Origin of the sequence: Colwellia sp. Bg11-12, from assembly GCF_014076955.1 — a bacterium.
Taxonomy (GTDB): domain Bacteria; phylum Pseudomonadota; class Gammaproteobacteria; order Enterobacterales; family Alteromonadaceae; genus Colwellia_A.
In genome coordinates, this window is sequence record NZ_JACGUZ010000056.1 from 115343 (window position 1) to 230685 (window position 115343).

The following is a 115343-nucleotide window of genomic DNA, read 5'->3' on the forward strand; positions in this document are numbered from 1 at the left end:
AATCGTCTTTAATAAGTTTGATATAAAAAACCCGTGGCTAGCACGGGGTTCTATGGTACTCATAAAATATCACGGCTTTGAGTATTGAGCTTATTCTACCGTTACGATTTCAATTTGAGTGCCTAATGACGCATCTATTAATAAACGTTTACTGTCCGCTGAAATATTGATGCTAGTGGGCTGCTGGCCCTGGGTATTAATGGTTGAAGTCAATACTGATTGTTGATTGTAAACATTAACAATAAATCCGCTTGCGGGGTCAAAGCGCACATAATAAGTAAGGTGATTGCTACCTTTTTCAACGAATAGTGTCGTTGCACCTTCTGCTTGGGTCAGCAAGCCATTATCGGTAAACGTTGTTCCGTCAAAGCTGATATGTTCACTGGTTGGGCTGTTAATATAAAGCGCTGTTTCGTTATTATTGACGACAAGGCCTGAAACTCTGTCGTTCTCAGCGAGTAACTCTGGTTTATATTCATGTGTTAATAGGGTGATTATTTTATCTTGGGTGAAATCGTTAACCTGCGCGGTATAACGTTTAATTGGCAGTACTGAAGCATCTAAGGTATAAAGTGCTTCTGTTTCATTCGCTTGATCTACGCTTGCCGCTAAAGTGCTCAGGTTAGGATCTCGAAATAAACGCTGCAGGCTATCATCAGCAAACTCTAATGCTTGTGTAACAATAAAGTAACGACCTGCAAATTGAACATAACGACTTGGTTCAAACTCAATGGTAGGTGTTTCAATTTCACTAAAACTATAATCACTTAAATTAACATTATAACGATGAACAACGTCTGTAGTGGTGCCGTCGTCATTCGTTATCGTTTCAATGGCTTTTGCGAGTAATTTCCTGCCGTTAGGGTGAACAATAAATTGCTCAAGTAAGGTGTTTTCAGGTGCAATAACGATAGCGTGTAACAATTCACCACTATATTGCTGGTAAACGTGTAACTTATTTGTTGAACCTACATAAAAATAGGGCATATTGGGGGCCGAGATCATTGTGTCGTTATTTACGGTGATATCTGTGATGATCTTAGTTTCTGTCTGTTCGGTATTTTGAAATAATGAGACCGGTACTGTGCTGCTAATAACCGCATCATTTTCAATAGCACTGACACTTATGCTACTTTCACTCATCGCTTCTACAGGCATAACACTCACATCAACGGTCACCTTAAGAAAATCATTTTCAAGTTTTGTTAAGGTTAGCCAAGTTGCTGTTGAACTGGCTTGCCAATTCACGGTAGCGCTGCTGTTGGTATTTACTTTTAGGGTTTGTTCAAGCGCAGAGATATTTGCCGTTGAAGTAAAAGCTAAACTCGCTTGGCTGGTATATAAATACTGATTGTCTAAACCTATTTCAATAGGAATACGTTTTTTGTCACCGGTTGTTACTTCGGTGAGAATGATATTTCCACTTGATAATTGTGCAGAGGTAAAGCTACTAATATTTGGAGTGATTTTTACGGTGGCATCGCCAGTACCTGACGTTACGTCAAACGTTATCCAGTCAACATCGCTTGTTAACTGCCAATCATTACTTTCGCTGGTAATCGCTATAGTTTGACTTGGAATTTCGGTATCCCCAAAAGTACCTCGAAAACTTAACAAATCAGTGTTGATATTGGCTTGCCAAATCAGCAATGAAACATCAATATCATGATGAACTAAGGTTGTACTATTATCTGTTAATTCACCTGTAGAAAAACGGAGTTTTGTGACGTATTTACCGATATTAATTTGGTCAGCTTGCGCTAAGTCGATATGAACAGTGGCAGAATTTGAGGTTATATTTTCAGTTCTAAATGCTAGCCAGCCAACAGGTTGAGTGTCTGGTGCATAACCGACTAATAAGCCATCACCTTCAAAGGTAACATTAACCGATATTGAATCTTGAAATTCAGTCAATATTTCATTGCTGAAGCTAATCGTTGATACATCAGTACTAATTATATAATTTTTTGATTTGTCGCTAGACCCACCGCAGGCAGAAAGTAAAAATGTAATACAAAAAATGGTAAAAATTTGACTAAGGTTCTTAAAATATACCTTCATACAGATCCCTGTTTATTTGCTGATTATCTATAAACGTAACGCTTACTTTATAACAACTTATTCTGCGTGATTATTCACTCAAAGTAAAAACTTAATTATTTATGCGAAAAGCAAATAAGTGAACACTATGATTATGCGTTAATTTAGCGGTAAAATAAGTGAAAAATGTCTTTAAAGGTAATTATTCATTGAATAAAGCAATTTTACATTGTTCGGTAGATATACTCTCCCGTCGCGAGCATTCTTATCAAGAGTTAATGGAAAAACTCAAATTACGTGAATACAGCGAAGATGAAATTACGCCAGTTCTTGAATACTTAATCGAAAAAAACTATTTAAGTGAGCAACGTTTTGCCGAATGCTTGTTTTGTAGTCGTCTCAATAAAGGTTATGGTTGGCTTTATATCAGTAATGAATTGGCACAAAAAGGTGTTTGTGACAGTATTATAGTTGAACTGAACAAAAATCAACAAATTGATTGGTATCTTCAAGCCGAGCTTGCGTATAATAAACGTTTTGGCGCAAGTACGATTAAAGACCAAAAAGACAAAATAAAACGCATTCGATTTATGCAGTATCGAGGTTTCTCTCCTGATGAAATCATGCCGCTGATTAAAGATACTCGTAACGATTAAACGAATAAAATTCAAGAATTAACTTTTCAGAGAGTGAACGTTCCCATGATTAAAACTAGTGCCCAATTACGTCAAACATTTTTAGACTTTTATGCGTCGAAGCAACATCAAATTGTTCCAAGTAGTTCATTAGTTCCAGGTAATGACGCGACGTTATTATTTACTAATGCGGGCATGGTTCCTTTTAAGGATGTTTTTCTGGGGGCCGAGAGCCGCAGTTATACCCGTGCGACTTCTTCACAACGTTGTGTTCGTGCCGGTGGTAAACATAATGACCTAGAGAATGTTGGCTATACGGCCCGTCACCACACTTTCTTTGAAATGTTAGGAAACTTTAGTTTTGGTGACTACTTTAAAGAAGATGCTATGCGTTTTGCATGGGAATTTTTGACGACTAAATTAGCGTTACCTAAAGAAAAACTATTAGTAACTGTTTATGACAGCGATGAAGAAGCTTTTGCTTTTTGGCGTGACGAAATTGGTATTCCGGTAGAAAAAATTATTCGTATTGGCGATAAGTCGCCAGATAAAAAATACGAGTCTGATAACTTTTGGTCAATGGGTGATACTGGGCCATGTGGCCCTTGCTCTGAAATATTTTATGATCACGGTGAAAATATTTTTGGTGGACCTCCTGGCTCACCCGATGAAGATGGCGACCGCTTCATTGAAATATGGAACTTAGTTTTTATGCAATACAACCGCCATGCTGACGGTACAATGGAAAACTTACCTAAACCTTCTGTTGATACAGGCATGGGCTTAGAGCGCATTTCAGCGATAATGCAAGGCGTGCATAGCAATTATGAAATTGATATTTTTCAAGGATTAATTAAAGATACGGCTGAGTTACTGCAATGTAATGATTTAGAACATAAATCTTTGCGTGTTATTGCGGACCATATTCGTTCATGTAGCTTTTTAATCGCCGATGGTGTTATGCCTTCAAACGAAGGTCGCGGGTATGTATTACGTCGCATTATTCGTCGTGCCGTACGCCATGGCCATAAATTAGAAGCCAAATCACACTTTTTTCATAAATTAGTAGTCTCATTAGGCAAACAAATGGGTGAAGCTTACCCTGAGCTGATTAGTCAACAAGCGGTTATTGAAAAAATACTACGTATTGAAGAAGAGCAATTCGGTCGTACCCTTGATCGCGGCATGCTCTTACTTGAAGATATTTTGGCTGGTCTTAAAGGCGATACTATTTCAGGCGAGGATACCTTTAAACTTTATGACACCTATGGTTTTCCTGCTGATTTAACTGCAGATATTGCCCGCGAACGTCAATTGAAAGTTGATCATAATGGCTTTGATATAGCCATGGGCTTGCAGCGTGAACGTGCTCAGCAAGCGAGTCAGTTCGGCTCTAACTATAACGACCAGCTTAAATCTGATCACAATACCGAGTTTAAAGGTTATACCCGTAATGAATTCTCTTCAACAATTGTCGAGCTATTCAACAGTGAAGCGTCGGTTGTTGAATTAAAAGCAGGCGAGCAGGGCATTGTAATTCTAGACAAAACGCCTTTTTATGCTGAATCGGGCGGTCAGGCAGGCGACCAAGGTATTCTTCATATTGATGACGGTATTTTTGAAGTACATGATACGACTAAAATGGGTAATGCTTTTGCCCATAAAGGTATTGCACGTGTTGATTTAGGCGTAAATCGTCGTGTAAAAGCTGAAATAAATATTGAACGACGTGCCGCTATTGTTAAAAATCATACCGCTACCCATATTCTTCATGCGGCATTACGTCGTGTATTGGGTGAGCATGTTACGCAGAAAGGTTCGTTATGTGATGCTGAAAAGTTACGTTTTGATTTTTCTCATTTTGAAGGGGTAACGCCAACAGAGCTACAAACTGTTGAACGTTTAGTAAACGAACAAATACGTAATAATTTAGCGCGTGAAACTGAATTAATGCAGATAGATGACGCTAAAGAAAAAGGTGCGATGGCATTGTTTGGTGAAAAATATGATGATGAAGTACGTGTTGTTACTTTAGGCGGCTTCTCTACAGAACTTTGTGGCGGTGTTCATGTTGAGCGCACTGGTGATATCGGGTTTGTTAAAATAGTTTCTGAGTCAGGAATAGCTGCTGGCGTACGCCGAATAGAAGCGGTTTCTGGTGAATGTGCACTTGCGTTCACTGAGCAGCAAGGATCAAATCTATCTTTAGTTGCTGCAATGGTTAAATCTGATATTGCTAATATGCCTGGAAAAGTTGAACAATTAATAAGTCGCAGTAAGCAACTCGAAAAAGAAATTCAAATACTGAAACAACAAGTTGCCGCTCAGGCTGGTTCAGACTTAATCAGCGAAGCCATTGATGTTAATGGCGTAAAAGTACTTGTGGCAGATTTGGCGGGTGTAGAGTCTAAAGCGTTGCGCGGTATGATGGATGAACTCAAAAATAAAATTGGCTCAGGTATCATTCTCTTAGGAACCGCTTCAGAAGGAAAAGTGGGTTTAATCGCTGGTGTTACCAAAGATCTAACCGGACAAGTAAAAGCAGGTGACTTAGTTAATACAGCAGCACAACACGTTGGTGGTAAAGGTGGCGGCCGTCCCGATATGGCCCAAGCAGGGGGAACTCAGCCTGAGCATCTAACCTTAGCGCTAGATGCTGCGAAAGCATGGTTAACTGACAAACTATCGTAATATTATACCCAGCTAATATATTTCATTAAGGAGCGCTTTAGCTCCTTTTTTGATGGAAAATCTTTTAAATAGCGAAGTAGGTTATTCAACTGTTAATTTAACGTTAGCCTACGTTACCTACAATATTAATAATAACAAATAGTTATAAAAATTTTATAAAAATCTATTTATTGCTTGAATAAGCTTGCTAGAATGCCAATATTGGTTATAAGTACAAAGTTAATAACTCGTTATCACTTGTGGTAATAAAATCTTTGTAAATAGCAGTAAAACTGAGTATTAGTGAACTTAAGTAACTATTTTCTACAAAGTTTTTAATTTTTATTATGTACTTTTACCAAAATTAAACTAAATTTATTACTAGCTTATAATTTTTTAGTGGACTGGCTTTTAAACATAAAGGATATTTAGGATGTTAATTTTAACTCGTAGGGTTGGTGAAACGTTAATGATCGGTGATGAAGTTACCGTTACTGTTTTAGGCGTAAAAGGTAATCAGGTTCGCATTGGTGTAAATGCACCAAAAGAAATATCTGTTCACCGTGAAGAAATTTACATGCGCATACAAGCAGAGAAAACAGGAAGTGATAATAGCGAAGGGGAAACAGAAGCAGAAGCAGGTAACAAATTTTAGCTTTGTTAATTACTGTCGTTAAAAAAAGTCGGCAAAAGCCGACTTTTTTAATGGCTAAAAATTAATTTATTTTTACTTAATTTATTGAACAATACCATTTTAAGCATGAATAATAGCCTTGTTGGTTGAATTCCCAGCAAACAGTTCTAAAACTATAGAAAAATTGAAAAAAATGTTTGACTTATTTTCTCGATCCATTAGTATTCGCACCCACTGGAGATGTGACCGAGAGGTTGAAGACACTCACCCGTTAAGGGAGTATCTGGTTAATAGCCTGATAGAGCGTTTTATATAGTATGCATGTTAAATACATACCGTAACTCTACAGTAAAGAAGTAAAAATGGAGAGCTGTCCGAGTGGCCGAAGGAGCTCCCCTGCTAAGGGAGTAACGGCTTTAAATCCGTTCGAGAGTTCGAATCTCTCGCTCTCCGCCATTACTTTTATCATGGGTAACTTTGATAAGAATAGTAAACGCAAAGAAATTTGCTATCTTTAGACTAAGATATAAAAAATAGTTCATGTGAGGGCGCGTAGCTCAGCTGGATAGAGTACCTGGCTACGAACCAGGCGGTCGCAGGTTCGACTCCTGCCGCGCCCACCACTTTTCTTAATTGAATTGTGGAATAAGCAAATATCAACGCTTATAAAATTAATGGATATTATCTTTGAACAAGATATTAAAAAAGGTTTAATGTGGGCGCGTAGCTCAGCTGGATAGAGTACCTGGCTACGAACCAGGCGGTCGCAGGTTCGACTCCTGCCGCGCCCACCACATTTGCTGTAAAGCTGAAAAAAACCAATCTTCGGATTGGTTTTTTTTCTCCTGTAAAATAGCACCATCAATAATTAAAATATAATCCTTTGTGATAGTGTTTGAATTGTTAAGCATATACCAAGCTTATAAAAATAATGGGTATTATCTTTTAACCAGATATTAAATAACGTTTACTGTGGGCGCGTAGCTCAGCTGGATAGAGTACCTGGCTACGAACCAGGCGGTCGCAGGTTCGACTCCTGCCGCGCCCACCACATTTGCTGTAAAGCAGGAATAAACCAATCTTCGGATTGGTTTTTTTTCGGCTAAAATAAAGTGAAAACTTTATAGGATTAAAGTGATGTTGGATAGATCGAGCAGAAAGTAGGTGCTACGAAGCGAACCTCTCCCGATCGCAGGTTCGACTCCTGCCGCGCCCACCACATTTGCTGTAAAGCAGGAATAAACCAATCTTCGGATTGGTTTTTTTTCGGCTAAAATAAAGTAAAAACTTTATAGGATTAAAATGATGTTGGATAGATCGAGCAGAAAGTAGGAGCTACGAAGCGAACCTCTGCCGGTCACAGGTTCGACTCCTGCCGCGCCCACCACATTTGCTGAAAAGCATTTTCGAGTATTTCAGCTTACCTAAACCACAACTAATAATATGTTGAGGATTAATCAATACGTAAATGGTTACGCAATAACATGTGGGTAAAAGAAGTTTTTAAATAGAAACCTCGAGGAAGTGTTTGAAACGGTTGACCGTGTTTATTAAAGGCTTGTGTTTTAGCTTGGCTATTTGCCGCTTTAGGGCGAAGTTGTAGCACTTGACCATGTTTTCCTGAAATATTTTCAACTTCCCCTAAAACAATCATATCAGTAAGTTCTTGCCAGTCTAATGCAAGTAATTGTTCTTCTTCAGGAGACGGAGACCAAATAAAGGGAGTGCCAACTATGCGTTCGCCTATCGGAATATGTCGCTCAGAAATAACTGGCACCCATAGCACCCGCGCCATTTTGTTACGAATATGACTGGTTTGCCAACTCGCTCCTACTAAGCCTGTTAATGGTGCAACGCAAACAAAGGTGGTCTCTAATGGTTTGCCTTGTGTATTAATGGGCAATGACTTTAACTCAATACCTAAATGTGGAAAATCTGGTTCGGGCTTTGACCCCGCGCTAGCGCCAAGAACTTGCTCAAGTAAAAGGCCTATCCAACCTTTTTCGCGTGTTAAATCCTTAGGGACTATTACACCTGCCTGCTCAGCTATTTCGGCTAAATTAAGCCCCGCTAGTGCCTGTGCTCTTTTGAGTAATTCATTTTCATTAGTGGGAATATTAATTTTAATAACTAAGGCTCTTTAGTAGTGATCTTTCTTTGGTCAGTATAAAGATTCGAAACTTTTCGCGCTATGGTTAGATAAAATAAAAAATTAATTAATTGCCCGCAAGCCCATATTATGGAAGAATCAAACTATATTTTATGAAGTTATTGGGAATTCCTTTGATAGATGCCGAAGGCTATCGAGCTAATGTCGGCATAGTCATAATCAATGATAGAGGACAAGTATTTTGGGCTAGACGTTATGGTCAACACTCTTGGCAATATCCACAGGGTGGAGTTGATGAGGGAGAAACAGCAGAAGAAACCATGTACCGAGAATTGCACGAAGAAGTGGGATTGAAACCGGAACATGTCAGCATTGTTGCTTCGACTAAACACTGGTTAAGATATAAATTACCAAAGCGTTTAATAAGGCATGAAAGTAAACCTGTTTGTATTGGGCAAAAACAGAAATGGTTTTTACTTAAGTTAACGTCAGAAGAGTCTGCTGTTGACTTACTTCACTCTGATCATCCAGAGTTCGATGATTGGCGTTGGGTGAGTTATTGGTATCCAGTGCGTCAGGTGGTGTCTTTTAAACGTGAAGTTTACCGTAAAGTGATGAAGGAATTTGCACAGGCGTCTATGCCTTCTTATCGTCATCATAACCGTAAACGTCGTAGTTGATTATTATTATGTAGCAGTTTTTACGATTAAAACACAGATGTATAATATACCTATTTCGCTTTAAGATATAAGCTGTATCTTAAAGCGAAACGGTTATAAATAGCTTGCTTGCAAGCTATTTTTATTTAAGGAATAGTATGTTAACGACCCTACGTAGAATCGTTCTTGAATTTAGCCAAAATGCTGAACTCGACAGTGCTTTGCATCGTATGGTTGTACAAATAAAAGAAACGATGAATACTGATTGTTGCTCCATTTATCTTGCGGATCACCATAAACAACATTTTTTACTAGTGGCTTCTGACGGATTAGCAGAACGTTCATTAGGTCAAACAACGATTGGCTTTACCGAAGGGTTAGTTGGCTTAGTTGGTCAACGAGAAGAACCCCTCAATATTGCGAACGCGCAACATCATCCACAATTTGTTCATGCCCCAGAAGTTGAAGAAGATGAACTCAATGCCTTTTTAGGTACCCCCATCATTCATCGCCGTAAAGTATTAGGCATACTCTCTATTCAACAAAAAGAGGCTAGGCATTTTACCGAAAATGAAGAAGCCTTTTTAGTGACGTTATCAGCCCAATTAGCAACGTCATTAGCCAATGCCGAAGCTAATTTTTTAATCACCGAGCAAGATACCAACAGTCATTGGACTAAAGCATTGCAAGGTGTTGCTGGATCTTCAGGAGTCATGATAGGCGAAATGTTTGTTGTTTATCCTGTGGTAAGTTTAGCCACCGTATATTTGCAGCGAACTAAAACCCCTGATCTAGAATTACAATTCTTTGAAGAAGCGGTTACAAAAACGCGCATAGACTTCGATTTCATGACAAGTAAACTGCAAGGCATTATTGCTGACAGCTCTCTTGATATTTTCGATATGTACAAGCAGCTATTAGACAATGCCAATATCGGGAAAGAGGTGTCTGATAAAATAAAACTTGGCTGGACTGCTGAAAGTGCTTTAAAGCAGATAATTGATGGTTATGTAATTCAATTTGAAGCATTAGATGATAGTTACTTTCGCGAAAGAGCCAGTGATATCCGTGATTTAGGTAATCGTTTACTACTAAATTTAAAAAATTTAAATATCAATGAAAAAGCGCCTCCTAAGGAGTTTATACTCGTTGCTGAAGAAGTTACTGCTGCTATGCTCGCGCAGTACCAGCACCAAGGTTTGAAAGGTGTCGTTTCGCTTTTAGGCTCTAATAATTCTCATGCGGCTATTTTAGCAAGGGCATTAGGTGTGCCAGCTATTATGGGGATCGATAAAATTTCGTTGAGCCGTTTACATCAAAAAAACTGCATTGTTGATGGCTATAGTGGCGAGCTTTTTGTTCAGCCTAATGAAGCTTTACAACGGGAATATCAACACTTAATCAAACAAGAAACACGACTTGCCGACAAAGTTAAAAAAGTAGAGGAATTACCTGCCATTACAAAAGATGGTCATGCTATTGAACTGCAATTAAATGCAGGGCTTTCTTCTGGGTTTGAACATTCAAAAAACTCAGGGGCAGTGGGGATCGGTTTATATCGTACTGAAATTCCCTTTATGAATCGTAGTTGTTTTCCCTCAGAGAGTGAGCAAACTGAACTTTATCGTCAAGTATTAAGCGCCTTTCCCAATCAATCGGTTACCATGCGTACACTTGATGTGGGTGGCGACAAGTCTTTGCCATACTTTCCTATAAATGAAGACAATCCATTTCTAGGTTGGCGTGGCATACGTATTACACTCGACCACCCTGAGATTTTCCTGTTACAAGTGCGCGCGATGCTACGCGCTAATGTTGGGCAGGAAAACTTAGAAATAATGTTACCGATGATTTCCAGTATTTTAGAGGTAGATGAAGCCACTCGCCTAATCAATCAAGCTTACTATGAACTGTCTGCTGAGCTTAACTTTGCCGGTGAAAAAAAGCTTACTCGTCCTAAAATTGGTATAATGATTGAAGTGCCAGGTATTATTTATCAACTTCCTGAATTAGCGGACAAGGTTGATTTTTTTTCGGTAGGTAGTAATGATTTAACCCAGTATTTATTAGCGGTTGATCGCAACAATGCACGTGTTTCAGGTTTATATAATTCATATCATCCTGCGGTTTTAAGAGCACTTAACCATATAGCTGAGCAATCAACCCGTTCATTAGTGCCATTGAGCTTATGTGGTGAGTTAGCGAGTGAGCCAGCAGGTGCTTTATTATTATTAGCAATGGGGTATGACAAACTCAGTATGAACGCGCATAATATTGCAAAAATAAAATGGGTGATCCGCCATGTTGAGTTTCATCAAGTTAAATTGATGTTGGCACATGTACTTACCCTCTCAACGTCTAAACAAGTACACAGCTATCTAAATGAACAACTTGAGCAATTTGGTTTAGGCGGTTTTGTACGTGCAGGCAGGTAGTTTTCTTCGTTACTTTAATTTAAGAAGCAGTTAATAATGTTATTGAGTATTTTTCTAACTTGCGTATTACTCGGCTCGGTTGTCGGCTTTTGTGCTGGCCTTTTAGGTATTGGTGGTGGGCTAATTATTGTACCTGCTTTGGTTTATTTATTACCACAGTTAGGGATTGAGCCAAATTTAGTGATGCCGATGGCACTTGCCACCTCGTTAGCCACTATTGTGATCACTTCACTCTCTGCTGCTTTAGCACATCATCGTAATAGTAATATCCCTTGGCCTTTGGCAAAACTATTAATGCTATCGATTGCATTAGGCTCATTGTTGGGCGCTTTTATTGCAGATATGCTTTCAGTTGAAGCTTTAAAAAACACGTTTGCTATTGCCGTTTTTCTTCTATCGTCATATATGTTTATTGCGATTAGTCGGGCCAAGAAAAATAAATTGATTAATAATAGTGATGATGAAAAACTACCCAACAACATTATTATTAAACTTATTGGCTTTTTTACTGGTATTTTAGCAAGCCTTATGGGTATTGCGGGTGGTGCTATTTTGGTGCCCGTACTAAGTTACTTTAAAGTGCCTTTACGTCAATCTATTGGGGTCGCAACAGTCAGTGGTATGGTTGTCGCTATATTTGGCGTTAGTGGTTATGTTATTGCGGGTTTTGGTGAAGAGCATCTACCCCAATACAGCTTAGGCTATGTATATCTGCCAGCTTTGCTTGGTATTATCATAACGTCTTCTTTTTTTGCTCCTATAGGGGTTAAAGCGGCAAGCAAGTTACCTGTGAGTACTATCAAAAAAGCATTTGCGATATTTTTAATGTTAGTTGCGTTAAAAATGATACTAAGCTAATAACATTTTGTATAAAATATCGTTTGTTTAAGACTACGCATTTTTAGAGAAGGAAATAGAGTGAAAGCATATTTAGATTTAATGCGACATGTTCGTGATAACGGTGTTGAAAAATCAGACCGCACAGGTACGGGCACCAAAAGTATTTTTGGTTATCAAATGCGTTTTGATTTAGCTAAAGGTTTTCCGCTGGTTACCACTAAAAAATGCCACTTAAAATCGATTATTCATGAGTTATTATGGTTCATCAAGGGTGAATCTAATATTGCGTATTTGAGTGAAAACGGCGTAAAAATTTGGGATGCCTGGGCTACAGAAGAAGGTGAACTGGGTCCAGTGTACGGGGTGCAATGGCGCAATTGGCCATCAGCAACCGGTGAAACGATTGACCAGCTTGCACAACTTATACACGACTTAAAAACTAACCCTGATTCTAGACGTCATATTATAACGGCTTGGAATCCGGCATTGTTACCTGATACATCTATTAGTCCATCAGAAAATGCAGCACAGGGCAAACAAGCCTTACCACCGTGTCATACACTTTTTCAATTTTATGTTTTAAATGGAAAACTTTCGTGTCAGCTTTACCAACGTAGTGCTGATATCTTTTTAGGGGTGCCATTTAATATTGCCAGCTATGCTTTATTTACTATGATGATCGCACAAGTTTGTGATCTAGAATTAGGTGATTTTGTACATACTTTTGGCGATGCACACTTATACTCAAATCATATGGAACAAGTTGACGAACAACTTTCGCGCACACCTTTAGCGCTGCCTACAATGAAGATAAACGCTGAAATAGACAGTATTTTTGATTTTACTTTTGAAGACTTTGAATTAGTTGATTATAAATCTCACGCTCATATAAAAGCGCCTATTTCTGTTTAGCACCCTCTATCTTAAATAAAAAAGGAGCTGGTTAGCTCCTTTTTTTAGCTGAAAATACAGTTAACCATGCATACGCATAAATTTAGCGAAGAGCGTCGCTTCATTTTCAATATGTATTAGATCTTTTTTGATACAATCAATAGGGCAAACGCTAATACAAGTAGGCTTGTCATAATGCCCGATGCATTCTGTACATTTACTGGTATCAATTTCGTAAATATCTTCACCTAATGCTATCGCCTCGTTAGGGCATTCTGGATCACACATATCACAGTTGATACATGTGCTTTGGATAATAAGTGCCATAAAGTGTCACTACGTTAGTTGATTTTTTGCAAAGGGATGGCGTGTTGTACTTCCTTGGTCAAGGTAGCGCATAATAATTCCAAAGGTTAGATCATGCTCTGTTTCTAAAAGGATTGATACTTTATGGCCAGATCCTTTCGCGTCATGAATGGCTTCTCCTTTAACATTCTCCATATGAGATAAAATAAAAGATTTATTACCTGTAGGTGTCATTAGTTCTAAGCGGTCACCGACTAAAAACTTATTCTTTACGTCAATTTCAACTAAACCTGTTTTTTCGTTGTGAGCGAGTACTTCGCCAACAAATTGTTGGGTGTCACTCTTTGAGTAGCCTTGGTCATAATTTTGTGTGTCGCCGTGGCGATGACGCTTTAAAAAACCTTCGGTATAACCACGATGAGCAAGGTGCTCTAAATCAGTATTCAAATTTTTATTAAAAGGTTTATTGTTTAAAGTGTCGTTAATGGCTTGGCGATAAATTTGTGCTGTTCGAGCACAGTAATAAAATGACTTTGTTCTGCCTTCTATTTTTAATGAATGCACCCCTATTTTAACTAAACGCTCAACATGTTCAACAGCGCGTAAATCTTTTGAATTCATGATGTAAGTGCCGTGTTCATCTTCAAACGCAGGCATATATTCACCGGGTCGGCCTTGTTCTTGAAGTAAAACAAGTTCATCGACTGGTTTTTGCCCTGGAATGATGATGTCTTTTGGCTCAGGTGTAAATATTTTTGGTTTTACTAAGACCTCTGGATTAATTGCAATTATATCGCCTGTTTCGTTTTCTTTTGCTTGATGGCTATCGTACTTCCATCGACATGAATTCGTGCATGTTCCTTGGTTTGGGTCGCGCTTATTGATATAGCCAGATAATAAGCAACGGCCAGAATATGCCATGCATAATGCACCATGAACAAAAACTTCTAATTCCATTTCAGGGCATTGAAAGCGGATCTCTTCAATTTCATCAAGTGATAATTCACGTGACAAAATAACGCGTTCAACGCCTTGTTGGTGCCAAAATTTTACTGTTGCCCAATTTACTGCATTTGCTTGAACAGAGAGATGAATTGCCATATCGGGAAATCTTTCTCGCACCATCATGATGAGTCCGGGATCAGACATGATCAACGCATCAGGTTTCATTGCTATAACGGGGGCAATATCTTTAATAAAGGTTTTCAATTTACTGTTGTGCGGAGCAATATTATTGACTAAATAAAATTTCTTACCTAAGGCATGAGCTTCATTGATGCCAATGTTCAAATTTTCTAGATTGAATTCATTATTACGTACCCTTAAAGAATAACGAGGTTGGCCTGCATAGACTGCATCAGCCCCGTAAGCAAAGGCATAACGCATGTTTTTTAAGCTTCCAGCAGGAGAGAGTAGTTCAGGTGTTAACATAATTTATGAGGTAGGTTATTTTACATTCTGCAAATTATAAGAATTTCGTTTACCTTAGGCAATCAGCTTATGAGGCGGTTCTTTGATGAAAATCATAATAAGTCATTAAAAACATAAATTACAAATAAAGGGGGGGGGAAGCTGTAAAAGTAGCATATTAAAAAATTTACTAATATTTGACCTAAAATAATAATATAAGCAAAAAAGTGTGCTATTTTTTATTTAATAGAAGTTATAAAACATAATAATAATTAAGGCGAAACTATGGGAACTGAAAATGCCCTTTATACGATTTTAGTAGAAAAAATTAAACAAGACGCACTTATACTTCCAACCTTACCAGAAATAGCACTCAAGGTACGTGAGGCTGCAGATAATCCAGACATTAATTTAAACCAAATGAGTGACATTATCGGTCATGACCCAGCATTATCTATGGGGATGTTGAAAGTCGCTAATAGCGCTATTTTAGGTCGTTCTGTAAAAGTAGAAACAGTTAATCAAGCAGTTACTCGTATTGGGCTACGCCAAATAAAAAGTATTGCTACAGCTATGGCATTAGAACAAGTATTTGTTTCTAAAAATGAAATTGTTTCAATGTATTTGAAAAAGTCATGGAAAAAAACGATTGATGTTGCCTCTGTCGCAATTAGCTTGATGACTTTTTATGTACAAGGTCATAAACATACGTCATTAACATTAGATACATTAACCCTCGCCGCGCTCGTACATAATATTGGTGTTTTACCTATTTTAACTGAAGCTGAAAATCACCCAGATGTTTTCGCTAACCCTACATTCTTACAGCAAGCTATCGCCAAGCTATCTGGAGATATAGGTGGGGAAGTGACTAAAGCTTGGGGATTTTCAGATGACTTTATCACCTTAGTGAATAGTTGGAGTGATTTAACTGTATTGCCAGCGGAAACTCATTACTTAGATTTCATTCGTGCCGGCGCTATTTATCACGGTATTTTCAAAAATGAATCTACCTGTGAAGTGCTTTTAAAGAGTTATGTGAATAAAGGCATTTTATCTGACGTGAACTTTATGGAGAGCGAAGAATTTCAAAAAATGGTGACTGATGTAAAAGCTATGTTTAGTTAATAACAACAAGCAGTCGTTAACAAAAAGCCCTGAATTTCAGGGCTTTTTATGTTCAGGATGAACGGTATAACGTGGTGCCATGGATGGCAATGAACGTATATGTTCAGGGTGCCCTTTCTTTCTATATCTAATCTAGTGCGTCCATGCACATCGATGAACGATTCGTTTACTTAGCTTCTATTAACCCTTGGTTAATATTAATTAAGTCTTGCTCGCTAATGGTTCCAGCTGCACGTTTTAACGATAAAATTGATTTTACATAGTTATAACGCGTTGAAGACAAATTACGTTTCGCGTTGTATAAATTACGCGTGCTATCTAATACATCAACAATAGTACGAGTACCCACTTCAAAGCCAGCATCTGTCGCTTTTAATGCACTTTCAGAACTAACAAGCGCTTGCTCTAGCGCTTTAATTGCCGAAACAGCAGCAATAACTGTGTTATAAGCATTTCGTGTATTACGAACAACATTGCGATGCGTTTGTTCTAAATCTTGGCTTGCGGCTACATAGTTACTTTGCGCCTGACGAACAGCACTTGTGATTGCACCACCTGAATAAATAGGCACGTTTAAAGTTATACCGATAGACTGACTATCTAGTGCTGGATTGTTAAAGGTAATATTGTTTACTTCGTTGTCTTGATCCGAGGTTGTATAGCTACCGGTTAGGCTTAACGTTGGATAATGACCTGCTCTTGCAATATTGATATTTTCTTTTGCTACGTCAACTGCTATTTTTTGACTAATAAGATCTAAGTTCTTAGCTTCAGCTGTTTGTTGCCATTCGTTAGCGCTATCAGGTATAGGACGAGAAGTGCTAAAGCGTTCAGTATTTAAGATATTTAAATCACGGGGGTAAACATTAGTAATAACACGTAATGCTTCTTCAGCAGTAAATACGCTATTTTCAGCACGAATTTCAGAAGTAACTGCATTATCGTACTGTGATTGTGCCTCATGTACATCAGTCACAGCTTTTAGGCCAACAGAATAACGTTGTTTTGTTTGCTCTAACTGACGCTCGATTGCGGCTTTTTCAGCTTTTGCAAAATCTAAATCATCTTTTGCACTAAGCACATCAAAGTAAGCTGTTGTTACCCGAACAATTAATTCTTGTTTTGCCGATTGGTAAGTTACATCACTACGATGGGCTGCTTTTTTCGCATTATCTAATCTTAACCAAGTGGTATGATTATATAATTGCATGTTTAAGTTAAGGCCATAGCGTAGGCTATCGCTTTTATTAGTCAGTGTTCGATCAGACGATTTTCCATCATCTGATGTAGGTATAAACTCACCCTCACTTTCTGTGTAGCTAGCAGCAGCACTAAGTTGTGGTAATAAAACAGATCTCGCTTGATCAATATCTTCTTTTGATGCATTAAATAAAGCTTGAAGTTTTAATACTGTAGGATCACTGGCTTGCGCTTGTTTGTATACGCTCAATAAATCTTCAGCGTTAACTAACGTAGAGTTAGTTGCACAAACCAAACCGATGATAAGTGCCGAAATTGTTTTTTTCATGAGTGAGCTATTCCTTTGAGTGTGCCATGTACGCTATATTATTATGTTACTATCGTATCTTTATTTTCTATTTAGCTAAATATAATAAGTGTTTAGGAAGGCATTCTAGTGTAACAAAATGTTTTATGCTAGTGCTGCTTCAACTGTAATATTTTCTCTTTTTAAAAATCTTTATTATGGATACAAAAAATAAGTTTATGTATAAAAAAAACACTCAACTTTTACGGTTTTTACCTGAAGATGTCACCATTTATCAACAAAAAACCTGTTATAAAGGTTTTTTTAAAATAGATGAATATCAACTTAGTCATCGCTTATTTGATGGTGGGGAAAGTAAAGTACTCACGAGAGAAGTCTTTGAACGTGGTAATGCGGTGGTTGTTATACCTTATGATGCCGCCAATGACCGCATTGTCTTAATTGAACAATTTCGTGTTGGCGCTATTGATCAGGGGGAAACACCCTGGTTATTAGAATTTGTTGCGGGTATGTTTGGCCAAGATGAATCTCCTATTGACGTTGCTATTCGCGAAGCAAAAGAAGAAGCTGACTTAACGTTGAATAAAAATCAACTAGATAAAGTACTGGAGTATTTTTCAAGCCCTGGTGGTATGAGTGAAGTCATTCATCTCTATGTCGCCAATGTTGATAGTGAAAATGTTTATGGTGTGCATGGTTTAGAAACTGAGAATGAAGATATTTTGTTACATGTTATGCCAAGAGGGCAGGCAATGTCGCTTTTAGAAAACGGGAAAATCACCAATGCAGCAACAATAATTGGGTTACAATGGCTACAGAATAACTTTCATCACCTGCAGCAAAAATGGTCTTCGTAAATGATAAAACAAAGTAAGAAATATCAACCTAGATTATCAACCTTGATGAATCTTTGTGAAATAAACTATATGTTCTTAGTGCGTTTATTGGCAAGTAATAACGATGGAGAGGTTGTTGGTGATAAACGGGACTTTTTTATTTCTGATTTTTTATCTTACAACATAACGATACTTGAAATTACGCGTTACACCAGTCTTATTAGTATCTGTCAAGAACTGCCTCATGCAAAGCAAGATAAAAAGGTGAATGGTAACGATAATCAAACAATATTTGATCGTATCTTACGCCCTAAAATGACAATTCGCTTATATCATGATGCCAGAATGGCAGAAGTGATTAGCAATCAAGATATTAAGCAAGTTAAACCTCGATACGATTATCCAAATAGTAAAATGCATTTACCCGATGAAAAAGAGCAGATTAACCAATTTCTAAAAGAATGGCTGCAACTTTGTTTAAAGTTAGGTCAAGTTAACTTATCACTTTTTGAGTAATACCTTTGTCACCTTTTTATAAAATAGCCCAAATAAGTGATTGTCATCTTTTTTCCCAAACTGATGGCCTGCATTATGGTGCAAATGTTTATCAAAACTTAGTCTGTGTTTTACACGAGATTAAAAATCAGCATGCAGTAAAAGCGATCGTATTCACTGGCGATATTACGCAAGACCACAGTGAGAAATCTTACCAACGTTTTGTGCAAGCGGTACTTGAAAGTGGCATAACGGTGCCCTTTTACTACCTAGCGGGTAACCATGATGAGCATGAATTACTTGATAAGTATTTATCAGTCCCGCCATTTATCAATGAAAAAGTTATCAATGAACAATACTGGCAAATTGTTTTACTGAATAGTAAAAGTGATACGCCAAAAGGGTTAGTGACTACCCGTGATTTGTTCGCACTAGAATCAACTGTCGATGTACAAAAACATCAATTACTGATGATGCACCACCATCCTATTGATGTGGGGTATTTTATTGACCAACATGGTTTAGAAAACCAAGAGCAGTTTTGGCAAACGATTAATAAATTTTCGAGCATAAAAGCTATTGCTTGTGGTCATGTTCACCAAGCATTAACGTTACATTCAGAGCCGTTATCTTCCCTTTCGTTATTTACGTGTCCTGCAACATCTATTCAATTTGACACAAGTAAGAGTAGTGGTACTTCTAATGGTCAAGGGGCTGGGTACCGTGTTTTTTCTTTATTTTTTGACGGAAGAATAAAGTCCGATCACTATTTTTTATCAAAGGAATAAAATGTCTAAGCACATTAATATTTTATATTTACATGGTTTTAATTCATCGCCACAGTCGATGAAAGCACAATTAACGAAAAATTACTTTGGTGAACATTTCCCTAATATCTCCTTTTTTAGCCCTCAACTCGCGTCGTCACCAGCTGCAGTTATTGAACAATTAACGACATTAATTGATTCAAAAAGTAATAAAGAAAACATTTGGTATTTTATTGGTTCATCACTAGGAGGGTACTTTGCCACGTATCTCTCTGAAAAATATCAAAGTAAAGCCGCATTAATTAACCCTGCTGTTAAGCCTTTTGAGTTGTTAGCTGATTATTTAGGCGAGCAGACTAATCCTTATACTAATGAGGTGTTTTTAATCGAAAAACACTTTATAAAGTCACTAAAAAATATTGACCAAGTAATTATTTCTAAAAATAATTACTTGGTCATGGTACAAACAGGCGATGAAGTGTTAGATTATCAAGAAGCTGTAGATAAATATTGTGACTGCCAAATAATTGTTCAACAAGGTGGTGATCACAGCTTTATTCATTACTCAAAAGTATTACCCCAAATTGCGATGTTTTTTAATTTATACCAGACGGATTGATAAAGTAGACCGATAGGTATTAAAACATTTTTTCATCATAAAAATTATTAGAATAGTTAAATGAGCGAACAATATAATTCAGACTCCATTGAAGTTCTCAGTGGTTTAGACCCAGTAAGACACCGTCCGGGCATGTACACAGATACAGCCCGTCCAAATCATTTAGGCCAAGAAGTTATTGATAACTCGGTCGATGAGGCATTAGCTGGGCATGCACAAAATATCACGGTAGTCCTCGATAAAGATCAATCGCTAGAGATTATTGATGATGGTCGAGGCATGCCAACAGATATTCATCCTGAAGAAGGGGTTTCAGGTGTCGAACTTATTTTCTGTAAACTTCATGCAGGTGGTAAATTTTCCAATAAAAACTATCAATTTTCTGGTGGTTTACATGGTGTTGGCATCTCTGTCGTGAATGCTCTTTCGACTCGGGTTGACGTTTCAGTTCGCCGTGATGCTAAAGTCTATGAAATGGCTTTTGAGCACGGAGAAAAAGTTGAAGAACTGCGTGAAACAGGTACAGTAGGTCGAAGAAATACTGGCTCAAGAGTTAAGTTTTGGCCTGATCCTAAGTATTTTGACTCACCCAATTTCTCTGCTCGTCGTTTAATTCATTTATTAAAAGCTAAAGCTGTTTTATGCCCAGGCTTAACGATTAAGTTCCATGATAAAAATGAAGACAAAAAATATCAATGGTATTACGAAGACGGTCTAGTCGACTATCTTAAAGACTCTCTTAAAACCTGTATTTGTTTACCTGAAGAACCTTTTGTTGGCACTTTTACTTCTTCACATGAGGCCGCTGATTGGGCGGTAACGTGGCTATCTGAAGGTGGGGAAGGGGTTGGTGAAAGTTATGTTAATTTAATTCCAACGATTCAAGGGGGTACGCACGTTAATGGCTTGCGCCAAGGTTTATTAGAATCAATGCGAGAGTTTTGCGAATTTAGAAATCTGATCCCTCGTGGCGTTAAATTAACCCCGGACGATATATGGGATAAATGTTCGTATATATTGTCGGTAAAAATGCAAGAACCTCAATTTGCGGGTCAAACTAAAGAGCGTTTATCTTCTCGACAATGCGCCGCTTTTGTTACAGGGGTAGTCAAAGACTCTTTTAGTTTATGGTTAAATGAACACACTGAAATAGCAGAAAATCTTGCTGAATTCTGTATTTCAAATGCTCAGCGTCGCTTACGAGCGAGTAAAAAAATAATTCGTAAAAAAATTACTCAAGGGCCTGCTCTACCTGGAAAATTAACGGATTGTGGTAGTCAAGATATTACCCGAACTGAATTGTTTTTAGTGGAAGGGGACTCTGCCGGTGGTAGTGCTAAACAAGCGAGAGATCGTGAGTTTCAGGCGATCATGCCGCTTAGAGGTAAAATTTTAAACACGTGGGAAGTCGACTCGGGACAAATACTAGCCTCGCAAGAGGTACATGATATTTCTGTGGCATTAGGCATTGACCCTGACAGTGACGATTTGTCAGAATTACGCTACGGAAAAATTTGTATCCTTGCCGATGCCGACTCTGATGGATTACACATTGCTACCTTATTGTGTGCCCTGTTTATGCAGCATTTTTTGCCGTTGGTACAAAAAGGACATGTTTATGTGGCGATGCCACCACTTTATCGTATCGATGTAGGTAAAGAAGTTTTTTATGCGTTAGATGAAGCTGAAAAAGACGGTGTTTTAGACCGAATAGAAGCTGAGAAAAAACGGGGTAAAGTGAATGTACAACGCTTTAAAGGATTGGGTGAGATGAACCCTTTGCAACTTCGTGAAACGACCATGGACCCTAATACCAGACGGTTAGTACAATTAACCGTTGATGAGCATTCTGAAACCATGGAGCTTATGGATATGTTACTTTCAAAAAAACGTAGCCCAGATAGAAAAACATGGTTACAAAGTAAAGGCGATATGATTGAAATTTAACTGTTCGTTTTGAAAAAAAAAGCATGAGTTAACTCATGTTTTTTTTTGCCTCACTTTTCCTCCCTCGATATTTATTTTCATTGTGTATTTGCAAATATTCTTTATATAAAATAACATATGTTTTTTCGTATGTGTTTTTTTGAACATATATAATGCCTTTTAATTTATATTTTATAGACGTTTCTAAATAAACGTTCTGATAAATACTTTGCCAATTTATGAATAATTCTACAGCTGTTCAATTCTTTAAAAACTTAGCAGACGATACTCGGCTAAAAATAATTTTACTTATACAGATGGAAAGAGAGCTGTGTGTCTGTGAACTAACGGTAGCTTTGGGTCTCTCTCAACCCAAAATATCCCGTCATATTGCTCAACTTAAATTACATAAACTGCTGTCTGAACGAAAAGTCGGGCGCTGGGTTTTTTATCGTCTCGTTGATGTTATTCCACAATGGCAAAAAGAAGTGATCGAATTATCAAGTGTTAATAATCAAAAATATATAGCGCAATGTGTCGATAACCTTATGGGTATGGGCAATCGGCCTACCAGGCAGGAAAAATGTTGCGAATAATATTAATAAATAGGAATAAGTCATGACAATCAAAGTAGGTATTAATGGTTTTGGTCGAATAGGGCGTTTAGTTTTACGTGCAGCATGGCAGTGGCCTGAAGTAGAGTTTATTCAGATTAATGATCCCGCTGGCGATGCTAAAACATTAGCGCATTTACTCAATTTTGATTCGATTCATGGTCGCTGGACGCTTGATGCACAGGCCAAAGATAATCAAATAATTGTTTGTGATGATGTTGGCGAGCATAAAATCAATATGAGCCAAAATTCGACCATTGGTGAAACTGACTGGTCGCAGTGTGACGTTGTTGTTGAAGCTTCAGGGGCAATTAAAACCACTAAACTATTAACCGCTTATTTAGAACAAGGCGTTAAGCGTGTCATGGTAACAGCGCCGGTAAAAGAAACGGGTATTTTAAATATTGTTATGGGTGTTAACCATCACCTTTATGATAAAGAACTGCATAAAATAGTTACCGCAGCTTCTTGTACAACTAATTGCTTAGCGCCCGTGGTTAAAGTGTTGCAAGACAGTGTCGGTATAAAACACGGCAGTATGACAACGATTCATGATATTACAAATACGCAAACTATCCTTGATGCGCCTCATAAAGATTTACGCAGAGCGAGAGCTTGTGGGCAAAGTTTAATCCCAACAACTACTGGGTCAGCAACAGCAATTACGCATATTTTTCCTGAGCTTAAAGGGAAGTTAAATGGCCATGCGGTGCGAGTTCCATTAGCTAATGCTTCGATTACTGATTGTGTCTTTGAGCTCAGCCGTGCTGTAACGGTTGATGAAATTAATAAATTAATGGCCACTGCCGCGCATGGCGAATTAAAAGGTATTCTCGGCTATGAAGAGCGCCCACTGGTATCTGTTGATTACAAAACTGATCCACGTTCATGTATTGTTGACGCGCTATCAACTATGGTCGTTAACGACACACAACTTAAAATGTATTTATGGTACGACAATGAATGGGGCTATGCGAATCGAGCTGCAGAGCTAATGCTTCTCGTTGGGCTTTCTGATATTAATTAGTCGCTCTATAGAGATTATTGGCTTTTTTAGTTGGCTAAAAATTATAATAGCTTGCTGCTATTTTTGAACGATTTGTATGATGAATAATACAAAAAGCAGGAATGCTGGTTGCAGAGCACAATACTGATACTTTTATGCTAAAAAAATTAACCGCACTGCCAAGTGCGGTAAAACAATATTTATTGATTACCGCTAACTATTGGTTTTTCACCTTAACTGATGGCGCTTTACGCATGCTGGTGTTATTGCATTTTCACCATTTAGGTTATGCCCCGCTTGCCATCGCGATGTTATTTTTATTCTATGAAATCTTTGGTGTGGTAACTAACCTCGTCGGAGGATGGCTAGGCGCACGTATTGGCTTAAATAAAACCATGAATATTGGATTGTTTAACCAAGTAATTGCCTTGTTAATGCTTACGGTGCCTGAACAATATTTAACCGTGGTTTGGGTGATGCTGGCGCAGGCATTGTCAGGTATTGCTAAAGATCTTAATAAAATGAGTGCTAAAAGCAGTATTAAAACGCTGGTTTCTTCAAGTAATGAGAATGAATATCAAACTGGACTCTTCCGCTGGGTTGCCTATCTTACCGGTTCAAAAAATGCCTTGAAGGGCATTGGTTTTTTTCTTGGGGCATTGTTGTTAAGCATGGTAGGTTTCTCTGGAGCGATGTTGATTATGGCAAGCGTTTTAGCGATAGTTTTTGTCTTAAGTCTTATCGTGTTGCAAGGTAATTTAGGCAAAGCCAAAGACAAAGTTAAATTTAAGCAGATATTTTCGAATCATGCTTCGCTGAACTATTTAGCCGGTGCGCGCTTATTTTTATTTGCTGCCCGAGATGTTTGGTTTGTTGTCGCACTGCCAATATATTTGGTAAGCCATTTAGGTTGGCAACACACCGATGTGGGTATGTTTATGGCGCTATGGGTTATTGCTTACGGTATTGTTCAAGGGTTAACACCTAAGGTCTTTATTAAAAATAACCAACATCATGTTAATGGCCATTTACTCTACTGCTGGGGAGGAATTTTATCAGGTGTTACTTTATTATTAGCACTGTTGATGTTCTATGCTCCAACGCTCAATATTAATGCTGAAATTATTATCATCGTTGGCTTATTTGTTTTTGGTGTGGTCTTTGCCGTGAATTCAGCGCTACATAGTTATGTAATAGTTGCTATGGCAAAAGAAGACGGTGTTTCAATGGATGTTGGGTTTTATTATATGGCTAATGCGCTTGGCCGGTTATTAGGTACCGTAATGTCAGGTGTTATCTACCAATTTACAGACCTAATAACGTGTTTAATTATTTCTGCATTATTTGCAGTACTTTCAGCGCTACTTATTAAAAGAATTTCTCTTACACATTCATAGCGCTAATAACATTAGTAACGCACCGCTAAATCATTTAACTGTATATTACCCAGTAATTGCTCATCAGTGGTCACAGCTTGCGCGCTTTGCTGAGATACTTGCGTTACTTTTACATTGTAAGGGCTAACATTAAAGCCAGCATAGGTTTTCCCTGCGTCGGTAATAATATTATTTAGGTGTAATAAAGAAAACTCATCACCCACTTTTACGCCATGTCGTTTACCTAAATTAATCGTTATTGAATTACCGGAAACTTGTACTATCTTGCCACGAGTAGGTTGGCACATCATATTCTCGTCTATGTCGACGATCATATCTGATAATACTTTTTCGATAGTCATACCATATTGGCTTTGCCAAAAAACTTCACTGTGAACATCAACTTGTTGACGTTTTCCGAATTCCCATGGGGCAGAGCTGCGGTATTTTTTACTGAACACAGATTCGCCATTACTACCGTTGTAAATATATAGACTGACACTAAACTGTCGGTTAAAAAAATCTTCTTGCCAAAATTGCCAGCCGTTAGTGGTTGCTTGTTCAAAGCTAATATCATTAATTTCTGAATACATCACATATTGAGTATCACTAATATTTGCTAACGACATGGTTAAGTTTTTTATGGCTTCAATTTGCAAGCTATTGTTTAAGCGTGAAAATTGCGCTTTTTCTTTTAACAATAATTTTGTATCTAGGTAAATGCCTTGATTATTAATTTTATACGCAAGTTTTTCCATTAACTTACTATCAATAGGATAAATTTTGCCAATGCTTGCCTGTTCTCTATGCATTAAGTTACTGCGCGTGATTAATAATGATTTACGGTAATCTGAAGAAAAACACTGCTTGCTCTGTGGAAATATATCAGCGCGAATGGTCACAGTGACTAAATTTCCTTCATAGGTTTCATCGACAAGTTCAAAGGAGTTAACCGTCCCACTTGCGCGAATATTAATTTCATTTTGTGTCAATAATCCGTTAACCGTTTTTTGAACACTTGAAACAGAAGCACCAGCAACCAACAGCGCTTTTTTTAACGCATTTTCCATGGCTAATGTTTTTGCTCGTTCACTGTTTCCTTGCATTATTACTGACTTGCCTTGTGCTTCATACCATTGAGCAATAGCTGAATTAGTCATGAAAAATAAAAGTAGAGCTGATATAAATAAGCGCATAAGATGTCCGTCAGTAAAAATGGGTTTATTATTGATAGATGAATATGCAGTTTCTATGCCCACTTATTTTTATACAGTAATAGTTACATACATTGGCGCGATTTGTGCTTTATATTTGCCATATACTCTTTAATGTCGATTATCGATATTACTATTAGACTTATTATTCGCTTAATGGCGATTAAGGGGAGCTCAATGAAAAAGTGGCTTATTCCATTATTTATTCCAACATTGATGTCATGTTCATCAATGAATATGATGAATGCAGAGGATGACTTTTATAAATCAAAGCAAGAAGTACGAGGTGAAATTGACAGCTTTAATTTACCTCGACATGCGATAGCTGATGTTGTTAAAGGCCTTACTTATCAGATGCTTGAAAGTAGCTCTTTTGTTAATCCTAAAACACCAATTGCGGTTGCTTCTTTTGTTGAGTTAGCAGATCTTGAGTCAACCAATTGGCTTGGTAACCAAATATCAGAAAACTTTGTTCATGAATTACAACGTCATGGTTTAGTGGTTATTGATTTTAAAACCACAGGACATATTCGTGTAACTCCACAGGGTGATTATGTATTTAGTCGTGACTGGAAAGAATTACCCGAACGCCAGATAATTGACTACGTAGTGACGGGTACCATGATGGAACAAGAAAATGGTGTAATGATTAACGCCCGTATGATTGGTATGCAATCACGTGTCGTTGTTGCAACAGCGCAATCATTTATTCCAAGTTGGGTCATCGGCGAACAAATTAATCAAGATGAAAGTGTGCGTATAAAAGACGGATTAATCATTCGAAACAGCGTTATGTTGGCTGAAGATGAACGTTCAATTGAAATCGTTAACTAGTTTGTTTAAATAAATTTAGGGCTAACGTTTGGTATTTATGATGAAAAAAATAATTCTTAATTTATTGTTTGTTGTGGGGATCGGTTTTTTACTCGCGAGCTGTTCTAGTATGTATGATAAACACGTACAGTGGCAAAGTGTGAAGCCCGAAACCTTCCCTCTTTTACGCGCTATTGGACAAGCACCGATTAGTTTGCAAAATTCAGAACATGAGACACAGCGGATGCTGATGGCTATTAATGCGTCAAAACTTGCCGCTTATGCGGAACTTGCTGAGCAAGTCTACGGACAAAAAATAAATGGTGAAATGACCATGTCACAATTATTACTAGGAAAGCACGAGGTGTCGGCGTCAGTTTATGGCATTATTCGTGCGGCTAAAGTAATAAAAAGCTACCCGGTAGGCGACAGTTACACCACAGAGCTAAGTTTAGATTTTGAAGATGTTTACAATATTTATGTCGCCTCTGCACCCAAGCGTGAAATTAAAAACGTGACTTATTATTAATAGGCAAAGCACAGTCTAAAAAGAATAGTGTAAATTCATATAATAATAAGCGCCGTTGAAACCGAAAGGGGCAGAGCGGCGCGAATATTTAAAAACCCCCGTACTTTCAACAATTATATCGCCCTGTTCATTTTCAATTGTGCCACCTCGAGAGTTTCCTATGCTATTTACATCAGGCGTGACATTGAATAAATTATGACTGCCTAAAGTAACAGAAAGCTTTTTTGACACTTGATAATTAATAGAAACGTCAGTCAACAATTCTTCACTATACGTTTGTTTTCCTCCATCTGTTATCGTGTACTTACCATAATGGTTGAGTAATAAGTTTACTGTCCAGTATGGGTTTTTATAACGGGTGTTTAAGCTTACTTTGCTGCGTGGTTGCCATTCTTCAATAATAGAAATATCTTGCTCTGAAAAAATCTTTTCAACCGCAATTGTGTGTAACGTACTGTGTTTAGGCGTAAACAATTTTGTTACCTGTGTATTTGTGAAGTTTGCAGCGAGGGTGAAATTAATATTCCCTGCTAAAGCTTGAGTCTGCCAAGTGGCGACAATATCAGTACCTTGAGTTTTTGTATCCGCCCCATTCAAGAAGAATTGCCCTTTGGTGACACCTTCTTCGATAAAAGCTTGATCGAGTAAAGGAGATATTCCCATGCCTAATTTGCTGCTAATAACGATACGGTCGTCAATATTTATCTGATAAAAATCAACACTTAAATCAATATTATCCGTAGGGTTGTAGATCAAACCTATACTGAGGTTGTCAGACTCTTCATCTTTAAGTGTAGGAACACCAAGGCGAGTTGTTAAGGTACTATCATTTCTAAATGTTTCAACTTCTTCACTTAACAGTGAGCCACTTTCGTCAACAATAAACTGTGTGCTAATGTTATTGAAGTACATTTGTTGCATCGAAGGTGCACGAAAGCCGGTGCTATAAGCGCCACGTAAAATAACGTTGTCGTTTACTTGCCAATGAGCCGCAATTTTAGTGTTACTACTGTTACCAAATACATCATAATCATCATAGCGAATAGCCGCGCTAAGTTGTAAAAAGTCATTGATTTGCGTAACAGACTCAGCAAAAAGTGAAACAACATTACGGCTTTCATTAACGCCAAGTTCAGGTGAAACACCGGGAAAGCCTTGAATTCCCCCCGCGGCATCCTGCTCAAATAATTGCTGATGGTTTTTTGTATCATAATCCTCAAAACTGTATGTTTCTCCGGGTATTATTGCGTATTTGTCTTGGCGAAATTCAGCGCCTAATACCAGAGAATAATTTTCATAATCTTTGCTAAATAATAAATTAACGGTCTCTAGTGATAACGACAAACCGTAGGCAAAAGCTGAACGAGGTAGTTGTGTACGAAGTTCATCTGTTGTTAAATCACTGGTATGTAATAAGTAGTTAGCATAAGACGCATTAAGTGAATCGCTCGTAGTGTAGTTTATTTGATTTTTTCCATAGGTATATGAAATATCGATAGCAGCGTCATTATCAAAAGAAACTTTATAACCAAGGCTATATGAAATATCTTCTATATCGGAATTTATTTTAGGTAAATAACCTTGTTGGATCGTGGCATTGCTATCGCCTAAGATTGGGTTTTCGTGAGTATTTGCATTGTGACGAAAAAAAGCAGCTGATTGATTTTCTCTGTGTGAATAGGTTAGGAAACCATAAAGTTCTCCTTGATTAAGCGCTAATTCACTATTGGCGGCAAAAGAAAGTTGCTGGTAAGAGGGATCACCAATTCGAAATGTTTCCCTGCTAACGGATAATTCACGTGGATCACTGGTTTGCCAATGGCCATTTTCTACTTGAATACATTGGTCAAACTGGCAGGCACCATGTAACCCTGACCGATTAGTACTTTGGTGGTCAACTAAACTTAAGGTAGCATTGATAAAACCATCATGACTCAACGCTAATCCCTGCGTATAAGATAATGTAAAGTCTTCCCCATCGCCTTGCTTGTATGCGCCAAAAGATGTTTCTAAGGTTGATTGGTCGCTACGATCATTGAGTACAATGTTAATCACTCCCGCTATTGCATCAGAGCCATATTGAGCGGCGGCACCGTCTCGTAAAATTTCAATTCTTTTAATCGCTCTTACTGGAATAGCATTCATATCTGTTCCAGCGGTGCCTCGCCCAACAGAGCTATTGATATGAATTAAGCTCGCTTGATGACGACGTTTACCATTTAATAAAATAAGTGTTTGGTCCGGTCCTAATCCCCGTAAGGTTGCCGGCTGTAATACATCACTACCGTCGCTTATTGCTGAACGAGAAAAGTTGAAAGAAGGCACGAGCGCCTGCAACATTTGGCCAAGGTTTGTGTGGCCACTATTGCGTAAAATATCACCAGAAATAATATCAACAGGAACAGGCAACTCTTTTACTGTTCTACCATTGATGTGGCTGCCCACAATCGCTATTTTTTCAATAGATATTATCTTCTTTTTAGCTTTTATTCTTGGTTTAATGTCTTTATAAACCTGAAGTTTTTGCTTAATAGACCATTGGCCTTTAGCGTTTATTTGAGCGACAAGTTGAGTGTTTTTTAGCAGTTTTCTTAAAGCTAAAGAAACTGTGTAATACCCATCTATCGCTTTACTGTTTAAAGTTTTAGTTAAATCATACGAAAATAAAATGGTCTGATCAGCTTGCTGAGCAAGTTTAATTAATGCTTGGTCAACAGGTTGCGCGGCAACACTAAAGTAAATGATTTTTGACGTAATTTTTGGTGTGTCAGCTTGACTCATTAAGCTAAAAGTCAATGAGTAAGTAATGAAGATTAATAAAGAGAAAGTGTTGAATCTTTTTGCTAAAGGATAGCTCAATCGCTTGTTTTTTCTTTCTTTAAATAAAGAGGGCAGTAATATCTGAACAAGTGCTCTGATTGTTATCATGGAATACAAAAAGATCACCTGTTAGTTATAATGTTTGTTCATCGCACTAATCTATAGCGTACTTGAGGTTGTTGGCCCTAAGGTTGCTGAATGAATCGCTTTAGTGATCAATACGTTGTTATTATTGGTCTGTGTATATGTTAAATCAAAGTTATTGCTAATTGAATCTAACAAGGTTTCAACATCACCAGCCTTAAAGTAACCCGCGACTTTTATTTTGGCAAGCGCTTGATCTTGAATCGTAAATCTTATATCTGTGTAGCGGCTAATTTCATCAAGGGCGGTTGCGAGTGATTCACCATCAAAAATAAGCATTCCTTTTTGCCAAGCAAGCTCTTGGGAGAGTGCTAATGGCGAAATTTTATTTTTCGGTAATTGAATTTTGTTGACTATAACTGTTTTTTCACCCGCAGTGACAATATTGTTTCTCTCAGGGAATTGAACCGTGTTTGCTATTTGTTGCGTTAATTCAATCAGTGGCTCATTAGAATCAGCGATTAATACTCGCCCTTCAGTAACAATTAATTCTAGATGATTATTATCATTTTTCTGCACGTTAAAAATGGTGCCTAAAGCGGTAAATGATTGCTGACCAGAAGTGACACTAAATGGACGTGATTTATCTTTTGCTACGTCAAATAAAGCCTCACCTTTTACCAAGTTTAATTGGCGATGATTATCACTGAAACTTAGGGTGAGTAAACTGTTGGTGTTGAGGTGAACAAGTGAACCATCGGGTAAGCTAAAACTGGCTTGCTCGCCTGTTTTAGTAGAAAACTGTTGGTAAACAATTGCGGATGAGGTTTGTTGAAAAAATGAGAATAAACTTTTATTTAAAAAGATTTCACTGGTCAGCATACTAAAAAAAATAACACTGGCAGCTAATGATAAGTGTTTAAATAGTTTTTGAGTGTTGTTTGAGTGTTTTTTTTCTAACGGGAATAAGCCATTGAACTCAGCAAGGAATTTAGACATCTTTATTGAAGGAGAATATTTGTGTAGTGCTAAATGATGCTTGTTATCTTGGTTCACCCAAGCAACAAAGGCTTGTCGCTCTTGCTGTGACAAACCTTGTTCAATGCGCCATAGCCAATATTTGGCTTGCACTTCTATTTCACTATTATATTGTGTTTTAGTCATAAAAAAATATCTTATGTTAATTCAATTTACGCAAACATCGATATATTTATTCGACCATGCCAGGCATCCTTGCTTAATAGCAAACGACTATTTTTATATCATTGAGGTCTTTCTGCAGATATTTTAATAAGTCGACATGATAAATAGGGCGTTTCATACTCAACACCCCATCTACCTATTTTTATACTTTACCTTTATTTCTTTTTATTTGCACGTTTCGCTTGTTTTTTCGCTTTAGCTTTTTTCTGTGACTTACTTATTTTTATTTTAGGCTTTTTCAATGCGAGCTTAGACTCTTTATATTGTGGCTTTAAACCTTCAATATTTCTGCGTGGTAAGCGCTCATCCATGTAACGTTCAATTTTAGCAATAACGGGCATATCGTGCGCTTCTACTAAAGATATCGCGGTGCCTTTATTACCTGCTCTGCCAGTTCTGCCAATACGATGTAAATAAATATCAGCTTTACGGGGCATATCAAAATTAATAACATGGGTAATGTCGTCAATATCTAAACCACGCGCAGCAACATCGGTAGCAACGAGTACTTTCACCATACCAGAACGCAAGCGATTAATGGCATGATTACGCTTGTCTTGTGGCATTTTACCTTCAAGCCATGCACAAGGAATCTCTTCTGCGTATAGCTTCCCTGATAAATGCTGAACAGTTTCACGCTTATTGGCGAAAACAACCGTCCGTTCAAAGCCTTCTTGCTTTAACAAGTTAATTAACAATTTAAATTTATGTTCTTTGTCATCAGCTAAGTGAAGCCATTGATGAATCTTAGCTTTTTCTTTACGTGAAGGGTGAGACTCTAAGAATACTGGCTCGTTAAGTACTTCCTTCGAAAAACGTAAAACACCAGCACCTTCGAGTGTTGCTGAAAAAAGCATCGTTTGTTTACGCCAGCGAGCTTCGCCCACAATACGGTTAATTGCATCAGAGAATCCCATATCAAGCATACGGTCTGCTTCATCAAGCACAAGAATTTCAATATCACGTGCTTCAAACTGTTCTGATTCAAGGTATTCGAGTAAACGACCGGGTGTTGCGACTAAAATATCAGTATTTTTTGTTAGAACGTCTTTGTGGCTATCGTAACTAACACCACCGGTAATTAATCCTGTTTTAATGTCTGTCAATTCAGTTAATTGCGTACATTGTTCGCTGGTTTGAATAGCAAGCTCGCGCGTAGGAGATAAAATAAGTACACGAGGAAAACCAGGGCTTTTACGCGGGTAATCTAATAAATGTTGAGCGATAGGTAATATAAAAGCAGCTGTTTTACCTGTGCCCGTTGGCGCTGAAGCTAAAACATCTTTACCGGTCATAGCGACAGGTAAGACCAACTCTTGAATAGAAGTTGGTTTTTTATAACCGGCATTTTGAATGCCGCCTAGTAGTGCTGAATCTAGGTCAAATTGCTCAAACATAAAGTATAATTTCGGTCAGGGTAATATAGCAGTGAATTATAAAGTGAAAAAGGGTATTTAGCTAAAGCTATTTGAGATAGTCACCTTTTATTTTGATTTTTTATTCACTTTCAATAATTTCAGCAATTTCACCTTGAATTTGCTGACACCATTGCGATATGCGCTCATCACTTTGATCGTATTGATTATCTTCGTCTAATGATAAACCAACAAATTGGCTGTTATCTTCGGTGAGCGCTTTTGATGCTTCAAATTCATAGCCTTGGTTTGGCCAATAACCTATCACAAAGCCGTCTTGGGCGATTACTTGCTCATGTAACATTCCCAATGCGTCTTGAAACCATTCGGTATAGCCTATTTGATCACCCATACCGTAGAGCGCGATAATTTTTCCTGATAAATCTAATGTTGCAATATCGTCCCAGTGGCCTTCCCAGTCTTCTTGAATTTGACCGTAATCCCAAGTCGAAATCCCCATAATGACGATGTCAAAATCAGTGATTTTCTCTAGGGGAGTTTCTTTAATATTAAACAATTCGACTTGAATTTCTGGCTGAATGGTCGTGTGTTCAACAAAATATTGTTGAATTTTTTCCGCTGCCATTTCGGTATAACAAGTGGTAGAACCGTAAAATAAACCAACTTTCATGAGGGGGAACCTTAAGAATATATTTGAGCTTAAAAATAAAATGTGAACGGGCTGATTTTAAAGCCGCTATTTTCTGAGAGTTTAACAGATAGATCATATCAAACTAGTAAAAAAAATATACCCATAACAATCAATGGACAAATTTTTAACACGTCAATGGTAACGGATAAAAGCATCTATTTACATTTATTAATACAGGGATATGGTCAGATTCATTGCATTTATAGGCAATTCACTGTAATTTTACCGCTAATAAAACGGTCATGTTATATAGCTGAATCGATCTGGTGTAATCTATTAGGTTGATTATTATTCTTTGGTTATAAGTTCTACTTTTAGGAAGTCATTAATGTTTAAGAAAATTTCCCTTGCCCTTACGGCAGTTTGTGTTGCTGGTTTAGTCTTTGCTGGAGAACAGCCAACAGTTGCTGCAAATAATACATCAACTAATACCGCTACCGTCAATAATACCACTTTTGATGCGGCTAAATTAAAAGCAAAGCTCACGTTAATGTTAGGTTTAGAAATTGATGTAGTTAAACCTTCAGCTATGCCAGGCTTAGTTGAACTCGTTACTAACCAAGGTTTGTTCTACGCAAGTGCTGACGGTAAATTTTTTATTCAAGGTAAACTTTATGGTTTAGGCGGTAAAGTTGTCAATTATTCAGAAGAAAGTTTAGCGCAAGTTAGACTCGACGGTATGGATAAATTTGCTGATTCAATGATCGTTTATCCTGCAAAAAATGAAAAGCATGTTGTTACTGTATTTACTGACATTACTTGCGGTTACTGTCGTAAAATGCACGAACAGATGGATGAATATAATGAAAAAGGAATTACTGTACGCTATTTAGCTTATCCGCGTTCAGGCGTAAAAGACCGTTCAGGCCAATACTCACAAGGGTTTAAAGATCTCCGCTCTATTTGGTGTCATGAAGATCCAGCCGACGCATTAACGAAAGCTAAAATGGGATCGAATGTTGCCCAGCGTATATGTGACAAGCCTATAGAAGATGAGTTTAACTTTGGCCGCCAAGTGGGGGTTAGTGGCACACCCGCTGTTATTTTAGAAAATGGGATGATGTTACCGGGCTATCAAGAGCCTGATGCACTTATTGGCATACTTGAACAGATGAAAGCCGCAGGATAACTTACCTAGTATCATTAATTATTTTCGCTTAAATGGCAGGCCTTGGCCTGCCATTTTCTCTTACTTTCATTGAAATTAATCATTAGACCCTCTTCTTATGCAAAAGCAAATTGTTCGTCGCCTTCATGTTAATGATAATCACCTACCAGATCATCTTCACCCACTAATAAAGCAAATATATGCGAGTCGTGGTATCGAAAATGAGCGTGAACTTGAACTGAAGGTTAGCCAGCTCTGTGCTATTGAAAGTTTAAAAGGAATAAACCAAGGTTGTAAGGTTTTATATCAAGCACTAATCGAAAATAAAAATATTGCTATTATCGGCGATTTTGATGCTGATGGAGCCACAAGTACGGCGTTAATGATGGAAGCATTACGTTTGTTTGGTAGCGATAATTATCAGTTTTTAGTGCCAAATCGATTTTTATATGGCTATGGATTGACCCCTGAAATCGTTGAAATTGCCGCTAAGCAGGGCGCTGAGTTATTAATTACGGTTGATAATGGCATTAGTTGTGTTGCGGGTGTTGCCAAAGCAAAGTCATTAGGTTTAGGTGTTATTGTTACCGATCATCACCTGCCAGGTACGACGCTACCAGATGCCGATGCTATTATTAATCCCAATCAGGTGGGTTGTAATTTCCCCAGTAAAGCGCTGGCGGGCGTGGGTGTCGCTTTTTATTTTATGATGGCAATGCGAAAATATTTACGAGAGAAAAATTGGTTTGTCGAGAAAAACATACCTGAGCCTAATATTGCCCAATTACTCGACTTAGTGGCTCTGGGGACCGTGGCTGATGTTGTTTCCCTTGATAATAATAATCGTATTCTTGTTGAGCAAGGTTTAAAAAGAATACGTGCAGGTGTTACGCGACCAGGCATTCAAGCATTATTAGAAATAGCAGGTAAAGATCAGAAAAAAATAGTGGCTAGTGATTTTGGTTTTGCTTTGGGCCCTAGAATAAATGCGGCGGGCCGTTTAGACGATATGTCTTACGGAATTAATTGCTTGCTCGCAAAAGATCTCGCTTCGGCGAGAGTGATGGCGGCAGATCTTGACGACTTAAATAAGTCGCGTAGAGAAATAGAGCAGGGCATGCAGCAAGAAGCAGAACAAGTATTAAAAAGCTTAAACTTTTCGGACCACAACTTACCGCATGCTATTTCATTGTTTCAAAAGGATTGGCATCAAGGAGTTATTGGTATCGTTGCGGGGCGTTTAAAAGAAAAATTTCATCGCCCAAGTATTGTATTTGCTGGAACAAGTGACGACCTATCTCTAGATAAACCAGAAAAAATCAGTGAGATTAAAGGCTCAGCACGCTCTATACCGGGATTGCATATTCGCGATTTACTCGAACATATTGATACGCAACATCCTAATATCATTATAAAGTTTGGTGGCCATGCGATGGCGGCTGGTTTATCAATAGCCGAAGATAACTTTGAAAAATTTCAGCAGTTGTTTAATCAATATGCAGAACTCTGGTTAAGCAGTGATGACCTCAAGGGTACACTATCTTCTGATGGTGAATTACCCGCGAATCAAATGACGTTATCTTTTGCCCAATTACTACGTGACTCAGGTCCTTGGGGACAAAATTTTATCGAACCGTTATTTGACGATAAATTTACCCTCGTACAGCAACGTATTGTTGGTCAAAAACACTTAAAGCTAGTTGTTGAAAAAGAGGGGCAAGTTTTTGATGCGATTGCTTTTAATGTCGATTTAACCCGCTGGCCTGATCACAAAACTCAACAAGTACACCTTGCTTATCGTCTCGATATTAATGAATTTCGCGGTAAACAAAGTGTGCAATTTATAGTTGAGTACCTTGCATAAAAAGTGGGCTATTCGTCACTTGTTTTCGCCCAGTTTAGTCAGTTAAATCGTTTATTTAGCAATTAAATTACGCTACAATGCGCCACTATTTTATTTTATTCTTTAGGGCGTTCATTTTAGCGCCAAATTTGCGACGTAAAATTATAAACTATGATTGAAGCTAACCCGGTAATAAACAAAATTAAAGATATCCGCGAGCGTACAGATATGCTTCGGGGGTACCTTTGACTATGACCAAAGATCCGAACGTTTAGTTGAAGTTGTTCGAGAACTCGAATCGCCCGAAGTTTGGAATGAACCCGAACGTGCACAAGCGCTCGGTAAAGAACGATCTTCACTTGAAGCTATTGTTGAAACCATTGACGAAATGGACAGAGGCTGTGAAGATATTGAAGGCTTAGTTGAACTTGCTGTTGAAGAAGAAGATGAAGAAACCTTTAATGACGCAGAAGACGAAATAAAGGCGTTAGAGAAAAGCCTAGAAAAACTAGAATTTCGCCGCATGTTCTCTGGTGAACACGACGAAAACAGTTGTTATCTAGATATTCAATCAGGCTCAGGTGGCACCGAAGCACAAGACTGGGCTGAAATGCTGATGCGTATGTATCTACGTTGGGGTGAAGCGCACGGTTATAAAACTGAAGCGATTGAAGTTACTGATGGTGATGTGGCTGGTATTAAAGGCTGTACGATTAAATATACCGGTGAATATGCTTATGGTTGGCTACGCACGGAAACAGGTGTTCATCGTCTCGTGAGAAAGTCACCATTTGACTCAAGCGGACGTCGTCACACCTCATTTGCTTCTGCCTTTATTTACCCTGAAATAGACGACAATATTGAAATAGATATTAATCCTGCTGATTTACGCATTGATACCTTTCGCGCTTCGGGTGCTGGTGGTCAGCATGTAAACAAAACAGATTCAGCTATCCGTATCACGCATGTTCCTACCGGGGCTGTTGTCGCTTGTCAGGCTGACCGTTCTCAGCATAAGAACAGAGCTACGGCAATGAAATTGCTAAAAGCCAAGCTTTTTGAAATGGAAATGCAAAAGAAAAATGAAGGTAAGCAAGAATTAGAAGACGGAAAATCAGACATCGGTTGGGGCAGTCAGATACGCTCATACGTTTTAGACGACAGCCGAATTAAAGATTTACGCACCGGCGTTGAAAACCGTAATACACAAGCGGTTTTAGATGGCGATTTAGACAAATTTTTAGAAGCTAGCCTTAAATCTGGTTTATAAAATAATATGTAGGTTGAACCTCGTGAAACGTGGTTCGATAATCAAAACTTAAAAAGTTAACGAGAAACAACATGACCGACCAAGCACAAGTAAATCAGCAAGAAGAGAATAAATTAATCGCCGAACGTCGCGGTAAATTAGCGAAGATTCGTGAAAACTGTCCGGCTAATGGCCACCCAAACAAGTTTGACCGAAAACACTACGCTGCTGATTTACAAGCTGAGCATGGCGAAAAAGATAAAGAAACACTTGAAGCTGAAACAGCAACTTACAGTATTGCTGGTCGTGTTATGGCTAAACGTGGTCCATTTCTTGTTCTTCAAGATATGTCTGGTCGCATTCAAGCTTATGCACATAAAACTGTGCAGAAAGACATAAAAGAACGCTGGGGCACTTTAGATATAGGCGATATTATCGGTGTTACCGGTACTATGCATATGTCAGGTAAAGGCGACTTATATGTCAATATGGATGAGTATCATTTATTGACTAAATCTTTACGTCCATTACCAGAAAAATTCCACGGTTTATCTGATGTTGAAACAAAATATCGTCAACGTTATGTTGACTTGATCATCAATGAAGAAACACGTAATACTTTCAAAATACGTTCTAAAATCGTTGAAGGCATTCGTCAGTTTTTAACTGTGCGTGGCTTTATGGAAGTTGAAACTCCTATGTTGCAAACCATTCCTGGTGGCGCAACGGCTAAGCCATTTGAAACTTTTCATAATGCTTTAGATATAGACATGTATATGCGTATTGCACCTGAGCTTTACTTGAAGCGTTTAGTGGTTGGCGGTTTTGAAAAAGTATTCGAAATTAACCGTAACTTCCGTAATGAAGGTTTATCTTCACGTCATAATCCAGAATTCACCATGATTGAATTCTACCAAGCTTATGCTGACTATAAAGACTTAATGAACATTACCGAAGACATGTTACGTACGCTTGCTGAAGATGTAATGGGTAGCTCGGTTATTCGCAATACCGTTAAAAATAGCGATGGTGAAGTAACAGAAGAGAAATTTTATGACTTTGGCAAGTCGTTCACACGTTTATCTATGGTTGATGCCATTTTATTATACGGTAACGATTTAGACGAAAATGTTTTACGTAACCCAGAAGAAAACTTTGACGCGCTTAAAGCAATGGCTAAACAAGTGGGCGTTAAAGAAACTGAAGCGTCTAAAGTTTGGGGTGCTGGTAAATATGTTTGTGAAATATTTGAAGAAGTTGCCGAGCATATGCTTGACCAACCTACTTTCATTACTGAATATCCATGGGAAGTTTCACCATTAGCACGTCGTAATGATGACAACCCATTTATTACTGATCGTTTTGAATTTTTTGTTGGTGGCCGTGAATTAGCCAATGGTTTTTCTGAGCTTAACGATGCAGAAGACCAAGCAGCACGTTTCAAAAACCAAGTGGCAGGTAAAGACGCTGGTGATGATGAAGCGATGCATTATGATGAAGACTATATACAAGCACTTGAGTATGGTTTGCCGCCAACAGCGGGTGAAGGTATTGGTATTGACCGTTTGGTGATGTTGTTTACGGACTCACCAACAATTAAAGACGTTATATTGTTCCCTCATATGCGTCCTTTAGCTGAGTAGGGTTGATATATAGCGCTTTATAAGTCACTAATAAAACATTAAAAAAAGCCGGATAAGTTAATTACTTATCCGGCTTTTATGTTCATGGTGGCCTCTCCCAGACATCCTGTCTTTCTAGGCATTAGTGCATCCATGCACGTCAACGGTCATGATTTTTGTTCCCGACAAATCATAAGTACCTCCATCCATGGATGCAATAACGTGGTGGCATGGATGCCAATGAACGTATATGTTCGGAGTTAGTATTAGTTCAGGGTAAGTGGAACTGTTATTTAAATATCAGTTAAGCCCCAGATAAAAGCAATAACACCAGTTAAAGTAATTAATACCATATAAGCACTACCGATAACCGTATATTTTATAAAGGTGAATAAATAGCCTTGTTTATAGACTCGCCTTTGCATGATGAATAAATAAATAGGGATCCAAAGCAATAACGCTTTACTGGCAAACTCAATGCTACCCGTAAGTCCTGGTATGGCTGTTTCACTATAGTCAGAAAAGACATCGAGTAATTCTACTAATAATATAGTAAAGAAAATAAAGCTGTGGCTATGTAAAGCAACAGTTAAATGCTCCATATAAAGACGCTTTGAAAAGATAAACATTATCTTTAACAATATGGCAAAAAGAGGCAGTAAAATAAACATTAGCTGTGGTAACTTTCCAATAATCTCTTGTACTAATGGCGTGGTGTCAGAGTGGAAGGCTTTCTCTGCTTTCTTGGTGAGAGACTCGGTAAAAGTATTAAGTTTTTTATTACTATCTTCACTCAAAAAATCAAAAGTTAGCGTTCCATCAGCATTGTTACTGATTACCACAGGGCTAACTGTTTTATCGAGTTTTTCCCCATTTTTAATTTTAATAATGTTTGACGTTAATAACTCATACCGTTCTTTTTTCTTACCTTCTAGGGGGTGACCATCATTAAATTGTCTTAACTCTAAATCGACTAGTTTTTTGGTCATATCAATTAGCAGTTTATTTTTATTCAAGCTTTCGTCCTTATTGATATCAGACAAAAATGTTGAAAATTTTGCTATGTCATTTGTTATTACTATTAGTTTATCGCTGTTAATAGGTATTGCTTCTATTGCTTTACGTTTATTTTCTTCTAATAGAGCGAGGTGATCTTTTGCCATCGTTATTGATGTTTGATTGTCGTTAACATTCAAAATATTATTATTATCGTTAAGAACAAAAAACTTTAAGGTAATAAAAAAGACAATACTCACAAATAGATACAAACGTAGAGGAGGAACATAGTGTACACGCTTTCCGGCGATATATTCGTTGGTTAAAAAACCAGGACGAGCAAGTAATGGCAGTATAGTGCGAGCAGCTCGTGAATCGAAACTAAAAATATCATCAAGTAAATGTAATATAACCACCCAAAAATACTTTAATGTTGACTCGGCTTGTTGACCACACTGAGCACAGAAAGGACCACTGAGTGGTTGATGGCAATTTTCACATTGATGATCATCTGAGACTTTAAAGTGTTCAGGCTTGTCAGGTAAGGATGCATTGAGGGCAACATCACTATTTTTTTCAACTAACTCGTTATTTTGCATAAAAGTATTTGCAGGTTGCTAGAAACAATATAATAAAATCATAGCATTATGTTTATAAAAAGTGTAAACGAAAAGTTATAATTTTTTACAAAAAATTTAAGTTAACTTAGTGCTGTCTGTGTAACTATCTGTTAAGTTTACTCTCAGAATAAAAAAGTGTATTAAATGTACTACTTTTATTAAACTAAAGAAGCAATACAAATAAAGTACAGTAAATAGAAAAGCCAAATACAGGAGAATTATAATGGCGTTTGAAGTTAAATTTGAATTAACAGAATCAGACTTAGACCACTTCCGTGATGTAATGCGTAAAGCACAATCAGGAGCTGCAAAACTTAGTGAAGCACTTATTTTAAGTAACGCTAAGAAAATTAGCCAAGATATAAAAGGAAGTGTTCCTGAATTTGTAAGCGAACGCATTCAAAAGCTTGAAACTTTAGTGGCGATGATAGAAGACTCTGAATGGAAAATTCCAGCTGAAGAGCGCGCTGATGTGCTAAGTGCTTTGGCTTATTTTAGTGATCCAGAAGATTTAGTTCCAGATCATATTCCTGTATTAGGCTTTTTAGACGATGCAATTATGATTGAATTAGTTGCTGAAGAACTAAAAGATGATATCGAAGCATTTGAAGAATTTTGCGCTTATCGCAGCCGTGAAGAAGGTCGTAGTGGCGATGCAAAAGTTACGCGTGAAGAGTGGTTAGATTCAAAGCGTCGTGAACTTCACAGTCGTATGAGAAACCGTCGTTCTACACGTCGAAGCGGGCGCTCATCATTTAGATCTATTTTTTAATTTAAAAGTCAGAAAATATTGAATGTAAAAAGCTTACTCATTTTTTGAGTAAGCTTTTTTTTGTGTTATTAACGACGAGATCCTGAAACAAGTTCAGGATGACGGGGGCGTTATTAGAATGACGGAGTCAGTATCAGGTTAGCGGAGGCGGTATCTGGATGACGAAGTTAATATCAAAAAACTAGGTTGGGTTCAGTTGAGCAGTGTCTAGTTATCCCTTTTCCGTCATGTTGAATTTATTTCAGTATTTATTTTTATGGTGTTAACGGCGAGATCCTGAAATAAGTTCAGGATGACGGAGGTGTTATCACGATGACGGATTTGGTATCAGGGTAACTGGCCCCGTCATCCGTGAGTTACATATATCATCATCACAAGGAATCCGATTAGCACCGTATTTAAAGCAATGATATACGCAAAGCCTTTCACACCTTCTTTTACGCTAAAGCCTTTAGCATCTAAATATCTCCACCAAAAAAGACACATAATAATGGGAAGGAGAAAGAACAACTTGATCATATTAATTCCTCTGTTTTATTTTTTATATTTAAGGGGACTTGTTCGCTCCAGGGAGCAACCTTGAATAACATCAGCATTCCAGGTATCGCGAGGAAAGTACATAAAAAGTAGAATGATGTCCACCCTATTTGTTCAACAATAAGACCTGTTGTCGCGTTGGCAAAAGTTCGAGGTAAAGCAGTCAACGCCGTAAATAGTGCAAATTGTGTTGCAGCGAAAGCTGGGTTGGTCGTTCTGGCTATAAATGCTGTAAATGCTGCTGTACCTAGGCCAACACCTAAGTATTCGAAACCCATAGCAAAGGCTAAAGCATAGGTGTTGTGACCTATTTCTGCTAGAGCAGCAAAACCTAAAATACTGATAATTTGTACAAAACCAAATAACCATAATGCTTTATTAATACTAAGTTTGATCATGACTATCCCGCCAATGGCAAGCCCAATTGTCATCGCAATAAGTGAGGCGGTTTTAGCAACAACACCAATTTCTGTTTTAGTAAAGCCTAAGTCTATAAAAAATGGCGTTTGGAGGGCTGTAGCCATACTGTCACCTAATTTATATAAAAATAGAAAAGTCAGGATCTGCAAAGCACTTTTCACGCCTTTTCGTGTAATAAAATCTCGAAAGGGCAAGACAACAGCATCATGTAACGTTTTAGGAGCCAAGTGTTCGCTTTTGGTTTCTTTAATAAAGAGTGTCAATAAAATACCTATTAGCATAAAAGCAGCAACTATCAGGAAGACGGATTGCCAACTGATATGGTCTGCTAATATGAAAGCTAATGAGCCAGGAACTAAGCCTGATAATCTGTAAGCTTGAACATGTATAGAATTTCCTAAACCTAGCTCATGTTCAAGTAATAGTTCTCTACGATACGCATCGAGGACAATATCTTGACTAGCACTAAAAAAAGCAACCGCTGCAGCTAGGTAAGCTACTGACCAAATATTAATATTAGGGTCTATAAAACCAAAACCAGCAATAGTAAACAGTAATAAAATCTGGGTAGCAAGCATCCAGCTACGTCGTCGACCGAGCATTGGAAAAGAGTATCTATCCATTAAAGGGGACCAAATAAACTTCCAAACATAGGGAATACCAATTAAGGAGAATAAACCTATTTCAACAAGACTGACGCCTTCTGATCTTAACCAACCAGGTACCAGCTGGTATAAAATAAATAAGGGCAAGCCCGAGGTGAATCCGGTAAAAATACAGATCAACATTCTTTTATTAAAAATAGCTTCTTTGAATGTTTGTGGAGTTGTCATGCATATGCCTAGAAAAAAATTCGTACCGATAGGCTATCAAAATGTCATTGAAAACAGAAGTTTATTCTTAAGTTCTATGAAGATTGAGTGAATAGAATCAAGATGGTTAAGGTAAAGGACGCCAGCCAATACAGTCGATTGGATAACTACCCGTACCGCTGAAGAAATCTAAACAGGTGGTTATCTCACTTTTGAAATATAAGTCGTGATTAAGCGACTGAGCACCGTGTAAACTCATTTCATGAACTAAGTGCCAAAAAACGCGTTCTTTAGCACTTCCCGGTGTTTCATCATTTACTTTGAGTAATGTCCACTCTTCCATGGTATCAATAATAAATGTGTCTAGTTCAGTGTAATGTAATGATTGATTAATCACTGCGTTAATATAATAAGCAATTTGCAGTGTTTTTTCGTTGATAAACGGCTCTATTATCATGACACCCTCAGTTTGCTCTTCTGTTTAAATAATCGGAAATAGGAAAGTAGCTAGCGCTTTATTGAAACTTTATGAGTCGTTGAATGGCTAATTTACTACCTTATATATCGTAGATTAAAAAGAATTTGTCAAAGGTGTAGACAAATTAATTCTATTTAAAGGCAATAATAATCAAAAAAAAACCTTTATTATTGCCATTTCATAAAGAAATATATTGTCTGTTAAACTCTTTTTAAATTGAACTGTTAAACCTATTCCGCGGGCAGCAAAGTTGCTTTGATCAATGTTATTGGCTCTATTGGAACATCATCCCAGCCCATAGCATCGCTGTACTCTGTTTTGGCTAAGTTCATAGCATTTACAACTTCTTGTCCCTCGACAATGGTGCCAAATACCGCATATCCCCAACGACGGCCAGGATCTAGGCTTTTATTGTCTGCCACATTAAAGAAGAACTGACGATTAGCCGTGTGTGGGCGATTTTCTTTTGCCATGGCAATAGTGCCTATTTCATTTTTTAAACCGTTGCCTGATTCATTAGCAATATCGCCATCAACTTTTTTTAAATTGAAGTTCTCATCGTAACCTCCGCCTTGGACGATAAAGTTGGTGACAATACGATGAAATATCGTGTTGTTATACTCACCTTTAACGACATACGTTAAAAAATTATCAACGGTTAACGGAGCGCGAATACGATCGAGTTCAACAATAATTATTCCTTTTGACGTTTCTAATTTTACTTTTGGAAATAAGTTGTTGGGATCAATAGCAATATTCGTTGCTGATATAGTCGTCGATAAAAATATAAATAAGAAAAGTAAATGTTTCATCATTATTGCTTCTTTAAGAGTAGTTAATCGTTATTTTATAAAGCGTTGAATTTCACTGTTAGTAATAACTTGTGATAAAAGTTGAGTAAGTTGCTGGCTAAAGTCTCGCTCTAATACCGCAATGTCAGCTTTTAATGGGCCTTCGCTTGTACCACGTACTTTAAAAGTGTTACTCAAGGTTTGTGCGCCATTATTTACGGTTACGCGGATCACTAATTCATTATTCACTTTATATTTTATCATTTCTTGTTGCACGCTTATTAAGCCATTATCAATAATGATTTCAATAATATTTCCCGCTTGGGCATTAATTTCTAGGCCTTGCTTTTTAAATTCGGCGGTTAATGTTTGCTCAATAATTTGGTTTAACGGTTGTTGGCTTGAATAAACTTCGGCAGCTTCATCTTTTCTTAAAATTTGTACAACGTGTTGAGCTGTGCGCATATCAGTAACCGTTAAACTTGCCTGCTTATTTTGATAATTACTTTGGTTTGATGCGGTATTAGTAATGCTTAAATCAGGTGCAATAACCACGTGAGTAGGTTTGTTGGCACAAGCGGTGAGTAAAACTAATAATGTGCTTACTGCTAGCGTTTTTACGTTATTATTAACAAATATATTTTTCATGATTTGTTTAATCCTATTATTTTATGGCTGAAAGAGTAACAAACTTATCGTTGCTGGCAATAAGTTTTTCATTACCAAAAAGTCGTTTTAGCTTAATATGGTAACCTAATTGTCGGTTACCTATAATACGTAATTCACCACCATTCTTTAATGCTCTATGACTATCACGGAACATCTGCCAGGCAATATGATCCGTTGTCGCGTTTTGCTGATGAAAAGGCGGGTTACACAAAATTAAGTCAACACTATTAGGTTCTACGTCAGCTAAGCAGTCATTAATGACGAACTGACATTGCGCTAACTGCTCAGGTAAATTTTGACTGATATTAGTCTTGGCAGAAGCGACAGCCATATAGGATTCATCAACAAAAGTGATGAAAGCTTCAGGTTGTTGTGCTAATACAGTTAAGCCTATAACGCCATTGCCGCAGCCTAAATCAATAACCTTTGTACCCGCATTTACTTCAGGAAGATTTTTCATAAAGTGACGAGCACCAATATCAAGCTTTTCACGGGCATACACGCCAGAGTGATTACTGATAGAAAACGGTGTGTTTTCTAAGGGCCAAAGAGTAGGAAAAGGTGAAGCAAATATTTGTGTATTATCAAGCTGAGAAAAGACTAAACGTGCCTTTTTTACCGCTAAAGATGTTTTTGTTGTGCCTAAATACTTTTCAAATAATTTTAATGTTGAGCTGTGAATATCTTTAGCTTTATCCGCAGCAACAAAAATAAGTTTCTGATTATATTTAGCCTTAATAGCTAAAAGTTGATCAATCATTAGCGATTTACTTTTAGGTATTTTGTATAACACAACCGTTATATTCTCTGGCAGGTTATCTAAGCTACTTAATTGGCTAATATTTTCAAGCGATAAACCATTTTGTTCAATATTATATTGTAAGCCTTGATTACTGATCCAAGAGTCGGAAACGGTTGTCACGTTTGCCTGAGTAAAATTAGCGGTAATCGCACCAAAACTATCATTGAAAATTAATAAGTTGTGATGACTATCAGCTAAATTTTGTTCATTAACATAATTGATCAAATATTCGTCGGCTGCATCCCAAGCAACCAATGCTCGGTTAACTTGGCCAACAGGGAATCGGTCTAAAAAAAGGTTCTTGTCGTAAACGCCATCCGCGTTGACAATAAAAGGGCTGATCATAATGAAGAGGTTCGATTTTCACCTAGAAGAATGTCAGCTATTGTGACAAAATATAGGTAATTGAGCCAGTGATAGTTGTGATGAGTTGTTAAAAATTATTTTATAAATAAGATGAAAAATCTTTTATCAACAAAGCCAACTGTTTACTCGCTATTTAGGCAAGTTAAATTTATATAGCCATCCAGACTGATGGTATATTCACGGTAATAAACTAAAATCATTCTACCTCTAGAAAAAAATGTCAGGGATATAATAATGACCATTGAAGCTGTAATTGAACAAAAACTTCTGTCCGCATTTTCTCCAATACATCTCGATGTTATTAACGAAAGCCATCAACATAATGTTGCGCCAGGCAGTGAGTCTCATTTTAAGGTGATCATTGTTACGGATGACTTTATTGGCGAGCGTTTAATAAAACGCCACCGTGCTATTAATTCACTACTTTCAATAGAGCTCGCTGAAAAAATACATGCTTTAGCACTTCATACTTATACTAAAGATGAGTGGGATAAGTATTATGCAGAGAATACTCCGCTCTCACCTAAATGTTTAGGAGGCGGGAAAAAGTCGGCATAATTTATTGAATTAACCCACTGTAAAACACTAATTAGCATTGTTAGTGTTTTTACATGTAATCTTCCTCTGCGTCATCATTGTATTCACTTCTCGTTAATTACCAATATTTATTCTTCTTTACTCAAAAGGTAAATAACAATTAATATGGTTTGAAAACTTTAGTTAAATCATCATGTGAAATTACTTAAACTTCCACTCGAAGTGATGAAAACGTTAAACGTTAAACGTTAAATTCTTGGCGTATTAGCTGAGCAAGCAAGAAATAACAGTGTCTATGTTAAAATAGGGGGTTGGGTTAGCGCGTTTTTAGAGAACAACGCAGTATAATCGCTAATATTAAAAACATAATATCAAAATGAGAGATGCTTTTCTTATTGATTTAGAGTTCAAAGAACTACTGGTCATACCTCATTTTTCTTTCAGCAGCGTAAACTATGCGGCAATTTTTGAATTTATGTCGTAATAAATATTGAATAATGGCTAAATCGCCAAGTCGTTTGGTGATAAAAATAGTATTAATTAAAAGGTCTTCTTATGGTTATCAAACCTAAAATTCGTGGTTTTATATGTACAAATGCACATCCAGCCGGTTGTGAAGCTCATGTTCACGAGCAAATATCTTATGTGAAATCTCATCAACAAGCAGATGCTAAACCGAAAAATGTTTTAGTTATCGGTGCTTCTACGGGTTATGGTTTAGCTTCTCGTATTACCGCTGCATTTGGTAATAATGCTAAAACATTAGGTGTTTTCTTCGAGAAACCACCTACTGAAAAGAAAACAGCTAGTGCCGGTTGGTATAATACGTCAGCCTTTCAAAATTCAGCAGAGGCCGCTGGCCTTTGGTCAAAAAATATTAATGGCGATGCGTTTTCACATGAAATAAAAGCTAAAGCGATTGAAACCATCAAAGCTGAATTAGGTGAAATTGATTTGATTGTCTACTCGCTTGCTTCACCTCGTCGTACTGATCCCGATACCGGTGAAGTTTATTCTTCAACGCTTAAACCTATCGGGCAAAGTGTAACCACTAAAAATTTAAATACCTCAAAGCGTGTTATTGATGAAATCTCGGTGGAAGCGGCAAACGAAGCTGAAATACAAGGCACCATCGATGTAATGGGTGGCGCTGACTGGGAATTATGGATTAAGGCATTGCATGAAGCGGGTGTTCTTTCTAAAGGTTTTAAATCAGTAGCTTATACATATATTGGTAAAGAGTTAACGTGGCCAATATACGGCAAAGCAACCATTGGTAAAGCGAAAGAAGATTTAGACCGTGCAGCAGCAGCCATTAATAATGCAACGGCTGAGCTCAAGGGGGAAGCGCATGTGACTTCATTAAATGCAGTGGTTACACAGGCAAGTTCAGCGATACCTATTATGCCACTTTATATTTCAGCAATGTTTAAAGTGATGAAAGCTGATGGCACCTATGAAGGTTGTATTGAGCAAATTCAGAACCTATTTGTTGATAATATATATAGCAAAACTCCACGTTTAGATGATCAAAATCGTTACCGTCAAAATCATAAAGAGCTAGAAGAGAGTGTTCAGCAACGAGTAACTAATATTTGGAATACCGTAGATTCCGATACAATTGACGAATTAACTGATTATGTTGGTTATCATCAAGAGTTTTTGAAGTTATTTGGCTTTAGCATTGAAGGTGTCGATTACGAAGCGGATGTAAATACAATGACAGAAATTAAGCATCTTTTATAACGGTTAAGTTGCATTATTAGATATTAGTGCTAACTAAAAAAGCCGACATAAAATGTCGGCTTTTTTCGCCATTATAAATTATTTGCTTGATAAATGAGCGAAATATAAAATATTCAGCTAAATTGTAATTTAAAGTAACAGAGATCGTAGATAGCCTTAGAGTTTTTGTGTTAAAATCGCGCCAGAAATTTTAACTTAGAGCCAGTGGGTCTTTTTATTTTCAAGCAATTATTGTTGTTGCTAAAAAAGAAGTACTTACTGAAATACACTAAAATCAATAATTTCCTTACCTATCAGACTTCAGTCACGAGTGATCGTAAAAGAGTTTAATTACGTAAGTAACTTTATGGTTTTGATACTCCCATCAAAAGTAGTGCATGTGTTTATGATTACAATAAAAAAAGGTCTGGATGTTCCTGTCGTTGGTTCTCCCCAGCAGGTAATCCATGATGGCAACGCCATCAAAACCGTTGCAACATTAGGTGAAGAGTTTGTGGGTATGCGACCAACCATGTTTGTTAAAGTGGATGATCGTGTCAAAAAAGGTCAGGTTCTTTTTGAAGATAAAAAGAACCCTGGCGTTAAATTCACAGCTCATGTTGCCGGTGTTGTTAAAGAAATCAATCGTGGTGAAAAACGTGTTTTGCAATCAGTCGTTATTGAAATTGACGGCGATGAGCAAGAAACTTTTACTTCATACGCGGCTAATGAACTTAGCTCAATAAAACGTGAAGACGTTGTTGCTAACCTTGTTAATTCAGGTTTGTGGACAGCATTACGAACACGTCCTTTTAGTAAAGTTCCCGCTATTGATTCAACGCCCACCGCCATTTTTGTTAGTGCTATGGATACTAATCCACTAGCCGCTAACCCTGAAATGATTATTAATGAACAAAGTGAAGCCTTTAAGAATGGTTTAACTGTACTTTCTCGTTTAACGACTGGTGAAGTGTTTGTTAGTAAAGCCCCTGGTGCAAATATTCCTGTAGAAGCTAATGTACAAGTTAATGAATTTGCAGGGAAACATCCTGCGGGTTTAGTGGGTACACACATGCATTTCTTAAAGCCAGTAAGTGCTGATAAGTCTGCATGGAGCTTAGGATATCAAGATGTTATCGCCTTTGGTCAACTGTTTCTCTCTGGAGAGTTAAATAATACGCGTATTATTTCACTTGCTGGTCCTGCCGCTAAGAACCCTCGTTTAGTGCGTACTATTTTAGGTGCTAACACCGACGATTTAATTGCTGGTGAATTTACTGACGGTGAATTACGTGTTGTTTCTGGTTCTTTACTTTCAGGAGCAAGAGCAAAAGGTGTTCACGCTTATTTAGGTCGCTACCATGTGCAAATTTCGTTGATTTTAGAAGGTCGCGAAAAAGAGTTTATTGGTTACATGTACCCAGGCCCTAATAAGTTCTCGGTAACACGTGCATATATGTCTCATTTCTTCCCGAAGAAATTATTCAATATGACCACAACAACTAACGGTAGTCCTCGTGCCATGGTGCCAATTGGTAACTTTGAACGTGTGATGCCATTAGATATTCTCCCAACAATGTTATTGCGTGATTTATGTGCCGGCGATACAGACAGCGCGCAGCAACTTGGTGCTTTAGAGCTTGATGAAGAAGATTTAGCCTTATGTACATTTGTTTGCCCAGGCAAAACAGATTATGGCGTTATTCTTCGTGAATGCCTAACCACAATAGAGAAGGAAGGTTAGACATGGGCTTGAAAAAGTATATTGAAGATATTGAACCGCAATTTGAAAAAGGCGGTAAGCTAGAAACGTGGTACGCTTTATACGAAGCGGTAGCCACTGGTTTATTTACTCCAGGTCAAGTGAACAAAGGTGCTACCCACGTTCGTGATAGTATTGACTTAAAACGTATCATGATCACGGTATGGTTAGCTGTTTTCCCTGCTATGTTTTTTGGTATGTACAACATTGGTTTTCAAGCAGCTGACGCTTTAGCTGCTGGTTATGCTTTACCAGATACTTGGCAAGTAGGCTTGTTCGAATTCCTAGGAGGTAGCTTATCGGCTGACTCTGGTGTCTTCGGCATGATGCTTTATGGAGCAATGTTCTTCTTACCTATTTATGCGACTACCTTTATCGTTGGTGGCTTCTGGGAAGTTTTATTTGCTTCAGTGCGCAAGCATGAAGTTAACGAAGGTTTCTTTGTTAGCTCAATTTTGTTTGCCTTGATATTGCCTGCAACAATCCCATTATGGCAAGTTGCTATCGGTATTACTTTCGGTATTGTTATCGCTAAAGAAATATTTGGTGGTACAGGTAAAAATTTCTTGAACCCTGCGCTAGCGGGTCGTGCATTCCTATTTTTTGCTTATCCAGGCGAACTATCAGGCGATGCTGTTTGGGTTGCTATTGATGGTTACTCAGGTGCGACACCATTAAGTGCAGCAGCAGCAGCCATTCCAGGATCGGTTGATTTTGCAATCAATACTAACTGGTGGAATGCCTTCTTGGGCTTTATCCCAGGTTCTATGGGTGAAGTATCAACAGCTGCTATTTTCCTAGGTGGTGCATACATTCTGTATAAAGGTATTGCTTCGTGGCGTATTGTTTTAAGTGTTTTCGCCGGTATGGTGTTCACTTCATTACTGTTTAACAGTATTGGTAGCGATACTAACGCAATGTTTGCTATGCCATGGTACTGGCATTTAGTCACAGGTGGTTTTGCTTTTGGTATGATGTTTATGGCTACTGACCCTGTCACTATGTCTTTTACTAATACTGGTAAATACTGGTTTGGTGCATTAGTTGGTGTAATGGTTGTACTCATACGTGTAGTTAACCCGGCATACCCTGAAGGAATTATGTTAGCTATTTTATTCGCTAATTTATTCGCCCCTCTTTTCGACTATTTTGTTGTTCAAGGGAATATCAAACGGAGGCTCGCTCGTAATGTCTAGTAATAAAGAAACTCCAATTAAAACAATCGGCTTTGTGTTTTTAGTTTGTCTGGTTTGTGCTGCGTTAGTCTCTGTTGCTGCGATTAGCTTAAAACCATTACAACAAGCTAATAAACTACTTGATAAGCAAACTAAAATTCTTGAAGCTTCCGGCTTATTAGAAAAAGCAGGTACTGATATTGTTGGTACTTACAACAAGTATGTTGTTGCTAAAATGATTGACCTAGATTCAGGGAAAATTATTGAAGGTAACACCGATATATTTGACGAACGTGCAGACGCTCGTGATACCGCTAAAAGCTCAAAGCTTACTAACGATACCGCGGGTATTAATCGCCGTGCTAACCGCGCTGTTGTTTACTTAGTTAATAATGAGCAAGGTCAGCTAAATACTTTGGTTTTACCTATTGTTGGTTCAGGGCTGTGGGACTTAATGTACGGTTATATTGGTTTAGCGCCAGATTTAAATACCGTTCGTAGTCTTATTTATTCTGACTTAAAGGAAACTCCTGGTTTAGGCGCTGAAGTACTTAACCCTAAGTGGAAAGCTTTATGGCCAGGTAAGCAAATTTACAATGATAGCGGTGAAGTGGCTATTAAAGTGATTAAAGGTGGTGCTAAAGCCGGTGATGTTCACGGTGTTGACGCATTGTCAGGTGCTACCTTAACCAGTAATGGCGTGCAAAATACTTTACATTTTTGGTTAGGTGAGCAAGGTTATGGACCTTTTATTACTAAATTCCGCAGTGTTGCTAGCGAAGGAGAGATGAACTAATGTCTTCAGATACTAAAAAAGTACTATTTGGACCTATTGTAGATAACAACCCTATCGCTTTACAGGTACTAGGTGTTTGTTCTGCTCTAGCGGTAACCAGTTCAATGGCAAACGCTTTGGTTATGACCATAGCGGTAATGCTAGTTACTGGCTTTTCTAACTTTTTTATCTCACTTGTTCGTAATCATATTCCATCAAGTGTGCGTATTATTGTGCAAATGGCGATTATAGCGTCATTAGTCATTGTGGTTGACCAAGTGTTAAAAGCCTTCTCTTATCAGTTGTCGAAAGAGTTGTCAGTTTTCATTGGTTTGATCATTACTAACTGTATTGTAATGGGCCGTGCAGAAGCCTTTGCTATGAAAGAAAAGCCGGGTGTTAGCTTTTTAGATGGTATTGGTAACGGTTTAGGTTACGGCGCAGTTTTGATGGTTGTTGCTTTTTTCCGTGAATTATTTGGTTTTGGTGAGATCTTTGGTATTGAAGTATTTAAATTAGTTCAAAACGATGGTTGGTACCAAGGTAATGGCTTATTAGTCTTACCATTTAGTTCATTCTTCATTATTGGTTTAATCATCTGGGCTGTACGCCAGTGGAAACCAGAACAAGTAGAGAAGGATTAGCCCCATGGAACATTATTTAAGTATTTTTATTAAAACCATATTTATTGAGAATATGGCGTTAAGCTTCTTCTTGGGTATGTGTACTTTCTTAGCGGTGTCTAAGAAGGTAAGTACAGCCATTGGTCTGGGTGTTGCGGTGGTCGTGGTATTAGGTTTAGCTGTTCCAGCTAACCAAATTATCTATCAAGCTATTTTAGCTCCAGGTGCTTTAGACAGCATGATGGGTATTACTGAGCAGAAAGATTCAATTGATTTAAGCTTTTTATCATTTATTACCTTTATCGGTGTTATTGCCGCTTTGGTACAAATTTTGGAAATGATTTTAGATAAATATTTTCCTGCTTTGTATCAAGCGTTAGGTATATTTTTACCTTTAATCACTGTTAACTGTGCAATTTTTGGTGCGGTATCTTTCATGGTAGCGAAAAACTTAACTTTGGGTGAAAGTGTTGTTTACGGCATTGGCTCTGGTGTTGGTTGGATGTTAGCTATTGTGTTATTGGCCGCCATACGCGAAAAGATGAAATATTCTGACGTGCCAGACGGTTTGAAAGGTTTAGGTATCACGTTTATCTCCGCAGGATTGATGGCTTTTGGCTTTCTTTCTTTCGGTGGTATTTCACTTTAGGCAAATATCGGTCTAAGTGACTTATTACCAAAAGTAATTTGAGCTTAGGCCCTAGATAATTTAAGGAAAAGTCGATGGAAATCATTCTCGGCATATCGATGTTTACCGCGATAGTGTTAGCATTAGTTTTAGTGATTTTATTTGCTAAATCTAAGTTAGTCTCTTCAGGTGACGTAACAATTAGTATAAATGGCGACCCAAATAAATCAGTAGTAACAGCTGCTGGTGGCAAGCTTCTTGGCGCTTTAGCAGACCAAGGGATTTTTATTCCTTCTGCATGTGGTGGTGGTGGTACTTGTGGTCAATGTCGTGTTGACGTGCATTCAGGTGGTGGTGATATTCTGCCAACTGAAACTGGTCATATCACTAAGCGTGAAGCTAAAACAGGTTGTCGCTTAGCCTGTCAAGTTGCTGTTAAACAAGACATGGTCATTGAAGTAGAAGATGAGATCTTTGGTGTTCAACAATGGGAATGTGAAGTTATCTCTAATGATAACCAAGCCACTTTCATTAAAGAACTTAAGCTTCAAATACCTAATGGTGAATCTGTTCCGTTTAAAGCCGGTGGTTATATTCAGATAGAAGCACCAGCTCATCACGTTAAATATAGTGATTTTGATATTGATGAACAGTACAAAGGCGATTGGAATCATTTTGGCTTTTTTGATGTTGAATCAAAAGTTGATGAACCAACGTTACGTGCATACTCAATGGCTAACTACCCTGAAGAAGAAGGCATTATTATGCTTAACGTGCGTATTGCTACGCCGCCTCCAGGACGTTTACATTTACCAGCAGGTAAAATGTCATCATATATTTTTAGTCTTAAGCCTGGCGATAAAGTCACGATTTCTGGTCCATTTGGCGAGTTTTTCGCTAAAGAAACAGATAATGAAATGGTCTTTATTGGTGGTGGTGCCGGTATGGCGCCAATGCGTTCACACATTTTTGATCAACTTAAACGTTTACAATCTAAGCGTAAAATGTCGTTCTGGTATGGTGCTCGCTCTAAGCGTGAAATGTTCTATGAAGATGATTACAACGGTTTAGCCGCTGATAATGACAACTTCAAATGGCATGTTGCGTTATCAGACCCACAAGCTGAAGATAACTGGGAAGGCATGACAGGTTTTATTCATAATGTACTTTATGAAAACTATTTAAAAGATCATGAAGCACCAGAAGATTGTGAGTACTACATGTGTGGTCCTCCAATGATGAATGCTGCCGTTATTCATATGCTTAAAGACTTAGGCGTAGAAGACGAAAACATCATGCTAGATGACTTCGGCGGCTAATCGTTTACTTTAACTTGCCTACTGGCTTTATTTCGTCGTCGGCTGTGCTCATTGACTAACGTCAACTCCGCGCAGCCTTCTCGAACTAAAGGCAATATACAGCGTTTAAATTAAACAATGATTCAATGAATGAAAGCTTCAAATAAAAGACGACTCTTGTCGTCTTTTATTATTTATATAAGACGTTTTCGGTAAACGATTTACATAAATAATAAATTTATGGGTATTGAAATGATTAAATCAAAAGTAATAATTCTCGTGTTTACGCTGATTTTTTTAGCGGGATGTTTTCCAAGCAGTGACTTGAGTAAGCAAGAAGTTCTGCTGCAAGGTCGTACTATGGGCACCACTTATAATATTAAAGTCGTGATTAAAAATAATGCGGTTGATACTCAACAATTACATACTGGCATTGATGCTTTATTGGTGCAATTAAACCAAGAAATGTCTACTTATATAGACGACTCTGAATTATCACGGTTTAATAAATCGACATCACTGGCGTCGGTTGAAATATCTGTAGGTTTAACGCGTGTTATTAAAGAGGCAATTCGTTTAGGCCAATTAAGTGAAGGCAAGTTAGATGTTACAGTAGGCCCATTAGTTAATTTATGGGGTTTTGGCCCAGAATATCGTCCCGATACTATTCCAAGTGATGAAGCTTTGCTTGCAGCACGTCAAAGAATAGGACTGGCAGAGTTGACCTTAACAGGCAATAAACTCTCTAAAAAAATACCGAACCTATATGTTGATTTATCAACCATAGCTAAAGGTTATGGTGTTGATTTAGTCGCTGAATATTTAGAAGAAAAGGGCGTAGTTAATTATCTTATTGAAATTGGCGGAGAAATGCGAATTAAAGGCTTTAAGCATACTGGCGAGCTTTGGCATGTCGCTATTGAAAAACCTATTCAAGACCCGACGGGAGAACACCGCTCTATTCATCAAGTCATCATACCAAAAAATAATGCTGTAGCTACCTCTGGTGATTATCGTAATTATTATGAAGCTGATGGGCAACGTTTTTCACATATTATTGACCCCAGTACAGGTAAACCTATCAATCATAAGTTAGTTTCAGTAACGGTTATTCATCCGTCTTCGATGACGGCTGACGGTTTGTCAACAGCCATGATGGTTATGGGTGAGGAAAAGGCGATAGCTTTTGCTGAGGAAAATGATATTGCCGCTTACATTATTGCCAAAACCGATCATGGCTTTGTTGAGCAAAGCACGGTAAAATTCATGCAATATTTGAAGTAATGAGTAATCACGAATTACTGTTTATATATTTTACATTTTCAAGAAAGTAGTAGGTTAATTTTATGATGATTTTTATGATCACTTTAGGTTTTTTTCTTGTCGTTGTTGTTGCAATGTCAGTGGGTTATATATTTCAGCAGAAGTCTTTAGCGGGCAGTTGTGGTGGTTTATCGTCGGTGGGAATTGACAAGTCGTGTAATTGTGACAACCCTTGTGATAAACGCAAAGAACGAGAGCGTATTGCTGCAACTAAAGATAATATGATTGATATAAAAAATATATAATGTATCAATATCCTAATTTTACTTTCAGTAAAACAATAAGTATCTGCTCCCATGCAGATACTTTCTACAATATTTTAAATAATCCTCAGCGAGTATCGTTTAAATAACGTCCTTGTGCACTACACTAGCCGACTTGAACCTAATAAACTAACGACACAAAATATTACTAAATCTTATAGCTGGTTCGGTCTCTAAAATTTGAGATAAGGGGCAAAACGGCTTTATAACCATTTAAGGTTCTATAGCGACAGTCAGTTTTACCTTAAATCTTATTCAAGTAAGCCAAAATAATCATGTCAATAGTTTGAACTTTCAGTTCGTTAGGGCCTAATACCCATGTAAATCATGTTAATTTAATCTTGTGGACTACTTTAGCCTTTAATGCTCGAAATACTATTGTATGCCTTATAGTAAGTACATTGTGCTAACTAAGCCGCACAATCAGTTTGATCGTTATGATAAACATCGTATGATTTATTTTGTCATATTTTTTATTACTGGGCATAATTATTGCTTTAATTACTATTGGTATATGTTGTTAAGATGACGAGTGCCCAGATAACATATTATTTTCAATGATATTTATGATTGTCATTGTTGATGTATTCTATCGTGAATTAATTTATAGTAAATTCATTCTACGAAAATGAAAGTTTATTGCTTTCATTTTACTGCTTATAATAAGTGTTACAACAAAGAACTCAAAGTGTAAATGACTACAGATTTTTCGAAGTACCAAAAAATAGTTGAACAGTTTCGCGGTAATGTTTTAAAAAGTGATTTTGAAACAAATTTTTCCGCGATGACTCAGCATATTCCTAAAACGGAGCGCTTCTTGTTAAAAATGGAGCTTAAGCGTTTAGCTGCGCCATGTACGCGCCTCATTGACTTACGCGGGCATGTTGATGGCGAATGTCGCTCATTTGAACATGACGACAGGCTTCACTTCCTCGATGATATTGCAATTAAAGTTTATCAAGAAAATATCACTTTTTATAAAGGGTATACTTTTGGTGTTTATGAAGCGGTAATGAATACCGAAAATAACTTTCGTGTTATCTATCAAAAAGAAAAAAGTAATACCAGCAAACCTTTAAAAACTGAAGCAGCTAAGGTGTTCGATAAAGCTCAGTACCCTGCGAATTTGTTTACTTTTGGCCCTTATTATAATCGCAGTGAAGAGCGGATGAACTTCGCTATTACTCTAGATATACTGCTAGAAAATGATAAAAAAGAATATGAATGTACAAGTTCCGATATTAGTGTAGAAGGGATTAAATTCCGCTTTAACTTTCCAAATAATATCACGGTGGGGCAGCCTATAAAAATTCGCTTTAGAGGTCTGGAAGATGAGTTTCAATTTGGCCACGAAAATAATTTTCACTTTGAAGTAAAGAACATTCAACAACTTGATAAAACCCAATTAATAGGTTGTACGAGAGTTTATTCAAAAGATAAAGCATTGGATGGTTTTCAAAAGTTTTTACAGGGGTTTATTCAGGGGAATAAACGCCGTTATAAAATTAATTTAGATAACACGATAAATGCGATCCAATCGCGTAGTTTTGAGCAGTTTTCTTTACCTAAATTGAATGAATTACCTCTATTTATAGAAGATAAAAACGGTGAGTTTTTACCGCGTTATGCACTCACTTGTCATAATAATCAATCAACTTTTCAATATTGGCAAGACGAAAATCGCCACTCTACGTTGTACTGTTTAATTAGCCCAGAACGTATATTAAGGATGAAGAATACCCATGCACTAGGTAAATCGTTACTGGTCTATAGCTTTATTCACAAAAGCCAAGGCAAATATTTCTTTTATACTGCTGACACACAGCAATTAAATGACGACAGTGACTTTAAAAAACAGTTTTTGGGTTTTGCTGCGTCAAAAACAAGCTTTGCAATTACACAGTTAACGATTATAGATGTTGATATAGATAAAGCTCATTCACCTCTCACGTTATCAAATACGTTATCTAAAAATAATGAATACCTAAACCTACCTATTCCAAACGATGCAATAGAAACGCTTAATAACTTGCCATACATCGTTGTAGCCGTTGATGTGACCAATAAAGTTGCCACTAATCAGTATCAGCAACTTTCATTTGAAAACATTGATACAAGTCGTTTAAAGAACTTTGGTCATAAACGTCTAACATTGCCGTTGTTGATGGACGAAGTTGGAATTAACTATAAAAATCAGCGACAAGAACCAAGATTTAAATATTCGACACCGGTTGAACTTGATATAGAAGGCGTTCGCCGTGGCGGTAAATCTCATGATTTCTCTATTTTAGGTCTGAAACTTGAGCTTGATAAACCTTCTCTGTTAACTAAAGGAGACGTAGTCTACTTAACTTTCCCAGGACTACAAAAAATCACCTCGGCTTTTGACTTAAAAGTACTTCCTTATGAAGTTATGCGTATCAATAAAAATAAAAACATTCTTAATCTACGCGTTTATGTTCAAAAGCATCAACATATGGGGCGAGCGTTTTTTAAAGCATTAATCTCCAAAAATCGTGATAAATTAACCCCCGATGAGTACGCATTGATGATACCGGGCCTTGCTAAAGCATTGCGCAACGTCTATAGCGGGAGTTTAACTATTCCTTCCTTAATGGTACAAACCAGTGGGAGTCGATATAAATTCGAAGCTATTGTTTGTGGCACGATAAAAGATAAATTACTCCCTGTGATGCAGCAGTTAAGCGACAGAAGGTCAATCTACAATCTATACCCAATATTGAATAATTTAAAAGCTACCACGGCTATGACGTCATCATTGAAAAAAATGCAAGCTGATGATCAACCCGTATCAGAGATTTTATATATTGCGATTAATCTTGATAATGAAATCATTGATCAAGCAGTCACCACTAAAACATCCAGCGAGTTAGAATCGCCGATGTTGCAGCGGATGTTTATTTCTAGAGCGCTCAATCGTGGTTTATTCTTTTGTGTCCAGATGAAGCTTTCAAGAACTGATGAGCCTGATATGGATCATTTAAACCCAGAATTAAGCTATATCAGCTCTTATGCTATACACCGTGGCAAACAGATTGAGCAAGATATTTGGAGTGTAGCAGGCATAATCCAATTACACGATATTACCCAAGAAACTTTAGTGAGGCATGAGCTGTTATCTTAATTGTTAAAATCGCTTTATGCTAACCAATGCAAAAGGCAGTCAAGACCATCAGTATTAATGGCACTGTCTGCTTTTGCTAATACCAGCGGTTTAGCATGAAATGCAACACCCAAATGCGCAGCAGCCATCATTACTAAATCGTTTGCTCCATCACCCATGGCGACAGTTTGCTCTTTGGGTAAGTGATATTGCTTTTGCAAAGCCACTAAGCAGTCAGCCTTGGCTTGTGCATCAACAACATCACCTAAAACTTTACCAGTCAACTTACCATCAATGATTTCTAAGGTATTCGCGTGGGCAGCATCAAGCGCTAGCAAGTCTTTTATATGGTTCGAAAAATAAGTAAAGCCTCCTGAGGCAATGGCAATTTTCCAATCATGACTTTTTAATACCGTTACAAGCGTTTCCAGTCCATTCATCAGCGGGATGTGCTTTGCTACTTCAGCTAAAATACTTTCTGGGGAGTCTTTTAATGTTGCCACTCGTTGATGCAAACTTTGCGCAAAATCAAGCTCGCCTAACATGGCAAGTTCAGTGACTGCTGCAACTTGCTCACCTACACCAGCGAGAATTGCGATTTCATCAATACATTCAATTTCTATGGTAGTTGAGTCCATATCCATAACCAAAATACCTGGCTGTGATAATTTTGGCGCATTTTCAATCAGTGCCGCTTCTATTTTATGCTCTAGTATAAAGTCGACTAAACTCTCACGTGCAGTCGTTAAGTGTTGGCACGTAACTATAAAGCGATAACTCGTCAGATTATTTCGTATATTAATCGCATTTAGCGCCGAAACGGATAGTTGGCATTTCATGAGTAATTGGCTAAGCAGGCCAAGACGAATATTACTAAAAACGATAAGTTCAAGCTTTTGTAGCGTTTGGTTACTTTGCTCACGACTTTCTTTACTGCCTGCTATTGCTGCATAACGTTCGTCAATTCGCCAACAATTATCTTCAAAAGAGGCAAAGCAAGGCAAGTACTTATCTGATCCACCATAAGGAATGAACTCAGCTAAGCTAAGTTGTTGAATATGCTCAAGAGGAAAATGTTGGATAGCAATCGACACAGTATAACCTTTTTAGGTGAATTATAGTTTTAGCGATTATTTTCAATGAATAATGCTATAGTATAAAAATGAACGTAAAGATAAAATCAATATATTTGCAGTGCTTATGACACATACACAACAGCCTTTATACCCTAAATTATCATCTATTTATAATAAAATAATGCAATTAGCTATAGCGATTGTGTTTATTGTTGTGCTGATGAATTTATGGATTTATAGCCAAGCCAAGAATAAGCAAAGTATTGATCAACATTTTTACGATGTAGGTCAGCAGTATTTACAACAAGCTTCAGCTGGCTTATCGGTATTAACTTCAGAAGTTAAAACGAAAGAAAGTCGGCAATTATTACAAAATTATGTAGATGAACTTCAAAAAGCTGAGGCTGTAAATGAAATTCATCTTTATGACTTATCGGGACAATTAATTATTAGTAGCCAAAATGCTAAAAGTATCAGAGCACTTTTTGGCTTATCTGAAAATAAATTAAATAAGAGTAAAATTTCCGTGCCTTTCGTGAGCGAAATCCGTAAAGACGCATTAGTTGGTTATGTACGCTTAACCTTAGACAAAACCTATTTAACGACTAAATTATTAAAAAATAATGATCAACAGTTTACTTTATTACGGTTAATGATGATTATTGCTGGCGTGGTGGGATTTTTACTTACTCGCGGACTCAACCGCTTTAGTCGTCAGGGTTTTAGGCTAGATGATATGGATAAAAGACTTAATTAATACGGTTTTTATCGTTAAGCTGAAACAGTGTTGAAATGTTTCCCTCAATTTTATCGGCTATCACCTCTGAGCTTTCTTGTCGTAATTCGACCAATTTATTGAAAACGTTAACAACACGCAACGGCGAATTATTTTCCCCTTGGAAACCATTGAGTGGCATTGAGGGGGCATCTGTTTCTAGTACTAAACTACTCAAGGGTAAGCGCTTAATGGCCTTAATCGTTTTCTCTGCTCTGGGGTAGGTGATTGTACCACCGATACCTAATTTAAATCCTAAATCTATATATTGGCAAGCTTGTTGGTAACTCCCCGAAAACGCATGAATAATACCGCCACGTGCAATTTTTATCTGCTTTAACAGCGTTATTGTTTCGTTATGTGTTCTTCGGTGGTGAACAATAATTGGCAGTTGATGCTGTTGTGCAAGATAAAGCTGAAATTCGAAAAATAGATTTTGCTGGTTAAAGTTATCTTGTTGCTTTGCTATTACACTATCTAGGCCAGCCTCGCCAATTGCAATAATACGTGTTTTATTTTCCAAAACTTTTTGCGCTAATTTATCAAGATGCTGTTGTTGTAAGCCAGCTAAAAACCAGGGGTGAATACCTAAACAAGAAAAAACTTTACAGCCACTAAGTGGTTGTTCTTGGATATTATTGGCTAAAGCTAAAACGCTTTCCCAGTTGTCGGGCGCTATAGCAGGAACGATAATTTGATGGATGTTTTTTTTAGCACATAGCGCCAGTAATGAAACCGTTGAGGAAATACCTTTTGCGTTAAAGGCTTCAAAATCTAAGTGGCAGTGGCTATCTGTAAATTTCATAAGATAAAGCGACCTATTATCTTAGCTTTGCAGCTCTTTTTTCTAACGCTTCAAGTACGTTTTCTAATTTGAAGTGTTCAATAAATTTTGGCTCTGGTTGCTGTTCTCTGAGTAACATATCAGCTAAATAAACAGCCTGTGCGATACCAAATGATTTCTTTAATAACTTTTCTGGGCAGTGATGCATAACCACAGCTTCAATTAAATGATAAGAAAAGCTCCACATATGCAGCAGGTATCCGCCAACATGATTATGATCAGTACCAAATACCTTTTGTTCTAAGGCATTGTTATTTGCACTTTGAACACGGTACTGAAAATATTTTTTTGTTAACTTTGGATCCATTTCAAATAATACAATTTTACCAATGTCATGTAATAACCCAGCAAGCAATGCGTCTCGTTTAAGTTCAACTTTTACCATCGAAGCGGCTAAACGTGCAGTCGATAAGCAGTGTAATTGTTCTTTAATTAATGAAAAGTCAGGAATGTTAGGTTCATAAGAAAAAAGTTCAGCGGTCATAACAATACAGCACAGTGTTTCAAGCCCCATGCGGGTGATGGCTTCAGTGATATCGTTAATTGGTTTACCTTGGTTCATAAATGAACTGTTGGAAAACTGTAACACTTTAGCGGCTAATGCAGGGTCTTGAGAAATTATCTCAGATACTTTTTCTGAGTCAGTATTGCTCTCTTCTAAAATGGCATTGAGCTGTAAATATACTTTCGGTGGACTTGGCAATGTTTTAACTTTAGCTACAGCTTTAATAATGTGATCTTTAGTGATCGCTTTATTTTCGTCGCCAACCGCCGTAATGGTTTGATGAATACTCACGATATTAAGTGGCAGAGCAAAAGTGTAATGGCAATAATTTCCCGCTTGAGCGCTAAGATGAGCCTCTGCTTCTTTGTCATTAGTAATAGCTACTCGGATCATCGTTGGGTATTTTAGAGATATTGCTTTAAGTAGTTCTAAGCCACTTATTTTTCCTAGATTTAAGACACTGATAATAGCGTCAAATTTATGCTGTTTTAATGCTTTTAAGGCATGTTTAGCATTATCTACATAAGCTGTTTGGCAAGGGCCGTCATAAAATGCTTGTTTTAGTGCCAAGAGTGTTTGGTCTGTATTATCAACGATCAGCACTTTCATTTATTCACACTTCCTATTCTAATATTTACTCTGTACTCAACGTATTACTGCTATTTTGCAGAACCCCTGAATATTCAAGGGGAACTGTCTTCTTCAGTTTTAGCTAAAGTTACATGCGTTCCATGACTTCAATGCCAAGAATATCTAAACCTTGTTTTAACGTTTTCGAAATATTTAAACAAAGTGCTAATCTAGATTTTTTCACTGCTTCGTCAATACCTTCTTTAAGGATGGGGCATGCTTCGTAAAAGCTCATGTATAAACTCGCTAACTCATATAAATAATTACACAATAAGTTAGGGGTAGATTCGCTGATAACCGAGTCTACTACTTCTTCGAGTTGGAGTAATTTTAAAGCTAACGCTTTTTCTTGTGGTTCGATAATAGTGATATCAGCGTTGAAGTTTTTTTGTTCAATTTGTGCTTTATTAAAGATACTTTGAATACGCGAGTAAGCATATTGTAAATAAGGTGCGGTAGAGCCTTCAAAACTTAGCATCGTTTTCCAGTTAAATATATAGTCGCTGGTTCTATTTTTAGATAAATCAGCAAACTTGACTGCTCCAATACCTACTTTTGTTGCAATTTCATTGAGTTGTTTATCAGAGTAATCAGGATTTTTTTCTTTGATGACTTCTTTTGCCCGAATAACGGCTTCGTCAAGTAATTCTGCTAATTTGATCGTACCACCGGTACGGGTTTTAAATGGCTTACCATCGTCACCCATCATCATGCCAAATGGGCAATGATCATAGCCGACATGTGCCGGTAATAGTCCTGATTTTCGCGCAACAATTTCAACTTGTTTAAAGTGTAAACTTTGACGAGCATCAGTAAAAATAATAATACGGTCAGCTTTTAGTTCATTGGTACGGTAGCGACAAGCAGATAAATCGGTTGTCGCATATAAATAACCACCACCCGTTTTTTGAATAATAAATACCGGTGCATCACCGTCTTTATTTGCCATTTCATTAATAAAAACAACTTTGGCACCTTCACTAACTTCAGCAATACCTTTGGTCATTAGCTCTTCAACAACCGTGGGTAAATCATTGTTATAAGCACTTTCACCCATTATATCGTCACGGGTTAATGTTACGTTAAGTTTCTGATAAATATCTTCACTGTGGGCAATAGAAATATCAATGAATAACTTCCACAATACTAAACAATCTTTGTCGCCGCCTTGAAGCTTTACAACATAGTCACGCGCACGGTCAGCAAAGCCTTCTTCGTTATCAAAACGAATTTTTGCTTCACGGTAAAAGTTTTCTAAATCAGAAAGGGCAGTTTCAGCAACTTCGTTGGCATTAAGTTTGTCGCTTAAATGCGCTAATAACATACCAAATTGTGTGCCCCAATCGCCCATATGGTTTTGACGAATGACTTTGTCACCACGAAACTCTAAAGCGCGCACAACTGCATCACCAATAATGGTTGAGCGTAAGTGACCGACATGCATTTCTTTGGCGAGGTTGGGTGCTGAATAGTCAACAACAACGGTTTTTGCTTGATCTTCAGCAGTCGTTCCCCGTTGCGTTACGCCCAATTTTTCATCATTTGCCATTTTAGCAAGTTGAGCGGCTAGCCAATGTTTGTCTAAATGAATATTAATAAAACCAGGACCAGCTAATTCAATATTGTCAGCAATGCCTTCAAGATCTAGGTGTTCAACAACTTTAGTCGCTAACTCACGAGGGTTTGTTTTTAGCTTTTTCGCTGCACCCATAACACCATTGGCTTGATAGTCACCAAAGTTAGGGCGACTTGAGAGGCTAACCGCTGGGTTAGTGCCTTCAGGCAAACCAGCAAGCACCATAGCCGCTGATACTTTTTCACTTAATAGTTGTTTAATATTCATAAAATAAACTCTTTCTCATGGTTATTTGACTCAATATTGGCATCAATGATACTCACATGCGGTGCATGCTCCGTGTCATTTCTTTAATCTTGAGCCAACTAACTGCGAGAAAGGCGTTATTTCGCAGTTAGTCATATTATTTATAATTAATCTCATTTGATTAAGTAGAATGCTTTTTAACAAGGCGTTTATTCTTTTTTAATTGGGAGTTTAGTTTACTAAATGACCGAAAAAAAGAATAAATAACGCAGTTAAAATGACATTTACGACATCAAATTTAGTGTTCTCGGGTTTGGTGGAACTGGATGTCTGGATGACGCTCTTGCGCCAAATTCAAATTCACCATAGTCGGGGCAATATATGTTAAGTTGTTACCACCATCTAGCGCTAAATTGTCATAGGCTTTTTTACTGAATTGTTCTAAGGTTCGTTCATTATCACACGTACACCAGCGGGCCGTTGCCACACTTATGGGTTCGTAGATAGCGTCAACTTTATATTCAGTTTTTAAACGCTGTACCACCACTTCAAATTGCAATACACCTACCGCGCCAACAATCATCTCGTTTGAGTTAAATGGTCTAAAGACTTGCACTGCACCTTCTTCTGAAAGTTGGATCAAGCCCTTTTGTAATTGCTTCGCTTTTAACGGATCGCGTAAACGAATACGGCGGAACATTTCAGGGGCAAAGTTTGGAATACCACTAAACTTCATCATTTCGCCTGAAGTAAAGGTGTCGCCAATTTGAATACTACCGTGATTATGTAAACCAATAATATCACCCGCGTAGGCTTCTTCTACATTTGAACGGTCACCCGCCATAAAGGTTACAGCATCAGCAATTTTTACATCTTTGTTAATGCGTACTTGGCGCATTCTCATGCCTTTTTCATATTTACCTGAGCAAATACGCATAAAGGCAATACGGTCACGATGTTTTGGATCCATATTCGCTTGAATTTTAAAAACAAAGCCAGTGAACTTTTCTTCTTGGGCGGTAACTTCTCTAACGTCTGTTAAACGTGGTAAGGGTTTTGGCGCCCATTTAGTTAAACCGTTAAGCATATGGTCAACACCAAAGTTACCCAAGGCAGTTCCAAAAAATACTGGTGTGAGTTCACCCTTTAAAAATTCTTCTAAGTTAAACTCATGTGAGGCGCCAGAAACGAGCTCTAACTCTTCGCGTAAATCATCAGCATAGGTACCAATGACTTTGTCTAATTCCGGGTTATCAAGCCCTTTGATAATTCTCTCTTCTTGGATCATATGACCAAGGCCTGACTGATATAAAAATATCTCGTCAGTTAAAATGTTATAAACACCTTTAAATTCTTTACCCATGCCAATTGGCCAAGTAATAGGCGCACATTTTATTTTAAGAATCTCTTCTACTTCATCCATTACTTCCATTGGATCTCGTACATCGCGATCCATTTTATTCATAAAAGTAATAATGGGTGTATCACGTAAGCGAGTAACTTCCATTAATTTAACCGTACGTGCTTCAACACCTTTAGCAACATCGATAACCATTAAACACGAATCGACCGCGGTGAGAGTTCGGTAGGTATCTTCGGAAAAGTCTTCATGGCCTGGTGTGTCGAGTAAGTTGACCAAGCAGCCGTTATAAGGAAATTGCATGACAGAGGTTGTAATAGATATACCACGCTCTTTCTCCATTTCCATCCAATCAGATTTTGCATGCTGACCTGATTTCTTACCTTTAACAGTCCCGGCTCTTTGCAAAGCTTGACCAAAAAGTAATACTTTTTCAGTGATGGTGGTTTTACCCGCATCAGGATGGGAGATGATTGCGAAAGTACGTCTTAGATTAACTTCATTAGCCTGTAGCGTTGTCATGTTTTAAAAGTTCTCTTTGGTGTACATGCTAATGCACATAAACAATTTTCTTAAAGTCCTTGGGATCTTCTAATAATCCCATAATTGGCGCGCATTGTACCATAAATATGAAAAGCCGCATCAGGGGACTGTCTTTAAATAATGATTTTTATTAATAATATTTATACTAATTTTAACTTTTAAATTTTTTTTATCAGCCATAAACCATTTTTCCGTAAATAAAGGAGATTTGCGTATGCAGAAGGTTAAGTCGTTAGGTAAATAGACGTGTTATTTAAATACTTGATCAAAATCAATATCCAATATGAGCAATGCTGTAAATTGAGTTTGTTCGCTGCTTTAACAAAGCGACTATATAAAATTTCAAGGTGATACCGTGGACTTAGCAAGAAGAAATTTTTTTAAAGCAAAAAAACTAACCACAACACCAGCAGTTCGGTTGCCATGGGTGATTAACGAAGTCACTTTTATTGATGGTTGCACACAATGTGGTGACTGCATAACATCTTGCCCTGAAAACATTATTAATAAAGGTGATGGCGGTTTCCCTGAAGTTAATTTTCTATTGGGTGAATGTACCTTTTGTCAGCAGTGTGTCGAGAGTTGTCAGCAAAATATTTTTATTGAATCTGGTCTTATTGCTTCAAGTAATGCTTGGGATTTAGATATATCAATTAAGAGTGATTGTTTGGCGGCTAATGGAGTCTTTTGTCAAAGCTGCCAAGATAGCTGTGAAACTGAAGCTATCTCTTTTAAGTATATCAATTCATCCGTACCACAACCCCATATTACGCTGAACGATTGCACAAGTTGTGGCGCCTGTGTGGCTATTTGCCCGCAATCATCCATTCAATTAAAACCCAAAAATTCAGCAGAAGAACAATCTGCAAATACCAATAGGAGAGTTATATGAGTGCTCTTGAACAAATGATTTGGAATATTCTAGGTTATTCATCGATGCCCGTTATTTTTTTAGCCGGCTTTGCCGGTACCGCACTAGTTGCTATCGCACTTTTAAAAATGTTAGGTGTTAAATCTGTAGGGGAAGAGTAGTGATAAATCTATTAGAAGAATCCATTAATATTGCGGGTGTACTTTTTGTTGCTCAGTCAAGTAACACTGAGGAAGTGGCTAAAGAATTAGGAAAGTTCCCTGGGGCTGAAGTGCATGAAATTGCCGATAATGGCTCTATGGTAGTAACCATAGAAGAGAACGATTTAAACAGAGGTGAAAAAGGCAAAGGCCTTATTAACACCATAACAGATATGAGTAATTTACCGGGCGTGGTCTCATCATCATTGATTTTTCATCATAATGATTATGGATTACCACAACATCAGGGGATAAAGGTATGACATTAACAAGACGCGATTTTATAAAAGCAAATGCAATTGCAGCAACGGCTGTAGCGGCTGGAATTGCTGTACCTACTTCAGCTTCAAACCTGATCACTAAATCGTCAGATACAACCATAAAATGGGATAAAGCCCCTTGTCGTTTTTGTGGCACAGGTTGTAGTGTGCTTGTCGGTACACAAGAAGGAAAAGTCGTTGCTACTCAAGGCGACCCTCAGGCAGAAGTGAACAAAGGCTTGAATTGTATCAAAGGCTACTTTTTATCTAAAATTATGTACGGTAAAGACAGATTAACTCAGCCTTTACTGCGGATGAAAGACGGTGTTTATGCTAAAGAAGGTGAGTTCACGCCGGTAAGTTGGGATACTGCCTTTGATGTCATGGCTGAAAAGTTTAAAGCGGCTTTAAAGAAAAAAGGACCAACTTCTGTCGGTATGTTTGGCTCGGGTCAATGGACCGTTTGGGAAGGTTATGCCGCTTCAAAATTAATGAAAGCAGGCTTTCTAACCAACAATCTTGATCCTAATGCGCGTCATTGTATGGCATCTGCTGTTGGTGGTTTTATGCGTACCTTTGGTATCGACGAACCTATGGGCTGTTACGATGATTTAGAAGCTGCGGATGCGTTTGTACTTTGGGGCTCTAACATGGCAGAAATGCACCCCATTCTATGGTCGCGTTTAGCTGATCGCCGTTTAAGTCACCCTCATGTAAAAGTTAACGTATTATCAACCTATAAGCATCGCAGTTTTGAACTTGCTGATAACGGTATGATTTTCACACCGCAAACAGATTTAGCGATATTAAATTTTATTGCAAATTACATTATTCAAAATAATGCCGTGAATGAAGACTTCATGAAGAAGCATGTGAATATTCGTGAAGGCGTTACGGATATTGGTTATGGTTTACGTCCTTCTCATCCATTACAAAAAGCGGCTAAAAATCCTGATAGTGGTGCCTCAACACCGATGAGTTTTGAGGACTTTGCTAAGTTTGTAAGCACTTATACGATTGAGTACACCTCTAAGCTTTCGGGCGTATCAGAAGCTAAGTTATTAACGCTAGCCAAGCTTTATGCTGATCCTAAAGTGAAAGTGACTTCATTCTGGACCATGGGCTTTAACCAACATACGCGTGGTGTTTGGGCAAATAATTTAATGTACAACGTACATTTGTTAACTGGCAAGATATCAGAGCCGGGTAATAGCCCGTTCTCATTAACGGGTCAACCGTCAGCGTGTGGTACAGCACGCGAAGTAGGTACTTTTTCACATAGATTACCCGCTGATTTAGTGGTGAAAAATCCTAAACATAGAGCAATAGCTGAAAAAATTTGGAAATTACCCGAAGGTACCATTCCACCTAAACCAGGCTTTCATGCGGTTTTGCAAAATCGTAAGCTTAAAGACGGCGAATTAAATGCTTATTGGGTGATGTGTAATAACAATATGCAAGCAGGGCCCAACATTAATGAAGAAGGGATCCCAGGTTACCGTAACCCTGAAAACTTCATCGTTGTTTCAGACCCATATCCAACGGTAACAGCCCAAGCTGCTGATTTAATTTTACCCACGGCTATGTGGGTAGAAAAAGAAGGCGCTTATGGTAATGCAGAGCGTCGTACGCAATTTTGGCATCAACAGGTGAATGCGCCAGGTGAAGCACGTTCAGATTTATGGCAAATCGTTGAATTTTCCAAACGCTTTAATATTGAAGAAGTATGGCCTGAAGAACTACTTGCTAAGAACCCAGAATACCGTGGTAAAACAATGTACGACGTGCTTTACGCTAACGGTAACGTAGACAAGTTCCCGATGAGTGAATCTAAAGGGGATACTAACTTTGAAGGGGATTACTTTGGTTTTTATATTCAAAAAGGTTTGTTTGAAGAATATGCGACCTTTGGCCGAGGACATGGTCATGATTTAGCCCCCTTTGATCGTTATCACGAAGAGCGTGGTCTTCGCTGGCCAGTCGTTGATGGTAAAGAAACCAAGTGGCGTTTTCGTGAAGGACATGACCCTTATGTTGAAAAAGGCAGTGAAGTTCAGTTTTATGGTCACAAAGACAAGAAAGCGATTATCTTTGCTTTACCCTATGAGCCTGCCGCAGAATCACCCGATGAAGATTACGACTTATGGTTAAGTACTGGTCGTGTACTTGAGCATTGGCATTCTGGCTCTATGACCGCGCGAGTTCCTGAACTTCATAAGGCCTTCCCTGATGCAGTGTTATTTATTCACCCTGATGACGCTAAATCACGAGGCTTACGCCGTGGTGATGAAGTTCTCATTGAGTCTCGCCGTGGTGAAGTAAAATCAAGGGTTGAAACCAGAGGGCGTAATAGACCACCCAAAGGTTTGGTGTTTATGCCTTGGTTTGATGCAAAACAATTGGTTAATAAGTTAACCCTAGATGCTACCGATCCTTTGTCTAAACAAACTGACTTCAAAAAATGTGCGGTAAAAGTGAAAAAAGTCACTGTTTAGAACTGATTAAATTTATGTAACCTATTGGGTCGAGGTAAAAAATGAAAATATTACCATTAATAATGATAACTGCTAGTTTAGCTATGTCGATGAATGTACAAGCTTATCAAGAAGTAACATCGGGTGGCTTAGAAACTATCCGCGGTATGGCTAAAGTGAATGAAACAAAAAGTGCTGAATCGCTTAAGCGGGTAATTAAAGATAAAAATCCGATTAAGCGTAATTATGTTCACCAGCCACCTGTTGTACCACATCAAATTCGAGGGTATCGGGTCAATAAAGACAGCAATAAATGTTTAACTTGTCATAGCTGGAAATATGCCAGAGAAACAGGGGCAACCAAAATTAGCTTAACGCATTATGAAACCCGTGACGGTAAAACATTGTCAGATGTTTCACCGCGCCGCTATTTTTGTTCTCAATGTCATGTCACTCAGGCTGATGCACCTGAGTTGATTGACAATACGTTTAAACCCGTTGAATTGTTAGGTAGTAACTAATGACTTTTCTTTGGGTAGCTAAAGGGGATTAAGATGACAAAAGAATCAAAAATTAAAAGCTTACTCAGGTATTTAAAATCACCCAGTAGTGCAGCTCTATGGTTTATTTTAGCGATTGGTTTTGCGGGGGGAGTTATTTTCTGGGGGGGCTTTAACACCGCCCTAGAAGTTACCAACACTGAGGAGTTTTGTATTAGCTGTCATGAAATGGAAGATAATGTCTATGAAGAGTACAAAGAAACCATTCATTATGCTAATCGTTCCGGCGTTCGAGCCACCTGTCCTGATTGTCATGTGCCAAAAAAATGGACACATAAGATCGTTCGAAAAATAGCGGCAAGTAAAGAAGTTTGGGGCATGCTGACCGGTTTAATTGATACCAGAGAGAAGTTTCAGGATCACCGCCGTGAATTGGCTGAACGTGAATGGAAACGTATGAAAGAGAATGATTCACTGGAATGTCGTAACTGCCACAACTTTGAGTACATGGATTTTTCAGAGCAAGGCAATCGCAGTGTTAAAATGCATTCAAGTGCCTTAGCCTCAGGTGAAAAAACCTGTATAGACTGTCATAAGGGTATTGCCCATGAATTACCAGACATGAAAGGTGTAGCTAACTGGTAATTAAATGTCAGCAGGTATTTGTAAAGCTTAATATAGAAAAACTAAAGCCTCTTTAATTTTATGATTAAAGAGGCTTTATCTTGTTGATGCTATTATTATTTTTTTGGATTACACATGATGCTTGATGCGAAATTACTATATTCATGTGTAACTTAAGCAAGGTTAGAAAACTTTTTTCATTACAATGGCATCTTCATAGCCAAAGCCTGATGCACTTGGGTAATACCCTGTTCTTCGACCTGTTTCGGTAAAACCACTATTGATATACATCATTTGTGCGCTGATATTTTTTGCACGAACTTCTAACCAAATAAGCGTGTTGTTGAGTCGTTTTGACTGGTCAAAGAAGTGTTCAAGTAATACTTTGCCATAACCCTTGCCTTGCAGTGTTGGTGATACACATATATCCATTAAGGTAGCTTCACCCGCAACATGTTCACCAATGTAAAACCCCACTAACTCATTATTTACCTTTAAATAATAACCAAAATAACGTGCGCCAATACAGCTATTAAAGGTTTTTTCACTCCATGGGTGAGAATGACACGCGTTTTCTATAGGCATTAATGAATCTACATCGTTGGGAGAAATTTTATGGTAGCTAAAAGTCATATTATTGAGTTTTCTTGTAGTTTTTGCCAAAGTGCTTTTTTTAATAGCGGAGAATTTTTTAAAATGTTAATAGAGGGGGTGACCAAGTGATACTTTGTAAGAGAAATATTAGTTTGCTCGCTGAATTGCCACGTTAATAAACCCATCGATAAAGTGTTGTTATCGCAGCTTACTTCGCCCAAAGACAAGCCTAAACAGTTTAGGATATCAGTAAATATTGTAGTATCAACTAGTGCAGAAAGTTCGATGCTTATATAAGCAAAAGTGTCAGTACTGTTCTTTTTTTTACTGTTTTTTAACTGCCAAAGTTCGATGCCCATAGCCTGTAAATGCGAAAACTGTCTTTTAGTCATGGTCATAAATAGGGCGATAAAACCTAGTGTAAGTAAGGTCGACATAATGACAGAATTTTTAGTTAATACCAAATAAATAGCAATAGATTATGTTTTTACTTATCTTGTTTTTGCGCCATGACTAGCTGTTCTATTTCTATTAAAGAGATGGCTTTACTGAAATAGTAGCCTTGATATTCCTGACAATTTAGTTGTTGAAGAAACTCTAAATGTTCGGTTAACTCTACGCCTTCAGCGACAACACTTAAATTTAGATTATCAGCTAAGTTGATAATAGATCGTACAATACTTTGATCGACAGTAGATTCATGCATCCCCATGATAAATGATCTATCTATTTTCAGAATATCGATAGGAAATTGTTTTAAATAATTTAAAGAGGAAAAACCTGTACCAAAATCATCTAAAGAAAGTTTGAAGCCAAGTATTTTAAGCTGCTTCATTGTGGAAATGGCTAAGTCTATTTTTTCAAGCAACATGCCTTCAGTAATTTCAATTTTTATTCGCGACGGTATTACATTATATTGCTTTAACTTACCTGTTAAGAGAGAGATAAGGCTCTGTGGGTCAGAAAACATTTTGGCAGAAACATTGATTGAGATAGGTCCAAAATTTATTGATTTTTCTTGCCATAAGGCGACTTGCATAAAAACTTTATCAATCGCAATTTTATCTATTTGGTCTATCAAGCCGAGCTTTTCAGAAAATGGAATGAAGCTGTCGGGGTAAATAATATTCCCATCAGGTTCAACCCATCTTATCAAGGCTTCGGCACCTGAAATTATGCCCGTCTTAGTATCGACAAAAGGTTGATAATAAAATTCAAACACCTTATTTTTTATAGCGTTTACCAGCCTTTGTTCTTGGGCTAACTGCTCTGCGACTTCACTATTCATACGTTGTTCGAAAAACTGATATTCATTCTTTTTTCGCGCTTTAATATCAAAAATTGCTAGCGCGGCTTTTCGTAATAGCTCTTGAGGGGTAACTGCATCTTCAGGGTATCGTGTTATACCAATACTTGCCGTAACTATGAGTTGTTGTTTATCAAAGGTGTATGCAGCTTCAAAACAAGAGAGTATTTTACGTGCTACCGCTGTTGCTCCATATTTAGGATCTGAAAGCTCTACTAAAATACAAAATTCAGCACCATTAATACGCGCAATTACATCTTTTGGATATAATGTCTTGCTTAAGCGTTTAGCTATTTCACAAATGACTTCATCTCCGGCATTATGACCATAAGTGTCGTTAATTTTTTTAAAGCTATTTACATCAAGTAGTAAGATGGTTGGTGATCTTTGAGAACGTTGTGAATTCAATGATGATTGAATAATTAATTCATGGAGTAGGGTTCTGTTTGGTAGTTCAGTTAGATCATCGTGTGTAGCAAGTTTACTTAATTGTTGTTGAATTTTAACTTTTTCAGTAATGTCTCTAAAAACGCCTAGGTAATGAATAATTTCATTATTATCATTTTTTATGGCCTCAATCTCTAATTCTATACAATATACTTCACCGGTAGATTTTTGATCATAAAGCTCTCCTAACCAACTACCGTTTATCATCGCTAGAGTACGTAATTTTTCAGATAAGTTAGCTGGTTGATCATGTGTTTCTGCAAAAACAACTTTTTGGCCGATTACTTCAGACTTGTGTTTGTGGGTATGAGTGACGTAAGCATTATTGACCACTTCAATTTCAAAGTCTTTATTGGTTATCCATACCGCATCAGCGGTATTCTTAAACGCAATAGATAACAACATTAGCTGCTTTTCATTGGCTCTAATTGCTTTGTTATGGCGTGTTAAGCGCACTTTTTCCTTACGAATGTGGTAGTGGTTTACGGTCAGTAGTAAAATCACTAAAGCGAATATACTAATCACAATAGTCACCAAACCTTGATTTTTAACGGCCATAAGTTCTACTGTTTTTAACTGATTTTCCGCTTGTAATAAGTTTATTTTTCTTTGTCTTACTTCTGCTTTATATTGATTTTGGAGCACATCAACAGACTTTTGCCGTGCATCATCATTAAGTTTATTTATTAATAAGGTATGTTTCTCGTAGAAGTCGAAGGCTTGCTGCCACTTTTGCTGCGCTTGATAGGCTTTGCTGATACGTTTGTAGGTTTCTGCTTCAAGTTGTTGAAGCCTTGTCTCTTGATAATAAAATAATGCGCGATTAAAAATAGTTAACGCTTGTGGGATTTTTCCTTGCAGTAAATAAATATCACCCATAAGACCTTCAGCGCTTATCTGTGACTTTTTATTTTTAGTCGCGGTGCTTAATTGTAAAGCTTCTTTTAATTGTTGTTCTGCCATAGTGAGTTCATTAACCATAATATAGGTCTCAGCCAAACCAATAATGGCGCCTAAAGTCTCTTTTGGAAATTGTTTACTATCAGGGTGATTAATCGCTTTTTTATAAGACGCGATCGCATTATCAAATTGTTTTAATTCGGTATAATAAATACCCTGGTTTGAAATATTTATAATGTAATGGGCACTGTCGCCAAATTGTTGCGATATCTTTATAGGTCTTTCTAAATATTTTAGCGCGGCATGAAAATCCCTTTGTGCCCAACTAATTAATGATAAATTATTGAGCGTAGCCGCTACTCCTTTTAAAAACCCTAACTTTTCAAATAAACGCACACTCGTTATAAAATATTGTTGGGCTTTATCATAATCACCAATCGAAAAGTAAGAAATACCCGTTAAATTATTAATATCAGCGAGATCTAAATCGGTTAGGTAGGCATTTCCATTGATAAGGCTTTTTTTTCTTTGGATCGTCATACCGTCAAATTGGTTAAATAGAGTTAAAGATATTTTTAAGGCGGATAAGTGCTGTTGGTCATTTTGAAATTCAACTAACTGATTTTTTTTAAGTAAGATATTGAGTGCGAGTAAAGATTGTTTTGAATTGATGCTATTTAGGGTTACTTTATATCGCTCTAACCATTGTTGAGCTTTTATTTTATCTGCTTTTAATATTGAACTGTAATGTAATTGGTTAATGATCAATGCTTGAAATATATTGTTATCAAGTATTACTGCTTTTTTGAGTAATTGAGCATAAAGCGGGGCTTTTTCTTGAGGTGATATCGAACTATTATTGCGGATTGATTGATAATGCTGGTATAGAACTTCTTCGTTATTAACTTCTGATGCTATAGAGGCAAATATTATAAAATATAAAGTGAAAAATAATAGCAAAGACCATTTTATTTGAGGAACAGCATTAAAAATTGTCAAATTTATCCAGTCAGATAATATGAGAAGTAATAAATATATTATAGTTTATATTTTCATTACTTCACTCAAAGATAAAAATATTATGAACATATGTACAAAATAATTTTTAATTACTCTGTCATAAAATATATTTATTTTGGTATTTATCTGAAATAGCTAGGAAAAGCTATAAGAAGAATTGGCAGGGGTGGAGAGATTCGAACTCCCAACCGTCGGTTTTGGAGACCGCTGTTCTACCAATTGGAACTACACCCCTGCAACGGATTCGAATTATACCCAAGCAATTGCAAAGGTAAAGCGCTAACGTAAAAATAAATGAAATAAATGCTCGTTTGCTTAAAATATCAACATTGCGTTGGTTTTAAGGGCAGTTTATTCACTTTATGTGTTAACTCCCCCTTATTGATAAATTTATATTTAATTAGTTATTACAAAATCGAAGCGCTTCTGGGTAAGGGAATACATCCTCAAATTTCCCTGCCGCCACATTTTTTTGGCACTGTTGCCAAAAGCTAGCTTCTAATAAATCAGCATGATGAAGTAAAAATGCATTTCGATACTTAGTGTTTGCTAATGCGAAAGTCGCAATTTCTTCAGGAAACATATCGCCAGGGGCCACAGAATACCAAGGTTCTGCTGCATAAATTTGTTCCTCAGTGATTGCTTCTGGCTTGACTCGAAAATTGACTTCATCCATATAGGTAATTTCATCATAATCATAGAATATGACTCGTCCGTGGCGTGTTACACCGAAGTTTTTTAATAACATGTCTCCAGGGAAAATATCAGCGGCAATTAACTGTTTTATGGCACTACCGTAACCGTACATCGCCTCTTCAATTTCACTATCGCTCGCTTTCGCTAAATATAAATTAAGTGGGGTCATGCGGCGTTCAATATATAAATGTTTGATGATCACTAATTCGTCTTCAAAACGAATTATAGATTGAGCAACACTGAGCAGTTCATTTAACAGTGCTTCACTGAAGCGGTCTTTTGGAAAAGCAACTTCAGAATACTCCATGGTATCGGCCATTCGTCCGACTCTGTCATGTAATTTTACTAACCTATACTTTCCCTTTACATCTTGTTTTGTCATGTTCTTGCTGGGAGCAAATTTATCTTTTATGATTTTGAAAACATATGGATAAGAAGGGAGGGTAAATACTGACATCACCATTCCTTTAATGCCTGCAGCTAATTCAAACTTATCGTCACTGGCCTCAAGGTGATTGAGAAAATCACGATAAAATTGGGTTTTACCTTGTTTATGAAAGCCAATGGCTGAATACAAGTCAGCTAAGGTTTTATGAGGAATTAATCGTTTGAGAAACTGTACTAATGCAAAAGGGTGCTGACAGTCGACAAAAAAGTAAGCGCGTGCAAAACCAAATACCACCGCCATTTTGGCACCTTCAGTTAATAATGCGTCAATATATAGGCCAGCTTGGTCGCCAGTTTTTTCATTATTAATAATAGGGACAATAAAAGGTGTTTCCCCAGCAGGAGATATAACTCGCCCAATAATATAAGCGCCTTTATTTCGATAGAATATAAAGTCGAGAATATCGAATTTTAATTCGCTGAGTTTATATCGTGTTTTGTGCGCGTGTTTACGAAAAGATTTTATCAGACTCTTGATATCTCTATCTAAATCAACAAACGGCACATTGAAGTTTGTGTTAGTCATAATGGTGACAATGGTTTGCTCAAGGCCTAACTCACTGGGAGAGTAGCGGGTGTAAATCACCGGGCTAGAAATGTTTTCCATTTGCTCAACCGTACTTTTGACAAAAATAAAAGCATTATGGTAATACTTACGCTCGAACAAATGACAAAAAATGGAATTATAAAAACTTTCCGCAAGCTCTGGCTGATGGTGTTCTTTTAATAACGTCATGTAGCTTTGCTTTACGTTTTGCCATAAAAGCTCATCGAGCTCTGAGATAAAAAAGTCTTTTTTTATCGTCTCTAACGTTTCTTCAACACGTTTATCATAAAAGTCGGTTCGACTCCTTGCCGCGTCTTGCACTGCTTGCCACTGGCAGAGTTCAAAGCGTTTTTTTGCTGATTGGGTAATTTCACTAAAAAGATAAATATGACGTTCAAAACCATTAAGAATAGTTTTGGCGATAGCAAAAGCAATGTTTTTCATGATGATTATTCAACTTAAAATATTCTGATAATTTCAGCATACGATAAATTGCTAAAAAGGGGAGATAAAGTTTCCAATATGATGATTATAAACAAGGTAAATATAGAGCTATTTTATATTTAACATCTATTCATCCTTTATTCCCACCGTATCAGCGTTATTACTTGCTATTGTTGGCGCTGAGCACTAAAATTACGCGTTTTTTATTCTCTTAAAATAGTAGTTTGAATTGGTATTAACATGCGCGTAGCTGACTTTTCTTTTGATTTACCCGAAGAACTTATTGCCCGATATCCGAAAGCGGATCGTACTTCAAGTCGTTTAATGTCTGTTAATGGCAATAATGGCGATATTATTGATCTCGGATTTACCGATATTATTGAACAACTTAATGCTGGCGATTTACTTATTTTTAATAACACCCGCGTTATACCCGCGCGTATGTTTGGACAAAAAGAAAGTGGTGGGAAACTTGAGGTCTTGGTTGAAAGGATCCTCGATGACAAACGTTTTCTTGCACATGTTCGCGCGAGTAAACCACTTAAAGTGGGTAATAAATTAAGGTTAGAAGATAAAGTTTCGGCGACGATGTTGGGTCGACAAGGTGCTTTATTTGAGCTTGAAATACACGGTGAACAATCTGTTTTATCTGTACTTGAAGCAATAGGGCATATGCCTTTACCTCCTTACATTGATCGCCCTGATGAAGACAGCGACCGCGAAAGATATCAAACTGTTTATAATGAAAAACCAGGAGCAGTTGCTGCCCCTACCGCAGGTTTGCACTTCGACGAAAACTTATTAGAAAAAATAAAAGCGAAGGGTGTTGATCTCGCTTTTATCACTTTACATGTCGGTGCGGGTACTTTTCAGCCAGTAAAAGTTGATGAAATAGCCGACCACATTATGCATGCTGAATATGTTGAGGTTTCTGATGAAGTGGTTCAACAAATAGCGAAAACCAAAGCGAAAGGCGGGCGAGTTATTGCTGTGGGTACTACCTCGGTTCGTTCAATAGAAAGCGCTGCCAAAGCGGCCAAAGAAAACGGTTCAGCCCTTGCTGCTTTTTATGGTGATACTGATATTTTTATTACCCCAGGTTATGAATTTCAAATTATTGATGCATTAATCACTAATTTTCACTTATCGGAGTCAACATTGTTGATGCTAGTGAGTGCTTTCTCTGGTTATGAACATATGATGGCCGCGTATCAGCATGCTGTTACAGAAAAGTATCGATTTTTCAGTTATGGCGATGCGATGTTCTTAACAAAGAAAACTGAAAAGTAAAAATAGAAATATAAAAATATAAAGCGTTAAGGCGCTTTAATAAGATAAACGTTTAATTATTTACCATAAATAACCGCTAGCCTGTTTCGCTAGAAGGTTTGGAGACAGTCTTAAATGACCGATAAAATAGTAGAAGAAGTGAATAAACCAGTAAAAAGCAAAATGAAATATGAGCTAATCAATACTGACGGTAAAGCGCGCCGTGGGCGTTTAACGTTTGACCGTGGTACGGTTGAAACCCCCGCTTTTATGCCTGTTGGAACATACGGTACGGTTAAAGGTATGAAAATGGAAGATGTTGAAGCAACGGGTGCTGAAATTATTCTAGGTAATACTTTTCACCTAATGCTTCGTCCAGGTACTGAAATTGTTGAACAGTTTGGTGGCTTGCATAATTTCATTAATTGGCAAAAACCTATTCTTACAGACTCTGGTGGTTTTCAGGTGTTCAGTTTAGGTAAAATGCGTAAAATCACCGAAGAAGGGGTAAAGTTTAGCTCGCCCATTAACGGTGACAAAATTATGCTTACGCCTGAACGTTCAATGGAGGTACAGCGCAGTTTAGATGCTGATGTTGTTATGATTTTTGATGAATGTACGCCATATCCTGCATCACATGAAGAATCACAAAGCTCAATGGAATTATCATTACGGTGGGCACAGCGCTCTAAAGATGCTCATGGTGATAATCAATCAGCTTTGTTTGGTATTGTTCAAGGCGGCATGTATGAAGACTTACGAGAAGTTTCAGTTAAAGGCTTAAAAGCGATTGAGTTTGATGGTTATGCGATTGGCGGTTTGTCAGTTGGTGAACCTAAAGAAGATATGATCCGCATTCTTGATCACACTACGCCCTTGATCCCTGAAAATAAACCCCGATATCTTATGGGGGTTGGAAAACCAGAAGACTTGGTTGAAGGTGTTCGTCGCGGCATTGATATGTTTGATTGTGTTATGCCAACACGTAATGCTCGAAATGGTCACCTATTCGTGACTAACGGCGTTATTAAAATTCGTAATGCCAGCCATAAAACAGATACTGGGCCACTAGACAGTGAATGTGACTGTTATACCTGTAAAAACTATTCACGTGCTTATTTACATCATTTAGATAAGTGTAATGAAATTCTAGGCTCACAATTAAATACTTTACATAACTTGCATTTTTATCAGCGTGTTATGAAAGGATTGCGTGCAGCTATAGAGCAAGGTAAGTTAGATGCCTTCGTGAGCGAGTTTTATGCGCTACGCGGGTTACCCGTTCCAGAACTAAAATAGCTATTTATAGAATTAAAAGAATCATCCATTTATTAACAATAAAAATCAGAGGAAATTATGAGTTTATTTATCAGTGAAGCACACGCAGCATCAGGTTCAGTAGCAGGTGCTGATGGCACATCAATGTTGATCATGTTAGCCGTTTTTGGCTTGGTTTTTTACTTTATGATCTATCGCCCACAAGCTAAACGTGTAAAAGAGCATAAAGGCTTAATGTCAGCATTATCAAAAGGCGATGAAGTCTTAACGCAAGGCGGCATTGTTGGGAAAATCGTTAAAGTTTCAGACGAAAAAGATTTTATCGTAGTAAGTGTTGCAGAAGGAACTGAAGTTGTTCTACAAAAAGCAGCAATAAACGCGGTATTACCAAAAGGCACAATGAAGTCATTGTAATTGTAAGTTGTCGTAGGTTAGTTATTTGCTTGACGCATAACTAAGCAAGTTTGGCATGATGGTTGACCTACAACGACTTAAAAGAACGTTAATAAAAAGGATGAACTTGTGTTAAACAAATACCCCTTATGGAAAACACTGATGGTGCTATTTATAGTGGCCTTTGGTGCTTTATATGCTTTACCTAATTTATACCCTGAAGACCCTGCCGTGCAGGTTTCAGGTTTACGTGGTGTTGAAGCCAATGCTGCAACGCTTGAGAGCGTAAAGAGTGGATTGACTGCAAATAACATTTCATTCTCAAGTATTGTGCTTGAAAGTGGTCAATTACTTGTCCGTTTTAGTGATACAGAGCAACAACTTCGTGCCCGTGACTTACTTGAAGAAAGTCTAGGTGATAAGTTTTCGGTGGCGTTAAATCTTACACCGGCAACCCCTGCATGGTTAGCAAGTGTTGGCGGTACACCGATGAAGTTAGGTTTAGATTTAAGTGGTGGTGTTAGTTTCCTAATGGAAGTAAACATGAGCGAAGCCATAGTTAAAGCGCAAGAAGCCTTAGTTGACGACTTTCGTACCGATTTGCGTGGTGAAAAAATTCGCTACCGTAGTGTCAAAAAAGCGAATGATTCAATTAATGTTCAGTTTCGTAATGTTGAAGATTTAACCGCCGCTCATGACTTCTTGAAAAAACGCTACCGTGATTTTTTAATGACAGAAAATACTGATAATTTAACGTTATCAGCAAAAATGACGGATCAAAAGCTTAAAGAAGTTCGCGAATATGCCCTGCAACAAAACATTACTATTATTCGTAATCGTGTTAATGAATTGGGTGTCTCTGAACCGCTTGTGCAACGCCAAGGTCAAAAACACATCATCATTGAATTACCAGGTGTTCAAGATACAGCTAAAGCAAAAGAAATTTTAAACGCGACTGCTACTATTGAATTTAGATTGGTTGATACTGATGGCGATTTAAGTGCTGCACTAAACGGAAGAATACCAGCGAGTTCAAAGTTATTGTATGAACGTGACGGCACCCCTGTTTTATTGAAAAAACGCGTGATGCTAACCGGTGACCATATTGTTGATGCAGGTTCGAGTTTTGACGAATACAGTCGTCCACAAGTTAATATTTCACTTGATTCTGCCGGTGGCGGAAAAATGTCAAACGGTACTAAAAGTAACATTGGCAAACCAATGGCGACCGTATTTATTGAATATAAGCCGACTGACCGTAATGATGCTGAAGGTAATACTATTTTTGAAAAAATAGAAGAAGTTATCTCTGTAGCAACCATTCAAGCGCGTTTAGGTAAAACCTTCCGTATTACTGGGGCAGGTAGTCAAAGCGAAGCACATAATTTAGCGTTATTATTACGTGCTGGAGCATTAGTTGCGCCTATTCAAATTGTAGAAGAGCGAACTGTTGGTCCAACATTAGGTGCTGAAAACGTTCAACTCGGCTTTCAAGCTATTTTAATGGGTTTTGGCTTAGTCTTTATTTTTATGATTATTTATTACCGTGCTTTTGGTGTGGTTGCAAATTTAGCGTTGGGCGCTAACTTAGTCTTAATTATTGGTGTGATGTCTTTAATTCCAGGAGCAACGTTAACGTTACCGGGTATGGCAGGTATTGTATTAACGGTTGGTATGGCCGTTGATGCTAACGTGCTTATCTTTGAGCGTATCCGAGAAGAAATGCGTGATGGTAAATCGGTTCAACAATCTATTCATCAAGGGTATGATGCGGCATTTTCAACCATTATTGATGCCAATATCACTACACTGATTGCGGCGCTTATTTTGTATGCTATTGGTACAGGTCCGATTAAAGGCTTCGCGATAACCTTATCTATCGGTATTCTTACCTCAATGTTTACTGCGGTTGTTGGTACACGAACCATAGTTAATATTGTTTGGGGCGGAAAACGTCTCGACAAACTTTCAATATAGGGCGCAGATATTTATGCAAATTTTACAAGTAAAAGAAACTATCGCCTTTATGAGCTACCGCAAGGGAGCATTGATATTTAGTATTTTATTGATGCTTGCTTCAGTATTTTCATTAGCGACCAATAAATTAAACTTCGGCCTAGATTTTACGGGTGGTACGTTAATTGAGGTGGGGTTTGAGAAAGCCGCTGATTTAAATAAAATTCGTGAAGTCATGGACAATAGTGGCTATCCCGATGCTGTTGTGCAGTTATATGGCAGTAGTCGTGATGTGGTTATTCGTTTAGCTGAGCGTGAAGGTTTAAACGTTGAGATGCTTGGTAATGAAGTACTCAGCGCTTTACAAGAAGGCACAGGGCAAAACATGGAAATGCGCCGCATAGAATTTGTTGGCGGCAGTGTTGGCGATGAATTAGCAGAGCAAGGCGGCTTAGCGATGTTAACCGCACTGATCTGTATTCTTGTTTACGTAGCATTTCGCTTTGAATGGCGTTTTGCTTTAGGCTCGGTGTTTGCGTTGTTTCATGATGTATTGTTAACGCTTGGTTTATTCTCGGTGTTAAAACTTGAGTTTGACCTGACAGTACTCGCGGCGATTCTCGCGGTTATCGGTTATTCACTCAATGATACCATCGTAGTTTCTGACCGTATTCGAGAAAATTTTCGGAAGTTACGTGAAGGTGGCCCCGCAGATATTATCAATATTTCATTAACGCAAACGTTAAGTCGTACGTTTATCACGTCAATAACGACGTTATTAGTACTCGCCGCGCTATTCTTTAGAGGTGGTGAGCTTATTCATGGTTTCGCAACCGCGTTATTATTTGGTGTGTTTGTCGGTACTTACTCGTCTATCTATGTGGCAAGTTCTGTTGCGCTTGCTTTTGGTATTTCTAAAGAAGATTTGATACCAGAAGTTATTGACAAAGAAGGTGCAGATCAAGAAGAGATGACACCTTAACTCAGATAAAGACAATGAGTGTTTAACCAAAAGCCGAGTATGATACTCGGCTTTTTATTGCCTAATGAAAGCTGATGGGAAGAGCCAAAGGATAAAATGATGAATGGATACTCAGGCGTAATAGCTTATCCACTCTATCTTGATACTCACGTTAAGTTATAAGATGAACCGTTAATGGTATCTTAGCTCTCTTACCTTGCCCCAAAATACCCGATAAGAAAATGCGGTATAACTAAATATTACTGGGACCACAATGATAGTGCCCCACAAAACAAAGTTTAAAGATTCAGGTGCTGATGCTGTTTCCCAGATAGTCAGCTTATTTGGCACAATATAAGGGAAAAAGCTAAAAGCTAAACCAAAGAAACATAAAGTAAATATGGCAACCGCAGCTACAAAGGGGCGCCAACAACCTTTATCATTGACCTTAGGTAACTGCTTCAATTGAATAAAGCTAAAAATAAACAGCGCAAAGCAAATAAAAGGTAAAGGTAATATCATCAATGCATTAGGTGAAGAGAACCACTTGTCATAGACATTAGGATTTATTAACGGGTTAACGAGCGATACCGTAATAACACCGATAAAACAAACCAAAGCTGTTTTTCTAGCCCAAGCAACGGCTTGTATTTGTAACTCGCCTTCAGTTTTCATAATTAACCAACACGCCCCTATATAACTATAAGCGGCGGCAACACCAAAGGCACTTAATAAGCTAAAACTGTAAGCGGCTAAAGTGGCTTCAAAGCCCATAACATACATGCCTAACATATAGCCTTGGCTCAGAGAGGCAACCAATGAGCCTCCTTTAAAGACTCTGTTCCAAGTAGGTTTATGGCTAAAGGCGGCTTTTGCACGAAAATCAAAAGCAACACCGCGCAAGACTAAGCTAATTAACAAAATTGCGGTTGGTAAGTATAGTTCTTTAAATATGTAACTGTGTGCTGCTGGAAATGCGATAAGCAATAAGCCAATTGCGAGTACCAGCCAAGTTTCGTTCGCATCCCAGAATGGGCCAATTGACGCTATCATCGTATCGGCGTTGTCTGTTTGATCAAGAGGGAGCAATATACCAACCCCCAAATCAAAGCCATCTAATACGGCATAAAGTAAAATTGAAAAGCCCATCAATGAGACAAAAATTATTGCTAATGTATATTCTTCAAACATAATCTAGCCCTCAACCGTGTTTGTTGGAGTATTAATTACCGGCTTAACCTGTTCATCAATACTGATTTCTTCTATTTCAATGGCACGTCCAGCCATAGTGAAAATGGTGTGTAAATAAGCAACCATAATGACAACGTATAAAACCAAATAAAGTGTTAGTGTGATGCCTACGTTTTCTGGTGCTATATCTGTCGCAGCATCTTTCACCGTTAAAATCCCTGTTACTAACCAAGGTTGGCGGCCAATTTCAGTGACATACCAACCTGCTAATGTCGCTATCCAGCCAGAAAAACTCATCACAACAAGGGTTTTTAACAACCAAGGAGGTAATTGATTTTTGCGCCATAATAAAAAGCGGCTAAGCCAAGCGATAGCAAGCATCAGCATACCTAAGCCAACCATAACTCTAAAAGCAAAAAACACAGGCGCAACAGGGGGGTGATTACCTTCAAATTCGTTTAAGCCTTTTATTTCGCCATTTAAATCATGCGTTAATATAAAGCTTGCCATCTTAGGGATTGCGATTTCAAAATTATTGGTCTTCTGCTCTTCATCAGGTAGGGCAAATAATAATAAAGGTGCACCTTTTTCGGTATGCCAAATACCTTCCATTGCTGCAATTTTTTGTGGTTGATGCTCTAACGTATTTAAACCATGCATATCGCCTAGAAATATTTGGGTAGGCGCAAGTATAGCCGCTACGGTTAATGCTATTTTGAGGGTTAATTTTGGCGCTTTTTTATCGTCACCTTTTAGTAATCGATAAGCACTAATGCCTGCTACTAAAAAGGCGGCGGTTAAACCTGATGCAACTAGCATGTGAGATAATTTGTAGGGGAACGATGGATTAAAAATAATAGCGAACCAATCAACTGGATAGGCCACTCCATCTCTCATTTCATGGCCTTGAGGTGTTTGCATCCAAGAATTAAGCGCTAAAATCCAAAAGGACGACAAACTGGTGCCAAAAGCAACAATTAGCGTTGATAACGTATGTATTCGAGCGGAAACTCGGTTCATACCAAATAACATAATCCCCAAAAACCCGGCTTCTAAAAAGAATGCGGTTAGCACTTCATAGCCTAATAATGGACCAGCAATATTACCGACAGTTTCCATAAACTTTGGCCAGTTGGTACCAAATTGAAACGACATGGTAATACCGGTAACTACACCTATTGCAAAGGTGAGGGCAAAAATTTTAACCCAAAAACGGTATGCGCGCATCCAAACTGGATCACCGGTTTGATCAAAACGTAATTTGAAGTAAAACAAAAACCAGCTAAGGGCGATGGTTATTGTGGGAAATAAAATATGAAAACTAATATTAGCGGCAAACTGTATGCGCGAGAGCATTAAGGTTTCTAACATGATTTACTCCATAAACCCGCTTGAACACTGTTGAGTGTTGATGGGATTAACGTATTAATGTGATAATTCTTACCACTTTGGATGTTTTTAAATGATTAAAAATAGAAAAGTATTTGTTTAGTTTTTTTTCAAAAACTTATCCTTCATATCTATAACCTTGCTTACACCAGCCCCAAGCTTCATCAGGGTGTTGAGTTTATCTGGACTCATACTTTGTAGCTCTGAAGCCCAATGAGTAATAGTTTCAAGCAGATCATGCATTTCATGCATTCTTTCTTGCGCATATTGCTCTTGAGGGTTAGCGGGTTCATCTAACAAATTATCGCGTAATAATGACAGTGTCGGGTCAACTTCACGTTTGCGGCGCTCTTCAAATATGCGTATTGCCATTTCCCAGATAGAGCCTGCAGGCGAGTAATATTCTTTGCGGTCTTTAGGTTTATGCTGTACTTGTACTAATCGCCAAGACTGCAATTCTTTAATACCCATGCTGACATTGCCACGAGATATATTGAGTGCTTCAGATATTTGTACCGCGGTAAGTGGTTCGTTATGAATGGTTAGTAGGCCATACATTTGACCAACAGTGCGGTTAAAGCCCCAGCGACTGCCCATTTCCCCACAGTGCATAACAAACGATTCAATTTTAGTTGTCATTATCATAATTAAGTCTTCTGAACTTTCAGTAATTTCTGAAAGTTTAAACTGTTCTTGATTTAGATCAAGCTTTTTTATGTCTTTGGGGCGCTTTATTTATCAGGAATGTAGATTTGAAATAAAGTGAAGATAAAGGGGGTATGAAAGGTTATTGTCTTAGTGGACGCGTTGATTTGTTAAACGTTAAGGTCAACGTATTTAAACCGTTATTATATCAATGACTCATCATTAAAATTAACACGTTACTTTTAGCTTTGGCGAAGGGAATACTTAAAGAATAACGGGTAATTAATATCTCGTATGAGTAACATTATTACGACAAGGTGGAATTTTATAACACTAATTCAATTATCATGGAGTTTATATGAGTTTGTATGAGTTTATTTGATTAAATAATGTTTTTTTTGTATTTTAATTACATGAATGCTTTACATGATACTAATTATTAGTATAATTACTCTAGTTCTTAAGGGTTAAGCTCTTAAACCAAACGTTTGTTACTCCCTTGCAAATGTTTTTACGCCGCGTAACTTACGCGGCTTTTTTTTGCCTAGCAGATAATCCTAAAGTACTTTTACTATAAATTGTTATGTTAGAAGCGAGTACGGTGTGAGATAATTAATGTCTGCTCATCACTTAATTGATATAAATAATTATGAATTCAACAATTTTAAGCACCTTTTTAGCCGACGTTAAAACCGCACAATCGTTTTGGGCACTGCAAGAAAAATCAGGAGAAGATTGGGTGGTACTTGACTCAATTAACTTTGAAAACACTGACGTTATGCCACTATGGTCAAGCCAAGCACTTGCTCAAATACATTGTATTGATGAATGGCAAGAATATGTACCGACTAAAATAACGTTAAGCGACTGGTTAGAGTTTTGGCTTGAAGACCTTGGTGAAGATGGCGTTATTGTGGGTATTAATTGGCTAGAAGAATCAAATCAAGCTGAGGATAATGAGTACGTTGAATTAGACTTAGCTGAATTTAGCCAAGCTCTTGCTGAAATTGAAGCCTTGTAAAATTCATAAAAAGCGCATGTTGATTTTATGTTTATAAAACTCAATGTGCTTTTGTTATTCTGCTGAAAACTCTAAATAGTCTAATAAACTCATGCGGCCATTTTTAGTCGACTCTATTTTTCTCTCATGTTTTAAATCCTTCCATGCGGTAACTTTTCCACCACTATTGAGCTTTTCAAAATTTCCTAGATTACTCCCTTGTGCTATTGATAAAAAACTGAGCAATTGTTGGTAACTCGCTGGCTGGCTAACATCTATTGTGAGTAAATCTTGCGTGCGCTCAGAGAAATATTGCAGCACTTCATGGTTATGTTGCAAGTAACAACGGGCTAAAAACATGTCATTGTTGATATTTTCTAATGTAAAAGGTGAAAATGTACTTACGTAGCAACGTTTAATAATAGTATTAAAGCCACCGTCAGCACGCGTCACATTAATATACATACGTTGTAGCAACTGTTTAATTGAGGGTAACCACTGGTCAGATTTTCGCGCTAAGTAAATAAATTTACTGTTAGGATAAAATTTATCTAAACGTTTAAAATCAGCAAAGATGGGGGTGTCGGCAATGACTTGTGCTTCATCAAACGTTTTTTGTGTATAAGCGGTGTGTGCAACGGTATAGCCTAGCTCAAGCATTGCTGCACAAATACTGGTGGTGCCAGAGCGAGGTAAGCCGATAATAAATATTTTAGTATTATTCATTAAGGCCTACATCCAAGACTTTTGGCTGCTTTCTACTTGGTAAAGCACATCGTCGAGTAATTGATAAGCAAGCTTTTGCTTGATAAAAGGAATGTCCTGAGCGCCTGCAGCGAGTACGATTCTTATTGAACTGAGCTGGTGACGCTCTTGGAACCAACTTTGTTTAAATTGAACTTGTTGAGTTTTAAAAATAGGAAAACAAGTATAGTCGACGCCAAAATAGCCTTTACGAATATAAATTAAATCATCATCATTAGCATAGCCCCATCGCAGCCAGCGCATAAAAACTAATACACTCATAAATAAATAACCGGGCGTTAACACCATTAAAAAATTAGCTTTATCAAGGGTGATAAAAAGAACCGAAAGTAGAATAAACATGGGTGAAAGAATATAACCAATATTGCGCAGTAAAAAGCGTTTGCTAATACGGTGGTAATCGATACTCATCATCTTATTATTGGGGTAAACATCGTTTATTAAGGTCAAACATTCATTTGGGTTGATTGACGGCACAATAATATGACTATTTTGCGCACTCGCTTGATATTGATTTAATGCACTATTGCTTTGCTCAAATTTAAGGTTAATACGTTTTAGTATCACATCAAGCCAATCTTGTTGGCGAACCACCATTTGTAAACGTGATAAACGCATGATCACTTCATATTTGGTTAATAGTCCACTGCGACGAATATAACGGTCATCCACTTTACTTAAGGTGAAGTTGTAAAAGGTAATAATAGAACCTGCAATAGAGAAAAGCGTAAAAGGTAATAAAATAAGAAAAGTTAAGGTCAGTGCGTATAAACCAATTTGCCACATCGGCTTATCTGAAAAGGTAAGGAATTTTTCGAGGTCAATTCCTAAACCGTTAAAAAACTCAACAATATATCGTCCAAAGTCATCAAGAAATGGTGCTAAACCGCCCATAAAAATCCAAATTCGGTTGTTGGTTATGCCATGAATAACAAGATCAGTGATACCACGAGTATTTAAAATCACTTCATTTTTTTTATTATTTGAAGTTGAATCTTTTACTGTATTAGTACTTTCATCCGTGATGGTCGAATAGGCAACTTGGTGTTGAGCTAAAATTTCTTTTTTAAGTTGTTCTGCAAAATCTATTTTTAAGGCGACGACCTTTGCTTCTTGTTTCGCAGAGCCTGCTGTATCAAGTTGTAAGCAAGTAAAGCCAAAAGGTCGATAATATATAGGTTGCTCAAGTTTTACGTTTTGAATTTTAGCAAAAGGCAAGTTAACGTATTTCTTTGAAATTACCCCCGAACGTATTTCAATATGATCTTGATATAACCGGTATTGAAAGAAATAAAAACTTAAAAAGGTAGAGGTAATGATAACCACGAGCACGCCTAAACCTATAGGCAGCCATAGATGGGGATGCGCGATAAAATTATCATAGCCAATATATAATGCGGGTAAGAACACAAGGATATTACTTAAAAATCCAGTAACAAATTTAGCTAAAAAATAAATAATAGCGATAGGTGATATACGTTGCCAATCTTTAGTGTTTTTTATCGTTTCATTCGGTTGCGTTGTCGCATCTGAGTTGTTATTTAGGGTTTCTGTTGATTTATCCATGATGATTAACATCTTTGTGGTCAAGAATAAATTGGCGAATGCTCTCCGCTTTCTCTAGTGGTAACCCCGGAATTTCAAATGTGTGCATTGCGCCACCTGCACTGAAAACCTGTAGTGTAGCTAAACCTATTTTACGGTCAATAGGGCCACGTTTTAATTCTACATGTTGAATACGTAACATTGGTTGGCTAACCGTTTTACGAAAAACAACACCGCTTTTATAGCTAAGATCTTGTTCACGAAGTGCATAAAACTTTCTTTTGTCAGCAACAATAGTGTAGAAAATACTGATAATGCCCACTAGGGCTGTTGCCCCAATAAAAAAACTAACAACGCTGTTTGCTGTCGTCGATAGCGGAATAAAACGTTGTAGTAGAGCTATAAATAATACTGAAATAATAAAAAGTGTAGAAAATAAACTGATATAACGATTACTTTTCGCATAAAGGGGGGATAAATGTTCAAAGCTCAGCTTAGTTAAGTGTGGTAAATCTTCACTTGGTAATACGGAGTTTGAGAAATTGGCGGTTCCCTGCATAGTATTTATTCCTGTCATTTAAAGTGATTACGATTTTTATCAGGGGAATGTTAAGCCCAAGGTAAAATATCATCAATAGTGGTGAAGCACTGAGCGTGAAGTTTACTGCCCATTTATTATTTTGGTGATAAATAACCTAAATTTATTAAGTGTTTTTCATCAAAAGTGTTAACAACATCGCCAATAATCACCAGCGTTGGTGGTTTTATGTTATGCAACTCAACCAAATGATTTAACCCTGCTAAAGTGCCTCGGTAAACATGTTGCTCAGGATTTGTGCCTTTGTAAATAAGGGCTGCTGGCGTAGAACCTATACGACCGGCTTTAATGAGTTGCTCACTAATTATCGGTAAACTTTTAATGCCCATGTAAAAAACGACGGTTTGTTTATTATCGGTGAGAGTGTGCCAAGGTAGTGATAATTCCCCGTTGTTTTGTACATTGCCGGTAATGAAAGTACAACTTTGAGCAACTTGTCGATGAGTTAAAGGAATGCCAACATAACTTGTACATGCAGAAGCGGCTGTCATTCCAGGCACGATATGACAGGCAATATCGTGTTTTAATGCAAATTGTGCCTCTTCACCACCTCGACCAAAAACAAATGGATCACCACCTTTTAAACGTAAAACTTTTTTATTTTGTTTTGCATGATCAACTAATAACTGATTAATATCATCTTGAGGTACTCGATGCTCAGCTTGTTTTTTGCCCACATAAATACGCTCACAATTTTCAGGTAATAACGCTAAAATTTCTGCGCTCACTAAGCGGTCATAAATAACAACTTCAGCTTGCTTGATAAAGCGAAAAGCTTGTAAGGTCAGTAATTCAGGATCACCCGGACCTGCGCCAACTAAGGCAACCTCGCCACAAGAGAAAGGTTGTTTTTTTATCGGTGGTTCGGGTATCGTTAAGGTCATTAATTATTTACCATCGCAAGAGACATTTAAATTTTTCAAAATACCGTCGTGTAAATTATACACAAAGCCATGAACAGTTACGTCTTGGTTTTTTTTCCAAGCATTGACTAATGTCGTGGTATGGCAAACGTTTGCTACTTGTTCAACCACATTAAGATCGCAGAGTAAATTGACCTTTGTTTGGTGATCTTCAACGGCATCGAGACGGTCTTTGTGAAAACGATAAACATCTTTAATATGCCCTAGCCAATTATCTATTAATCCATGGCGCTTATTATCAATCGAAGCTATGATGCCACCACAGCCATAGTGACCACACACTATTATATGCTTAACTTTAAGGTTTTCGACAGCAAATTGAATAACAGAAAGGCAATTTAAATCGGTATGAATAACTTGGTTAGCAATATTACGATGAACAAAAACTTCACCTGGAGACATACCGAGTAATTCATTAGCTGGTACTCTTGAATCAGAACATCCTATCCATAAATATTCTGGCTTTTGTTGTTCTGACAAACGTTTAAAAAAATGTGGGTCTTCTTTTTTTATGTTGTCAGCCCATTGCTGATTATTATCGAACAAATGTTGAATAGAAGTCACGGAATACCTTGATAAATAATCGATAGATTGATTTTATGAGAATACCGAGTGAAGTGAAAGAAAAATGTCAGATCAATTATTTATGACGTATATCTCTTTCGTTAATAACTTAGGTGTAATCGTCACAATTGAAATTCAATGTAAGCATGCTAATGGCAACGGTAGCTGTTCGACATAGGCGAGTAAAAACAGAAAAAAGTGCTTAAGGTAAAGAATAAAATAGTCGAGGAGCTGGTTTTGTTCTTCTGACTCAATAAAATTGAACACGCCCGTAAACTAAAAAGGCGGTAATTTAGATGGAGTCAATAAAAGTTCAATGGTCAGGCTTTTGATGATGTGGTTTTGATGTATAAAGTTTTAGAAGTATATATCCCATAAAAATTGCGATGATAGACATATATTGATTTCCTATTTATATTTTATCTGAGCGATGAACCATTAATTCGTTTAAGGATAGCTAAAATAAAATGGTTTTTTTGTCCAATAATTAAAATTAACAAATATTGTTAGCCAAAACAGCAAATAATAGGTAATTTATAACGTAATAAAGCCAAGTAGCTTAAATTTAGGCTGTTTTTTAAACTAACAAGATGGATACTCTATGTTTACTCGCTTAAGCGTGAAATTACTTATACCAACGGCGGTTGTTGGATTATTAGCCTTACTTTTTGTACTGCTATTTACTGATGAGCTAAGTAAGTCAGCAGTTGTCGGTATACTCTCTGTTTTAGTGATTGCCCAATTAATATCAGGGTATATATTTATTGAAAAGCAGCTGTCATCTCGATTAACAAAACTACAACACTATATTACACTCGTCGTTAGCACCAAGCAGGCACCTCCTGGGCCGTTAATTGATGGAGGTAATGATGAACTCGCCACTGTGACGAATGAACTCAGTTCATTTATTGGCAACTTGTCAGATGTGCTTGCGGAATTACGTACGGAATCTGAATCATTAAAAGAAGGCTCCTTTTTACTGGCCACACAAATGACTGACTCCGTTAAAGCTGTTGACGATTCTGCTCGTCAAATAGCGTTAATGGCACACTCTATTGATGAGGTCGCTTCAACCTCTAGTATACTTTCAGACAGCGCTTCACAGGTAAGTGAAACAACAAATCAAGTCATTGCTATTTTATCTCAAGGTACGACTTCCTCAAATACGAGCCAACAAACGATTGAGGCTTTTTCTGAAGAAGTTACTGAGATGGCTACCGATTTAGCCTTACTACAAACTGAATGTTCTAACATTGGTTCTGTACTTGACGTTATTCGCGGTATCGCAGATCAAACAAACTTACTGGCTTTAAATGCCGCGATTGAAGCGGCAAGAGCAGGTGAACAAGGTCGAGGCTTTGCGGTTGTTGCAGACGAAGTAAGAGCGCTCGCTCATAGAACACAAGAAGCAACGGTTGAAATCCATTCAATGGTGGAAGGTTTACAAGAAAAATCAACGAATGCAGTGACGGCAATCTCGCGCGGTCAAACTTTGACACAAGACAGCTTAACGCATTCTGCAGAAGTTGTTGAAGCGCTAGAACAAATAGGACGTGTGTTTAATGAAGTGAATGCGCTAACGTCTCAAATTGCGAGTGGCACTGAACAGCAGCAGCAATCTACAGCATCGATTAATACAAATATGGCTGAGGTTGCTTCGTTGAGCCGAGATATAACGAATGGCTTAAGTTCTGTTGCGCAACATGCCGAGCAACAGCAAAAAGTATCTATAGATGTTGCGACGAGCTTAAATAGAATTTGTGTTTAGTGAGCGCTAACAGCTAACAGCTAGCATTGAACATTTAAAAAAGCCCATATTACATGGGCTTTTTTATGTTGAGTCCGTTCTTCAATATCTTTTTTACAAAGCATTCTTGCTTGTAGTATGTCATTTTTGCAGGAATATTACGCTTTATAGGCAATGATTATCGATTACCAATCAATACCTTTTTGTGCTTTTATATTGTTATCAAAAGCATGTTTTATTGATTGAACTTCACTGACTGTATCTGCGAGTTCGAGTAACGAACGATGTGCACCACGGCCGGTGGCTATCACATGTTGCATCGGGGGACGATTCGCTATGGCATCAAGCACTTCATCAAGATCAAGGTATTTAAACGACAGCATGTAAGTTAGTTCGTCAAGTAACACAACATCAACACTTTCATCAGCTAATAGTTTCTTAGCTTCTTCCCACACAATTTTCGCTGCAGTAATGTCAGCGGTTTTATCTTGTGTATTCCAAGTGAAACCGGTTGCCATAACATGAAAAGGCACGCCAAGTTTCTCAAGAACATTTCTTTCTCCACAAGCCCAAGTGCCTTTTATAAATTGAATTGCGGCAGCATTCAAGCCATGACCAACGGCACGAGTTAGTGTGCCAAACCCTGATGTTGATTTACCTTTACCATTGCCCGTGATAACAATTAATATACCGCGTTCATCTGTTGCCGCGTCAACTCTAGCATCAACTTTGTCTTTCACTTTTTGCATGCGCGCTTGATGTTTTTCGCTTTTTTGTGTTTCGTCAACCATGAGTATTCCTGTTGTGATTATAGTGATTTTAAAGAGGAAAAAAGGCAAGGCTAGCGTTAAGGATAGTCCTTAATAGGTAGCAAGTTACCGCGTGTTCCCGCACGATTTCATTGATCTTAAAAGTTCTGCTATTAAAGTCATTAGGTATGCTGACTCATTGAATGCTTATAAAACAGTAGACAATTTACAGTTGCGGGTACAGTTAAGGTTTTACACCTTATTCCCTAAATACTTTACGTGTGGCTAGTTTACGATATTTGTATTTATTTACAATATGTAGAGGTGTTAAAGACTGTTGATTTACGCATTTTATGCGGTTAATTTTGTGTGGATATATTCTATTTTTAGTCAGTTTTAAGTCATAAAAAATGCCAACAATATTTGTTGGCATTTTAGTCTTCGTTTACTGTTATTTAGCTAAACGTTTTGCTTACCAAATTTTTACACGTTTTTCAGGGGCAATATACATAGCGTCACCTTCTTTAACGTTAAACGCTTTGTAGAATTCAGGCATGTTAGATAAAGAACCTAATGCGCGGAATTCGCCAGGCGAATGAGGGTCAGTCGCTACTTGATTACGTAATGATTTTTCGACTTTTTTCCCACGCCATACTTGAGCATAACCCATGAAGAAACGTTGATCGCCTGTTAGTCCGTCAATTACCGGTGCTTCTTTACCATTTAATGAGGCAATATAAGCTTTGTAAGCGATGGTTACACCAGATAAATCACCGATGTTCTCGCCTAAGGTTAAAGAGCCATTAACGTTTAAGTCTTTAAATACTGAATAGCCATTGTATTGTGCAACTAAGTCATCTGTACGAACTTTAAAGGCCGCTAAATCTGCTTCAGTCCACCAATTACGCAAGTTACCGTCACCATCGTATTTACTCCCTTGATCGTCAAATCCATGGCCCATCTCATGACCAATAACAGCGCCAATGCCACCATAGTTAACCGCATCATCAGCGCTTAAGTTAAAGAACGGAGGTTGTAAAATTGCGGCAGGAAATACAATTTCATTTTTAGTTGGGTTGTAATAAGCATTAACAGTTTGAGGTGTCATGCCCCATTCTTGTTTATCAATGGGTCCACCTAATTTAGCCACTTCCTTTTGATGAGAAACATTACCCGAACGCATTTTATTGCCAACTAAATCATCACCTTTAATAATAAGAGCAGAATAATCTTCCCACTTATTTGGGTAACCAATTTTGGGGTCAAAGCTTGCTAGTTTTACATGGGCTGCTTTTTTAGTTGAGTCAGACATCCACTCTAATTCATCAATACTTGCGCCATATGCTCCGCGTAAGTTTTCAACGAGCTGTGTCATACGCGTTTTAGCTTCTGGTTTAAAGTGACGGCCTACATAAACCTTACCAATAACTTCACCTAAATTGCTGTTTACCACTGCAACGCCGCGCTTCCACATTGGGCGTTGTACTTTTTGACCACTTAATTGTTTTGAATAAAAGTCAAAGTTTTCATCACTTAAAGCCGTTGTTAAAGAACCTGAAAAATTACTTAGTGTATGAAAAGTAAGGTAGGTTTGCCAATCGGCTAACGATGTTGCTGCAAATGTTTCGCCAAAGCCTTTTATAAACGATGGTTGGTTAATAATAATATCTTTTTGCGCCGCTACACCTTGAGCTGCAAGGTAAGCATTCCAATTGAATGCATCAGTCACTGTATTTAAGTCAGCAACATTAAATTTATTGTAACGTTTGTCGCTGTCACGAGTCTCAACTTTCGTCCAATGAAAACCCGCTAATTTTGTTTCTAATGCCATGATAGTTTGTGCGGCGGCTTTACCATTTTTCAAACCCGCTAGATTAAACATGTTTTCTATATGAGTAACATAACCTTTACGTAATTCAGCAAAGCGTTCTGTTTCATCAAAGTAGTAATCTCTGTCTGGTAAGCCTAAACCCGTTTGCCAAATATGTGTCGCATAGCGAGTTGAGTCTTTAGCGTCAACACTGATGTAAAATGCTAATGGACTACCGATACCATTTTTCTGGTTCTTACCAAAAAAAGTAGCTAATTCATCTTTATCTTTTAAGCTATTGATGCTGTCAAATAAAGGTTGTACAGGAGTGATACCAGCAGCGTTACGTGCATCGGTGTTCATGTACGAACGGAATAAGTCAGCAACTTTTTGTTCATCGCTACCCATTTTTAAATCTTCTGTCGCGGCTAATTCTTCGATGATTACTTTTACATTGTCATCGGCTTCATCACGTAAGTCATAAAAAGCACCAATAGATGTTTTGTCGCCAGGAATTTCATTACTGTTCAACCATGCGCCGTTAACATAACGGTAGAAGTTGTCTTGTGGACGAACAGATAAATCCATGTTCGCTTTGTCGATACCTGAAGCCAATGCTGTTTTTTGCATGGCTGGCATTTCTTGTTTCGTTGTATCAGTGCTTTCTGTATTGTTGTTGCAAGCGGCAAGCAACAATAACGAAGAACATAACGCACTTGTTATTATTGTTTTCATTGAAGTCTCATCTTTAAGTTAAAAATATTTGTTATAAAACATTGAACGCATTGATATTAAAGGGTTACAGCGTTTTTTACTAGATTCAGACATGAATTTTTACATAATGCTTGAGCAACCCCGTATTTTATTTTGTACATTACATGGATAGATAATGCTGAACTTATTGTAATTCACTGAAAATTATATAATTATTACAACTTGAGTTTTTTTGTACGTTTACTTACAGGATTTTTCCTGCCAAATAAAACATCGGCTGTGATATGCTTAACCCCTTATCTAAGTGAGTATTTCCTTCATAAATGCCATTTAAATTAAAGTAACAGAACTATTGAGCCTGAACTATCAACGACAAGCAGTTAGATTGAGTTATAGCCGACTATTACGGTAAAAACGGAAAAACGGAAAAACGGAAAAACCAAAAAACCAAAAAACCGAAAAACCATAGGGTATTAGGCCCTTTGAAAATGAGCACGTAACAAGTGCAATTGGTATAACACAAAAGATGAAGTTTATTTAATGTTTCAGCCCGTCAGTTTTTTCATTGGGCTTCGCTATAGTCGAAGTCGTAAAAGTTCAGGATTTGTTTCCTTTATCACTTTTTTTTCAATTGTAGGCATTGTACTTGGGGTCGCCTCCTTGATTACGGTTGTTTCCGTAATGGACGGCCTAGAAGGGGAACAAAAACGTAGGATACTCGGGTTGGTCCCTCATATTGTGGTGGCAGACGAATCAGAGCAGAACAAACAAGTTTCCTTACCACAATGGCAAACACTTCGGGAGCAGCTATTACTGCACCCTAACGTTACACACGTTACGCCTTTTCTGGAAAGTGAAGCTCTAATACAAGCTAATTCTGGCGCGTTACGTGGCGTTCTCATTCAAGGGGTAATGCCTGAATTTGAACAACATAATATTGTTAACACCTCTATGCTATCAGGAAGTTTAAACCATTTGTCAGAACAGCCGTTCTCAGTGGTTATTGGGCGAGCATTAGCAAGGCAACTTGATGTAGACCTTGGTGGTTTTGTTCGATTAACACTCCCTAATAAAACAGTCTTTACCCCCATGGGAAGAATTCCAGTACAGCGGACATTTACTGTTGCTGGTATTTTTAGTGTGGGCTCGCAAGTTGATGAAACCCTTGTCTATATTCACAGTAAAGATGGCGCAAAACTGCATCGACAAAAAGGTGATGGCGTTGAAAAACTTCGTTTATATCTTGATGATGCTTTTGCCGCTGAGCAAGTCGTAAGTACTTTAAAAACTCAATATCCGCAATATGCTTTTACCACCTGGAGTGATAGCCAAGGTGCATTGTTCTCTGCTGTTCGCATGGAAAAAAATATGATGTGGCTAATGTTGAGTTTAATTATTGCGGTTGCTGCGTTTAACATTGTTTCTGCCCTAGTCATGGTTGTTATTGAAAAAAGAGGGGAAATTAGTATTTTACAAACACTCGGACTTGACCGAATGGGGGTGGTTAAAATATTCATTACCCAAGGTTTAATTAATGGTTTTTGGGGTGTCACTATTGGCACTGTGGTCGGTTCAATACTGACCTTAAATTTAAACAGTATTTTTAACCTACTAGGGTTGAGTTTACTTGGGGCAGGGCAGTCTTTACCTGTCGAGTTATCAATTAATAATGTACTTAGTATTATTTTATCAGCAATAGCGATGAGTTTTGTTGCTACTTTATATCCCGCTTATCAAGCGTCTTTAACACAGCCCGCCGAGGTTTTACGAAATGAGTAAAGGTTTACTTTGTCAGCAATTATCTAAATCATACTTTCAAGGTAGCATTGAAACTAAAGTATTAGATGGACTTGATTTGTCAGTGGAAGCCGGCGAGCTTGTCGCTATAGTGGGGAGTTCTGGTTGTGGCAAAAGTACTTTTTTGCATATCGCGGGAGCATTAGACTCTCCGTCTTCTGGGCAAGTGATCATCAGTGGTGTTGATATTCACACATTATCTGAAAAAAAACGGGCTAAATTTCGTAATAAACATATAGGTTTTATTTATCAGTTTCATCATTTAATGATGGAGTTTTCTGCAGAAGAAAACGTAGCTATGCCATTACTTATTCGCGGAGACTCTCCTAAAGAGGCCTTAGCGTCAGCTCGAGAAATGTTAAAACAGGTAGGCTTGAGTCATCGTTTTGAGCATCGACCCTCAGCGCTTTCGGGGGGGGAACGCCAACGTGTTGCCATTGCTCGTGCTTTAGTAACTAAACCCTCATTAATATTAGCTGATGAGCCCACAGGTAACTTAGATTTTGATACGGCTGAGCAGATTTATCAGTTATTGCGAGATCTAAATAAAACGGTGAATACCAGTTTTGTTATTGTGACCCATGACTTAATACTTGCCGCTAGAATGGATCGTCAATTGCGTTTAGCGCACGGGCGTTTAGCGCCCCTTGAACGTTAAGGCTTTTCGATGACAAAATCATTAAGTATATTCTTAGGTTTACGTTATGTTCGTAGCCGAAACGGTAACGGTTTTTCTTCTTTTATATCAGCGTCTTCTACTATTGGTATAGCGCTTGGTGTCATGGTGCTGATTATTGTGTTGTCAGCAATGAATGGATTTGAACGTGCATTAGCGCAACATCTACTGTCTGTTATTCCTCACGGTGAGCTAATTGCCATTAATACGCCGATTGATAATTGGCAAAAACATGTCGCTAAAGTTCAACAACATCCGCAAGTGGTATCAGCAGCGCCAGTTATTAAATTAACAGGGATGATGCAACATGGCAGTGAACTCAAAGCTGTTGAAGTACGCGGTGTTGACGTTAAGTTAGAGCAGCAAGTCTCTACTATTGCTGATTATATGGTTGCAGGAAGTTGGCAAGCGATTGCCGAGAGTGAAAACACTGAGAACCCAGTAGTGGGGGTTGTTGTTGGCTCAGGTGTTGCAAAAAAATTACAGCTTGAATTAGGCGATTCTCTGCAACTTTTATTGTCTAATGTTATTGCCCAAAAGAATAACAATCAAGCAAGTGCTAAATTTCCTATACCGGTAAAACACCAAGTAAAGGTGGTTGGTATTTTTAAATTTGGCGGTACGATTGTAGACAACTCAGTTTATCTTTCACTAGCTCATGCTGAAAAAATGGTCAATCTAGAAAAGGGGCAAGTTCAGGGAATACGAATAAAAGTCGCTAATGTTTTCCAAGCGCCAGAGGTGGTTCGTGATGTTGCCTATCGTTTTGATAATTATGTCGCTATTCACGACTGGACAAGAACACAAGGACATATTTTCAATGATATACAACTGGTGCGTTTGGTCATGTTTATTGTCTTGGTCTTAGTGATAGCAGTCGCAAGCTTTAATATTGTATCGACACTTATCATGGCAGTGAATGAGAAAAAAGGTGATATTGCTATTCTAAAAACTATGGGCGCAGAGACCCCAGTTATAATGGCGACCTTTATGTTTCAAGGCCTCGTAAATGGGGTTGTTGGCTGTTTAGTTGGCGCGATGCTAGGTATTGTTATATCGCTAAATTTAACTGAGATTGTGGTTGCAATTGAAACACTTTTTAACGTAAAAGTATTATCAGGTGATATCTATTTTATTGATTTTTTACCTACCCACTTAAGACAAGCTGATGTAATTACCACTGTAGTTACTGCTTTACTGATGAGTTTGCTGGCGACTATTTACCCTGCTTGGCAAGCGACTAAGGTTGAGCCAGCACAGGTGTTAGGACAAATGTAGTCAGGATTTTACACTTTTTAGCTATGCTTTTTCATGTTCAGGATGAACGTATTATTTTCGTTTTATTATTATTTTAATGATCTTTTTTTGCGTTTATTCCATTGTTTTATTACTGAATATCGCCATAAGCCATGGATAGAAAAGTAACCTAAAATTGAAAAAAACACCGCTAGTACGCCACAACCGAGTAAAAATGCTGGCCCTATAGTCGACAAACTGTCTAGTAGCCATTGCCAGTTAGCTTCAAATACAAATTCCTTTTCTGGGCGGTCTAACAGCCAAATCCCTACCATGTAACAACCATAAAAAATGGCTGGAATCGTTAATGGATTAGTGATCCAAACGAGTGCAACAGAAAGAGGTAAATTTGAATGTACTATAATAGCGAAACCCGCAGCTAAAACCATTTGAAAAGGTACCGGGATAAAAGCAAAGAACAAACCTACGGCAAAGGCTTTTGCGACTGAATTGCGATTTAAATGCCATAAGTTGGGGTTATGCAATAAGACACCGAAAATTTGTAAGTGTTTATTATTTTTTATGGTGTTGTGATCCGGCATATAACGCTTGAAGATTTTTTTAGGCATATACTTTTCTTATATCATCTCGGCTTTATTTATCTATTAGACAGATACGGAAACTAATCACTATGGAACGGTGGCTATTAACATTTTTTATAGGTGCTATTTTGTCACTATTCTTACCGATAGTACCAGATATTTCTCAAATTTATATTTGTTTTTGTTTTGCTGTCATTTTTTGTCTCATCAAAAGGTTACGTATTTATAGTGGTCTTTTTTTGGGGTGTGCATGGGTACTTAGTGCCGGTTTCGCCTATCAAAATATATGGCAGGTTAATGATATTGATCCCTCCGCTTTTTTTGGTAAAACAATTACAGTAAAAGGTGTTATTGCCAACATACCAAAAACGTTAAGTCAGAAAACAAAAAATGAAGAAATCATAAAAAATGTCTCGCGCTTTAATTTTATTGTTGAAGAAGTTAATCAACAAAAACTTAAAAAAAATATAAAAATTCGTCTTCGCTGGGATCATAAGTCACTTGAACTCAGTAGTTTAACGAAAACAAAAGCGATTAAACAAGGTCAGCAATGGCAGCTTAACGTGCGTATTAAACCTGCCCATGGTTTTGCAAACGTTGGTGGTTTTAGTTATCAAACATGGCTGAGACAAAAGGAACTGCATGCTACGGGATATGTGAAAAACACATTAAAAAATAAATTAATTCAAACACAGCCGAGTTACCGGCAACAACTTTACTTACAACTTAATGAATTAATAAATTCGCTGGCATTAAAAAGTGAGATGGATCATTTTGTTTTTGCACTGACTTTTGGCGAGCGTGGAAAAATAACTCCTGAGCAATGGCAAGTTCTCCAAGCAACGGGAACACAGCATTTAATGGCTATTTCTGGATTACACTTAGGCTTAATTGCCAGTGGGGCTTATGCCTTAATGGTGATGTGCTTTCGGTACCTTCCCTTTCATTTACTGTTAACTCAAAAAGCTACTTTTTGGCTGGTACAAAAAAATAGTCATCTCGTCGTTTTTGCCTTTAGCAGCATAATTGCATTATTTTATGCTTACCTTGCTGGTTTTTCTTTGCCAACACTTCGTGCATTAGTCATGATGCAAATCTTTATCGGTGCTAAGTTATTGGCGGTTAAACTAACAATAACACGTTGGTTATTACTGAGTATCGTTTGTATTATTTTGTTGTCACCGTTTAGTTTATTTAGCGTTAGTTTTTGGTTAAGTGTTTATGCCGTAACCTTGATACTGTTGATCATTTGGCGATGTCGAAAATTGATATCATCATCGGGCCACAGTAAGTTAGCTAAAACAAAAGCTTGGCTATCTTCATTATTTATTGTGCAGCTTGGGTTAACCTTATTTATGTTACCTGTCGCTGCTTTACTTAATCATCAATTACCGCTTTCAGCACTACTTGCCAATATTGTTGCAGTACCTTGGATGAGCTTTACCGCGATCCCTTTATGCTTAATGTCTGTCGTTGCTATGCCTTTTAGTGAAACGCTGGCATTGTTTTTTCTTGAACTTTCACTCTCATCTTTAGACTTTATTTGGCAATGGCTGAGTTATTTATCGAGTCAACCATCGCTACTTATTGAGGTTAGCCATCAAACATTAGTTATAATTTTAGCGCTGAGTGGTTTAACCTTTGTGAGTTATTTCTTAGCGTTACCCAAAAAAACATTAGGTACATCTATTTTACTTATTTCTTTATTTAGCTTTGTCTATTTTATTTACTATCAAGAAAGTTATGATTGGCAAGTCAGTGTGCTAGATGTAGGGCAGGGACTATCGATTGTTATCGAACGTAATGGGCACGCTATTTTATATGATACGGGGGCAAGTTATCCGAGTGGGTTTAATTTGGCAGAAAGTGTTGTTTTTCCTTATTTACAGTATCGAGGTATCACGACTATCGATTATTTACTCTTGAGTCATGCCGATAATGACCATGCCGGCGGTTTAGCTTTCATCGATAAACAAATTGCTATAAACAAAATAAGTGTGAGTGAAATAAAATATAACCAACCATTAGAAGACCTTGGTAAATATAACTTCCCTGAAATACACAGTTGTAAGCAAGGGGATGATTTTACTTGGCAAGGTTTAACTTTTTCTGTGTTGTGGCCTGTTGTTATTCAAGACAAAGAAAATGATAACTCTTGTGTGATCAACATTTCTGATGGTAAATATAATGTGCTACTAACGGGGGATATTTCTCGTAAAGTGGAAAGGTTATTGGTCACCAACAACGAGCTTGGTATAAAATTAAAGGCAGATGTTATTGTGGCCCCACACCATGGTTCAAAAACGTCATCAAGCATTCGCTTTATTAAAGGCGTTTCACCCGACGCTGTTATATTTAGCGCCGGATTTATGAACCGTTGGAAGATGCCGAATAAAACGGTGCTTAAACGTTATCAGCAATTGAAGGTTAATCAATATTCAACGGCTGAACAGGGCATGATCCAAATAAAAGTTGCAGAGCAAAGCCTTAAAATTGAAAGCTATCGTGAAGATATTAATCCTTATTGGTTTGCTAATTAAGGTTTACTATATTATTAGTTGGTTAGCGCGTAAAATAGCGTTAAAATAGCAGCAATTTTAATACCTTGTCATTAATCGCTAAGCCATAGAGAGATTGAATGTTAGAAAGTAAAAACACAGTAGCAGCCACCACTTGGCAAAACTTTAAACGTTTAATGGGCTATGCTAAGCCTTATAAAGCAGGGTTTGTCATCGCTATTCTAGGTATGCTTGGTTATGCTGGTATTGACACGTTATTCTTGTCGCAATTACAGCCTCTGATTGATGATGGCTTAACCAAAGCTAACCCAGACTTTATGAAGTGGGCGCCATTATTTGTTATTGTTTGTTTTATTATTCGTGGTATTTGTCACTTTTTTGGCAATTATTGCTTAGCTTGGGTGGGTAATAATGTTGTCGCAGATTTAAGAAAAAATTTATTTGAGCATATTATGGCGCTTCCGGTGACCTTTCATGATAAAGAGTCGACAGGAACCTTGATTTCAAAACTTACTTTCGATACCGAACAAGTACTAAACGCAACGAGTAAAGCGCTACTGACCCTAGTTCAACAAGGCGCTATGGTGATTGGGTTTTTGGCGGTAATGTTTTACAACAGCTGGCAGCTCTCTGCAATATTTCTTCTTATTACGCCCATCATCGCTGTTATTGTTACTGTGGTTTCTAAGCGTTTTCGCACAGTCAGTAAGAAAATTCAAAGTGCGATGGGCGAGGTTACTTCTGCCGCAGAGCAAACCTTTAATGCCCATAAAGTGGTGTTAACCTTTGATGGCCAACAGCGTGAATCAGATCGTTTCGGTAAAATTAATAAAAATAATCGCCAACAACGTATGAAAATGGTGGCAACTAAATCATTTAGTGTTCCGCTAATTCAAATTATTGCCTCTTTTGCCTTAGCCTTTGTTTTGTATGTCGCTAATTTAGATTTTATGAAAGACACCCTTACTCCCGGTGTTTTTATCACAGTACTTACCCTTATGACTATGCTATTGAGACCGCTTAAATTATTGACGACTGTAAACAGTGATTTTCAAAACGGTATGGCAGCATGTGTGAGTATATTTGCGGTACTAGACCAAGAAAAAGAAAAAGATACCGGACAACACACACTCGATAAAGCTAAGGGAACACTGGCGTTTGAGCAGGTTGACTTCTCTTATAATAATGATGAAATATTAGCGCTAACTCAACTAAGCTTTACCGCGAATGCTGGCGAAACAGTCGCACTGGTTGGACGTTCTGGTAGTGGTAAATCAACGGCAAGTGCCATTTTGCTGCGCTTCTATGATGCAACAGCGGGTAAAGTATTAATTGATGGGAAAGATATTACCTCATACAAACTGAAAGATTTGCGCGCTCAGTTTGCTTATGTTTCTCAGCAAGTGGTGTTATTCAACGACTCTATTGCTAATAATATTGCTTATGGAAAACCGAGTGCCAGTAGAGAAGAAATTCTAGCCGCTGCTAAAAATGCCCATGTTATTGAATTTGCAGAAAATATGGTTGATGGAATTGATACTAATATCGGCGATAATGGCGCTTTGCTTTCTGGCGGACAACGTCAACGTGTTGCCATAGCTCGAGCATTGTTGTGTGATGCACCCTTTTTAATTCTTGATGAAGCAACCAGTGCATTAGATACCGAGTCTGAACGTCATATTCAAGATGCGCTACAAGTATTGCAAAAAAATCGCACCTGTATTGTTATTGCTCATCGTTTATCTACCATTGAAAATGCGGATAAAATCATTGTAATGGAACAAGGTAAAATTCTTGAACAGGGTGATCATCAAACTTTATTAGCAAAAGACGGTGCATATGCCAAATTACACAACTTTCAATTTAGCGAATAAAGTGAGTATTGAGATTTCATTATGCGCTTAATTGAAAAAGTATGGTTTTTTCAACATCCTGCCAAATGGTTTCTCGTTCCGATACTGTTGCCGTTAACGGTTATCTTTTGGTTGTTATCTGCTGTACGACGCAAATGTTATCTATTGGATTTTTTTAAATCATTCGCTATTGATATACCCGTGGTGGTGGTAGGTAATATTGGTATTGGTGGCAATGGTAAAACGCCGGTGGTTTTATACTTAATTGAACAATGCTTGGCACAAGGAATAAAAGTCGGTGTGATCAGCAGAGGTTATGGCGGAAAAGCTCCGCATTACCCATACCTGCTAAGTGAAAGTAGTACAGCTGCTGAAGCAGGTGACGAGCCATTACTGATTTATCAACGCCATGGAATTCCGGTTGTTGTGGGCGGAGATCGTGTTTTGAATGCTCAGTTATTAGTAAAGCATGGATGTGAAGTTATTATTGCTGATGATGGCTTGCAACATTATCGTTTAAAGCGAGATTTCGAACTTATTGTTATTGATAGTAAACGAGAGTTTGGTAATGGTTTCTTGTTACCTTCAGGGCCTTTACGTGAAGGTTTATGGCGATTAAAAACGGTGGATGCACTTATTTTTAATGGCGCAACACCCCCAGAAGAGAATAGTATCTATCCCAAAAATACACCGCAGATAATAATGACATTAATGGCTAAAACGGTGGTAAATGTTAAAACTAAGCAACGGCTACTATTAACGGAATTTCAGCAGACTTTTACTGAAAGAGACAATAAATGTATCAATGCAATAGCCGGTATTGGTGACCCTGCACGTTTTTTTAAAACCTTAGTCGATGTTGGTTTTAGCATCGATAAATCGGTAGGTTTCGTCGACCATCAACACTATAATAAGATGCAATTTTCCAGCTTTTCTGACGACATACCACTGTTGATGACGGAAAAAGATGCCGTAAAATGTACTGATTTTGCTCAAGACAACTGGTGGTATTTACCGGTTGATGCACAAATTGAAAAAAAACAAATAACGCCATTTTTAGATGGGCTATTTGACCAAGTAAAAGCTAATAAACTTAGCCGTATTAAAGCTAGACTAAAGCTAAATTAAAGCATAAATAAACTTATAAATAAGAGAATGACCATGGCATTTGATGTGAAATTGATGGAAATATTGGCTTGTCCGGTATGTAAAGGCAAACTTGATTATAATAAAACACAGCAAGAATTAATCTGTAAATTTGACCGCTTAGCTTACGCTATTGAAAAAGGCATTCCAGTATTGTTAGAAAGCGAAGCACGCCGTATTAGTGAAAATGACTAATTAAATCTATTAGGAGAATTAAATGTCTTTTGTTGTTGTGATTCCTGCTCGGTTTGAGTCGTCTCGTTTACCGGGGAAAGTATTAGCGGACATTAATGGTAAACCTATGATCCAATGGGTTGTAGAGAAGGCTTTGCAAAGTGGTGCCAGCCAAGTGATTGTTGCTACGGATAATGAACAGGTTGAAGAAACGGTATTAGCATTTGGTGGTGAAGTTTGTAAGACTCGCGCTGATCATCAATCTGGCACCGAACGTTTAGCTGAAGTGATGAATATTTATAATTTTGATGATGATCAGGTTATTGTTAATGTTCAAGGAGATGAGCCTTTTATTCCAGCAGAAAATATTGCTCAAGTTGCTCGAAACTTAGCGGATCAACAAAGAACAAATCAACAACAAGCTAGAATGGCAACACTCGCTGTTCATATTCATGATGTTGAGGAAGCGTTCAACCCAAACGCCGTTAAAGTATTAACGGATAAGCACGGATATGCGATGTATTTTAGCCGTTCGACGATCCCTTATGACAGAACTCGTTTTCTTGATGAAGAAAGTGTCGCGACTATTGGTGACTTTTACTTACGCCATATTGGTATTTATGCCTATCGCGCTGGGTTTATCAAAGACTACGTTCAGTGGCCAGCGAGCCAATTAGAACAAATTGAATCTTTAGAACAACTGAGAGTACTATGGCAAGGCGAAAAAATTCATGTTGCCGTTGCTGAAACACGTTTAGCGGTTGAAGGTGTTGATACCCCAGAAGACCTTGAAAAAGCGAGAGCTTACGCTTTAACGCTATAATTGAATTCATTCAGCTTCAATAGCATTAATAAGTGATGAAAGTTCGTAGTGTTAATCTACCTTTTAAAGGGTCTGAAGATAAATGCTCGGGATTAATCATACTTGAGTGTAATAATTTGCTTGGGTAGATAATCAGTCGATTAAACTTCACGTCAACATTGGCAATTTTCTCATATTCATTATTGCCATTGTTAGCGTATTTATCACCGTAGTGACTGCTTTTAAGTTTTGGCTCTGCAAACGACCAGTAATGCTCTTTTCGATGCCGAGTGATTGTTTCATAACCGGTTTCTTTGTGTCTATAAAAAGCCGTTCCTTCAAAGGGGGGTTCGCATAGATAATGTAAAACAGCTAATTGACCGGTACTTATGGAGTCATAATGAGGGATTCTTTGATCTTGGTTTAATTCAGAAGGATCAAAGGTAACCATCGCATATGTTGATTCAAGTCTTGTTGGGTATGCTACGGGTAATTTATAAACTTCTTTAATGATAGGCTTTAGTACTTTATAAAGAGTGTCGGTGTAACTCGCTTCTGAAGGGCATGTTACGCCAGGATAAAAGTTATTTTCCCGTTTATTACAAGCTAAATTACCTTGCGTAATAACATAGTCAATTAAATCGTTTGGTGAGCGACTAAAGCCATCAATAATAATGATTTTGGTTTCTTCATTACCTATTTTGCGAACTTCAACTTCAACTTCAACTTCAACTTCTATATTATTATTAATATAAAGTTTATTTTTATTACAATTCATACTCTTCCCAAACTTTAAAGTGATGATATGCAAGGAGTCATTGCCCTCTAATAAGTAATCACTTATATTATTATTTCACTGATTATTGATTTTATGATATCGCGCATTTATAAAAATTATGGGCTACCCATCATATACAATAAATAATACACTATCTGATAATATTTAAAATAATAAAGAGAACTAGATGAATAATGATTACCACCCTATAAGTTTTAAACGACATGGGGAATTTAGCATTGATAGTAAAGTGACTTTTGAGCATGTTAACGATGTGAATAACTTAGAAGTTGTGATGCACGAATTCGCTAAGGCTGCCAATGAATTCCCGATAGTATTTATTAAAAATGGTGATTCGGGTCAGTTTCAATCTGTTATTTTGACGGGTATTGATTTAGGTGAAAACTTTTTTGTTGATGATAATAAATGGCGAGCTATTTTTACGCCTAAAAGTGCGAGTTTATATCCTTTTAAGTTAAGCTTAACCAAAGAAGAAAATAATGAAAAGCAGTATGGCTTTTTTATTGATGAGTCTTGCCCCCGTTTAAATGCAGGCGCAGGCGAGCGCTTTTTTGATGCTCAAGGTAAAGAGTCTAAATACCTAGAAAGTTATAGATTAACAATGAGTGATTATTTTAAGCAAAATTTGATGACCAAAGAGTTTATTCATTATTTAGTTGATAATGAATTACTTACAGAAGGTAAGATATCGCTAAATATCCCTAATAGAAAAATTCTACTTGATGGGATTTATACGGTTAACCAAGCAACACTTGATAAATTAAGTGATGAACAGTTTTTAGAGTTGAGAAAGAAAGGTTACTTATCCGTGATTTATGCGCATATGAACTCAATGCATCAAATTGATAAATTAGCAAAATTAAAAGTACATAGTACAACTTAATAATAACGTGTTCGATAAAAAAGGCCTTATGTTTTCACATAAGGCCTTTTTATATTTAGGATGAACATTATGTCACGGTCATACGTGGCCGTTTTTTGACATCCATGTCATCACGGCCTTAGCACTTCCATGTAAATCGATATAAAGGCGTGACGACTGCTCTTAAAAATATTATTTTAATAGTTTAAGGGCTTTAACACAGCGGCCAATTTGTTGATGGCTTGCTTTTACTGTTTTCAATACCTGTGGCTTCATACCACTATAGTCTTTAATCAGTTGTGCTAATTCTGCTTCACTTGCTGGCGTACATTCTGTTGGCAGCATGCTACCAGCAAAAGACTCAAGTAAACCTAGGTCACTGCCTTCATTTAATTTAGGAATATGAGCGAGGATCTTAGCTTTGTAAGGCGCTTCTAAAGCTTGTTGCTCACCTGGAAATAAACCCCACATAATGTAACGAAGCGTTGAAAGTTTTAGTTTGTCAGGGTTGTTAATAACCACGTTAAACCATTTCTCTTTACCTTTAGCTTCTGGTTGAATAACCTCTGCATAAATGGCACTTTTAACACCTGAGTCAGTAATATCTTTTGTTGCTTCAGCCGTTAATAATGCTTGGTAATTACCATGTTGGTAACGATTCATTTTAGCGATTAATGTCCAGCGCTTGTCTTGATCGATTGTTACACCTTCAAAGCTCTTCTCACCGTTTAACATGTTTTGTAAATGTGCTAAATGTTTTGTTGTTTTAGCGACACTAACATAACGACCATACCAAAGTTTTTGGAAGTCTGAACCTGCTTCAGCGTTTTCTAATAAACGTAAGTATAAGTTTTCAACGTCCATATAAAGTGCTGAATAATCTTTTTGTTCTAAACGTGTTGCTACCGTTAAGTAACCAAGGGCTGACGTTAATGTGCTAGCGATTTTACGCGATACGTTATAATCAGTTTCACCTTCAATGTTTTCCATTGCAAAATTGACAAGCTGGTCAGCAGCTAGATTTGCATCATTGACACTGTCAGACAAACTCTGCCATAACATTAAACGCATAGTGGCATTATCAATCTCGTTGATATGTTTTTGCGCTGAAGCGAGTGACTTTTCATCAAGATCTACTTTTACGTAACCCCAATCTGCTTCGTTTGGATAAACTAAATCAGGACATGTTTGACCAATCACTTCTTTAATTTCAGTGGTTGCCCCTTTATACATAATAGGTGTCGCTGATGTTAAGTTCATTGCATTACCATCGGCATTTACATTGTATAAACCGATTTGAACACGTTGTTCGCGTAACGTTGGGTAGCCTTCAGGTGCGGTTTGATTTATAGCAAAATCGCTAATTTTACCATCACTACACTGATAGCTAACTTTAATGGTGTTTAAGCCTGCGTTAAATAACCAGTCTTGAGTCCATTGGGTCATATCTTTACCGGCTGCTTTGCCTAATTCACCGATAAAATCTTCAAGATCAGTATTTTGGTAAGAGAACTTTTTCAAGTAGTTACTTACACCAACGCGGAAGTTTTCTTCACCTAAATAATAAGGTAATTGTTTTAAAACTGAAGCACCTTTACCGTAGGTAATACCATCAAAGTTTGACAATGCATCACCTGTGGAAGCTACAGGTAGTTCTATCGCATGCGTGTTTACAGAGTCATCTGTGCGGTAAGCCCACTGCTTAGTGCCAGAGTAAAATACATCCCAGTTGTTTTCAAAGTCACTGGCTTCAGCAATTGCCAAGTTAGCCATGTATGTAGCAAAGCTTTCGTTTAACCATAAGCCATTCCACCAGCGCATTGTGACTAAGTCACCAAACCACATGTGCGCCATTTCGTGTGCAATAACATTTGCTAAGCTCATACGAGCACTCGTCGACTTTTCACCACGAGCGATATAGCCTTCATTGAATGTAACCGCAGCAACGTTTTCCATCGCACCTGCATTAAAATCAGGTGCTACAATTTGGTCATATTTACCAAACGGATATTTAACTTCAAAATATTCATTAAAGAAAGCAAAACTTTGTTTGGTAGGAATAAACCATTCGTCAGTCTTTACGTATTCGGCTAAGCTTTGGCGAGCAAATAAACGTAACTTCATTCCTTCAAAATCATCTTCCCAAACCGCGTAATTACCGGCATGAAGAGAGAAAACATAAGAGGAGAATTTTGCTGAAGCAGGGAAAGACCATACCTTAGTATCGCCATTCTCACTGATGCTGGTTTCGCGAGTCGCGCTAATAATTTGCCAATGGGCAGGTGCAGTTACTTCAATTTCATAACTGGCTTTCAAATCGGGTTGGTCAAAATGAGGAAATAAGCGGTTTGCATCATACGGTTCAAAATCAGTGTATAGGTAAACTTCGCCGTTTTTAGGGTCTACGAAACGGTGAAAACCAGAACCATCTGTTGAATAAGGACGTTCGTAATCAATAGTGATACTTTGTTTACCTGCGGTTAATTCGGTAGCAGGAATCGTAATAAACCATTTTTCATAGCTAAACTTAACGTCTTTACCGTTTACTTTTAATGATTTAATGTCACCTTCATCAAAATCTATTGTTAAATCATTTTTATTATCTTTAGCTAAGTCAAACATTAGCTCGGTAGAGCCAGTAAAACTTTCACTTTTATTATCAATAGTTACACTTAATTTGTAGCTAACATTGCTAACTTGCTTCGCGCGCATTTCTGCATAAACGGCTTCAAGCGATTCACTTTTAGTACGGATTAAGCTTGTTTGTTTTTGAGGCATTTCAACTACGGTTGAGTTACTTGGCGTATCAGCTTTTTCACAGCCCATAAGCGCAACGCTTGAGCCAATAATAGCCACAGACAATGCTTTAGCTATTTGAGATTTTTTTAATGTCATTTACCCAGATCCTACTTTATTATTTTTAAGGTTTCCTAATGGAAACGTTTTTAAATGAAAATATCAATGATGTTATATCATATAACCTTAATTAATTATTTTTAGTCATCGCGTAAATAGGGTGGTTAAACGATTTTTAGATTGATTTTGTCAATCTGTATTTTGATACTAATATATTTTTTGTGTTTTCTTTCATAAAATCATTGCTATAGAAATTTTAAGGGACATTACTTTATAAAGGCTTTGTTTTTTGTTGTAAATAATTTGTTACATTTATTGTTGTTTTGAATGAATGATTAGCCATGTTCTACAACTTTATTTAGCCTTGATAACGTTAACGCTATAAAGGTCATTAAAATGCCGACGTTCATCTTGTTTTCTATCTGTTCAAACGAATAAAACTTGTCAGGCGGTGTTCTTTCTCTTTATTATGATCAGGAGCCATTAATTAAAAGAAATAATAATGAATATAAAAAGAACGCTAACAAGTATCGCCATCATTAGTACTATTGCCCTTTCTGGTAATAGCTATGCTGAAACAGATAAAGAAGACAAAGAAAATAAAAAATCATCATCGAGCTGGTTAAACCTTTCTGAAAAAGAGTTAGTTGCTGTTGAAAAATATGCAACGGATTACAAGGAGTTTATCTATAAAACACCAACAGAATTAACCTTTGTTACTGAAACGATTAAGCGTGCAGAAAAACAAGGTTTTAAGCGTCTGTCTGAAAAAAGTAACTTAAAACCTGGTGCCCGTTTTTATGATGTGAATCGTGACCGTACCATTTCATTAATTGTAATGGGTAAAAAGGATCTTGAGCAAGGCACTCGTATTGTTGGCGCGCATATTGATTCACCAAGACTTGAACTTAAAGGTCGCCCGCTTTATGAAAAGCAAAAATTTGCGATGTTACAAACTTATATTCATGGCGGCATTAAAACCTACCAATGGGTTAATATTCCTTTAGCACTTGTTGGACGCGTAGATAAAAAAGACGGCACGGTTATTAATATCTCAGTTGGATTTGATGAAAACGATCCTATTTTCATGGTTCCTGATTTAGCACCACACGTTGATCACCCAAACAGAAGTCGTAAAAGTCGTGACGTGATCAAAAAAGAAGAGTTAGACGTGATCATCGCAGCCAAGCCTGATTTAGATAAATCTGTAAAGGAATTAATCGTTGATTTCTTAAAAACAGAATATGATATTTCTGTTGAAGACCTAGTTTCGGCGGAATTAGCACTAGTGCCAGCAACTAAACCTCGCGATGTTGGCTTTGATCGCAGTATGATTGCCGCATATGGGCAAGATGATAAAGCGAGCTCTATTGCCGCTGTTAATGCCATATTTGAACAGACAATTCCAGAATTTACCTCAATTGCCTTTTTAGTTGATAACGAAGAAGTGGGTAATATTAATAATACCGGCGCAAGTTCATCGTACCTTGTTGATATGATGAGTAGCTTGTTATACAACCAAAAGGGTGCTGAGTATAATGACTATCAATTGCGTAAGGTTTTACGTAATACAAAAGTGATTTCAGCTGATGTAAACCCTGGTGTAAACCCTAACTGGGCAGGTGTTTGGGAGTTAGGCAATGCGCCACGTTTAGGTAATGGTATTAACTTAAAGCTTTACGGTGGT

General features: G+C 37.6%; 96 protein-coding genes, 5 tRNA genes and 1 riboswitch (1 of these 102 cut by a window edge). Of the genes, 62 read left to right on the forward strand and 39 right to left on the reverse strand.

The features are described from left to right. Positions 1-90 precede the first annotated feature (90 nt). Positions 91-2061 carry a BACON domain-containing protein gene (locus H4J39_RS04850; protein ID WP_182226248.1) on the reverse strand — a complete coding sequence of 657 codons (1971 nt, stop codon included), beginning with the start codon at positions 2059-2061 and terminating at the stop codon, positions 91-93. A 188-nt stretch (positions 2062-2249) separates the two neighbouring features. Here H4J39_RS04850 and H4J39_RS04855 point away from each other — a divergent pair, with 188 nt between their 5' ends. The 7 genes from H4J39_RS04855 to H4J39_RS04885 all read left to right on the forward strand — a co-directional run bounded on the left by H4J39_RS04855 (position 2250) and on the right by H4J39_RS04885 (position 7030). Then, positions 2250-2696, forward strand: coding sequence for a regulatory protein RecX (locus H4J39_RS04855; RefSeq protein WP_182226249.1), 447 nt, complete (start codon positions 2250-2252; stop codon positions 2694-2696). Positions 2697-2741: 45 nt separating this feature from the next. Beyond that, complete coding sequence (alaS, locus tag H4J39_RS04860; RefSeq protein WP_182226250.1) at positions 2742-5366, forward strand: alanine--tRNA ligase; 2625 nt, start codon at positions 2742-2744, stop codon at positions 5364-5366. A gap of 412 nt (positions 5367-5778) precedes the next feature. Continuing rightward, positions 5779-6000, forward strand: coding sequence for a carbon storage regulator CsrA (csrA, locus tag H4J39_RS04865; RefSeq protein WP_182181867.1), 222 nt, complete (start codon positions 5779-5781; stop codon positions 5998-6000). A 343-nt stretch (positions 6001-6343) separates the two neighbouring features. Continuing rightward, positions 6344-6435: transfer RNA gene (locus tag H4J39_RS04870), tRNA-Ser, on the forward strand. Positions 6436-6525: 90 nt separating this feature from the next. Further along, positions 6526-6602 (forward strand) — tRNA-Arg (locus H4J39_RS04875). 94 nt (positions 6603-6696) lie between these two features. Then, positions 6697-6773 (forward strand) — tRNA-Arg (locus H4J39_RS04880). A 180-nt stretch (positions 6774-6953) separates the two neighbouring features. Next, a tRNA-Arg gene (locus H4J39_RS04885) sits at positions 6954-7030 on the forward strand. A gap of 402 nt (positions 7031-7432) precedes the next feature. On the opposite strand, the gene mutH is transcribed toward H4J39_RS04885, so the two are convergent. Beyond that, positions 7433-8101: a DNA mismatch repair endonuclease MutH gene (gene mutH / locus H4J39_RS04890; protein WP_310649718.1), complete on the reverse strand. Its 669-nt coding sequence runs from the start codon at positions 8099-8101 to the stop codon at positions 7433-7435. Positions 8102-8262: 161 nt separating this feature from the next. Here mutH and rppH point away from each other — a divergent pair, with 161 nt between their 5' ends. The 4 genes from rppH (at position 8263) to H4J39_RS04910 (ending at position 12935) form a co-directional block, all read left to right on the forward strand. After that, entirely contained in the window at positions 8263-8769 is a 507-nt protein-coding gene (gene rppH, locus H4J39_RS04895) for an RNA pyrophosphohydrolase (protein WP_146799994.1), read from the forward strand. 137 nt (positions 8770-8906) lie between these two features. Next, positions 8907-11183, forward strand: coding sequence for a phosphoenolpyruvate--protein phosphotransferase (gene ptsP, locus H4J39_RS04900; RefSeq protein ID WP_182226251.1), 2277 nt, complete (start codon positions 8907-8909; stop codon positions 11181-11183). 36 nt (positions 11184-11219) lie between these two features. Beyond that, positions 11220-12041, forward strand: coding sequence for a sulfite exporter TauE/SafE family protein (locus tag H4J39_RS04905; protein ID WP_182226252.1), 822 nt, complete (start codon positions 11220-11222; stop codon positions 12039-12041). A gap of 60 nt (positions 12042-12101) precedes the next feature. Beyond that, a complete protein-coding gene (locus tag H4J39_RS04910; protein WP_182226253.1) occupies positions 12102-12935 on the forward strand; it encodes a thymidylate synthase in 834 nt (277 codons plus the stop codon). Positions 12936-12995: 60 nt separating this feature from the next. Here H4J39_RS04910 and H4J39_RS04915 read toward each other — a convergent pair whose 3' ends face one another. Together H4J39_RS04915 and yegQ are read right to left on the reverse strand one after the other, a co-directional pair. After that, positions 12996-13241, reverse strand: a complete 246-nt coding sequence (locus H4J39_RS04915) for a YfhL family 4Fe-4S dicluster ferredoxin (protein WP_182226254.1) — start codon at positions 13239-13241, stop codon at positions 12996-12998. Positions 13242-13250: 9 nt separating this feature from the next. Then, positions 13251-14651: a tRNA 5-hydroxyuridine modification protein YegQ gene (gene yegQ, locus H4J39_RS04920; protein WP_182226255.1), complete on the reverse strand. Its 1401-nt coding sequence runs from the start codon at positions 14649-14651 to the stop codon at positions 13251-13253. Between the two features lie 264 nt (positions 14652-14915). Here yegQ and H4J39_RS04925 point away from each other — a divergent pair, with 264 nt between their 5' ends. Continuing rightward, complete coding sequence (locus tag H4J39_RS04925) at positions 14916-15758, forward strand: HDOD domain-containing protein (RefSeq protein WP_182226256.1); 843 nt, start codon at positions 14916-14918, stop codon at positions 15756-15758. A 166-nt stretch (positions 15759-15924) separates the two neighbouring features. On the opposite strand, the gene tolC is transcribed toward H4J39_RS04925, so the two are convergent. Then, a complete protein-coding gene (tolC, locus tag H4J39_RS04930) occupies positions 15925-17286 on the reverse strand; it encodes an outer membrane channel protein TolC (RefSeq protein WP_182226257.1) in 1362 nt (453 codons plus the stop codon). Between the two features lie 197 nt (positions 17287-17483). On the opposite strand from tolC, the gene H4J39_RS04935 reads away from it, so the two are divergent. From H4J39_RS04935 to arsJ, 8 genes are all read left to right on the forward strand, one after another. After that, positions 17484-18122 carry an NUDIX domain-containing protein gene (locus H4J39_RS04935; protein ID WP_182226258.1) on the forward strand — a complete coding sequence of 213 codons (639 nt, stop codon included), beginning with the start codon at positions 17484-17486 and terminating at the stop codon, positions 18120-18122. After that, positions 18123-18617 carry a DUF1249 domain-containing protein gene (locus tag H4J39_RS04940; RefSeq protein ID WP_182226259.1) on the forward strand — a complete coding sequence of 165 codons (495 nt, stop codon included), beginning with the start codon at positions 18123-18125 and terminating at the stop codon, positions 18615-18617. Between the two features lie 5 nt (positions 18618-18622). Then, on the forward strand, positions 18623-19384 hold the full coding sequence (locus tag H4J39_RS04945) for a metallophosphoesterase (RefSeq protein ID WP_220462124.1): 762 nt from the start codon (positions 18623-18625) through the stop codon (positions 19382-19384). Position 19385: 1 nt separating this feature from the next. Beyond that, a complete protein-coding gene (locus tag H4J39_RS04950) occupies positions 19386-19982 on the forward strand; it encodes a YqiA/YcfP family alpha/beta fold hydrolase (RefSeq protein ID WP_182181875.1) in 597 nt (198 codons plus the stop codon). Positions 19983-20042: 60 nt separating this feature from the next. Beyond that, positions 20043-21929, forward strand: a complete 1887-nt coding sequence (gene parE, locus H4J39_RS04955; RefSeq protein ID WP_182181876.1) for a DNA topoisomerase IV subunit B — start codon at positions 20043-20045, stop codon at positions 21927-21929. A gap of 218 nt (positions 21930-22147) precedes the next feature. Further along, positions 22148-22504, forward strand: coding sequence for a metalloregulator ArsR/SmtB family transcription factor (locus H4J39_RS04960; RefSeq protein WP_182181877.1), 357 nt, complete (start codon positions 22148-22150; stop codon positions 22502-22504). A gap of 22 nt (positions 22505-22526) precedes the next feature. Then, on the forward strand, positions 22527-23549 hold the full coding sequence (locus H4J39_RS04965; RefSeq protein WP_182226260.1) for an ArsJ-associated glyceraldehyde-3-phosphate dehydrogenase: 1023 nt from the start codon (positions 22527-22529) through the stop codon (positions 23547-23549). Between the two features lie 134 nt (positions 23550-23683). Beyond that, on the forward strand, positions 23684-24925 hold the full coding sequence (arsJ, locus tag H4J39_RS04970) for an organoarsenical effux MFS transporter ArsJ (RefSeq protein WP_182226261.1): 1242 nt from the start codon (positions 23684-23686) through the stop codon (positions 24923-24925). 11 nt (positions 24926-24936) lie between these two features. On the opposite strand, the gene H4J39_RS04975 is transcribed toward arsJ, so the two are convergent. Next, on the reverse strand, positions 24937-26100 hold the full coding sequence (locus H4J39_RS04975) for a flagella assembly protein FlgT (RefSeq protein WP_182226262.1): 1164 nt from the start codon (positions 26098-26100) through the stop codon (positions 24937-24939). A gap of 195 nt (positions 26101-26295) precedes the next feature. Here H4J39_RS04975 and H4J39_RS04980 point away from each other — a divergent pair, with 195 nt between their 5' ends. Both H4J39_RS04980 and H4J39_RS04985 read left to right on the forward strand, forming a co-directional pair. Further along, positions 26296-26952, forward strand: coding sequence for a FlgO family outer membrane protein (locus H4J39_RS04980; protein ID WP_182181880.1), 657 nt, complete (start codon positions 26296-26298; stop codon positions 26950-26952). Between the two features lie 40 nt (positions 26953-26992). Further along, positions 26993-27460, forward strand: coding sequence for an LPP20 family lipoprotein (locus H4J39_RS04985; RefSeq protein WP_182226263.1), 468 nt, complete (start codon positions 26993-26995; stop codon positions 27458-27460). A 15-nt stretch (positions 27461-27475) separates the two neighbouring features. On the opposite strand, the gene H4J39_RS04990 is transcribed toward H4J39_RS04985, so the two are convergent. The 4 genes from H4J39_RS04990 to fldB all read right to left on the reverse strand — a co-directional run bounded on the left by H4J39_RS04990 (position 27476) and on the right by fldB (position 33613). Further along, the gene (locus H4J39_RS04990) at positions 27476-30241 is read right to left on the reverse strand and encodes a TonB-dependent siderophore receptor (RefSeq protein WP_259368758.1); all 2766 of its coding nucleotides are present in this window, start codon (positions 30239-30241) and stop codon (positions 27476-27478) included. A 198-nt stretch (positions 30242-30439) separates the two neighbouring features. Then, positions 30440-31528, reverse strand: a complete 1089-nt coding sequence (locus H4J39_RS04995; protein ID WP_182226265.1) for a FecR family protein — start codon at positions 31526-31528, stop codon at positions 30440-30442. A gap of 194 nt (positions 31529-31722) precedes the next feature. Continuing rightward, positions 31723-32964: an ATP-dependent RNA helicase SrmB gene (srmB, locus tag H4J39_RS05000; protein WP_182226266.1), complete on the reverse strand. Its 1242-nt coding sequence runs from the start codon at positions 32962-32964 to the stop codon at positions 31723-31725. A gap of 100 nt (positions 32965-33064) precedes the next feature. Next, positions 33065-33613: a flavodoxin FldB gene (fldB, locus tag H4J39_RS05005; RefSeq protein ID WP_182226267.1), complete on the reverse strand. Its 549-nt coding sequence runs from the start codon at positions 33611-33613 to the stop codon at positions 33065-33067. A gap of 349 nt (positions 33614-33962) precedes the next feature. Between fldB and dsbC the strand changes: the two genes are divergently transcribed. The 4 genes from dsbC (at position 33963) to lysS (ending at position 39477) form a co-directional block, all read left to right on the forward strand. Beyond that, on the forward strand, positions 33963-34763 hold the full coding sequence (dsbC, locus tag H4J39_RS05010) for a bifunctional protein-disulfide isomerase/oxidoreductase DsbC (RefSeq protein ID WP_182226268.1): 801 nt from the start codon (positions 33963-33965) through the stop codon (positions 34761-34763). Between the two features lie 97 nt (positions 34764-34860). After that, complete coding sequence (gene recJ / locus H4J39_RS05015; protein WP_182226269.1) at positions 34861-36606, forward strand: single-stranded-DNA-specific exonuclease RecJ; 1746 nt, start codon at positions 34861-34863, stop codon at positions 36604-36606. A gap of 150 nt (positions 36607-36756) precedes the next feature. After that, positions 36757-37855, forward strand: a protein-coding gene (gene prfB, locus H4J39_RS05020; protein ID WP_182226270.1) for a peptide chain release factor 2 whose coding sequence is annotated in 2 segments (ribosomal slippage) — positions 36757-36831 and positions 36833-37855 — 1098 coding nt in all. Because the reading frame shifts where the segments join, the coding sequence is not laid out codon by codon here. Between the two features lie 71 nt (positions 37856-37926). Beyond that, entirely contained in the window at positions 37927-39477 is a 1551-nt protein-coding gene (gene lysS / locus H4J39_RS05025) for a lysine--tRNA ligase (RefSeq protein WP_182226271.1), read from the forward strand. Between the two features lie 272 nt (positions 39478-39749). On the opposite strand, the gene H4J39_RS05030 is transcribed toward lysS, so the two are convergent. After that, complete coding sequence (locus H4J39_RS05030) at positions 39750-41051, reverse strand: DUF3667 domain-containing protein (protein WP_182226272.1); 1302 nt, start codon at positions 41049-41051, stop codon at positions 39750-39752. Positions 41052-41295: 244 nt separating this feature from the next. On the opposite strand from H4J39_RS05030, the gene H4J39_RS05035 reads away from it, so the two are divergent. After that, positions 41296-41844, forward strand: coding sequence for a YkvA family protein (locus H4J39_RS05035; RefSeq protein ID WP_182226273.1), 549 nt, complete (start codon positions 41296-41298; stop codon positions 41842-41844). 515 nt (positions 41845-42359) lie between these two features. Here the strand turns inward: H4J39_RS05035 and H4J39_RS05040 are convergent. The 5 genes from H4J39_RS05040 to H4J39_RS05060 all read right to left on the reverse strand — a co-directional run bounded on the left by H4J39_RS05040 (position 42360) and on the right by H4J39_RS05060 (position 46698). After that, a complete protein-coding gene (locus H4J39_RS05040) occupies positions 42360-43634 on the reverse strand; it encodes an AmpG family muropeptide MFS transporter (protein ID WP_182226274.1) in 1275 nt (424 codons plus the stop codon). Between the two features lie 106 nt (positions 43635-43740). Further along, on the reverse strand, positions 43741-44070 hold the full coding sequence (locus tag H4J39_RS05045; protein ID WP_182181892.1) for a hypothetical protein: 330 nt from the start codon (positions 44068-44070) through the stop codon (positions 43741-43743). A 251-nt stretch (positions 44071-44321) separates the two neighbouring features. Continuing rightward, positions 44322-44906, reverse strand: a complete 585-nt coding sequence (locus tag H4J39_RS05050; RefSeq protein WP_310649716.1) for a peptidylprolyl isomerase — start codon at positions 44904-44906, stop codon at positions 44322-44324. A 27-nt stretch (positions 44907-44933) separates the two neighbouring features. After that, positions 44934-45530, reverse strand: a complete 597-nt coding sequence (locus tag H4J39_RS05055; RefSeq protein WP_182226275.1) for a YajG family lipoprotein — start codon at positions 45528-45530, stop codon at positions 44934-44936. 16 nt (positions 45531-45546) lie between these two features. Next, complete coding sequence (locus H4J39_RS05060; RefSeq protein WP_182226276.1) at positions 45547-46698, reverse strand: methyltransferase; 1152 nt, start codon at positions 46696-46698, stop codon at positions 45547-45549. 255 nt (positions 46699-46953) lie between these two features. Here H4J39_RS05060 and H4J39_RS05065 point away from each other — a divergent pair, with 255 nt between their 5' ends. The 11 genes from H4J39_RS05065 (at position 46954) to H4J39_RS05115 (ending at position 59973) form a co-directional block, all read left to right on the forward strand. Beyond that, the gene (locus H4J39_RS05065) at positions 46954-47277 is read left to right on the forward strand and encodes a BolA/IbaG family iron-sulfur metabolism protein (protein ID WP_182226277.1); all 324 of its coding nucleotides are present in this window, start codon (positions 46954-46956) and stop codon (positions 47275-47277) included. Between the two features lie 534 nt (positions 47278-47811). Further along, on the forward strand, positions 47812-49002 hold the full coding sequence (gene fabV / locus H4J39_RS05070; protein ID WP_182226278.1) for an enoyl-ACP reductase FabV: 1191 nt from the start codon (positions 47812-47814) through the stop codon (positions 49000-49002). Positions 49003-49387: 385 nt separating this feature from the next. Then, the gene (locus H4J39_RS05075) at positions 49388-50725 is read left to right on the forward strand and encodes a Na(+)-translocating NADH-quinone reductase subunit A (RefSeq protein WP_182226279.1); all 1338 of its coding nucleotides are present in this window, start codon (positions 49388-49390) and stop codon (positions 50723-50725) included. Between the two features lie 2 nt (positions 50726-50727). Beyond that, the gene (locus H4J39_RS05080) at positions 50728-51939 is read left to right on the forward strand and encodes an NADH:ubiquinone reductase (Na(+)-transporting) subunit B (RefSeq protein ID WP_182226280.1); all 1212 of its coding nucleotides are present in this window, start codon (positions 50728-50730) and stop codon (positions 51937-51939) included. After that, the gene (locus tag H4J39_RS05085) at positions 51932-52714 is read left to right on the forward strand and encodes a Na(+)-translocating NADH-quinone reductase subunit C (RefSeq protein ID WP_182226281.1); all 783 of its coding nucleotides are present in this window, start codon (positions 51932-51934) and stop codon (positions 52712-52714) included. The genes H4J39_RS05080 and H4J39_RS05085 overlap by 8 nt, the downstream gene beginning before the upstream one ends. After that, positions 52714-53337, forward strand: a complete 624-nt coding sequence (locus tag H4J39_RS05090; protein WP_070376016.1) for an NADH:ubiquinone reductase (Na(+)-transporting) subunit D — start codon at positions 52714-52716, stop codon at positions 53335-53337. The genes H4J39_RS05085 and H4J39_RS05090 overlap by 1 nt, the downstream gene beginning before the upstream one ends. A gap of 4 nt (positions 53338-53341) precedes the next feature. Next, positions 53342-53965, forward strand: a complete 624-nt coding sequence (nqrE, locus tag H4J39_RS05095; RefSeq protein ID WP_182175777.1) for an NADH:ubiquinone reductase (Na(+)-transporting) subunit E — start codon at positions 53342-53344, stop codon at positions 53963-53965. A 74-nt stretch (positions 53966-54039) separates the two neighbouring features. After that, complete coding sequence (gene nqrF, locus H4J39_RS05100; RefSeq protein ID WP_182226282.1) at positions 54040-55263, forward strand: NADH:ubiquinone reductase (Na(+)-transporting) subunit F; 1224 nt, start codon at positions 54040-54042, stop codon at positions 55261-55263. A gap of 231 nt (positions 55264-55494) precedes the next feature. Beyond that, a complete protein-coding gene (locus H4J39_RS05105; RefSeq protein WP_182226283.1) occupies positions 55495-56526 on the forward strand; it encodes an FAD:protein FMN transferase in 1032 nt (343 codons plus the stop codon). A gap of 62 nt (positions 56527-56588) precedes the next feature. Then, positions 56589-56810, forward strand: a complete 222-nt coding sequence (gene nqrM, locus H4J39_RS05110; protein ID WP_182226284.1) for a (Na+)-NQR maturation NqrM — start codon at positions 56589-56591, stop codon at positions 56808-56810. 712 nt (positions 56811-57522) lie between these two features. Then, complete coding sequence (locus H4J39_RS05115) at positions 57523-59973, forward strand: PilZ domain-containing protein (RefSeq protein ID WP_182226285.1); 2451 nt, start codon at positions 57523-57525, stop codon at positions 59971-59973. Positions 59974-59987: 14 nt separating this feature from the next. On the opposite strand, the gene serB is transcribed toward H4J39_RS05115, so the two are convergent. After that, positions 59988-61046, reverse strand: a complete 1059-nt coding sequence (gene serB, locus H4J39_RS05120; RefSeq protein WP_310649717.1) for a phosphoserine phosphatase SerB — start codon at positions 61044-61046, stop codon at positions 59988-59990. Positions 61047-61152: 106 nt separating this feature from the next. Between serB and H4J39_RS05125 the strand changes: the two genes are divergently transcribed. Then, positions 61153-61785 (forward strand): AhpA/YtjB family protein, encoded by a 633-nt coding sequence (locus H4J39_RS05125; RefSeq protein WP_182226286.1) that lies wholly within the window; start codon positions 61153-61155, stop codon positions 61783-61785. Here H4J39_RS05125 and H4J39_RS05130 read toward each other — a convergent pair. From H4J39_RS05130 to prfC, 4 genes are all read right to left on the reverse strand, one after another. Continuing rightward, positions 61778-62608 carry a TatD family hydrolase gene (locus tag H4J39_RS05130; protein ID WP_182226287.1) on the reverse strand — a complete coding sequence of 277 codons (831 nt, stop codon included), beginning with the start codon at positions 62606-62608 and terminating at the stop codon, positions 61778-61780. The two genes, H4J39_RS05125 and H4J39_RS05130, sit on opposite strands and share 8 nt — an antisense overlap. Positions 62609-62624: 16 nt before the next feature. Beyond that, positions 62625-63761 (reverse strand): HDOD domain-containing protein, encoded by a 1137-nt coding sequence (locus H4J39_RS05135; protein ID WP_182226288.1) that lies wholly within the window; start codon positions 63759-63761, stop codon positions 62625-62627. 109 nt (positions 63762-63870) lie between these two features. Continuing rightward, positions 63871-65625, reverse strand: coding sequence for an arginine--tRNA ligase (gene argS, locus H4J39_RS05140; protein ID WP_182226289.1), 1755 nt, complete (start codon positions 65623-65625; stop codon positions 63871-63873). Positions 65626-65902: 277 nt separating this feature from the next. Further along, positions 65903-67486 (reverse strand): peptide chain release factor 3, encoded by a 1584-nt coding sequence (gene prfC, locus H4J39_RS05145; RefSeq protein WP_182226290.1) that lies wholly within the window; start codon positions 67484-67486, stop codon positions 65903-65905. Positions 67487-67862: 376 nt separating this feature from the next. Between prfC and napF the strand changes: the two genes are divergently transcribed. Genes napF through H4J39_RS05175 form a run of 6 tightly spaced genes read left to right on the forward strand, consistent with a single transcriptional unit; the run spans position 67863 to position 72457 of the window. Then, a complete protein-coding gene (gene napF, locus H4J39_RS05150) occupies positions 67863-68399 on the forward strand; it encodes a ferredoxin-type protein NapF (protein WP_182226291.1) in 537 nt (178 codons plus the stop codon). Continuing rightward, entirely contained in the window at positions 68396-68539 is a 144-nt protein-coding gene (locus H4J39_RS05155) for a TIGR02808 family protein (protein WP_182226292.1), read from the forward strand. The genes napF and H4J39_RS05155 overlap by 4 nt, the downstream gene beginning before the upstream one ends. Continuing rightward, positions 68539-68841: a chaperone NapD gene (locus H4J39_RS05160; RefSeq protein WP_182226293.1), complete on the forward strand. Its 303-nt coding sequence runs from the start codon at positions 68539-68541 to the stop codon at positions 68839-68841. Before H4J39_RS05155 ends, H4J39_RS05160 begins: the two co-directional genes overlap by 1 nt. Then, positions 68838-71333 (forward strand): nitrate reductase catalytic subunit NapA, encoded by a 2496-nt coding sequence (gene napA, locus H4J39_RS05165; protein WP_182226294.1) that lies wholly within the window; start codon positions 68838-68840, stop codon positions 71331-71333. The genes H4J39_RS05160 and napA overlap by 4 nt, the downstream gene beginning before the upstream one ends. Before the next feature lie 41 nt (positions 71334-71374). Beyond that, complete coding sequence (locus tag H4J39_RS05170) at positions 71375-71833, forward strand: nitrate reductase cytochrome c-type subunit (RefSeq protein ID WP_182226295.1); 459 nt, start codon at positions 71375-71377, stop codon at positions 71831-71833. Between the two features lie 33 nt (positions 71834-71866). Next, positions 71867-72457 (forward strand): NapC/NirT family cytochrome c, encoded by a 591-nt coding sequence (locus tag H4J39_RS05175; protein WP_182226296.1) that lies wholly within the window; start codon positions 71867-71869, stop codon positions 72455-72457. A 162-nt stretch (positions 72458-72619) separates the two neighbouring features. Here the strand turns inward: H4J39_RS05175 and rimI are convergent, their stop codons facing one another. The 5 genes from rimI to aceK form a co-directional block, all read right to left on the reverse strand. Beyond that, positions 72620-73069 carry a ribosomal protein S18-alanine N-acetyltransferase gene (gene rimI / locus H4J39_RS05180; protein WP_182181915.1) on the reverse strand — a complete coding sequence of 150 codons (450 nt, stop codon included), beginning with the start codon at positions 73067-73069 and terminating at the stop codon, positions 72620-72622. After that, complete coding sequence (locus H4J39_RS05185; RefSeq protein ID WP_182226297.1) at positions 73066-73467, reverse strand: DNA polymerase III subunit psi; 402 nt, start codon at positions 73465-73467, stop codon at positions 73066-73068. The genes rimI and H4J39_RS05185 overlap by 4 nt, the downstream gene beginning before the upstream one ends. A 50-nt stretch (positions 73468-73517) precedes the next feature. After that, positions 73518-76682, reverse strand: a complete 3165-nt coding sequence (locus H4J39_RS05190) for an EAL domain-containing protein (RefSeq protein WP_182226298.1) — start codon at positions 76680-76682, stop codon at positions 73518-73520. Between the two features lie 179 nt (positions 76683-76861). Continuing rightward, positions 76862-76938, reverse strand: a tRNA-Trp gene (locus tag H4J39_RS05195). 165 nt (positions 76939-77103) lie between these two features. After that, the gene (gene aceK, locus H4J39_RS05200) at positions 77104-78837 is read right to left on the reverse strand and encodes a bifunctional isocitrate dehydrogenase kinase/phosphatase (protein ID WP_182226299.1); all 1734 of its coding nucleotides are present in this window, start codon (positions 78835-78837) and stop codon (positions 77104-77106) included. Positions 78838-79077: 240 nt separating this feature from the next. On the opposite strand from aceK, the gene queA reads away from it, so the two are divergent. The 5 genes from queA (at position 79078) to secF (ending at position 84715) form a co-directional block, all read left to right on the forward strand. Continuing rightward, entirely contained in the window at positions 79078-80127 is a 1050-nt protein-coding gene (queA, locus tag H4J39_RS05205; protein WP_182226300.1) for a tRNA preQ1(34) S-adenosylmethionine ribosyltransferase-isomerase QueA, read from the forward strand. 162 nt (positions 80128-80289) lie between these two features. Then, positions 80290-81405, forward strand: coding sequence for a tRNA guanosine(34) transglycosylase Tgt (gene tgt / locus H4J39_RS05210; protein WP_182226345.1), 1116 nt, complete (start codon positions 80290-80292; stop codon positions 81403-81405). A gap of 57 nt (positions 81406-81462) precedes the next feature. Then, entirely contained in the window at positions 81463-81798 is a 336-nt protein-coding gene (gene yajC / locus H4J39_RS05215; RefSeq protein ID WP_182181922.1) for a preprotein translocase subunit YajC, read from the forward strand. Between the two features lie 108 nt (positions 81799-81906). Beyond that, positions 81907-83754: a protein translocase subunit SecD gene (secD, locus tag H4J39_RS05220; protein WP_182226301.1), complete on the forward strand. Its 1848-nt coding sequence runs from the start codon at positions 81907-81909 to the stop codon at positions 83752-83754. A gap of 13 nt (positions 83755-83767) precedes the next feature. Further along, positions 83768-84715 (forward strand): protein translocase subunit SecF, encoded by a 948-nt coding sequence (gene secF / locus H4J39_RS05225; RefSeq protein ID WP_182226302.1) that lies wholly within the window; start codon positions 83768-83770, stop codon positions 84713-84715. A gap of 171 nt (positions 84716-84886) precedes the next feature. Here the strand turns inward: secF and cydB are convergent, their stop codons facing one another. The 3 genes from cydB to H4J39_RS05240 all read right to left on the reverse strand — a co-directional run bounded on the left by cydB (position 84887) and on the right by H4J39_RS05240 (position 87919). Next, a complete protein-coding gene (cydB, locus tag H4J39_RS05230; protein WP_182226303.1) occupies positions 84887-85885 on the reverse strand; it encodes a cytochrome d ubiquinol oxidase subunit II in 999 nt (332 codons plus the stop codon). A 3-nt stretch (positions 85886-85888) separates the two neighbouring features. Continuing rightward, positions 85889-87256 carry a cytochrome ubiquinol oxidase subunit I gene (locus H4J39_RS05235; protein WP_182226304.1) on the reverse strand — a complete coding sequence of 456 codons (1368 nt, stop codon included), beginning with the start codon at positions 87254-87256 and terminating at the stop codon, positions 85889-85891. Between the two features lie 117 nt (positions 87257-87373). Further along, complete coding sequence (locus tag H4J39_RS05240; RefSeq protein WP_182226305.1) at positions 87374-87919, reverse strand: GbsR/MarR family transcriptional regulator; 546 nt, start codon at positions 87917-87919, stop codon at positions 87374-87376. 649 nt (positions 87920-88568) lie between these two features. Here H4J39_RS05240 and H4J39_RS05245 point away from each other — a divergent pair. Beyond that, positions 88569-88940, forward strand: coding sequence for a DUF2750 domain-containing protein (locus H4J39_RS05245; protein ID WP_182226306.1), 372 nt, complete (start codon positions 88569-88571; stop codon positions 88938-88940). 54 nt (positions 88941-88994) lie between these two features. On the opposite strand, the gene H4J39_RS05250 is transcribed toward H4J39_RS05245, so the two are convergent. The 5 genes from H4J39_RS05250 to can form a co-directional block, all read right to left on the reverse strand. After that, complete coding sequence (locus H4J39_RS05250) at positions 88995-89645, reverse strand: sulfotransferase (RefSeq protein WP_182226307.1); 651 nt, start codon at positions 89643-89645, stop codon at positions 88995-88997. A gap of 6 nt (positions 89646-89651) precedes the next feature. Continuing rightward, a complete protein-coding gene (locus tag H4J39_RS05255; RefSeq protein WP_259368759.1) occupies positions 89652-91250 on the reverse strand; it encodes a PH domain-containing protein in 1599 nt (532 codons plus the stop codon). Next, positions 91243-91788 carry a PH domain-containing protein gene (locus H4J39_RS05260; protein ID WP_182226309.1) on the reverse strand — a complete coding sequence of 182 codons (546 nt, stop codon included), beginning with the start codon at positions 91786-91788 and terminating at the stop codon, positions 91243-91245. Before H4J39_RS05260 ends, H4J39_RS05255 begins: the two co-directional genes overlap by 8 nt. 116 nt (positions 91789-91904) lie before the next feature. Next, positions 91905-92711 carry a uroporphyrinogen-III C-methyltransferase gene (cobA, locus tag H4J39_RS05265; protein WP_182226310.1) on the reverse strand — a complete coding sequence of 269 codons (807 nt, stop codon included), beginning with the start codon at positions 92709-92711 and terminating at the stop codon, positions 91905-91907. A gap of 3 nt (positions 92712-92714) precedes the next feature. Then, entirely contained in the window at positions 92715-93314 is a 600-nt protein-coding gene (can, locus tag H4J39_RS05270; protein WP_182226311.1) for a carbonate dehydratase, read from the reverse strand. Between the two features lie 601 nt (positions 93315-93915). Here can and H4J39_RS05275 point away from each other — a divergent pair. Beyond that, positions 93916-95082: a methyl-accepting chemotaxis protein gene (locus H4J39_RS05275; RefSeq protein ID WP_182226312.1), complete on the forward strand. Its 1167-nt coding sequence runs from the start codon at positions 93916-93918 to the stop codon at positions 95080-95082. A 164-nt stretch (positions 95083-95246) separates the two neighbouring features. Here the strand turns inward: H4J39_RS05275 and cobO are convergent, their stop codons facing one another. Beyond that, a complete protein-coding gene (gene cobO, locus H4J39_RS05280) occupies positions 95247-95852 on the reverse strand; it encodes a cob(I)yrinic acid a,c-diamide adenosyltransferase (protein ID WP_182181935.1) in 606 nt (201 codons plus the stop codon). A gap of 121 nt (positions 95853-95973) precedes the next feature. Next, positions 95974-96122: riboswitch (cobalamin riboswitch) on the reverse strand. Positions 96123-96282: 160 nt separating this feature from the next. Continuing rightward, positions 96283-98355: a M13 family metallopeptidase gene (locus tag H4J39_RS05285; RefSeq protein WP_182226313.1), complete on the reverse strand. Its 2073-nt coding sequence runs from the start codon at positions 98353-98355 to the stop codon at positions 96283-96285. Positions 98356-98874: 519 nt separating this feature from the next. Here H4J39_RS05285 and H4J39_RS05290 point away from each other — a divergent pair. Genes H4J39_RS05290 through lolE form a run of 3 tightly spaced genes read left to right on the forward strand, consistent with a single transcriptional unit; the run spans position 98875 to position 102085 of the window. Next, positions 98875-100113, forward strand: a complete 1239-nt coding sequence (locus H4J39_RS05290) for a lipoprotein-releasing ABC transporter permease subunit (protein WP_182226314.1) — start codon at positions 98875-98877, stop codon at positions 100111-100113. Then, entirely contained in the window at positions 100106-100789 is a 684-nt protein-coding gene (gene lolD / locus H4J39_RS05295) for a lipoprotein-releasing ABC transporter ATP-binding protein LolD (protein ID WP_182226315.1), read from the forward strand. The genes H4J39_RS05290 and lolD overlap by 8 nt, the downstream gene beginning before the upstream one ends. Before the next feature lie 9 nt (positions 100790-100798). After that, positions 100799-102085: a lipoprotein-releasing ABC transporter permease subunit LolE gene (gene lolE, locus H4J39_RS05300; protein ID WP_182226316.1), complete on the forward strand. Its 1287-nt coding sequence runs from the start codon at positions 100799-100801 to the stop codon at positions 102083-102085. 68 nt (positions 102086-102153) lie between these two features. Here lolE and H4J39_RS05305 read toward each other — a convergent pair whose 3' ends face one another. Next, the gene (locus H4J39_RS05305) at positions 102154-102672 is read right to left on the reverse strand and encodes a DUF2062 domain-containing protein (protein ID WP_182181940.1); all 519 of its coding nucleotides are present in this window, start codon (positions 102670-102672) and stop codon (positions 102154-102156) included. Between the two features lie 62 nt (positions 102673-102734). Here H4J39_RS05305 and H4J39_RS05310 point away from each other — a divergent pair, with 62 nt between their 5' ends. The 5 genes from H4J39_RS05310 to kdsB all read left to right on the forward strand — a co-directional run bounded on the left by H4J39_RS05310 (position 102735) and on the right by kdsB (position 109160). Further along, complete coding sequence (locus tag H4J39_RS05310; RefSeq protein WP_182226317.1) at positions 102735-105185, forward strand: DNA internalization-related competence protein ComEC/Rec2; 2451 nt, start codon at positions 102735-102737, stop codon at positions 105183-105185. 98 nt (positions 105186-105283) lie between these two features. Then, positions 105284-107038, forward strand: coding sequence for a lipid A export permease/ATP-binding protein MsbA (msbA, locus tag H4J39_RS05315; RefSeq protein WP_182226318.1), 1755 nt, complete (start codon positions 105284-105286; stop codon positions 107036-107038). 21 nt (positions 107039-107059) lie between these two features. Further along, positions 107060-108145, forward strand: a complete 1086-nt coding sequence (lpxK, locus tag H4J39_RS05320; protein ID WP_182226319.1) for a tetraacyldisaccharide 4'-kinase — start codon at positions 107060-107062, stop codon at positions 108143-108145. 33 nt (positions 108146-108178) lie between these two features. Continuing rightward, positions 108179-108358, forward strand: coding sequence for a Trm112 family protein (locus tag H4J39_RS05325; RefSeq protein WP_182181944.1), 180 nt, complete (start codon positions 108179-108181; stop codon positions 108356-108358). Positions 108359-108380: 22 nt separating this feature from the next. Then, positions 108381-109160: a 3-deoxy-manno-octulosonate cytidylyltransferase gene (kdsB, locus tag H4J39_RS05330; protein WP_182225325.1), complete on the forward strand. Its 780-nt coding sequence runs from the start codon at positions 108381-108383 to the stop codon at positions 109158-109160. Positions 109161-109185: 25 nt separating this feature from the next. On the opposite strand, the gene H4J39_RS05335 is transcribed toward kdsB, so the two are convergent. Then, positions 109186-109917, reverse strand: a complete 732-nt coding sequence (locus tag H4J39_RS05335) for a DUF6445 family protein (protein WP_182226320.1) — start codon at positions 109915-109917, stop codon at positions 109186-109188. A 187-nt stretch (positions 109918-110104) separates the two neighbouring features. On the opposite strand from H4J39_RS05335, the gene H4J39_RS05340 reads away from it, so the two are divergent. Further along, positions 110105-110821, forward strand: a complete 717-nt coding sequence (locus tag H4J39_RS05340) for a SapC family protein (protein WP_182181947.1) — start codon at positions 110105-110107, stop codon at positions 110819-110821. Positions 110822-110992: 171 nt separating this feature from the next. On the opposite strand, the gene pepN is transcribed toward H4J39_RS05340, so the two are convergent. Beyond that, entirely contained in the window at positions 110993-113695 is a 2703-nt protein-coding gene (pepN, locus tag H4J39_RS05345) for an aminopeptidase N (RefSeq protein ID WP_182226321.1), read from the reverse strand. Between the two features lie 463 nt (positions 113696-114158). Between pepN and H4J39_RS05350 the strand changes: the two genes are divergently transcribed. Then, a protein-coding gene (locus H4J39_RS05350; protein ID WP_182226322.1) for an aminopeptidase 1 crosses the window boundary here: on the forward strand, positions 114159-115343 show its 5' portion. Its footprint extends 255 nt past the window's final position; only the first 1185 of its 1440 coding nucleotides appear in the window; its start codon is at positions 114159-114161; its stop codon lies off the right edge, out of view.

Bases quoted from the DNA above. Each gene is read 5' to 3' on its own strand.
- H4J39_RS04850 (WP_182226248.1), bottom strand. From the start codon at position 2,061: ATGAAGGTATATTTTAAGAACCTTAGTCAAATTTTTACCATTTTTTGT.
- alaS (WP_182226250.1), top strand. From the start codon at position 2,742: ATGATTAAAACTAGTGCCCAATTACGTCAAACATTTTTAGACTTTTAT.
- csrA (WP_182181867.1), top strand. From the start codon at position 5,779: ATGTTAATTTTAACTCGTAGGGTTGGTGAAACGTTAATGATCGGTGAT.
- ptsP (WP_182226251.1), top strand. From the start codon at position 8,907: ATGTTAACGACCCTACGTAGAATCGTTCTTGAATTTAGCCAAAATGCT.
- H4J39_RS04905 (WP_182226252.1), top strand. From the start codon at position 11,220: ATGTTATTGAGTATTTTTCTAACTTGCGTATTACTCGGCTCGGTTGTC.
- H4J39_RS04915 (WP_182226254.1), bottom strand. From the start codon at position 13,241: ATGGCACTTATTATCCAAAGCACATGTATCAACTGTGATATGTGTGAT.
- yegQ (WP_182226255.1), bottom strand. From the start codon at position 14,651: ATGTTAACACCTGAACTACTCTCTCCTGCTGGAAGCTTAAAAAACATG.
- H4J39_RS04925 (WP_182226256.1), top strand. From the start codon at position 14,916: ATGGGAACTGAAAATGCCCTTTATACGATTTTAGTAGAAAAAATTAAA.
- tolC (WP_182226257.1), bottom strand. From the start codon at position 17,286: ATGAAAAAAACAATTTCGGCACTTATCATCGGTTTGGTTTGTGCAACT.
- H4J39_RS04935 (WP_182226258.1), top strand. From the start codon at position 17,484: ATGTATAAAAAAAACACTCAACTTTTACGGTTTTTACCTGAAGATGTC.
- H4J39_RS04940 (WP_182226259.1), top strand. From the start codon at position 18,123: ATGATAAAACAAAGTAAGAAATATCAACCTAGATTATCAACCTTGATG.
- H4J39_RS04950 (WP_182181875.1), top strand. From the start codon at position 19,386: ATGTCTAAGCACATTAATATTTTATATTTACATGGTTTTAATTCATCG.
- parE (WP_182181876.1), top strand. From the start codon at position 20,043: ATGAGCGAACAATATAATTCAGACTCCATTGAAGTTCTCAGTGGTTTA.
- H4J39_RS04960 (WP_182181877.1), top strand. From the start codon at position 22,148: ATGAATAATTCTACAGCTGTTCAATTCTTTAAAAACTTAGCAGACGAT.
- H4J39_RS04965 (WP_182226260.1), top strand. From the start codon at position 22,527: ATGACAATCAAAGTAGGTATTAATGGTTTTGGTCGAATAGGGCGTTTA.
- arsJ (WP_182226261.1), top strand. From the start codon at position 23,684: ATGCTAAAAAAATTAACCGCACTGCCAAGTGCGGTAAAACAATATTTA.
- H4J39_RS04975 (WP_182226262.1), bottom strand. From the start codon at position 26,100: ATGCGCTTATTTATATCAGCTCTACTTTTATTTTTCATGACTAATTCA.
- H4J39_RS04980 (WP_182181880.1), top strand. From the start codon at position 26,296: ATGAAAAAGTGGCTTATTCCATTATTTATTCCAACATTGATGTCATGT.
- H4J39_RS04985 (WP_182226263.1), top strand. From the start codon at position 26,993: ATGAAAAAAATAATTCTTAATTTATTGTTTGTTGTGGGGATCGGTTTT.
- H4J39_RS04990 (WP_259368758.1), bottom strand. From the start codon at position 30,241: ATGAGTCAAGCTGACACACCAAAAATTACGTCAAAAATCATTTACTTT.
- H4J39_RS04995 (WP_182226265.1), bottom strand. From the start codon at position 31,528: ATGACTAAAACACAATATAATAGTGAAATAGAAGTGCAAGCCAAATAT.
- srmB (WP_182226266.1), bottom strand. From the start codon at position 32,964: ATGTTTGAGCAATTTGACCTAGATTCAGCACTACTAGGCGGCATTCAA.
- fldB (WP_182226267.1), bottom strand. From the start codon at position 33,613: ATGAAAGTTGGTTTATTTTACGGTTCTACCACTTGTTATACCGAAATG.
- dsbC (WP_182226268.1), top strand. From the start codon at position 33,963: ATGTTTAAGAAAATTTCCCTTGCCCTTACGGCAGTTTGTGTTGCTGGT.
- recJ (WP_182226269.1), top strand. From the start codon at position 34,861: ATGCAAAAGCAAATTGTTCGTCGCCTTCATGTTAATGATAATCACCTA.
- lysS (WP_182226271.1), top strand. From the start codon at position 37,927: ATGACCGACCAAGCACAAGTAAATCAGCAAGAAGAGAATAAATTAATC.
- H4J39_RS05030 (WP_182226272.1), bottom strand. From the start codon at position 41,051: ATGCAAAATAACGAGTTAGTTGAAAAAAATAGTGATGTTGCCCTCAAT.
- H4J39_RS05035 (WP_182226273.1), top strand. From the start codon at position 41,296: ATGGCGTTTGAAGTTAAATTTGAATTAACAGAATCAGACTTAGACCAC.
- H4J39_RS05040 (WP_182226274.1), bottom strand. From the start codon at position 43,634: ATGACAACTCCACAAACATTCAAAGAAGCTATTTTTAATAAAAGAATG.
- H4J39_RS05045 (WP_182181892.1), bottom strand. From the start codon at position 44,070: ATGATAATAGAGCCGTTTATCAACGAAAAAACACTGCAAATTGCTTAT.
- H4J39_RS05050 (WP_310649716.1), bottom strand. From the start codon at position 44,906: ATGATGAAACATTTACTTTTCTTATTTATATTTTTATCGACGACTATA.
- H4J39_RS05055 (WP_182226275.1), bottom strand. From the start codon at position 45,530: ATGAAAAATATATTTGTTAATAATAACGTAAAAACGCTAGCAGTAAGC.
- H4J39_RS05060 (WP_182226276.1), bottom strand. From the start codon at position 46,698: ATGATCAGCCCTTTTATTGTCAACGCGGATGGCGTTTACGACAAGAAC.
- H4J39_RS05065 (WP_182226277.1), top strand. From the start codon at position 46,954: ATGACCATTGAAGCTGTAATTGAACAAAAACTTCTGTCCGCATTTTCT.
- fabV (WP_182226278.1), top strand. From the start codon at position 47,812: ATGGTTATCAAACCTAAAATTCGTGGTTTTATATGTACAAATGCACAT.
- H4J39_RS05075 (WP_182226279.1), top strand. From the start codon at position 49,388: ATGATTACAATAAAAAAAGGTCTGGATGTTCCTGTCGTTGGTTCTCCC.
- H4J39_RS05080 (WP_182226280.1), top strand. From the start codon at position 50,728: ATGGGCTTGAAAAAGTATATTGAAGATATTGAACCGCAATTTGAAAAA.
- H4J39_RS05085 (WP_182226281.1), top strand. From the start codon at position 51,932: ATGTCTAGTAATAAAGAAACTCCAATTAAAACAATCGGCTTTGTGTTT.
- H4J39_RS05090 (WP_070376016.1), top strand. From the start codon at position 52,714: ATGTCTTCAGATACTAAAAAAGTACTATTTGGACCTATTGTAGATAAC.
- nqrE (WP_182175777.1), top strand. From the start codon at position 53,342: ATGGAACATTATTTAAGTATTTTTATTAAAACCATATTTATTGAGAAT.
- nqrF (WP_182226282.1), top strand. From the start codon at position 54,040: ATGGAAATCATTCTCGGCATATCGATGTTTACCGCGATAGTGTTAGCA.
- H4J39_RS05105 (WP_182226283.1), top strand. From the start codon at position 55,495: ATGATTAAATCAAAAGTAATAATTCTCGTGTTTACGCTGATTTTTTTA.
- nqrM (WP_182226284.1), top strand. From the start codon at position 56,589: ATGATGATTTTTATGATCACTTTAGGTTTTTTTCTTGTCGTTGTTGTT.
- H4J39_RS05115 (WP_182226285.1), top strand. From the start codon at position 57,523: ATGACTACAGATTTTTCGAAGTACCAAAAAATAGTTGAACAGTTTCGC.
- H4J39_RS05125 (WP_182226286.1), top strand. From the start codon at position 61,153: ATGACACATACACAACAGCCTTTATACCCTAAATTATCATCTATTTAT.
- H4J39_RS05130 (WP_182226287.1), bottom strand. From the start codon at position 62,608: ATGAAATTTACAGATAGCCACTGCCACTTAGATTTTGAAGCCTTTAAC.
- H4J39_RS05135 (WP_182226288.1), bottom strand. From the start codon at position 63,761: ATGAAAGTGCTGATCGTTGATAATACAGACCAAACACTCTTGGCACTA.
- argS (WP_182226289.1), bottom strand. From the start codon at position 65,625: ATGAATATTAAACAACTATTAAGTGAAAAAGTATCAGCGGCTATGGTG.
- prfC (WP_182226290.1), bottom strand. From the start codon at position 67,486: ATGACAACGCTACAGGCTAATGAAGTTAATCTAAGACGTACTTTCGCA.
- H4J39_RS05155 (WP_182226292.1), top strand. From the start codon at position 68,396: ATGAGTGCTCTTGAACAAATGATTTGGAATATTCTAGGTTATTCATCG.
- napA (WP_182226294.1), top strand. From the start codon at position 68,838: ATGACATTAACAAGACGCGATTTTATAAAAGCAAATGCAATTGCAGCA.
- H4J39_RS05170 (WP_182226295.1), top strand. From the start codon at position 71,375: ATGAAAATATTACCATTAATAATGATAACTGCTAGTTTAGCTATGTCG.
- H4J39_RS05175 (WP_182226296.1), top strand. From the start codon at position 71,867: ATGACAAAAGAATCAAAAATTAAAAGCTTACTCAGGTATTTAAAATCA.
- rimI (WP_182181915.1), bottom strand. From the start codon at position 73,069: ATGACTTTTAGCTACCATAAAATTTCTCCCAACGATGTAGATTCATTA.
- H4J39_RS05185 (WP_182226297.1), bottom strand. From the start codon at position 73,467: ATGTCGACCTTACTTACACTAGGTTTTATCGCCCTATTTATGACCATG.
- aceK (WP_182226299.1), bottom strand. From the start codon at position 78,837: ATGAAAAACATTGCTTTTGCTATCGCCAAAACTATTCTTAATGGTTTT.
- queA (WP_182226300.1), top strand. From the start codon at position 79,078: ATGCGCGTAGCTGACTTTTCTTTTGATTTACCCGAAGAACTTATTGCC.
- tgt (WP_182226345.1), top strand. From the start codon at position 80,290: ATGAAATATGAGCTAATCAATACTGACGGTAAAGCGCGCCGTGGGCGT.
- yajC (WP_182181922.1), top strand. From the start codon at position 81,463: ATGAGTTTATTTATCAGTGAAGCACACGCAGCATCAGGTTCAGTAGCA.
- secF (WP_182226302.1), top strand. From the start codon at position 83,768: ATGCAAATTTTACAAGTAAAAGAAACTATCGCCTTTATGAGCTACCGC.
- cydB (WP_182226303.1), bottom strand. From the start codon at position 85,885: ATGTTTGAAGAATATACATTAGCAATAATTTTTGTCTCATTGATGGGC.
- H4J39_RS05235 (WP_182226304.1), bottom strand. From the start codon at position 87,256: ATGTTAGAAACCTTAATGCTCTCGCGCATACAGTTTGCCGCTAATATT.
- H4J39_RS05240 (WP_182226305.1), bottom strand. From the start codon at position 87,919: ATGATAATGACAACTAAAATTGAATCGTTTGTTATGCACTGTGGGGAA.
- H4J39_RS05245 (WP_182226306.1), top strand. From the start codon at position 88,569: ATGAATTCAACAATTTTAAGCACCTTTTTAGCCGACGTTAAAACCGCA.
- H4J39_RS05250 (WP_182226307.1), bottom strand. From the start codon at position 89,645: ATGAATAATACTAAAATATTTATTATCGGCTTACCTCGCTCTGGCACC.
- H4J39_RS05255 (WP_259368759.1), bottom strand. From the start codon at position 91,250: ATGGATAAATCAACAGAAACCCTAAATAACAACTCAGATGCGACAACG.
- H4J39_RS05260 (WP_182226309.1), bottom strand. From the start codon at position 91,788: ATGCAGGGAACCGCCAATTTCTCAAACTCCGTATTACCAAGTGAAGAT.
- cobA (WP_182226310.1), bottom strand. From the start codon at position 92,711: ATGACCTTAACGATACCCGAACCACCGATAAAAAAACAACCTTTCTCT.
- H4J39_RS05275 (WP_182226312.1), top strand. From the start codon at position 93,916: ATGTTTACTCGCTTAAGCGTGAAATTACTTATACCAACGGCGGTTGTT.
- cobO (WP_182181935.1), bottom strand. From the start codon at position 95,852: ATGGTTGACGAAACACAAAAAAGCGAAAAACATCAAGCGCGCATGCAA.
- H4J39_RS05285 (WP_182226313.1), bottom strand. From the start codon at position 98,355: ATGAAAACAATAATAACAAGTGCGTTATGTTCTTCGTTATTGTTGCTT.
- H4J39_RS05290 (WP_182226314.1), top strand. From the start codon at position 98,875: ATGTTTCAGCCCGTCAGTTTTTTCATTGGGCTTCGCTATAGTCGAAGT.
- lolD (WP_182226315.1), top strand. From the start codon at position 100,106: ATGAGTAAAGGTTTACTTTGTCAGCAATTATCTAAATCATACTTTCAA.
- lolE (WP_182226316.1), top strand. From the start codon at position 100,799: ATGACAAAATCATTAAGTATATTCTTAGGTTTACGTTATGTTCGTAGC.
- H4J39_RS05305 (WP_182181940.1), bottom strand. From the start codon at position 102,672: ATGCCTAAAAAAATCTTCAAGCGTTATATGCCGGATCACAACACCATA.
- H4J39_RS05310 (WP_182226317.1), top strand. From the start codon at position 102,735: ATGGAACGGTGGCTATTAACATTTTTTATAGGTGCTATTTTGTCACTA.
- msbA (WP_182226318.1), top strand. From the start codon at position 105,284: ATGTTAGAAAGTAAAAACACAGTAGCAGCCACCACTTGGCAAAACTTT.
- lpxK (WP_182226319.1), top strand. From the start codon at position 107,060: ATGCGCTTAATTGAAAAAGTATGGTTTTTTCAACATCCTGCCAAATGG.
- H4J39_RS05325 (WP_182181944.1), top strand. From the start codon at position 108,179: ATGGCATTTGATGTGAAATTGATGGAAATATTGGCTTGTCCGGTATGT.
- kdsB (WP_182225325.1), top strand. From the start codon at position 108,381: ATGTCTTTTGTTGTTGTGATTCCTGCTCGGTTTGAGTCGTCTCGTTTA.
- H4J39_RS05335 (WP_182226320.1), bottom strand. From the start codon at position 109,917: ATGAATTGTAATAAAAATAAACTTTATATTAATAATAATATAGAAGTT.
- H4J39_RS05340 (WP_182181947.1), top strand. From the start codon at position 110,105: ATGAATAATGATTACCACCCTATAAGTTTTAAACGACATGGGGAATTT.
- pepN (WP_182226321.1), bottom strand. From the start codon at position 113,695: ATGACATTAAAAAAATCTCAAATAGCTAAAGCATTGTCTGTGGCTATT.